The sequence below is a fragment of the Nitrospira sp. genome (assembly GCA_030692565.1).
Taxonomy (GTDB): Bacteria; Nitrospirota; Nitrospiria; order Nitrospirales; family Nitrospiraceae; genus Nitrospira_D.
This window is the reverse complement of record JAUYAO010000041.1, coordinates 57,672-172,037: the sequence shown is the minus strand read 5'-3', so window position 1 is coordinate 172,037 and position 114,366 is coordinate 57,672. Positions and strand designations below refer to the sequence as shown.

The window sequence follows — 114,366 nt, the reverse complement described above, 5'->3', positions numbered from 1 at the left end:
TCGCTGTCAGAAGGAATTGAAGCCGCTGAAGGAATTCATCCTGCCGGGCGGAGGAAAAGTCTCCAGTTTCCTGCATCAAGCTCGAACCGTGTGCCGACGGGCTGAGCGGCTCTGTGTGGCCCTGTCGAAAATCGAACCCGTCGATTCGGCGATTATTAAGTATGTGAATCGGCTGAGCGACACGTTGTTTGTGCTCGCGCGCTGGGTGGCGAAGACGCAGGGAGAGCCGGAATTCTTGTGGGAGCGGGATGTCGCCAAGAAAGCGGAGTAGCTCCATTCGGGCAAAGTCCGTGAGCCGGATCATCTTCGTGCTCGGTGGGTCGGCGTCGGGAAAGAGCGAGATCGCTCTGCGGCTTGCTGGGTCGAAGGGGCCGAGAGCGTTTGTCGCGACGGGGCAAGGTCTTGACGCTGAGATGTCGGCAAGGATTGCACGGCATCAGGCAAGCCGTGCAGCGGATTGGGAGACGGCAGAGGTGCCGCTCGAACTCGCAGCCTGGTTTGCGCGCGCAGGGAGCCGCTATCAGACGATTGTCGTTGATTGTGTGACGCTCTGGCTCAGCAATCTGCAGGGCTCGGGGATGAAAGAGCCACTGGTGCTCAAGCGAGTGGCCGGCTTGCTGGAGGCGATGCGGAAGACGAAGGCGAGGATCGTGATCGTGAGCAACGAGTTGGGGCTGGGGCTCGTGCCGGCGGAGCCGACTGTTCGGGCCTTTCGAGATCTGGCCGGGCGGGTGAACCAATTGCTCGCTGCAGGCGCCGATGAGGCGCACCTGGCCGTGAGCGGGATTCCGCTTCGATTGAAATGAAGAGGGGGAATGGGAATGTCGTTACAAGCTGTGTGTGACCGGATTCAATCACCCGATCCCCAGTTACTGGCAAAAGCCCAGGCACGACTGGATCGCCTCACGAAGCCTCAAAGCAGTTTAGGGCGATTGGAGGAAGTCGCGGCGCGTTATGTGATGATGACCGGGGAGCTGAAGCCGGCGATTCCTCGTGGCGTGGTCTTTACTTTTGCGGCGGATCATGGCGTCACTAAGGAAGGCGTGAGTGCCTATCCCAGAGAAGTCACGCCGCAGATGGTGTTGAACTTCCTGCGCGGCGGGGCGGGTGTGAATGTGTTGGCCCGTCATGCCGGCGTGGGCGTGCGCGTGGTGGACATCGGCGTCGATCATGATTTCGGAGCGGTGCCGGATCTGATCTCGAAGAAAGTGATGCGGGGGACGCGCAATCTGGCGATTGAACCTGCGATGTCTCGCGCAGAAGCGGAGCAGGCAGTCTTGATCGGAGTCGAGCTCGCGACGCAGGCGGCTCAGGAAGGCATTGGCCTCATCGGTACCGGTGATATGGGCATTGGAAATACGACGCCCAGTGCGGCAATCACGGCGGTGATGACCGGACGGCCTGTGGCTGAAGTGACCGGGCGCGGAACGGGTATTGATGATGCGGGGCATGTGAGGAAGGTGGCGATCATCCAACAGGCGCTCGATCTGCATCGCCCTAATCGAACCGATGCACTTGACGTGTTGGCCAAAGTGGGCGGGTTGGAAATCGGCGGGCTGGCCGGGTTGATCCTCGGTGCCGCGGCGGAGCGCGTGCCGGTGGTGCTGGATGGGTTCATTGCCGGAGCCGCGGCATTGATCGCCGTAGGACTTCAGCCTCGCTGCCGCGAGTATCTCATCGCGTCGCATCGTTCCGTTGAACGGGGACATGCCGCGATCTTCGATCACCTCGGGCTGAAGCCGTTGCTGGATCTCGATTTGCGTCTCGGTGAAGGCACCGGCGCCTGTTTAGGCATGAGCCTGGTCTGTGCCGCCGTGAAAATCTATACAGAGATGGCGACATTCGGTGAGGCTGGCGTGTCGGAGAAAGCCTAGGACCCATGGGAACGCTCGTTCGCCCTTTTGTATTCGCCTGGCACTTCCTGACGGGGATTCCGTTGAGCCATGCCTTGCACGAACCGACCGCTGTCGAACTCGCGAGGTCGATGGCCTGGTACCCGGTGGTTGGCTTGCTGATCGGCGGCGGATTGGTTCTTGCCGACGCGGGGTTGTCGAGAGTGTTCGATCAGGCGGTGGTGAACGTCTTGTTGATCGTCTTGGCGGTGATCGTGACGCGCGGATTGCATCAGGATGGGCTCGCTGACACGCTGGACGGATTGGCGGGAGGGAAGACACCCGCCGCACGGCTGCCGATCATGCGCGATCCCCGTATCGGCGCCATCGGTGCCACGGGCCTCTTCCTCTCATTGCTGCTGCGTTATGCGGGACTGATGGCACTGCCTCAGGCGATGCGAGTTCCTGCGCTCCTTTGTATGCCGGCCATCGGGCGGTGGGCGATGGTGACCCTGGCCTGGGCCTCTCCCTATGCGCGCGCCGAAGGAGGATTGGCCGCTTCGTTCCTGACATGTCTTTCCTGGCCCCATGTCGTCGTCGCAACGGGGGTACTCGCCGCAGGGCTGGGCTGGGCGTGTGGACTGTTGAGCGCTGCGGCGATTCTCCTGGGCGGATCACTGGTGGTGTGTGCGTTGTGGGCCGGGTGCCGCTTGTGGTTCGGCGGGATTACCGGAGATACATTGGGCGCGACGAACGAAGTGATTGAAATCCTGTTCCTGCTCCTGGCCCCGTCACTGCTGTTACGCTCATGACAGGGAATGAACTGGTGCTCGCGGCAGGCCTCGATCTGATGATAGGCGATCCCCGCTGGTTTCCGCATCCGGTTCGCGGGATGGGTCGGGTCATTGGATGGTACGACCACCGTGTAAGAGGATTGTGCCGGCGTCCTCTCGCGTTGCGTCTTGCAGGGTTGATCCTCGCGTTAGGGCTGCCGGCGGCAGTCTATCTGGTGGCATGGGGGATGGTGGCGGAAGCCGGATCCGTGGCGGATTGGCTTGGAACTGCGGTGACGATCGCCCTGGCGTCAACGACGCTTGCCGGACGTGATCTGTGGGATCATGCGCAGGCCGTGAAGAAGCCGTTGCAGCGGGGAGATATTGCCGATGCGCGTCTGGCCGTGGCGAAAATTGTGGGGCGAGATGCGGAACAGCTGTCTGAATCTGAAGTCGTTCGTGCGACTGTCGAGACCGTGGCGGAGAGCACAGCGGACGGAGTGATCGCGCCGCTGTTCTTCCTTGTGATCGGCGGTCCGCCGCTGGCCTTGGCCTATAAGGCGGTGAATACGCTGGACTCCATGGTCGGTCATCGGGACGAACGGTATATCGATTTGGGCTGGGCGTCGGCCCGGCTTGACGATGTGATGAATTGGGTTCCGGCAAGACTCACCGCGGGATTGCTGATACTGGCTGCCGGCTTGGTGACACGAACACCTGCCCGAATGGTGGATGGCTGGCAAGTCCTGTGGCGGGACGGCCATAAACATCCCAGTCCGAATAGTGGAAGACCAGAGGCGGCCATGGCTGGCGCATTGGATGTTCGGCTGGGCGGGACCAACTATTACGACGGGGTGGCGAATGAACGGCCGATCCTGGGCGATGGGCGGCGAATCTTGGTGTCAGGGGACATTGCGCGTGCGGCTCAGTTGATGGCGGTGGGGAGTGTCTTGGGCATGGTGATCGGAGCGGGAATCTTGTGGCGCCAGTAAAGAAATCCGTTCACGGCGGCGATGTGTATGCGGCCTCGCGCGAGCTCGGGCGGAAGATCACCGAGCTGATCGATTTCAGCGCCAGTATTAATCCGCTGGGGCCCTCTCCGAACGTTTGGCGCGCCATCACCGGGGCACGTCATCTCCTCCCTCATTATCCCGACCCTGAGTGTTGGGATCTTCGTCAGGCGCTCGCCAGTCGTTGGCACGTCAAACCCGGACAGATTCTGGTGGGGAACGGCTCGATGGAGTTGATTGTTGCGCTTCCGCGGGCGCTCAAGATCGATCACCTCTTGCTGGTCCAACCGACATTTTCAGAATATGCCGCGTCGATGGCGCGGGCCGGCGGGCGCGTCACGACGGTGTGCGCAGATCGAGATGAACAGTATGCGTTGCCCATCGATCGCCTCTGTGGGTTACTGGAACGGCCCACCAAGGGCTTTCGGACGATCGAGGGGATCGTGTTGTGTAATCCCAATAGTCCGACAGGGCGGGCATGCGAGGCTGATGAGGTCTTGAAGCTGGCGCGCGCCGCGCAGCGACGGGGCGTCTGGTTGATCGTTGACGAAACTTTCACGGATTACTGCCCGGAACGGTCTATCCTTTCCCTCGTGGCATCCTGGTCCAGAGTGGTGATCCTGCGCAGCCTGACAAAATTCTATGGATTGCCGGGATTGCGGGTCGGGTATGCGGTTGCGGCCCCTACCGTCATCCAGCAATTGCGCAATGAATTGCCGCCCTGGTCCGTCAATATCATGGGGCAGGTGGCCGCATTGGCCGCGCTGCAGGATACGGCTCATGCGAAGAGGAGCCTCCAGTTCGTCGAGGAAGAGCGGACTCGAATCTCCAGCGCGCTTGCGTGCTTGCCGGGATGCACGGTGTTCCCGGCGCATGCGAATTTCATCTTCGTGGAGTTGCCGCCTGGGTGGCCGGCGAGGAGCATGACCGAATGGCTGAGGCGTGAAGGATTACTCATTCGGGATTGTTCCTCGGTCCTAGGCGCGAATCCTCGTTCGATCCGGATCGCGGTCAGGTCCCGACAGGATAACGATCGGCTCCTGAAATCGCTCTCTCGAGTGCTGAGTGAGAGCCGATCGTGACGCCGAGACTGGCATCACGCGTACAGACTCGGTATTGCGTGACGGAGCACACGCTGGTCATTGATCTCGGAGGCAAGAGGCGAGTGCTGTCTTCTGCCCCGCAAGGCGGCGGACTTACCGTTGCGGCGTATATCCTGAATCACCAGGTCGAGTCGAATCCGATCACCAATAGGCATCCTCGATCTCACGGTGATCCTGCCCGGGCGCTTCGGCGACTCGCGGTCAGGCTGGGAGTGAAGCAGGGAACGGTTGGGCTCATGACGGCCGTCCCGATGAAACAGTTGGTCACGGCCAGGGTCTCGTCCGGCGCCGTCTGGGTTGAGTGCTTTGCTACCGTCGGTGTGACCAATGCGGTGAAGGCGGGGGAGTGGCCGGAGACGGACGGCCGTCGAAGCCGGGCAGGTGCAGTAGGAACAATTAATCTCATGGTCGTGACGAACGTCGGTCTGTCAACTGCGGCAATGGTCGGCGCAGTGCAGGTGGCCACAGAGAGCAAGACCGGTGTCTTGAGAGATCATGCCGTGCCGAGTTGGTCCGGACTGTCTGGCGCCACCGGGACCGGGACCGATGCGGTGGTGATTGCCTGCCGGCTTCGTGGAGCGGGACCCTGGCATGCCTATAGTGGAACCCATACCATGATCGGGGCGCTGATCGGGCAAGTTGTTACTCGGTGTGTGACTCGCGGTCTAGCGAAGGCGACGCAATGGCAGGAGCGGCACGCATGAAAGCTCGCGCACTCGCTGTGCTTGGAACGGGTTCTGATGTCGGGAAAAGTCTGATCACGGCGGGGCTTTGCCGACTGTTTCTTCGAGCCGGAATCCGGGTCGCCCCTTTCAAGGCGCAGAACATGTCGAATAATTCCTTCGTGACGCCGGACGGGAAGGAAATCGGTCGTGCCCAGGCGTTGCAGGCGCAGGCCTGTGGTCTCGATCCCGACGCCGATATGAATCCGATCTTGATGAAGCCGGAATCGGATCGTAGCGCGCAGATTGTTGTCCAAGGGAAGGTCTGGGGCAAGGCGGAAGCCAGAACCTATTTTGAGCAGCGGACAGAATTGGCCGAACGAGTGCAAGAGAGCTACGGTCGATTGGCTGGTCAATATGATGCCGTGATTATTGAGGGAGCCGGGAGTGCGGCCGAAATGAATTTGAGGGATCGTGATCTAGCCAATTGGTCTGCGGTGGAGATGGCGGATGCACGAGTCGTGTTGGTGGCGGATATCGATCGTGGCGGCGTGTTTGCGCAGGTCATCGGCACGCTGGATTTGCTGGCTCCCCACGAGCGCGCGCGGGTCGTCGGGATTATCATCAACAAATTTCGGGGCGATGCCAGCTTGTTCCATGACGGAGTGCGGTTTATCGAACAGAGGACTGGCCTACCCGTTCTAGGGGTCGTGCCCATGTTGCGGGGCCTGATCCTCGATCAGGAAGATGCCGTTGATGTCGAGGGCCGTCGTCATGCGGTGTTCGCCAAGGAGCGAGTCAACATCGCGGTGGCCTTATTGCCGCGGATGAGCAACTTTACCGATTTCAATCCGCTGATTGCGGAGCCTGATGTCGTGGTTCGCTATGCCGCGACGCCGGCAGATCTGGATGGTGCCGATGTGATTGTGATTCCCGGGAGTAAGAACACGATCGAGGATCTCGCGTATGTCCGTCAGTCCGGGATGGCAGCATCGATTGGTCGCCATGCGAGTGACGGGGCTGAGGTCGTTGGCATCTGTGGTGGGTATCAGATGCTGGGGCGGAGCATTGCGGATCCTGACGGGGTCGAAGCTGGGGGCGAGGTTGAAGGGTTTGGGCTATTAGATGTGACGACCAGGCTTGCGACGACCAAGACGACACAATGGGTCGAGGGGGAGTCTCTGGAGCTCGAGCCGCAACGCAGTTTGCCAATTCGAGGGTATTGGATTCATATGGGGCAGACGACCCGATGTGGAGCGCGATCCTGCTTTCATGTTCGCTCCATCAGGGGTGAGGCCGGACAGCCGGAGGGAGGGGGAGAAGCGGGGTCTGATGGAGCCGTGAACGAAACCGGTTTGATCTGGGGTACCTATGTTCACGGCGTCTTCGATCTTCCCGACTTCAGGCGCGCCTGGATTAACCGCATTCGTGGTCGAAAGTCGCTCCCGCCTTTGGCAGACGGAGTCTCGCGGGATATTTCACAGGCACTCGCCAGTCAACTCGATGTATGGGCTGATCATCTGCAGCTACATCTTGATCTCAGGCCGCTCATCCAGACTGTCGCCACTCGTCTCTAACTCGCACCCCCTTTTCTTTCTCCGGGATTCTGCGGTCTCTGTGATCATTCAGTAACAAGAATTGTCACTTGTGCACAGCCGTGCACAGACATCAGCAATCTGAGGCGAGGGTATCCTTCTGTCCGCGTCGCTCACAATTCTGGCAGATATGGCAGCATTTGAACGCATTCTCCTGTCGAGTGTCTTTCCGGATTCTCTCTCGCCCATCCCGGCACAATAGTTGCCATTCCTCTGATGTTGTTCTCGGTTGCGGTCTCCGCACGTCCGTGTCGTCCAACTTGTGCGAAGACGCAGTGGATGAAAGGGGTTGCCGGTTTTCATCGATTTCTTGCGAATGAAAAGCAAGCGACTACACTTGGGCGTGAACCACTAGACGAGCCAGTCTTGAAGGAGGAGGGGATCCTATGAAGGCACAGTTAACATCACTCATGCTTGGTGCGGCGATGTGTGCGACGGTGATAGGGGCGCCATCGTTCGCTCGCGCAGGCGATGAGAGTGAGACAGCGGAATTGCTGATCGCACTGTTGAAATCCGGCCGCGCGGTGGTGTCGGAACATCAGGCACTGATTAACGATCCCAGCAAAGGCAATAAGGGGTTCACGGACGAATTTATGGCCCATCAGGTCATTGAGAAATTTAAAGCGAAGACGCGCGTGGATCTGAGTCGCCCGAATGGAGTCCCGCAGAGCGCCGTCCTCCTGGCGCTGCTCGAAGCGGAGCGTGAAGTGGTGTTGGAAGGGCAGCCGGTGATCAATAAGCAGGGCGTCGCCTTCAAGGGATTTATTCCAGCGGTGTTCGCTCGAAAGTCAGGAGAAAAATTCTACAAGAAAACCGGCATTCGATTGAAATTAACGGGAACCGATTATCGTTACCCTGGCAACAAGCCGGATGATTTTGAGGCCGAAGTACTTCGAATGTTCGGCGATTCCCGCCATCCGAAGGGACAACAATATGCGAAGGCCACGATGGTCGGGGGCAAGCCGGTGATGCGTGTCATGGATCCTGAATATGCCGGCCCGACCTGTCTCACCTGCCATGGGGGGCCGAAAGGGGAACGGGATATTACCGGAACGAGAAAAGAAGGATGGAAAGAGGGAGATCTGGCCGGCGCAATCAGCGTCGTGGTGCCGATGCGGTAAGGGTAAGCAATCAACTATTCGAGCTGGAGGACGAGCATTATGAGCAAGATCGTAGTCGTCGATGATTCGTACGCGGAGTTGCAGATGATCGAAGGGTATCTCAAGGCGGCCAGCCACACCGTGGTGTCTTTCCCGAATACGGACAAGCTGGAAGATAAGATCGTCTCCGAAAAACCTGATCTGATTGTGATGGATGTGGTCATGCCGGGCCGGAATGGCTTCCAGGCTTGCCGCGATCTGAAAGCCGATGATCGGTTTAAGAATATTCCCGTCGTGCTCTGCACGTCCAAGGGGCAGGAGAGCGACAAGTTTTGGGGGCAGCAGCAGGGCGCCAATGGATATGTGGTGAAGCCGTTCAAGGCTGAAGATCTCTTGGCCGCCGTGAAGCGCGCGTTGAACTAGGCTTCCGTACGACACCGAACCTGGTTGTTGAAGGGAGATCATGGAACCAGCTCTCAGCACATCGCAATCTGTCGGGGCTGTCCTGGCTGACGGTGTCAAAGTACCCACTCCGTCGCGTATCTGCCTCATCACTCTCGGGGGGGAACTGTTTGCCATTGATTTGCGTCATGTACGAGAAGTCTTCGAGCTGGAATCCGTGACACCCGTTCCTGGGATGCCGTCCACATTAGTGGGGGTGGCCAATCTTCGGGGTACGGTCATGCCCTTGGCAGATCTACGTCCGTCGCTCGGGATTCCGTCGACCGCGTCACTGCCTTTCGTGGTGGTGGTCCGCCATGGTCAGCAGCAGGTGGGCATTCTGATCGACGCCGTCCCTGAAATACGTACGATCCATCCCGATGATCTGTTGAACGCGACGTCAAGGGGATTATCGGAGTCCCGGCCATTCCTTTCAGGACTGGCCAAGATTGAAGAGCGCATGAGCGGCATGGTCGATGTGCAGAAGCTCTTGGCCTGTGTGGAAGGCGTGTTGAATTAGATGGCCGACACGTGAGTCTGTCCGCTGAGTTGGCTGACCGCCGCTCAGGGAAGCGGCGCGACGACGATAGGAACCGATTACCCTATGGGTTGAGGAGGAGGAAGTTATGGCGAGGCACAGCAAGTCAGCGTGGACGATTCAGACGTGGTTCAATAATCTCAAAACACTGCCGAAGTTGATTCTCGGATTCTCTGCCGTCGGTGTCATCATGATCATGGTCGGTCTCGTGGGTCTTATCGGTTTGAGCCGGCTAAAAGCTGAGTTGCAGAATATTTACGACGGATCAACGGTCGCGCTGTCGAACACCGGAGTCAGCAGTACGAACCTCGGTCTGTATCATGACGCGCTGCTGAACGCCGGCCGCCAGTCACGGAAGAGCGACTTTGACGATGCAATCGCGCCGCTGGCCGTTCTCAAAAAACAGACATTGGAACCCTTGCAAGCCTATCAGGGGTCGGAGTTCCGCGAGTCGGCGACGGGCCGAAACGAAGCGAAGGATATCGCTGCGCTGAAGACCGCGTTGGCAGAATATTTCGTGTCGACCGACGGTGCCGTCAGCGCTTTTGCTGATAGTTACGCTGCGTCACTCTCCGAAGATCAGAAGCAGAGCATGCGAGACCTGGGTAACCTGGCCCTCTCCGTCGAAGTCGCGAACAAGTACAGCACGGCCACGCTGCGTGTGCGAGAGTTGATGACCACGATTCGAGAATTGGCCAAAGAACAGAACGAGAGCGGACAGGCCGAAGCGACGCGCAGCACGAATTTGGTGTTGTTCGGAGGCCTTATCGCGCTCCTGTTCGGAGGCACCATCGGTTACTACCTGGCCCGATATATTGCACGAAACATCGTGCACGTGGCCGATGTCGCCGAGCAAGCCGCTGCGGGTAACCTCCAGGCCCGCGCGAAGCTCGAGAGCGACGACGAGGTGGGCCACATGGCGAAAGCGTTCAACTCGATGTTGGATCGTATTACGGCCCTTGTGTCCACCGAGGAAGAGCGAGACGTGATGCAAAAGCGCTTGATGCAATTCCTTGTGTTGGTGTCTGACGTCGGGAAAGGAGACCTGACCAAGCGCGGCGAAGTCACGGCGGATATGTTCGGAAACTTGGCCGACGGATTCAATCTCATGATTCAGCGGTTCGCGCAGTTGATGCGCCAAGTGCGTGAAGCGGCTGAACGGGTGAATAAATCAGCCGGGACGCTGAGAGACAACGCCGGACAGATGGCCGGTACGGCGAAGCATCAAGCCGACGAATCCGTCAAGACGCTGGGCGCGGTTGAACAGTTGGCGGCGTCGATGCGGCAGGTCGCTGAAACCGCCGGGGCGTCTTCTGAATCGGCCCGCCAAGTGTTGCAAGCGACCGAGCGCGGTCGCGTGGCGGTCCAAGAAACCGTGCAGGACATGCAGAGTATCCGCGCTGCGGTGCAACGTATGTCGAAACAGGTGAAAGCCCTTGGCGACCGGTCGCTGGAAATTTCACAGATCGTGTCGACGATTCGGGATATTGCCAATCAGACCAACCTCCTGGCCTTGAACGCGGCCATCGAGGCCGCCGGCGCCGGAGAAGCGGGCGCCCGATTCGCCGTCGTCGCCGACCAGGTGAGAAAGCTCGCGGAAAGCTCCACGCAGGCCACGCGGGAAATTGCGGACCTTGTGAAAGTGATTCAAAGTGAAACGCAGGATGCCGTGGTCGCGATGGAACATGAAACTCAGGCCGTGGAAGCGGGGTCGGCTTCTGCGTTGCGTACGGGTGATGTGTTCAAAGAAATTTCTACGATCGCCCAGCGTTCATCCGAGCTGGCGCAAAGCATCGCATCCTCTGCGGTTGAGCAGACCGCTTCGACCGATAAGGTGGGACGCTCGATTAAGGACTTTACCGGCGGCGCGGTGGCCACGCAGAAAGCCACGGATTCCGCGCGAGTCACCGTAGAAGATATGGCGAAGCTCGCTGAAACGCTGACGGCCTCTGTGTCGCAATTCAAACTGGTGTAGTCAAATTACCCGGGGGATGTCCGTCATCCTCCGGGTACGAAGGGACCAGGATGAGCGCTGAATTTGATCCGGACAACCTGATGGCCATTTTTGTGGCCGAGGCCGTCGATGGCATGGCCGAGCTCAAGCGCGCCTTACATCCAGTCGATGGGTCCGTCCCAAGTCCGCAAGAATTGCATGAGCAATTTATTGTGGCTCACCGGATCCGAGGGGCGGCGGCGCTCTATGGCTTTGCCGGGATCGCACAGTTGAGCGAGCGGCTGGAATTGTTGTTTGAGCAGAGTCACATGGTTCCTGAAACGGACTGGCTTCGCGCCGTTGGTGCGATGCGTGAAATTGTGCAGGGCGTCCAGCTGCAGCTCGATGTGATCGGACAAGGTGGGGGTGAAGATCAGGTGACGATCGATCGATGCCTGGCCGTGTCCGATGGGTTTCTCCTCGCTGAAACCACAGGTCAGGTGGCCTCTATCGCCGATGGCGATGCACGGGATTTCGGAGATGGCGCTCAACTGAGTCAGGATTATCTTGTGCCAAACGTGGATGCGGAAGTGCTGTCCTACTTCGTCCCCGAGGCATTGGAATACCTGGATACGATTGATAGCCTGATTCGGAATTTGCAGGCTCAGCCACACGACGAGGATGCGATCTACCGACTCTTTAGAACGGCTCATACTTTGAAAGGATCAGGCCATACGGTTGGCTTTACCGTCATCGGCGATATTGCCTATCCCATGGAAGAGTGTATGGGGAAGGTTCGGGAACGACGGGTTCAGCTGAGCGACGCGCTCTTCGAGGGATTGACCCGTGCGGTTGGCATTATTCGGCTGGCACTGCGGCGAGATCCAACCCAGGTGCCGCAATTACAGCATGATGTGCCGGCTGTGATTAACTTCCTGACGCAGTTGCGGGATGGTGAGGCTGTCGTGGTCGCGGCATCAGCTTCTCCGGTTGTCCAGGTAGCGGCGGCGCCTTCAGGTGCGGCGACAGTCGATGGCGAAGCGGCGGCGAGCCCGGTGCTATCGGCTGAGTATTTGATTCCGCAACTGGATCCCGAGGTGCTGTCTTACTTTGCCCCGGAGGCCCAGGAGTATTTGGAAACGCTTGAGGCCAATCTCCTGCGGCTGGATAAGAACGTTCAGGACGACGAATTGATCAATCAATTGTTCCGGACTGCGCATACCCTCAAGGGGTCTGCGTATACCGTAGGGTTTCAATCCATCGGCGATCTGGTCCATCACATTGAAGACTTTATGGGAGCGGTGCGTGACGGGCATTTGGCTGTGCAGCCCGGTCAGACAGATTTATTGCTTCGAGCCGTCGATGTCGTTCGCGTGCTGATGCGCCGTGACCCTGCGGCTCTGGCGACAACTCAGCACCGATTCGCCTCCGCGCTCGCTGAGCTGAAAGTTCTGCATGATGGCGGTGTCCCACGTATGGAGCCGGTTGTCTCGAACGATGCTGCGACTCCTCTCATGCCAGCGCCTGCCGGACTCAATGAAGAAGCGGCCCAACCCAAAGCCGCCGATGGACGGTCTGCAGAAGATCGTGAAGTGATTCGGGTCAGCCGGGACCGACTAGAGCGACTGCTGAATCTGGTCGGTGAATTGGTCATTGGGCGAGGCCGGTTAGAGCAGCGTCTTCGGGTGTTAGAGCAGCTATCTCAACAGGTATTAGCCTGCAAATCCAGGCTGGTCGATGCCGTACAATCGTTTGAAGAGAAACATACGTTCACATTTCCGGCCACTCCTGCAGCTTCCACAGAGACCGCCGCTCCAGGCATGGCTGGTTTAAGCGATTTCGGCAGTCTGGAGTTCGATAAGTATGACGATTTCAATATTCTGGCGAGACGTATCAGTGAGGTGACCGCTGATATTACGGAATCGATGTCGCAACTGAGCGGATCCATCCGCCGATCCCATGATGATATGAGCCAGTTGCAGCAGCTGACCCTCGGTATGCGGGATGAAATCGCGCGTGCCCGCATGGTTCCCATCGGGACTCCGTTTACGCGGTTCCGCCGAGCGATTCGGGAGATTGCCCGTGCTTCAGGGAAAGAAGTGTCGCTGGTGACGTCCGGTGAACATACCGAGGTGGATACGGGGGTCGTGGAGCGCCTCGTCGACCCCTTGGTCCATCTTGTGCGCAATGCGGTGTACCACGGCATTGAACCCGCCGGCGCTCGAGTGGCGAAAGGAAAACCAGCGGTTGGCACGGTCTACTTGCACGCCGCTCATCGAGGCAACTCGATCATCATCGAAGTGGAAGACGACGGGGCGGGTCTCGATCTCAAACGGATTCGGACGAAAGCCGCGAATCTTGGGCTGGCTCGGCCGGAACAGATTCAGGCGATGCCGGATGCAGAAGCCTTGAAGTTTATCTTTGCCCCCGGGTTTTCGACGGCGGAGAAGGTGGGGGATCAGGCTGGGAGAGGCGTCGGTCTCGATGTGGTCAAGCGGGTGATTGAGGGGATGAACGGTCATATCGACGTGGAGTCGCTTCCCGGAGTGGGCACCAAGTTTACGTTGGATTTGCCGCTGACGCTGCTCATTGCGACGGCTTTGATGGTTCGAGTGGGATCGGAGCGGTATGCGATTCCATTGCCCAACGTGCGCGAGGTCACCATGCCGACGGTGGGCTCGTTGCAGCACATGGGGGAGCGGGCCATTTTGCAGATGGGCGAAGAGGCGATCGATCTCTATTCATTGCGCCACTTGGTCCGACGGGAAAGCGGGATGGTCGATATCTCCATGCCAGTGGTCGTGGTACGCACCGTCTCTGGTCCGATCGGACTGGCGGTCGATGAGTTGTTGGGGCGCCAGGAAATCGTCATTAAATCATTGGGTACGTTACGCTCGATGGAACGTTCCTGCTTCGGCGGGGCCACGATCGATCCTGAAGGGCATGTAGTGCTCGTGGTGGATACGGGACGTTTGCTCGCGCGGGAGTCTCGGGAGTCGGCCGCGATGTTGGCGGCCCCGGAAACGACCGTGGGGACTCATCAGGACGCGGGCCAAAGTACGGATGGCCAAGGCCCTGCGATGGCGTCAATTCTCTTGATCGACGATTCGCTGAGCATTCGGAAATTTGTCGGACGCATGTTGGAAAATGCCGGGTATCAGGTCGATACCGCGGTAGATGGCGAAGATGGATTGCGGAAGGCCTCGGCGCATTCCTACCGGTTGATTTTTACAGATTTGGAGATGCCGAAGTTGAACGGATTGGAAGTCATCCAGGCGTTGCGTAGTCGGCCACAGACGCAGCAGACCCCAGTCGTGGTCATGACCACGCGTGCGGGGGACAAGCACCGTCAGATGGCGCTCAATATCGGGGCCAGCTCATATATCGCTAAGCCGGTGGAAGAACGCGCGTTGCTTCAAGAGGTCGAGCGATGGGTCGGGCAGGTGACGGCGGCCCGGAAGTAAGGGCATCGGGTGCAGGTCCACGATAGGATGATATGCAGAACCGAGGGCACATGATCGATGAGGCGGTGGTATGAGTTTGCGGGGCCATCGGATCGGGACGGCTGCTCATGTACCGAGCGAGCGCTTTCTGATTGTCGGAATAGGCAGGCAGCAATTCGCCTTGTCTGCTGAGTTAGTGCAAGGGTTGCTGACGATGGAAGAGCGTGGATCCGTGAGCGCCCTCACGGTTCAAGGTCAGGAGTATCCCTCGCTGGATCTTGGGGATCAGCTTGGGCTTGCTCAGGCTGGCGACGGGCCGGAGACACGCATGGTGCTGCTGGCCCAGGCGGGGATTCGCGCCCATATCCGGGTGGATCGGGTTCATGGGCTGGTTGAAATCGAACGGACGCGCGTGTTGCCTTTGCCGCGTCAATTCCGCAGTGAAGAGCGGAACTGGTATGTGGGCCTCGTATTATATGGGGACGGAGTGGCGGTAGGGCTTCATTCGGGGTGGCTGCTGAGCGGCGGCATGCAGGGACATGGCGGGTTGCAGGATCAGAGTCAACGGTTGCCGCTGCGCCTGTCGGACGCATCCGACAAACTGGGGAAGGGCATCGCATGCTAAGGGGCGCGGTTGGCCGGCAACGTCAGGTCACTTCCCAGCTGTGTCATCTCTTAGTCTTCTCGGTAGGGGGACGCCGGCTGGCGGTAAAGACTGAAGAGATTGGCGGGATCTCTGCTTGGGTTGGCAGTATTCCCATTCCCAGTTGTACGCCCTTCATCTCGTCGGTGATCCGCCGAGATCAGGCCGTGTTTCCTGTATTTGATCTCGCAGGGATGCTGAAGGTTCGGGTGAAGGGAGAGCAGCGTCTTTGTTTGATGGCTAAGCAGGCCGACGGTGCGATGGCGATTTGCATCGATGAGGAAATGCCGGTGTTGCATTCCCTCGATGCCGCAAAGATTCAGGTCTATCGCGACAACGATATCGACACGGTGGGATGTTTTACTGATGAGTTTGAAGACGTCCCCATTATTTCAGCTGCCCGATTGGGGGGAGCGTAAGTTGATGGTTACGAACAGAGGTGAAGGGAGTCAGTATGCCGAAGATTCTTGTAGCAGATGACAGTATTGCGGTCAGAAAAGTCGCGGAGCGCTTGTTGACGGAAGCCGGACTCGGCGTCACGTTAGCTGCCAATGGGGAAGAAGCGCTCGCGTATTTGTCGAAGGAACGGCCGGACGTCATTGTGTCGGACGTGATCATGCCGGACAAAAGCGGATATGAAGTCTGCGCGTTTGTGCGGGGGCATGCGTCGCTGGCCACAACTCCGGTATTGCTGATTTCAGGCATTGTGAATGACGAGGTGACGAAACAGGCTGAGTCCTGTCATGCGGACGGGGTGCTCAAAAAGCCGTTTCAGGGAACTTCGCTTAAGGATCGGGTTTTGGAGCTGCTTGCCAAGCGCCAGGAGCCGGTAGTGGCTCCTCCCCCTGCCGCGCCGGCTCCCAAGCCGGTGATGTCCGGGGACGTATGGAACGGTCCTCGTATCACTGATGAGCAGCTTGCGACCTATAAACAAGCAGTCGCGCATGCCAGTGAACTTGATGCTCAGTTGCAAGCCGAGAGGGTGAAGGGTGAGGGGCTCAAGAAACGTGTAGGAGAACTGGAGGTGCTGGCGGCACAGGCGAAGGAACTGGAAGGCCAGCTTGCCGCCGAGCGTCACCATGTTGAGGAAGCGAGCAATCAGTCGAGCCGGGCGCAGGCCATAGAAGCTGAGTTAGTTCAAGAGCGGCAACAGATTGTGTCTTTGAAGGCACGGATTGCGAGCAGTGAGGAGTTGCGGTCAGATGCGCAGGCGAAGACAGCGGCTCTCGAATCAGCGTTGAAGTCAGAGCAGGATTCTGCTCAGGGCTTTCGGCAGCAGGTCGCCGATCTTCAGCAGGCCGTCAGTGCGGTACCTCAGTTGGAATCCACGCTGATGACCGAGCGAGCGGCCACGGCAAAACTGGTCGAGCAATTGACTGTCTTAGAGGCTGCCGCGGCCCGGACGAAAGATCTGGAAGCGCGGTTGGCCCGTGAAGAGCATCGCGCTGCCGACTTCGAGCGGCAAGTGAAGCAAGCGGACGCCGCGCTGACGGCTGAACGGGCTCGTATCGGGGAGGTAAGCGGACGTCTTGCTGAGGCTGAACGCGAGGTGCAGCGGTTGAGAGACTTGGAAGCCCAATTGGCCGCGGCGACTCAGGCTGCACATGCCAAAGAGAGTCGTATTCAGGAGTTGGAAGCAATGGTGGCTGCGGCGCATGAGTTCGAGACGCTTTTGGCGACCGAGCGGGAACGGAACGCCGTGTTGGCACGGCGTGTGTCGGAATCTGAGCAATCAGCTGAACAATCTATGAAGCGGTTTGAAGATATGGCGCGGAAGCTCGGGGAAATAGCCGGATTGGCCTCTCAGCTCGGTGGTGGAAAAGGGCGGGATTAAAACAGCGCGATCTCGCGAACCCAGACCTGTGCGCATGCGAAGGAATAACGCGGCATGGCAGTCGATACAGACGATGAATTTCAAAAAGAGTTAATTGCGCTGTTTGCCCAGGAAGCGCAGGAGTGGTTGCAGCAGATTCATGTGGCCCTTGATGAATTGCAACAAGGGCCTCCGGCTGACCGTCACCTGAAATTGGCGCACACCATCAAGGCCGGATTGGCAAATCTTGGCGGGTCCGCCGCAACGATTAATCTGCACGACGTCGAGCAGGCCAGTTTCTCCGGCCTTCCCTTGGTTGAGGCGGTAGAGGATCCGTCCGTCCCTCTCTCGGCCTCCGCTTTTTTGGCGCTGTGCAAACAACTGGGGCAGATTCACGATGCGCTGACCAGGGCGACCGGTGTGGCGTTTGATCCTGAGTCCGCAACAGAAGAGGTGGGGCCCGTCACGGTGCCGGCACAGGAGTTCCTGGCCGCGCTCTCCGATCTGATCAGTCGCCTGGGCGGCGGTACGGCTATGCCATGCCACGTGACGACAACAATCATGGCACAGATTGACGGAATGATGAGAAATGGAGTGACGCATTGTGACGCTGCGTCGCTACGTGAGGTGCTAGCGCGCGGTGCCGAGGTCGAGCAGGTGTATGCAGAGACGGTTCAGCGGCTTGGACCGCTCGTAGCCGACGGCATCGGAAAGATGGCACAAACGTCTATCGGTCAATGGAAAGAGGTATCCGGCGAGTGGAGTGCCGTGGCAAATCACGCGTCTGAACTCTGGTCTGTCTCTCAACAGGTGAATGCGGTCGACGCGATGACGTTCTTCACCGGGCTGCAGAGCTTTCTCACGATTGCGATGGAACAGCGGGTGACGCTCCCGGCTGCTCAGTTTAAGAAGGTGGAGACCCGGTTGCGTTCGATGGCTTCGATCATTCACGCGTGGGCAGAGGCTGGGCGACGAGAGCGGGGTGCCATCGAAGCCTTATTGCCCGCGGCGTAGCGGTGATCCCGTACCGCTGTGTTTCGCCGACCATTGAATCTTCCCCAAACCGGTTCCTTCGCAAGGCGAAGATGGAATGGAGCCCGATGTGTTGATCGCTGAGCCCGAATCGTTTACGTACGAACAGCATTGGGGGCTGCAGGCCCAGCCGTTTGAGAATGTTCCCGATCCGCGCTTTTATGTCCCCTCGGTGAAACATGAGGAGGCGCGGCAACGGATTTTGTATGGGATTCAGGCTCGAAAGGGCGCCGTGATGTTGACCGGCGAGATTGGAAGCGGGAAGACCCTCCTGAGCCGTGCGCTGATTCTCAATTTACCGAGGTCGAAATACGATGTGGCCTTGCTGGCAAACCCTTCTCTCCCGGAAAAGCAATTTCTTGGCGAGATTCTCTATCAATTCGGATTGCCGGTCGGTGGATCAAAAGCGGTGCAGCTGAGGCGCCTGAATGAGCATTTGCTATCGAACGCCAGGCAGGAACTCGATACGGTCCTCGTCATCGACGAGGCTCAGACCATCCTTGAGGATCGGATCTTTGACGAGGTTCGGCTCTTGATGAATTACCAGATGAACGATCGGTTTCTGTTGACGCTCGTGTTGCTTGGCCAGCCGGAACTTCGAGAACGGGTGGCGCGTATTCCGCAACTGATGCAACGGATTGCGGTTCGGTATCATCTGGAGCGGTTTGACGTCGAAGAAACGCAGACCTATATTCAGGGCCGATTGGCTGCGGCAGGGTGCCCGCGGAGGCTCTTTACCGTGGATGCGGTGGAAGCGATTTATCGACACACGGGCGGCGTCTGCCGCTTGATCAACGCGCTCTGCGATCTCTGCTTGTTCAGCGGAGCGCAAGGAAAAGTGGATTGCATCGATCAGACGCTGGTTTTGCACGTCGCAGATCCGCGTTAAACCGACCAAATCGGGTTGGGAAGAAGGGGAGAACGGGTTTCCATGACATGGTATAGGGACGCAGAAGCCGAGCTGACCCTTGTTGCCTCGGCCATACAAAGCCAACGGACCATTCAGCTCGATCGACTCGAGGCTTTAGCAGCCTCGCTGGTCGCATCGTTGAAGCGCAGCGATGAATTGATCGTCATGGCGCTCTCCAGTCCGTCGGGATCGCCGCTCTTGACCAACCTCGTGAACGTGGCCGTCGTGTCGACGAAGGTGGGGATGGGACTGGGATACTACGGACGCGAATTGGAGCGTCTGGCGCTGGCCGGGCTGTTGCACGACATCGGATTGTTTGCGGTCCCGCAATCGCTCGTTACGAAAGCCGGCCGACTGACGGCGGACGAACGGACGTTGATCGAACAGCATCCAGAACTGGGGTTCGAGGCGATCAAGCGATCGGGGCCTGACTACACCTGGTTGGCGGAATTGATTCGCCAGGCTCATGAGCGCACCAACGGATTGGGGTATCCGAATCGGTTGAAAGGGCGCCAAATCGGCGAGATGGCGCTGATCATCGGCGTCTCCGATGTGTTTGACGCGATGATCAGCGAACGGCCGTATCGCCCCAGGCTTTTTCCGCATGAGGCGATCAAAGAGTTGCTGGTGGCAGAGCGAGCCACGTTTCCGCGGGAGATGACCAAAGCGCTGGTCGAGCAGCTGTCGGTGTACCCGCTCGGCACCACCGTCCGACTGACGACCGGAGAAACCGGGATAGTGGTGGGAGTGAATGTGCAGTACCCATTACGGCCGATCGTGGAGGTCGATGAATCGGGAGAGGCGGGTCACGTCGAGAGTCGGCACATCAATCTTAGTTTGACTCCTCTGGTGAGCATTATCGAAGCGCTCAAGGCTCCCGTGGTCGGTCGTCTTACTTTTGCGCCTGAGGTTCCGAGCGTGGCCGTGCCGGGGGCGGCGTCTGATCAGTTTACGTCGCTTCTAGAGAGCCTGGACGCCATTGCGACTGCCATTCAAGGCGTCGTGGAACATGCGCGGCATCCTGGCGCGGTGGTCGGGGGAAAATCTGAAGCTGTCCCTGGTCAAGAGGCCGTGGCGGAGACGCCGGGTCAGGATGATGCCGGCTTTGACAAGGAAGTCGTGGGCTTATTTGCGCTAGAGGCGCATGAGTGGCTGGCGCAAATTCAATCGGCGCTCGCACGGCTCAGTGCCGATAAAGAGGGGCCGGTTCGTTCGCATGTTTACGGGATTGTCCTTAACGGCATTACGAATCTGGCGAAGTCTGCGGGCACGGTGCACCTTGATGAGATTGAATCGATGGCGACGAACCTGCTGCCCGCGCTTCGTGACGTCGGCGGAGCAGAGACGGCCGTTGCTTCCGAGTCGTTGCGTCAGTTACACCACGGCTTGAATCGCGTCGTTGCCGCGGTCCGGCAGTTGGCATCCGTTCCGTCCCAGAGCGTAGCGGGAGATGAACGGATATTCGGCGCCGGGGAAGCATCCGTGGTGCACGCGGAGGAGATGGATGCTGTCGAATGTGTGGAGACGGCCACGCCTAACCTCCATCCCAGCGGACCGAACAGCGAATGGTCCTCGCTCCCGTTATTAAGTGCGTTACGTGAGCTCCAGAAGGCTCGATCGAGATCGATGCAGCCGGCCCGCGATATGTTGGAAGCGGTGATCCATCGGGCCGAAGAAGTGGGTGAGGCCGAACAGCCGGTCGATGTGGCTACGATCGAGCGTATCCTTCGCGACTTGGACCGGCAGGATAATGAGTTTCTTCAGGCCGTTCACTTGCGCGTCCCGAAAATGACGGAGGCGCTTGCATCGCTTCGGGCGCAGGCCGCCAGTTTCGTCACGGCGTCTCAGCTTGATCCCATTCTTGACCATGTCGAGTTCTTGCATGATCAGGCGAAATTGGTTCAGGCGATGACCATCATGATGTTTCTCCAAGGGTTGAAGTCGTTCTTGACGGTCACGGCGTACCGAAAGGTGACATCGTTACCCATTCGGCTCGAAGCTCTTGAACTGCGCTTGAAGACGTTAGTCCCCATGGCTGAGCAATGGGTGAATCTGGGGCGTCTTGAGCGAGCCACTATCGAGGAAATCCTTCCTGCCTGAAATTTCTTTCCACGCACATTTTTCGAACTCGCAACGTATTGATATCACGCACTAGCTCTATGGCTAGTGGTTGGGCATTGCCACGAGCGGACGCTGCGTATCAATTTGATATCAATGAAGAACTCATGCCTAAACAATAGGCACTGAGGTGGCGGTGGCACCTGTGATGCTGGTTGGCCTATCATCCACATGGATATCCACAGGTCACACACAGATTTTGTGGACATGCGACTCTCCTGTTTCGCGGGTGGTCTTCTGAATGCCGCTGTAGGCTGGAGTCTGCCGCGATGAAGGGCGGATCGTGGTATCGGGAGAGGGGAAACCGATCGATCGGCATAGTCCGCTAAGCGGACAGGGAGGTTTGGCAGTTCAGACGTGAAAAGGGGACGTTGATCCTGCTGATCATGAATGTTAGAAGAAGAACGACAAGCCTGTCGCGATAAATACCGCACTGCACTCAGATGATCCCGTCTTGTGCCGCTGCGGCTCTTCGGAGGGGCAGTTGTCGTGGCGGGGGCTTAGAAATGTTGCTGATGGTATCGGATCTGTGTCTCATCGAATGAGGTGATTGTGCCCAAGCTGATTACTGTACAACGGCCGGAGCAAGTTACGAAACACGCGCATGACTACGTCAAGACCTACATTCTCATTCCTTCTGGGTTGGTCGGTTTGGTCAGTATGCTCGGTGGAGTCGCAGGACTAGGGTATCAACTGTTTGCCACCGATCAGTATACCTGGGGAACCTTCCTTCAGAGCACGGGGCTCATTGCATTGGGTGCGGCGCTGGGGTTTGCCCAGTCTCTCTACCATTCCTATCTCTTGCGATCGTTTCCAGAGGTCCTGGCGGCTCGTATACGCGTGGCTACGGCCAAGCAGAGTAAGAAGGGGGCCAAAGTTCCTGAACCGCCTGCCTTGGAGCATCCGGGGCGTTCGTTGATCCCGATGGCGTATATGCTCGGTGCAGGGGTCATGCTTGGAGGGTCGTGGCTGGCGCTGTCAATCGGACAGGTCTCGATTGTTCCCGCCATTCTCTTGCCATGGGCCGGGTTCTATTGGGCGCGGTTGTTTTTCTGGCGGGGCCGCGTCTAGCAGGATCCTGAAAAGGTAATTAGACCGGTCCGAATCAACAGAGGCTACTTGCGGGCGCGTGCCGACGGCTTCTTTGACGGGCGGGGCGTCTGGGCAAGCTGGGTTTCCAGTGTTGCCACTCGCTGTTCCAGGCTCCTCACCAGCTGGCGGAGCTCCGGAAGTCTGGGAATGACGGCTTGTGCTTTCATCCAGGTTTCGTGTGGCATGACCGGCGCTCCGGAGACGATCTGATTGGGTTCAAGGCTCCGATTGACTCCGGCTCGGGCGGCGATCATGACCTGATCCCCAATCGTGATGTGATCGGCCAATCCGGCCTGCCCCCCGATCATCACATGCTGTCCGATGGTCGTGCTCCCGGCAATGCCGACCTGCGCGACGACGATGGAATGGGCGCCGATCGTGACGTTGTGGGCGATCTGAACGAGATTATCCACCTTCGTTCCGGTCTGAATGCGCGTGTGCCTCATCCGCGTGGTCGCGCGGTCGATCGTCACGTTGGCTCCGATTTCCACATCGTCTTCGATCGCCACTCCGCCGAGCTGGGGAATCTTCACGTGTCGTCCCTGATCCTGCGCATACCCGAAGCCATCTGAGCCCACCACGGTTCCGCTATGAATGATGACACGGGCGCCGATGGAGCACCCTTCGCGGATCACGACATTGGGGTAGAGGATTGAATCGTCTCCGATCGTGGAGCCGGATCCCAGAAAGACGCCGGGATAGAGGGTCACGCGGGCGCCGACTTTAGCGCGATCACCAAGAGTCACAGACGGCCAAATAGATACCTCCGCTCCAATCTCGACATCCTGGCCCCTGGTGAGATCCGCTGCAATGCCACGCGGGAGAGATGGCGGAGTCAATCGTTGAGCCACGCGGGCCCAGGCAAGCTTGGGATTCGTCACGACGATGTGGGGGATCGACAACTCCGGCAGGTGACGATGCGCGAGCAGTGCGCCGGCCTTGATGCCGGCCGGTATTTTCAAGTCCTTGTCGCTGCTCACGAAAGCGATGGCTTCGGCTGTGGCATCCGGAAGGCTGTCCACTGTCGTAATGGGAGTCGTCCCATTTCCATGGAGTTCCCCTCCGACGAGCTGATGAACCTGATTGAGCGTCAGCGTGATCGAGGGGGAGGGCGTGCTCATGACTTCGCCTTTCGTTTCGTGGGCGACTTCGTCGCCGTTGGCTTGGATGCCTTCTTGGCGACCGGCTTCGCCGGTGCCAGACGTCCTTCGACGTAGGAAGCGACCGAGCCAACGGTGGCCAGGCCGACCAGGTCCTGGTCGGGGATTTGAAGGTCGAACGTTTCTTCGATCTTGTAGAGCAATTCAATCACCGCCATGGAGTCCAGGCCGAGGTCATCGCGAAGATGGTGCGAGGCTTTGATGGTGCTGGCGTCTCGTTTGAGATATTCTGAAAGAGCCTGGATAATCTTCTCGACGATCACTCGGTCAGCCATGGTGTCATTCCTCTTGGTCGGGAGTCGCTTAGGCACGAAATTGCTTCAAGACGACTGCAGCATTGTTGCTGCCGAAGCCGAACGCGTTCAGGAGCGCGGCTCGAATCTTCTTCTCTTGTGGATCGCGGCTGAGGCCGCCCAGCCGGCAGTCAGGGTCAGGATCGTCATAATTGGCGGTGGGATGGATGTGTCCCGTATGAATGGCCAATGTTGTGGCGATGGCTCCGATCGCGCCGGCGGCGCCCAGGGTATGGCCAACCAGCGATTTGGTCGCGCTGATGGCGATTTTGTCCGCGCGATTCTTAAACAGCGCTCTGATCGCTTTGGATTCGACGGCATCGCCGATGTTGGTCGATGTGGCGTGGGCGTTGATGTAGTCCACTTCCGACGGGCTGACATCAGCGGCCTTCAACGCCAGCTTCATAGTGGTGGCGACTTCCTCGCCGTCTTCGCGGGGGATGACCATATGATAGGCTTCGCTCGTCGCGGCATAGCCGGCGAGTTCAGCATAGACGCGGGCTTTGCGCTTCTTGGCATGGGCAAGCGACTCCACGATCAGCGCGCCGGCGCCTTCTCCCATCACAAATCCGTCCCGGTTCCGGTCGAACGGGCGGGAGGCCCGCTCCGGTTGGTCGTTGAATTTGCTGGAAAGCGCGCGCAGCGAACAGAACCCTGCGAAGACGAGCGGGGTAATGCTCGCATCGGCTCCGACGACGATGACCGCATCGGCTTGTCCGGTTCGAATGCAGTACCAGGCCTGGCCGAGCGCATGGGCGCTGGATGAGCAGGCTGTTGAAATCGTAAAGTTGGGCCCTTTCGCGCCGGTGGCCATCGCGACAATTCCGGACGCGGAATTCAGCGTGATGACGGGGATAAAGTTGGGATGAACGCGGTGCGGCTTCTGATGCAGATAGAGTTGCGTAATTTCCCGTTCGCCCATCACCATGCCGCCCATACCGGCTCCGACAATGACGCCAACTCGATGAGGGGATTCCTTCTCCATGTGCATGCCTGAATCGGACAACGCCTCGCGGCTTGCCGCAAGGGCAAACTGCGCGTACCGGTCGACACGGTCGCCAAGCGAGGAACCGATGTGCTGTTCAGGGGAGAAGTGTCGGATTTGTCCGGCGACCTTCGACCGGTAGCCATCCATGGGAAACGGGTCGAAGGATGTAATCGCTGAAATGCCCGACTGTCCCGCCATGGCCGACTTCCAGAAGGTGCTCACGCCGATGCCGATCGGCGATACCACCCCCAGGCCTGTAATTACGACCCGACTAGCCACGCGTCATACTCCTTATTCACACAGGTTCGGTCACTACTTACCGGAAGGTCTGCGTGCAGTCAACCGGTGTCAGTAGCGTACTTTGAGCAGGAGGTAGAGGCCAAAGCTTGCAAAGAGCAAATTGGCGATCCATCCGGCCAGCATGGGGGCGAGCAGCCCGCCTCGTCCTAGGGCGATCGCAATGGAATGTGTCGTCCAATAACAGAATCCCACCACGAAGGCCTGGCCAATCCCAACCGCCATGGTGCCGCCGCGGACGCCGCTTCGCCGGAGGCTGAGGGCAATGCCCACGATGACCATGATGACCGCGACGAAGGGAAAGGCGAGACGCCCATAATAGTCGGTCAGCAGGCGGGCAAATGAACTGCCTTCGTTCTTGAAGCGGCTCATGTATCCACGAATATCTCTGATGGTCATCGTTTCGGAATCTCCGGCCAGCCAGGTCGAAAAGTCGTCGGGAATCAGCGACAACTCGACCGGTTGCTGTCCGAATTGGACGAGCGCCACCGATCCGTCCGGGTGGAACCGCCGCTGGTTTCCGTTCTGAAGCATCCATCCGTCCGGGGTATAGGTCGCGGTCGCGGCTTCCGTCATGCGGTCTAATCGAAACCCGTTTTGAAAATGGTAGAGATGCACCCGATGGAGAACCGCTCCGCCGATCTCGACCTCTGCGACGTGCATCAGGCTGTCCGATCCCATGCGGATCCAGGGGCGAGGCGCTTTGACGGCCATGGGGGCCGGCTTCTTTTCGATGCGGATGAGCCTGATCTCCTCGGCTTTTTCTAAGGCCAGCGGAATCACCGTTGAGCTGAAGCTCAACAGGATCAAGGAAATGCACGCGGCGAAAATAAGGAAGGGGGAGGCAATCCAGGTCAAGCTGATCCCGCAACTTCGCATGGCGGTAATCTCATTGTTGCGCGCGAGGAGTCCCAGAGTCAGGAGCGTCGCCATGAGGATTGCCAGCGGGGTGATCTGAAACGATATCGCGGGAGTCTTCAAGACAAAATAGGTGAGGACGTCGACCATGTTGGCGTCGAACTTGAGAAAGCGGCGGACTTTTTCGAAAAAGTCGATCACGAGATAGATCGTCATCAGCCCTGAAAAGCACATCAGGAAGATCTTGGCGTACTCGCGAAGAATATAGCGAAAGAGAATCGTCATCGGGCTTATTCGTAGCTCATTTTCCAGAACAGCCAGGCGGTGAGGAGCGTAAATAATCCATTCGGCATCCAGGCGCCGGCAAACGGGGAGATCCAGAGCGTGGTGACGAGGAATTCGCAGGCGATATTCAAAATATAGTACGCGACGACGATCAGCACGCCGACGGCGAATCCGCCCATCCGTCCCGATCGCTTGGAGACAATGCCGACCGGGACGCCCAGTAAGCAGAACACCAGCGAGGCGGTCGGAAAGGCCAAGTCTTTGTAGTACTCCATCAGGCGACGCAAGGCTTGCGTGTCCTTCCCTTGGCTGGCAGTCAGTTGGGCTTGAATCGAAGCGTAGGTCGGACGCTCTTCAGTCGTGGCATACCCGCTTTGGTTCAGGCTCATCTTCAGGTCGTAACTGGTAAACGAGACCTGTTGATATTGATCGACGACATCCGGCTGGCTATGAATGACGCCGTTCACGAGTCGAAGTGCGACCTGTTCATGCTCAGGATCCATGAGGACCTGAAAGTCATCGGCCACGATAATGCGAGGCTCATCAGGGCTGCGCTCGTCCGATATGAAGATGCCGGATGTCGCCTGCCCGGATCCGCTATCCGGAATATAGATCACTAATTTGGGAACAGGTTCATTGAACGTGCCTCGTTCCAGGGCCAGCACCAGTTGGTCTCGAAGGAGGTTGAGCGCGACTTTCTTCAGATTCACCGAACTCCACGGCTGTCCCCATTGGGAGAGGACGAGCGTCAAGGTAAAGACCGAGAGGGCAAATAAGAGGACCGGCTGGGTGAGCCGGTAGAGGCTCAGTCCCGCGGCCCGCATGGCCACAAGTTCCTTGTCGAAGGAGAGGCGTCCGAAGGCCGTGATCGAGGCGATAATGCCGGCGATGGGCAGCGTCAGGACCAGGAACGACGGGAGGAGGGTCGCGAAGACTTTCAGTACAGACCAGAGGCCGACGCCTTTTGACACCAAGAGCTCGACGAGACGCAGAAGCTCTCGCGTGAGCATCACGAAGCACAACGCCCCCAGGCTCAGCCCGAACGGGGCGAGGAGTTCTGTGAAAATATACCGGTCGAGTAGTGTTCGTAGAATCACAAGCGTAACGGTCGTGAGCGCGTTGCGGCACTATAGGGCAGTCGTGCGACCTTGTAAACCGCGTGCGGATATGGCCCGGGCCGAATGCGTCCCTTGACAAGGTGAAAGTGCTGTGGTACTTCCACTTCGCTTTATCATTTCACCGATGGGTTCTGTGCGTGATTCAATTTTTCTGCAGACGCCCGTCAGTCGATCTCCTCACTTCTCTCTTTCTGTTCATCGCAATCATCTGTGTCTCTGTACGGCGTGTTTGGCAGACTGCGTAACTACACGTAGTCATTGAGAAAAGGAGGATCTTGTGAAGACCAAAGGAACAGTGAAGTGGTTCAATGATCGGAAGGGTTTCGGCTTTATCCGATTGGATAGCGGGGATGATGTCTTTGTGCACTATTCAGCGCTTCAGGGCGATGGCTTTAAGACCTTGAAAGAAGGCGAACCGGTTGAGTTCGACATCGTGCAAGGAGCGAAAGGGCCGCAAGCCGCCAACGTGTTGAAGGGCGAGCTGTCCGCGTAAAACTCTGCATAGACCGCTAGGGTGGGGGCGTGTTTTCTTCAGGGAAAACACGCCCCTTTCGTTTCTGCCATTTTCTGGACAAAACCTATTGAGACTGTTAGCGTTTGCCTATTCTTCTTCATAGAGGTCTGTCTTGGCCCTTGATCGGACAAAAGTTCTCCAAAGTGCGCAGTTGTTGGCCGCTAAAGGCCAGTACGACGCGGCTATTGCTGAGTGGCGGAAGCTGGCCGGAGAAGCTCCGAACGACGGCAGTATTCACAACTCGATCGGCGATCTTCATCTCAAACGCAACGCCGTGCCCGAAGCGATCACGGCGTTTCTTCAAGCGGCGGCCGGCTTCCGATCGGAAGGCGCAACGCTGAAGGCGATCGCGACCTACAAAAAGATCCTTAAAGTCGATCCCACCCGGTACGAAGTCTACCGCCATCTCGGTGATCTCAATGCGGAACGTGGTTTGTTGAGCAGTGCGGTCCAGGACTATCTCACGCTGGGGAAGTATTACCTCAAAGAGCGAAAAGGCAAAGAGGCGCTGGAGGTCTATAAGAAGATCGTCAGCCAGGATCCATCGAACCTCGACGCTCAGCAGCGTGTGGCGGAGCTGTGCCTCCAAGAAAATCTTCAGGACGAAGCGACCAAAGTCTATCTGCAACTCGGGCGGGAGCGATCGGCGCAGGGCCGCTACGATGAGGCGAAGGATGCCTATCTCGCCGTGCTCCGGATCGATCCGAAGAACAACGAAGCCGCTCAGTTTGTCGAGGGTGCGCAAAAAGGCGGGGCTGCTCCGGGAAAGCCCGCAGCGTCCGGCCATATGGCCACCATGGCGAGCAGGCCGTCGGAGCCGTTAGATTTGTTGGCTGAAGCGACGCGCCGGATGGATGAGAAACAGTATGCCGGAGCTGAGGCGATCCTCAACCAGTTGCTGACGCGGGAACCGGGAAATCCGCAGGTGTGCCAATTGCTCGCGCGGCTCCATCTGCAGCGCGGCGACGTGCAGGTGGCGTTGGGAGAGTATCGCTTCCTGGCCGGCGCCGCACTCCGCGCGCAGGATTATCCATTGGCCGAAGCGCTGGTCTCGGAGTTCCTGGCTGCCGAGCCGAATTCGGTTCCCCTCATTGAATTGTCGGCAGAACTCTTCGAGGAAAAAGGCGATTCCGCTGCTGCCGCACAGCAGTATGCGAGGGCGGTGGAGCTGTTATTGCTTCATCCCGAAGCAGGGATGGAGAGTTTGCACGAGGAGCTCTTTGAGAAGGTCAAGCTGCTTGCCTCGGACTCCGACTTGGTTACACGCCTGACCGTCCTTATGGGTGGTGAGGCTCCGGTTGAGCCTGCGGGTGTCGTCGAATCAGTCGTACAGTCTGTTGCGGAAACGGTCGCTCCGGAGCCGGTCGCATCGCCGTCGGTCGTCGAGTCTCCGGAATTCACATTAGACGGAGCGGTTCCTGACGATCATTTGTTTACCGTCCCGCGCGCGGTGTCGTCCGAGGCCTGGCAGATTCCCGTCAATGACGCGATCCCGGATGGTGCTCCGGTATCTCTGAGTGCGAGTGAGCCATCGGTCGATGACGGATCATCAGCAGCGACAATGGCGGCAGCGGAGACAGAGACGTCGCGTCCCGGCGCCTGGCTGACGAATGCGCCTCCGGAGATACCGCAGGCGGTTGAGCCTATCTCCATTGAGCCGATGGCAATCCCAGCTGTCATGGCTGAAACAGCATCGGTGCCGTCTGCGGAACTGCCGCCAGACTATGAGGCGCATTTCACCTTGGGGATTGCCTACAAGAATATGGGGCTCTACGAAGACGCGATGGACGAGTTTCATGTGTCCAAGTCAGCCGATTCGTTCTATCTGGATTCCTGTCTCATGACAGCGCTGTGTCTCAAGGACCAGCGTGCATATGCGCAGGCGATTCGCGGCTTGGAAGCGGTCCTGTCTGATCCTCGCTGCCAGGGAGCGAAGGGGCAGGCGATTCGCTACGAGCTGGGGATGTTGTATGAAGCTGAATCGCAGTGGGGGAAGGCCGTCACCACCTACCAGATGATTCCGGCATTCCATGATGTTCCGCAACGGCTGGAGTTCCTCCGAGGCAAGGCGTCATCTGCCCAGAGTGAGTTTCGCATCGCCAGCTAGACTCCCCGAATGACCGGATTCAGCGGAGCCCGGCCTCCAAGTACGGCCGCAATATTTTCCACGCAGATCATTCCCATCTTCAAACGAGCGTCCAGTGTTGCCGATCCAAGATGGGGCAACAGCACGACGTTCGAGAGCTGTTCCAATCCAGACAGAATCACCGGTTCGCGTTCGTACACATCCAACCCGGCTCCGGCAATCGTCCCTTGTCGCAAGGCGACGAGGAGGGCGGCTTCGTCGACGACCGGTCCGCGGGACGTGTTGATCAGAAAGGCGGTGGATTGCATCATGGCCAGCTCGCGCGATCCAATGAGATGGCGCGTCGCCTCCGACAAGGGCACGTGCACCGACACGAAGTCGGCCTGCGTCAGCAGCTCTTCCAATGGTCGGTGAGTCCAGGTTGTGACACCGGATGGAGGGGGACAGGGCCGACGGCTGGCATAGATCACCGGCATACGAAACCCTTGCGCGCGCAAGGCGACAGCCTGCCCGATCCGACCCATGCCGATGATGCCCAGCGTTTTTTCTGTGACATCCGTCCCCAGCATTTGAGTCGGCGCCCATCCCGGCCAGGTCCCGGAGCGGGCCCATCGGTCGCCTTCCACCACATGTCGTGCGACTGCCAGAATCAGGGCCCAGGTGAGATCCGCCGTCGCATCCGTCAGGACATCCGGCGTATTCGTCACCACGATCCCGCGGCGCGTGGCGGCGGCCACGTCGATGTTGTTGTATCCCACCGCATAGTTCGCCACGATCTTCAGGCGCGGCGCTGCCGCGAGCAAGTCGTCGGTGATCGGATCGGCCAGCGTGCAGATGACGGCGTCGGCTTCGGCAAAGCCGCGGCGTTGCTCGTCTGAGGAAGGCGGCTGATCTGTTGGTTCAGAAATGAGCCGGTACTGCTGTCGTAGCGCAGTCATCACCGGCTCAGGGAGTATGCGGGTGACGTAGACGAGCTTGGGTTGGGTCATCGGATGACGGTGAACGGACTCACGGCAGGGCCTGATACTTCTGTCCCGCAATGCTTCAGACGGATCCGGCGCGTCATGATCGCGGAGGGTAGGGCGAGGGAGGTGCAAAGTCAAGCAACGATCCCCATCGTTCCGAGGGGCTATGCGAGCAACGATCAACTCGATGGCTTGACCCTACCGAAGGCCTCGCCGATAATAGAATCGTAGAATTAGTGATGCGATCTGCCTATCTGTTGGGCCGAATGAAGGAAGGTGAATAATGCCGGCTGCCGTCAAAATGGAAGTCAGTCAGGAGACGATCATCAGAGCGGTCAAAGGCATGAGGAAGTCTGTCAGACGAGTGTTCTTGGAAGATCTCATTGCCGCGACCTCTCCGGAGTATCTTCAGAGCATTCGGGAGGCGCGACGAGATTTCAAGACGGGGAAAGTAAAGCCCCACCACGAGGTCTTTGGCCGGTGAAATACCGGTTGGTCTACACACACCGGGCGATCCGGGATATCGATGCGCTTGATTTGAAGGTAAAGCAGCGCATAGGGAAAACTCTCCTCCGTTACGAATCCGATCCTCTCAAGTACGCCGAGCCTCTCAAGCAATCGGAATTGGGCTCCTACCGATTTCGCATCGGTGATTATCGCGTCGTCTTCGATCTGGAAGGAGGCCAGGTTGTAATTCTGCGCGTGGGACACCGACGAGAGATCTATAAGCGGTAGGCACGGCATCGGTTCAGCGCCTCCTGTCTCTTCAGCGCGCTCGCCGAGGGATAGCAGGGTCGTGCCAAATCAAGCAACGACCCTAGGCCAAGATCTAGACCAGGATGCTTTTGAATCGCCCTTGCAAGAGATGGCCGACGCGTTGATGCCGCCAGTTGAAGCGCGCTGTGTATAGCCCTGCCATTCAGCCGCCGCATGCCGCGGCTCAGATTCGGTTCGGGTGTGTCCATGAGCCGATGATAATGATTCCCTATCAGTCAATAGGCATAGCACCGCCAGTGCTGCTGGAGAATTTCTCTGCCAAATAGTTTCAGGAAATGCTGTCGGTCGGTGACATCGTGAAAGACGGGCTGCTGCTCGTTGCCGCGGGCGGTCAGGTGGTAAGGCGCCGGGATATTCCAATCGCAGTTGGCGGGCCATGAGGCGGGAGGGTAGGAGGGTGGCAGTGCAAAGTCAAGCAACGACCCCATCTCTTTGTCCCCCATCTCTTTGTCCCGACCCCATCTCTTTGTCCCGTATCGGGCCCAACTTGAAGCCCGAAGTTCTCCTGTGAAACTGTCTCCTTGACAGGGGAGCTTACGTGTAGTCGCTTCCGACGTCACTCTTACCCGCTGCTGATCTTCCTGAACCACTGAGGAACTGTTGTTGACACGGCGGGCCCCGTCGAGGAAAATCCTGATGCCGCTTGGTTAGGCGACAGCAGGTTGCGAGGTGATAAGGAGTTCTATCCATGCCAATCATTTCCATGTTTTGAGCCCCCTTCTCACTAATTTATTAAAATTCTTGAGATCTCACTCCAAGTGCAACACTTCACGCCCGGAGGGGGTAGGGTGTTGCCGTGCCAACGAGAACCTATAGACACATGAGTGCCGAAGAACGTGAAACCTGGTCATAAGGGTGGGGCCATTGCTCGACGTTGCGTTATGCCATCGCCGCGGCGGCAGCTCCTGTCCGATCCGTAGCAAGAACTCCGTCCAGTCAGCCTGTGGGTGGGGGCACGCAATGTCCCTATTTCTTGAACGGCGGGTTCGTCGATCCGACGCCATTGGCTAACGAAGAATTTCTCCTCGACCCATCACCCTGACCTCTGGCCCCTCGCCTCATGCCCGACAGCTTGTTCTCTCCCGCACAGTCCGTCTAGAATGCCCCACGCTTGAACTATGACTGCGCCAACCCTCATTCTTCCAGACCGATCGCGAGCGATCGCGGCTGATCTCCGGGCCCAACTCGGGTCCGAGAAAGTCAAAGACGATTTCCCCACCAAGACGGCCTATGCCGTCGATGCCAGTATTTATCGGATGGTGCCGCAGGCGGTGGTGCTGGTGGAGTCCGAGGACGACATCGCGAAGACCATCCGCTATGCCCGGTCTCGCGGTATTCCCCTTACGCCGCGCGCCGCCGGGACCAATCTCACCGGGTCGGCGATCGGGAACGGGAACGATGTATAGGGTCGGGTCTTGCAATCAAACATTGCGGTTTTGCGGCAAGCGCGGCGGCTTGTCGTTGCTCATGGTGGGTATGCGATTCTCGGGAGACAGTTCCGGAGGCGTGCCAGGATCTTGTTGAGAATTTCGCGGTGACGTTGATCGGCATGTAAGGGGAGCAGTTCTTCGTATCGATCGGGACGCGGTCAAGTCGCTTACGCGGCGGAGTATCGGACGACGTCTACGGATAATTGCCGGATCGTTGTGCTTGTTCCCTTCGTGAGGCGTTCCATCTGTTTGTAGACGGGGGCGTCGAAGTATCGTTCCCCGCATTGCGTGCACACTCCTGCTGGGACGTTTTCAATAATCTTGAGATCGTCTCCCCACCAGAAGTCTACAGTGGTGGGTTGTTGCACGACGGTTCCTTTGCAGAAATAGCAGGATGTGGTCATTGTGCACCGCCTTTCCTTCTCGTTCGCCAGTCGGGTTCCCATTCTTCGAGGCTCGGTTCATACGCTGTAATGATTAATATCTCCTCGCGGTCGATTCGTCCGCATACCACATGAATAGGCCGTCTTTCCTGTGTGAGGCCATGAATGAGGCATGAAGGACCTCGGGGATCATTCGGGTAGTCTTCGATGATGGTCCCGTTCCGAATCGCGTCTTCGATAGTTGTCAGGGAAATTTTTCGACGGCGCAGTTTCTCCGTATGCGTAAAGGAAATGAGGTAATGCCCGCTGAGAATGCGATATCGGATGTCTTCTATGGTCATGCAGAATCAATTTATCCTACTAGGCAGGGAATTGGTCCAACTCCGCTGTCCCCACTAGATAACGAAAGTCTACAGCGATCAATGGCAACGTGCAAGGCTGGCTTGGAGAAAAGAGGTGAGTCGTTGCATGACGGTGAGGAGGCAAGCGGTGAGCCCATAATCATACCCTTGTTCTCTCTCTCTCTGTCCGTCTAGAATGCCCCACGCTTGAACTATGACTGCGCCAACCCTCATTCTTCCAGACCGATCGCGAGCGATCGCCGCTGATCTCCGAGCCCAACTCGGGTCCGAGAAAGTCAAAGACGATTTCCCCACCAAGACGGCCTATGCCGTCGATGCCAGCATTTACCGGGTGGTGCCGCAGGCCGTGGTGCTGGTGGAGTCCGAGGACGACATCGCGAAGACCCTCCGCTATGCCCGGTCTCGCGGCATTCCGCTCACGCCGCGCGCGGCCGGGACCAATCTCACCGGGTCGGCCGTCGGGAGCGGGATCATTCTCGACGTGTCGCGGTTGAACCGGATTCTGGAAATCAATCGCGAAGAACGGTGGGCGCGGGTGCAACCGGGCATCGTCCTGGCGGAATTGAATAAACAGCTGGCCCGGCAGGGGCTCTTGTTCGGGCCCGATCCGTCCAGCGGCGACATGTGCAAGCTCGGCGGGATGTTGGCGAATAATTCATCCGGGCCGCACACACTGCGCTATGGGTCGGTGAAGGACAATGTGCATCGACTCAGGTTGTGCCTGGAGTCGGGAACGTGGCTGGAGGCGAAATCCTACGCGCTGAACGATCCGACCTTGGAACGGCTCCTTTCGACGATCCCGGCCCTGCGGGACGTGCTGGTTCTGGCGCAGTCTCATGCCGATTTGATCAACGGCAGGCGCCCGACGGTCAGTAAGAATAGCTGCGGATATAACTTGTTTGGCCTGGTTGACGGGTTGGCTCACGGGCAGTTCGATTTGCCGAAGCTTCTGGTCGGGAGCGAAGGCACGCTTGGAGTCATAAGCGAAGCCACGCTCCGGCTGGTCGAGAAACCGAAAGCGACGCTCACGGCCTTGATCCATTTCCGGCATCTGGAGGATGTCGGGGCGGCTGTCCCGCTGTTGCTGGCCCTTCAGCCCAGTGCGCTCGAAGTCATGGACGCCAACACGCTCGACCTGATCGGTCGCGCCAAGCATGGGATTCCCTCTGATGCGGCGGCCACCTTGCTTGCTGAACTCGATGCCGACTCGCTCGCGGTAGATCTGCATGAACGGGCGGAGCAGATGGCAGCCGTCTGCCGGCCGTTCCGACTCGCGGCTGACCTGACGCTGGCGTTTGATCCTGAGCAGCGTGAGCAATTGTGGAAGGCGCGCAAAGCCCTCTATCCCACCCTCTATCGATTCGATCCGCGCAAGAAGCCGATCAATTTTGTGGATGATGTGGTCGTACGGGCGGAGCGGATCAGCGAGCTGATCCACTATCTGGAAGAGTATTTTTCCGGACAGAAGGTGCCGGTGGCGATTTTCGGTCATATCGGGAACGGCAACGCGCATATCGTCCCGCTGCTCGACGTCAACGATCGCCAGGATTTCGACAAGATGGTGCAGGCCTATCGCGAGATTCATTCGACGGTATTGGACCGCTTTAGCGGGTCTATCTGCGGAGAACACGGCGACGGCCGTGTGCGGGCTGAGTACGTCAGGAAGATGTTCGGCGAGGAGCTCTACGGGCTGTTTGTGCAGGTCAAAAAGAGTTTTGACCCCACCGGCGTGCTGAATCCCGGCATCAAGATCAGCGACGCGTCCTTCACCGAGCATATCGACTACCCCAGGCTCTCGAAGTCCTGCGCGACCTGCGCGAAGTGCAACGCGGTCTGTCCGGTCTATGACGTCTTCCAGTCAGAGGACATGAGCTCACGCGGCTGGTTCGAGATTGTGACGTCAACGGACTACAGTTACCTCAATTCCAAGCGGGTGGTCGAGGCTTGCGTGAATTGTAAATCCTGCCGGACGGCATGTCCTGCCGGCGTCGATGTGTCGGAGCTTATTCTGAAGAAGCGGGCCGAGCATCCCAATCGCCTGACCGGATGGATTTTTCGCTGGCAGGCACGAGGAACGTCGTTTGAGCCGTTCCTCAAGTTTCTGGGACGCACTCAACGCCTGTGGGATCGGCCGGTTGTCCGACGGATTATGGAGTGGGGAGCCGCGCTGGCGCTCAAGGCTCTCGCGCCGACAGCCAAGCTGCCTCATGAGTTGTTGTTGCCGCGCATTGCTCCCATACAACTGCGTGAGCGGCACGCGGCATTGATCCCTCAGCCTGGCGCGCAGCCTGCGCCTGGCAGCGTCGCGTATTTCCACGGCTGCGCGGCGAATTATTTTGATGACGGGGTCGGAGACGCCGTCATCGGGGTCTTGCGGAAGCATGGAGTCGAGCCGGCCATGCCGCCGCAGCGTTGTTCCGGGACGCCGATCCAAACCTATGGACATCAAGAGCTGACTCGCGAGGGGGCTCGGTTCAATATCGCCTCGTTTGCGTCTTATGAGACGATCGTGACCGGTTGCGCGTCCTGCACGCTGATGCTGAAAGATTATCCTACGCTCTTCCCCGACGGCGACGAGCGGCGCCAGGCGGAACATCTGGCGAAGAAGGTCGCGCATATCGCCGAATTCGTGGCGCGATCCCCGCTCCATCCGCCCATGGCGCAGGCCGCGTCGCGCACCAAATGCGTCACGTACCATTCCTCCTGCCACCTCCGGGCCGCCGGGGTGACGAAAGAACCGCGCAAGATTCTGGCGTCGTTGCCAGGTCTTAACTATGTCGAGATGCCCGATGCCGACCGCTGCGCCGGGGGAGCGGGGACGTTCATCGTGAAGGATTACGACACCTCGCAAAAAATCCTGGAGCGCAAAACCAGGGCCGTCGAACAGGTCGGGGCGGAAGTCGTGGCGACCAGTTGCCCCGCCTGTATGATCCAGCTCAAGAATGGATTGCGGGAACGGGTTGAGGTGAAACATGTGGCGCAGTTGCTGAACGAGGCCTATGAGGCAGCGGAGCGGAACAAAGGAATACCCCATTCATGAAGTTGCGAAAAGTCGATTGGTGGTTCGTTCTCTTCGCCGTCGCGGTTGTCGTGGGCGTGTCGTTGCTGCCGACCCCCAAAGATCGCAACCCGGTTGTTCCTAAGAACGAAGCTCATCAGGCTGTCACGGTTGAGAAAGGTTGCGTCACCTGCCATCAGGCCGGCGCTGCCAAACCGCTGCGGGATCGCCACCCCAGACGGCAGGATTGTTTCCGCTGCCACGCCAGGTGAGAAGCAGGGAATTCGCAGAGGGGACTGGCGTAGGCATCAAAAAGTAGTCGGCAGGTTTGTGCTATACCATACATGTAACGGACGTCAGGCAAAGAACGAGGAATTATGGTTACCGTATTGGTATTCGGGAGGGTCATTCAAGAAGCGACAGGGGAGAATGAATTCTCCATCGAGTCGGCGGAGCCGACGACGGTGAGAAAGTTGATCGAGGCGAACGCCGAGAGCCTTGGCCCGCTGCTTCGTTTTATCGACAGCCGGGAAGCCCTTATTTCTGTAAATAAAAAGGTCGGCACCGAAGATACGGTGGTGAAGGACGGCGATACGGTCAAGGTGTCATTCCAGTCCCGCATGTCGTACGACGGGACCAGGGACATCCCCACCTAGCGAGGGATTATTCGTATTGCCCGTCGGCGATGCCCGACAGGGGTGTCATATTGCAGTCTGCCGGTTCACTGGATACCGGTAATTGCTGAAAGGACATTGTGATGACAAAGACACGGGTCATGCTGGCAATGGTTCTGGGTGTTGCATTATTCGCAGGCCGCGGTCTGGCGGCGGAGCCGGCCGATATCGAAAAGTTCGTGAAGGCGCGGATTGAGATCGGCGAGATGATGACGAACTATTTCAAGGGCGGGGAGCAGTTCGGCCAGGGACAGCGGCCGTCGCCCGAGCAGATGAAAGAAATGGGCGCGGATATCAATACGAAGCTCAGCGCGCTGCTGTCGAAGCACGGACTGACGATCGAAGAGTATCGCGGGCGCAGTAAAGATGTGTTCGCCGATGACGCGGGCGTGAAGAATTTCCTCGCGGCGCATCCCGATCTCAAGTCTCGATTCGAAGCGCTTCCCCTGGACCGGATGGGCCGCGGCGGCAGCACCGGGCGCGGATATTGACGGGCGAATGAAAAAACTGGTGTTTCCTGGTTTCGTGACGTGAGAGGAACAGCACGGGGTTGTATGCTCGGATTGCTGCCCGCTATCCCAGATGATCCCCCTCCTTGGTAAGGAGGGGCCAGGGGAGGTTGAATCTTCCGGTGGCCATGACCAGCTTGGTGCAGCAGCGTGAGAATCTCTACCTCTCCTTTCCTCCCCTTACAAAGGGGAGGTAGGGAGAAGGCGTAGGCCTTATAGGCGGAAGAGCCAAAAACTTTTGCTGCCATGTGTTCGCGGACCGCTCTTACGAGGGTTGGGGGTACAGTGCGGCTCTTGCTTCTGTGATCGGGATTTCACGCCAGGCACCGGGCGGCAGATCGTCTATGACGAAGGGCCCGAATTGAATGCGCCGCAGCCGGATCACTTCATGTCCGAGTGCTTTGAAGAGCCGCCGGATCTCCCGGTTTTTTCCCTCCGTCAGCGTCACGTCGAGATGCGATTCCCGTCCTGAGCGCTTCTGAACCGTCACGCTCTCGCAATGCAACAGCTCCCCTTCGTCCGTAAGGCCGGTAAGACTGTCCTGGCGGGTTTCTTCTGTGACTTCCCCGCGTACCGTGACCAGATAGCGGCGTGTGACCCGGTTGGCCGGATCGGTGAGAAAGCTGGAGAGGGTGGTGTCGTTCGTCAATAAGAGCAGCCCGCTGGTGGCTTGATCCAGTCGTCCGACCGCATGGAGTGTCTGCAGTTCTTCGGGAAGGACATCGAAAATAGTCGTTCGGCCTTTCTCATCCTGGCGCGTCGTCACCACGCTCTTCGGTTTGTGAAAGAGCACGAATCGTGGTGTGCTTGGTTGAATCGGCTGCTCGTCGAGCGACACGCAGTCGCCGGGCCAGGCGACCCAGGTCTCCGTCGTGCGGACCACGCGATCATTGATACGGACCCGTCCAGCACGAATCCATTCCTGGGCGACGGTTCGGCTGGCCAATCCCAGTTTTGAGAAGAGGCGGTCCAAGGTCACCCGCTTGGCATCATCGGGTGCAGCCGCGCCTGCAGGAATCGGTGGCGACTGAGCGTGGGCGGGGCTGTCTGGTTTCGTCGGTTTTCTGTTCATCGTCCCTGTTTCAACGTGATCGGTCTCTTCCGCAGTGTAACTGGGTTAGGCGATCGTCTCAAGGCGCCGGGCCGTGTCGAAGGTTGAGGAAGGGAAATGGGCCAGGCGCTAGGTGTTTCGAGACGGTCGGAGAGAAGCGTTGCTCCGATAGTCAATCGCGAGACGGCTGTGATGGTTGCCTGTCAGTTCAAGCGTAATGATGCCATCCGGGGTCTCCCACCTGGCGGCGTACCGGAGGTGGCCCATTTGGACGGCGATCCCCCAATAGTCGGGAAGCGGCTGGTAGAGATCGTTGCTCCAGACAGACTGGTCTTCTGCCGGTTGCCCGTAGACCTTCGTCAAGGACATCTTGAGAGCGCCGTAGTAGTCGATGAATTCGTTTAACCCGTTGACCGGGCGCTGTAGAACGAGATATTGCCCGGCGACCAATGAGCCTTCCCTGAAATCGTAGCCTTCCAATACGCCATGATCCGCGAAGCGTGTGGCCACGACAAGGGCCTCCCGCTCATCCCGCTCAATCTCTCCCGTCACATTATTGCGAAGAGCTTCGGGGCTCGATCCCCAATACTGCTGCAATCGATTCAGGAAGAGGACGATGTGCTGCGCGAGCTCCGCCTGTGCCACAACCGGATCGAGATCATCGAAAGGCACGTCGAAGGTCGGCGGTGGCAACGATGTGACGGATTCTGCTTTGAGCGAGGCCGGCAGAACCGTCAGGATGGACATGAATATGAAGGCGAGAGTCCAGCGCATAGTCAGCCACTATACGGTCGGCTCATCGGCGCGGTCTACCCTACCAATGATGGGAGTCATGAGGACCGCCGTTTGGCCTTTGCGGTCGGCGGCGCGGTGAGGGGGTCCTCCGGCCAGGAATGTTTCGGGTAGCGGCCACGGAGTTCTTTCCGGACATCTTGATAGGCGTTGGCCCAGAAGCTGGCTAGGTCTTTGGTGACTTGGACCGGGCGTTTGGCCGGGGAAAGTAAGTGCAACATGACGGGAACTGTTCCTCCTGCCACGCGGGGAGTGTCCTGACAGCCGAAGAGTTCTTGGAGTCGCACGGCCAGAACAGGGATCTCGCCGCTCTCATAATCCACTCGGATATTCGAGCCGCTCGGGACTGTGATGTGTGTCGGTGCGAGACGATCAAGTTGCCGTTGAAGATCCCAGCTCAGCAGGGCGTGGAGCGGCTGATCGAGCGGCATCCGCTGTACACGTTCGAGTGTGGTGATGCTCTGGAGAAAAGGGCCGAGCCAATGGTCCAGCGTCTGCGACAGGTGTGCATCGGACAGATCCGGCCAGAGTGACGGAGTTCCCTCCGTTCGTCTGAGGAACTGCACGCGCGCTTGCCATTGGCGCAGCTCCGGCGTCCAGGCCAGCTGGTTTACCCCGGCCTGGCTCACACCGTGGAGCAAGGCGGTTGCGATCAGAGCGGGATCCGGTTTGGAGAGGTTCTGCTGCAAGAGAATCAGTCCGCCGAATCGCCGTTGGCGCAGCGCCTGGACCGCTTGCATTTTCTCATCCCAGCCGACGGCTTCAGTCTCAATGATCTGGTCCGCATAGAGGCTTTGGATTTCTGCCTGCGAGATCGGCGCAGCCAACTCGATCTTGGCCCATTGCGCGCCGCCGTCTAACTCGGCAATGGCGAGATAGGGTTCCGATCCCAGGTGATCGGGGGTGGCGAAGAGGGCTCCGCGTCCGTTGGCCAGCACATAGCGCGCATCAGTGCCAGCCTGGCGCTGTGCAATCCGATCCGGATAGGCGAGGGCGAGCAGGATACCGACGCCACGTTGATCAGGCTTGGTACGAGGGGATGTCTTAGCGGAGTGGCGAAGGAGCTGTCGTCGCCACATCTCCGCCGTGCTGGTCACGCGATGATACACGCCTCGATCGACTGTAATGCCCGCTGGATGGTCATGCTGTCCGTGTAAGACATCGAGTCTGGTGCGAATATCGGCCTGCTGTCGTCCCGCCGGACCCCGGAGCAGGTCGCGCTCACCCAGCAGAGCTGCGAGGTCGCAGGCCAGGTCGTTAAGGCCTAGCGGCCCGGCCTTCAGCAGCATGTGAGAGAGGCGGGGATGCAACGCCAGTTCAGCCAGCTGCCTGCCATGGGCTGTGATGCGGCCCGATGAATCCAACGCGCCCAATCGGATCAACAGATCGGACGCCTGGGTGACCGATCCGGTAGGCGGGGGGGTGAGCCATGAGAGTTCTGCCGGGTTGGTCGTTCCCCAGAGCGCTAGCTCCAGGACGAGTGATGTGAGATCGGCGTCCAGCATCTCAGGCGGCCGGCGGGCGGCCAGCGTGGCCTGTTCTCGCTCGGTCCAGAGCCGATAGCAGACGCCCGGTTCCAATCGTCCGGCTCGCCCGCGCCGCTGGTCGGCGGAGTCCTGCGTGACACGAATCGTGTCCAGCCGCGTGAGTCCTGAACGCGGATCGAAGCGCGGTACGCGCAACAGGCCCGCGTCGATGACGATGCGGACGCCATCGATCGTCAAGCTGGTCTCGGCGATGGATGTGGCCAACACGATTTTTCTCGTGCCCGGGAGCGCCGGGGCGATCGCCGCATCCTGGGCATCTTGGGGGAGGTCGCCATGGAGGGGCGTGACATGAATGGTCGATTCCAGATTCGCATCGAGTAGCTGGCGTTCGACGCGCCGGATCTCGGCCATGCCCGGCAGGAAGACGAGCAGGCTGCCCTGATCCCGTGCCAGCGCGCGGCGGATGATCTTGGTGACGGCGGTATCGAGATGCCCCGTAATGGGTTCATCCAGATATCTGGTCTCGACCGGAAACATCCGCCCTTCGCAGGTGATGACCGGTGCGCCGCCCAGCAGTTCGCTGACCGGTCCGCAATCCAATGTGGCCGACATGACGAGCAGGCGGAGGTCCGGACGGAAGAGCCGCTGCGATTCGAGGCAGAGCGCCAGGCCGGTGTCGGCTTGGAGGCTGCGCTCGTGAAATTCGTCGAAGAGGACGGCGCCATAGCTGCTGAGCGAGGGGTCCTGTTGGAGTAATCGGGTCAGAATCCCTTCGGTCACGACCTCAATCCTGGTTTTCGGCCCGATCTTCGTATCGAGCCGCATGCGATACCCGATGGTGTCGCCGGGGCGCTCGTTGCGCGTCGCTGCCATACGATGGGCCGCGGCCCTGGCGGCCAGGCGCCTGGGCTCCAGCATGAGGATCTTGTTGTCGCGGAGCCAGGGCGCGTCCAGCAGGGCCAACGGCACGCGGGTGGTCTTGCCGGCCCCCGGTGGGGCGGTCAGAAGCCCATTGGGGGACCGAATGAGCGCGTGGCAGAGGTCCGAAAGGACATCTTCTATTGGGAGCCGAGACATGATAGGGTGCAACCTCACGTGGAGCAGACTGTAACAGACCGCGTGGGGAAGCACGAGAGGATCGAGGAGATGGCGGGCTATCGGTGGACTCTCGAAAAGCCGAGAGTGGCTGGATGGTATTGGTTTCGGGGAGCGGCGCATGAAGCCGACCCGTTTATCGTGGAAGTGGACCAGGTCGGACAGTTTCAGTGGCCTGATGGCGGGTATCAGGAAGTGGCGCTGGCCAAAGGGGAATGGGCGGGACCGATTCAACTGCCTGAAGACGACTAGCCGTTTATCCTCTTGTCCGTTGTTCGTTGTCCTCTACGAAAGAGACCGTTCCGCATCTTGTCGCATGTAGGCGGCCCACGTATGCTGCCGCTTGAGCACGCAGGCCTTGGTCTGGTGCGTTGAGCGAGCCAGGTGCCGGGTCGGTCGTGCAGGCGGTTGTCGATGAATGCGGAACCGGTCAGCCGCGCGATCCGTTCAACGGTCTCTCATTCAGCATTCTGTACTCGGTTCAGACAACTGCGTTCGGCGTATGCCGGCGCGTGAATATTGGCATTCAGATCAGGAGGAGTCGATGGGGCGTTCGGGTATGGATCCAATTCAGCGTTTGATGGGCTTGATGTTCAAGGCGCATCCCTGGCACGGCGTATCGATCGGAGAGCAGGCGCCGGATGTGGTTACGACCTACATTGAAATCGTGCCGACCGACACGGTGAAATACGAAGTCGATAAAGACAGCGGATTTTTGAAGGTCGATCGTCCGCAGCGGTTTTCGAATTTCTGTCCCGTCTATTACGGACTGGTTCCGCAAACCTATTGCGGCGAAAAAGTGGCCGCATTGTTCGGTAAACGGGCGAAACGGAAGAATATGATCGGCGACGGCGATCCGTTGGACATTTGCGTCCTCACGGAGAAAACGATCGCTCATAGCGATATCCTGCTCACCGCGATTCCCATCGGCGGGTTCAGTATGGCCGACGGCGGGGAAGCGGACGACAAGATCATCGCAGTCATGAAAGACGATGCGGCCTACGGTGATTTTAAAGATATCGGCGACTGTCCGATCTCGCTGATCGACCGGCTGCAGCATTACTTCCTGACCTACAAGATGGCGCCGGGTTCGGTGCAGCATAAAGTTGAAATTACGAGCGTGTACGGGCGCGAAGAAGCGATGAAAGTGATTCACGCCAGTCATGCTGATTATCGTAAAAAGTTCCCTGAGCTTGAGTCGTTGTGGCCCAAGCACATGTCGGTCTAACAGGTAGCGGACAACTCGGCCGCTGCCAAAGGGAGAGCGAAGAGCTTCAGCCTGGAGCTGAGTTCGGCGCAATCTCAGGATGCTCACACCAGAAAGGTGCCGCCTAGGCTATATGAAATCCGATCACACTGAACCGTCCACCGCCCCCTCCGTTCATGGCTTTTCTCCCGGCTTTGCCGCACTCGGCCTCGAAGGCTCGTTGCTGGCGACGCTGGACCAGCTGGGGTATGAAGAGCCCACGCCGATTCAGCGTGAGTCGATCCCTCCGCTGTTGGCAGGCCGCGATCTGTTGGGGCAGGCGGCCACCGGGACCGGGAAGACCGCCTCGTTTGCCTTGCCGATGTTGCAGCGGCTGGCGCATGGCGCGAAGCAGCGCCCCGCGGCGCTGATCCTGGTGCCGACGCGCGAGTTGGCGATTCAGGTCGGCGAAGCCGTGCAGCGGTACGGCAAGGAGCTGCGGATTTCAGTGCTGGCGGTGTACGGCGGGCAGGCCATCGGGCCGCAATTGTATGCGCTGAAGCGCGGCGTGGATGTCGTGGTGGCGACGCCCGGCCGGGCGCTCGACCACATTCGACGGAATACGTTGCAGCTCAAGCATGTGCAGATGGTGATATTGGACGAAGCGGATGAAATGCTGGACATGGGCTTTGCCGACGATCTGGAGGCGATCCTGACCCAGACGCCCGCGGATCGGCAGACGGCCTTATTCTCCGCCACGATGCCGCCGCGCATCGCGTCGATTGCCCATCGTCATCTGAAAAACCCGGTCGAGATCAAGATCGCCAAGGAGCCGGTCAAAGCCGGCGCCGCTCCGCGCGTGCTGCAAACGGCCTATGTCGTGAATCGTCCATACAAAGTGGCGGCGCTGATACGGGTATTGGATTTGGCGGCTCCGAAATCGGCGTTGGTCTTCTGCCGGACCCGGTTGGAGGTCGATGAATTGACGGCCGGCCTGGCGGGACGGGACTATCGTGCTGAAGCCATTCATGGCGGCATGAGCCAGCCGCAACGGGACCGCGTCATGACCGCGTTTAAGTCCGGGCAAACGCAAATTCTGGTGGCCACGGATGTCGCGGCGCGCGGCTTGGATATTCCGAGCGTCTCGCACGTGGTGAATTACGACTTGCCGTCTTCTCCCGAAGTGTACGTGCATCGGATCGGCCGTACCGGCCGGGCCGGTCGTGAAGGGGAGGCGATTACCATCGTCGAACCGCGCGAACACCGGTTGCTTCGGAATATCGAACAGTTGACCAAGGCGAAAATTATTGTCGCCCAAGTGCCGAGCGTGGCCGATCTGCGGACCAAGCGGATTGAGCGGACGTTGACGTCGATTCGAGAGCTGCTGGCCGCAGGCGATGTGGAGCATTTCCGGTCGGTCGTCACGGTATTGGCCAAAGATTTTGAATTGGTCGATGTGGCGGCGGCAGCGGTAAAACTGGCGCATCAGGCGCAGGGCGGGGATGTCGAAGAGCAGGAAATTCCTTCCGTGCAGGCCAGAGTGCCGGACTATTCCCGTCCGGACTATGCGCGACCGGGGATGCGGCGTCCGTCGCCGATGTCCGGCGAGATGTCGCGCGGTATCCGGCCTCGCGAGGCGCAGGGGCGGCCGAGCGCCAGACCGACCGGCGGTCGGACGCCGAACTCCGCCCGGATCTACATCGGGGCCGGCCGTGCCGCGGGCATCAGGCCGGGCGATTTGGTGGGCGCGATTGCGAACGAAGCCAAGCTGGGGTCCGCTCAGATCGGCGGCGTTGAAATCGAAGAACGCTTTTCGCTCGTGGAAGTTCCGGAATCCATGGCACGCGACGTGATCGAAGCGTTGGGCCGCACCAGGATTAAGGGACAGAAAGTCACGGTCAGACTGTTCCGCGATTAGGCGATTCCGGATTTCATGTGGGGGCCTGAGTGAGGTAGCACGATCGGATTGATATCGGCCATCTCAAATTCACCCCTCCTTCATAAGGAGGGGCCAGGGGAGGTCGAATCTTCCGGCTGCCATAACAGGCGCTTGGCCATTCGCGAGGCGCGCAGCAGCCCCTGAGTCTCTACCCCTCCTAGCCTCCCCTTACAAAGGGGAGGTTGAGAAGAATCCGCGGGTCACAAGACGCTGAAAAACGCGATGTGGGATCAACTCACTATCCTGAAGTACCTGCGACTCGCTGATCGCGGTTCCTGTGCATTGAGCGACAGGCCGTGGACAGCCTCCCTCAAAAGGAGGGGGTGCGAATCGATGATTCGGTAAGCCGCGCCCCTCTTTCGGGGACTACCGTGTCGCCGACAAGTGAGATAGGGTACGTCTCAAGAGGAGGCGTTCCCTATGACAGACCTTGAAGAAGCCGGTTTTGTGATGAGTCTGTTGGCGTTAGCCGGGATTGCGATCATGGCAGATCGCCCGCTGGAAGCCGCCTGTGAGCGCGTGTTGGAGTGGTTCAAGCCTCGCTAGTATCTTCCCTCCGAGCTTTCCCACCTATCTATAATCTGGCGGCAGCATGGTGCTGCCAAAGGCCGTCAGAATGTCAGTTGTCCGTTCAGGCTAGGATTCCAGGCGATCGATAATGTATCGAGCTGGGGTTGGGGCAGATTCGTCCGGAGGCACGACTTTGGATGGCGGGATGTCGGCTTGCAGCCGTTTGAGCAGGCGAGGCACTTTCAGCGAAGCGGGAATCTCACAGGTCCACACGTGCATACCCGATGAAGCTTCATCGGCGTGTCTCAGCACCCGGAAGCCCGGGTATTCCATAAAATAGGCCGATAAGAATCCTGAGATCGCCTGGATCACCCAGGGGTTGGCCTGGCTATAGCAGGGTGTGACTCTCAGTTCGACGACGGGAAGAGTTTCTTCGCTGTCCATGGTTTCTGTGCTCCGCTTCGGTACGTGCGCCGCACTCTATCAATTCCACCGGCGGTTTGAAACAGCGAGCACTGGCCTATCCCGGCGATGGGGACTCTGTCTTGGTCAGAAATACTGGGTGATGCCGATCTGGAGTAGCGTATTGTGACTCGGCGAGAACAGCTGGGCGATGTCTACTCGTAACAGGGTATTGGAGAGGAAGGTGGGGATGATGCGTATTCCGGTCCCCACACTCACGGTTCCCTGCCAGTGTTGGAGCCTCCCTTCTTCAGTGAATGATTGAAATGTGCCGAAGTCGGAAAACAGGACGCCTTGCACCGCCCAGCGCGACGCCACCGCAACGGCGTGCCGGAGCTCCAGATTGGTATAGGCCTGTGCTCGGTTTCGGTAGAGATTGTCGGACAGTCCACGCACGCCGGTGATACTGCCGATCAGGAGGCTGTGATTCGGGTTTCCGCTATTGTTGACCGCTTCCGCGACGCTGTTCACCATCAGCACGGTGGTTGATCCAAGGGGAATGCCGTGGAGATACCGCACCTTGGCTTCATGCCGCTGCTGATTGGCGCCGAACAAGAATCCCGGTCGAAGTTCCAGCGCAATGCGATACCCGCTGGGCACCAGATCGTGCCAGTGGTATTGATCCCAGGTCAGTTCAGGAATCACCCCGACGTAATACCCATCGGGCGGACGGCGATCTCCTTTCATGTCTTCGACCAGCTCACGGTACACCTTCAGGACCACCTCATACCGCAACGGCGTGCGATAGTCGTACGGCCCTTTGAGTTCCAATTCGGTGCCGATCCGATTCCGCGTCCAGGTGGACGTCGAATCGGCAAACCGGATGCCGTTGACGTTGTACGAGCCCTTGATTTCTTTGGCCCATCGATTGGGCTCGAAGGCATGTTGTGAGAGCCATAGGTCGACGTTCGGCCCGCGCTGGCTGTAGTTGAACTGCCCGCCAAGTTGCGTGCCCGTGCCGAACAGATTGTATTCGACCAGACCGACGGTCGCATTCAGATCCTTGACACTGCTGCCGCTGGTGAAGTTGAGGATCGGCGCCAGGGTGATCTTTTCCTGAGCGGCAACCGTCAGAGAGTGGCCGTCTCGCGCCACCTGCACGTGATCGAAGAGGCTTAGATTTCGCACACGCCGCTCAAACTCCTCAACTTCCGTTCCGGTGAATTCGGCCGGCAGGGGCCGGGGCAGCAGCCGGAGAATGGTCTCCTGTTTTGTATGGATCAATCCTTCGATATGAACCGCATCGATCGAGGCGGTTTCACCTTCCGTAATGCCTTGTGCAGCCAGAGCAACATCGAATACTGCCGGGTGATTCAGCGTATATATGAGGCCCAAACCGAGAATTAACCGAGCGCGATTACGTATGAAACGTGAAAGGATGCACGCATGCCGCATCACAGGCCTCCGTTGGTAATAAAGAGAAGCGCCCGTCGATCAACAGGACGAGCGCAGGGCGTGGAGACGCTGGATGAGTCTAGATACGAAGAGGCAGAGGCAGGGAAACGGGTTTGTTTCTAGGAGGATAGTGCAGAGCGGGCGCGGCTCTCGGAGTCGCGTTGCCCGGTGCCGTGACGACAATGGAGGAGACATCGAAGTCAGTTGCCGGAGTTGCTGCGAGTGCGGCTGCGGTTAAACGGTCCGTTTGTGCGGATGGCATGAGCAGATGTTCGGCGGCATTATCCGGTTCCTCTGCTGAGGCATCGGCGTTGGACGTCACGTCCGGCGCTTCAAACACCAGATCGACGACCAGGTCTCCTGTGGTCCAGAGACAAGGCAGCAGCGCAAGCCAGCCGATGACGAGCATCTGAGGCATGATTCGACGATACATGGGGAAAAGTATAGCAGAAGGAGGGATGCCGCTCCATGAAAAGCGGTAGCCGGATTGGATGGCGGCTTCACTTAGTAGGGGCTCGATCTCGCTGGACAGGGAGGGGTTGTTTCCGTCAGCATGCAATCAGGAGGCTCTTTCATGACTTTGATGGCATATAACGGTATTTCGATTCCTTCCTTCATGTACGGCACGGCCTGGAAGAAAGAGGCGACGAGCCGGTTGGTGCAACTCGCCGTGGCGTCAGGCTTCACGGCAATCGACACGGCGAATCAGCTCATCCACTATCAGGAAGCCCTGGTCGGGGATGCGCTGTTGGTCCTGGCAAAACAGGGGTTCCAGCGGGAGGCGCTGTTTCTTCAGACCAAGTTTACCTCGGTTGACGGGCAGGACCACCGGACACCCTATGAAGCGAGCGTTGATCTTACGACACAGGTCAATCAGTCCTTTCAGAGTTCCTTGTCGCATCTCCACACCGACTATCTCGACTCCTATGTCCTGCATGGGCCCTATTCCAGGCGGGGATTGGGCGCGGCAGATTGGGAAGTCTGGGCGGCGATCGAGTCATTCTACGATTCCGGCAAGACCAAAATGATCGGTGTCAGCAGTGTGTCGGCTGAACAGCTCGCTCTGCTATGTGCCAAGGCCAGGCACAAGCCGATGGTCGTGCAGAATCGCTGCTATGCCGCTTTCGGCTGGGACAAAGAAGTGCGGGATCTGTGTCGGGCGAACCAGATCATTTATCAGGGCTTCTCGCTCCTCACGGCGAATCGCGAGGTCTTCACGGAGCCTGATGTGCGCGCAATGGCAGTGAAGTACGGGACCGGGCTCGCTCAGATTGTCTTCCGATTTGCTATGCAGATCGGGATGTTGCCCCTGACGGGTACCACGAATCCCGAACATATGAAGGAAGATCTGGCATCAGATCAATTCACGTTGACGGCGGAAGAGTTGCAGCGGATCGAAACGATCGGATTGTAATGGCCGCGACCCTGGTCAGGATCAAGCGCATCTACGAGCCGGCGATGAAGGGCGATGGGTATCGGATTCTGGTGGATCGGCTGTGGCCGAGGGGTGTTTCGAAAGTCGCGGCACAGATCGATCTGTGGATGCGAGGCATTGCCCCGTCCACGGTCTTGCGGCGCTGGTTCAATCATGATCCGGCCAAGTGGGACGAATTTTGCGAGCGGTATCGGATCGAATTAAGGGAACAGCAGCCACTGCTCGACGCGGTCCGGCAGCAGGCGAAGGAAGGACCAGTGACGCTGGTGTATTCTGCCCGGGACGAACGATTCAATCAGGCGGCGGTGATCCAGCTGGTGTTGAAACAATCAATCACACGAAAGCGAAGCACGACATGACGATGTGGCAGTTTGATGGGAACGGATCGCGGTGGGCCCGATGAAGATTGCGATTATCGGAGGCGGTCCGGCAGGCCTGATGGCTGCGGAGAGTGCGAGCGCAGCGGGAGCGCAGGTGGACTTGTATGACGCCATGCCGTCGGTCGGGCGCAAATTCTTGCTGGCCGGGAAGGGTGGACTGAATCTCACGCATTCCGAGCCGGTCGAGAAAATGCTGTCGCGGTATGGGATGCGGCGGACTCAGATCGCTCCGCTCCTGGCCGGCTTTGGACCGGAGGCCCTGCGCGCCTGGGTCAAGGGACTGGGGATTGAGACATTTGTAGGATCGTCCGGTCGGGTGTTTCCGAAAGACATGAAGTCGGCTCCGTTGCTGCGGGCCTGGCTGCGGCGACTCCGTCAGGCCGGCGTTCGCTTTCATGTGCGGCATCGCTGGCTTGGATGGGATGCGCAAGGCGCGCTGCAGTTCGACTCTCCCGAGGGGAAGCAGCTCGTTCGGGCCGACGCGGTGATCCTCGCGCTCGGCGGAGGGAGTTGGCCGCAACTGGGTTCGGATGCGGCCTGGGTGCCGTGGCTTGCGCAGCGCGGCGTCTCGGTGAGTCCGTTGCGCCCGGCCAATTGCGGGTTCGATATTGCCTGGACGGAAATTTTCAAGAAGAAGTTCGCCGGCCATCCGGTGAAGTCTGTGGCGTTGAAAATTCAGACGCCGGCGGGCGGAGAAAAGTGGCAGCAAGGCGAATTCGTGGTGACCTCGACGGGCGTAGAGGGGGGCGTGATCTATTCGATGTCCGCACTGCTCCGTGATGAACTTGCCACCAAGGGATTCGCCGTCTTGCGGCTGGATTTGGCGCCTGACCGTGATCTCTCCGGTTTAACGAACGATCTTGCCAAGCCCCGCGGGAAAAAAACCATGGCGACGCATCTGGAGCGCCGGCTCGGCATGACCGGAGTGAAGGTCGGCCTTTTGCGGGAGGTCGTGTCAAAAGAAGACTTTGCCGATCCGGCGAAACTGGCCGCCGCGATCAAGTCGCTGTCGTTGAAACTGATTGCGACCAGGCCGCTGGCGGAGTCGATCAGTTCGGCCGGTGGCGTTATTTTTGAAGCGGTCGATGCCAGATTGATGTTGCGCGAGGTGCCGGGGGTCTTTTGCGCTGGAGAGATGCTGGATTGGGAAGCCCCGACGGGCGGGTATCTGCTCACGGCCTGCTTTGCCAGCGGCCGCGCAGCCGGCGCAGGAGCGGTGGCCTGGTTCACGCCCCGCTAATCCGGTCGATTCACAAAGACCTCGACGATGCCGCCCTGGGGTGCCAGTCCGATGGCGACGCGGCCTTGAAAGGCCTGATGGGTCCAGGTTCTTCCGTCGAGGCTGGACCATTCCTTATAGAGGTAGAGGCTCTGGGTCAGTTGGATGCGGGTGGTGGCTTCTCCCGGATTGACGATGAGGGGGCCCTTCACCGTCATCTGAACGAGGATGGTCTTGCCTCCGGGAATATAGAGGATGTAATTTTTATCGGCGGGTTCCGGCTTTCCGATCTCGACGACAGGTACTCGCTTCAGCAGATCCTCCGGCGGGCCTTGCATGCCGGCACAACCGGTCACCAGCATCGCACACAGGGTTGCCAGCAATGCTTTTGTTTGGCGATTCACGCGCGATCTCCCTGGTTGATTGTTGCTTCTTGCGCAAGGAAAATGCTCCGGCCTGCGGCGGAAGGGTACGACAGGGATTGTGCGGGGCCGGACTGCTACTGCCTAGTTGAAGATCCAACTCCATATACTGGATACCCTGTTCTTGATCCAATCGGTCCAAGACTCGTCCGCCGGAGCTGGTTCCACCTTAGCCGGACGAGGCGCGGTCGCCGGCTTCACAGGAGCGGTCGGCGCGGCTTGTGCCGTCTGTTGCGGCGGCACGGCCGGACTGATCGGTGTGATCGAGGGAGCAACCGGCGTCACGGTCGGTGGGGTCTGCGCGCTCGTTGCCGGTGTGATCGGAGTGAGCAGCGCACGTGATTCCTCCATCTCCTGTTTGTGCTGCGTGACCATCGCCTGCAATGAGACGCCCTCCTGCTTCGCGTCCGCCATCTCTCGTGCGAGCAGACGGCTTTGGTTCACAAGGGTTGCCACCTGTGTTTGGAGAGCGGCGAGCTTCTCTTCCGCGCGTTTTCTGAGAACCGGCAGCGTTTCCTCTTCCCGCTGGATGGCCGCGCGCAGCTCGGTGGCGACGGCATCTTCCTGCCGATTCGCGGCCTTCAGCGCCGCAATGCGCTGCTCCAACTCGGTGATGTCGGTGCGCGTCGCATCCAGGGCGCGGGTCAGTTCATTCGTTTCGTCTTTGGTCTTGTCATAAGTTTGCTGGCTGACACAGCCGACTCCCGTGAGCAAGGCGCTGGTGAGGAGGCAGAGGCTGAGTGGACATAGGCGCGTCGATAGCGACAAGGCAGTGGGGCTCTTCATGGAAATCTGTCCTCGTTGGTGGACCGACGTCAATCTACGGTGCGTGGACATATCGCCGGTCTGGTGAGTAGCTGTACGTACTGTCTCAAATGCGATGGATTCTGACAATAGAAGGTCGGATTTGCGCTGGTCAATGGATCGGGGCAACCTGTGCGTCCCCTAGGTCTCTTGGACAATAAAAAGCGGCTCGCGTACTATGACGGTCGATTATGTCACCGTTACACGATCACGCTGAGCCGCTCCGCTTGCCGCCGGAGTGCGAACCATCCTTGTTGGAGCGATTTCTTAAAGCCGAGGCTATGGCTCTCTGGGCGGTGCGAGCGGCGCAGTTGCGCGATGTGCCGGCGAATGTTCTGGCCTTCCTCAAACAGCATGAAGCCGATGAGGAAGACCACTTGAAATATTTTGAAACGCTGGTGGGCTATCAGTCCTGGGGACGTGAGGTGTTGCCGACTGTGCCGCAGCAGTGGTCGTCGCTCGCCGTGCTGTTGTTCGGATACGAAGCGCTGGGGCTGGAGTTTGCCAAGCTGCTGGTCGGCCTCCGGCCGGACATGCAGTCCATCGTGGATGACGAAGAAACGCATGTCGCGTTCTTCGAGCACGAGATCCGGAAGCTGCTGGCCTGCACAGGTGTCGAAGCGGATCAGGTGCGGATCTCGGCGAGAGCCTGGTGGAAAAAACTGCCGCGGACGATTGAGCGATATTTACAGGATGAGAGTTTAAATGACTGCCGAGCGGAAGTGGCCTCGGCCATGCAAACAGCGATTCAACAGCGATTCATGGATGCGGGGTTGCTGGGATAGGGGAATGTTGCGGTTAGGCCAGTGCAGTGAGTCCTTCGACGGCGCCGATCTTCCGGAACTTGAGGTCGCGCTGGTTCAGGAGTTCGTTGTGCGGGAGATCGAGCAGTTGAAAGAGTTGATTGGTGAGGGCTTTCGCAACCCGGTCGCAGACGGCTTTGGGTTCACGGTGCGCTCCGCCTAAGGGTTCGGGAACGATCTCATCGATCACGCCAAGCCCCATCAGGTCCTGGGCCGTGATCTTAAGGGCCATGGCCGCATCCGGGACCTTGGCGGGGTTGTCCCAGAGAATAGCCGCGCAACCTTCAGGAGAAATCACCGAATAGACCGAATGTTCCAGCATGAGGACGCGGTCTGACACTCCCAGCGCCAGCGCGCCGCCGCTGCCGCCTTCGCCGATCACGACGGACAGAATCGGGACTTTGAGCCGCGACATCACCAGGAGATTGCGGGCGATGGCTTCCGCCTGTCCGCGTTCTTCCGCGCCGATGCCGGGGTAGGCTCCCGGAGTATCGATGAACGTAATGATGGGATGGCCGAACTTTTCCGCCAAGCGCATCAGCCGCAAGGCTTTCCGATAGCCTTCTGGATTGGGCATGCCGAAGTTTCGCTGCATGCGCTCCTTCAGCGTCTTACCCTTCTGGTGTCCGATGATCATGACTGTACGGTCGTTGAACTTGGCAAATCCCCCGACGATGGCCCGGTCGTCTCCGAAGGAGCGATCCCCATGGAGTTCCAGAAATCCGCGGCTGAGTTCGCTGATGTAATCGAGAGTGCTGGGGCGCTGGGGGTGGCGGGCGAGTTGAGTCCGCTGCCAGGGGGTCAATGTGCTATAGAGCTGGGTCTCGACCTGCGCAAGCTTCCCGCGCAACTTCCGGATTTCTTCCTGCGTGGAGGCTTTACCTGAATTGGCCGCCGCTAACTTTTCGATCTTCTCTTCGATCTCGCGGACCGGCTTTTCAAACTCGAGATAGTCGCGCATGGAGCTCGGTATTCCAGGGTGAAATCCTATGGAGGCATACCCCCAATTACGTACACTAAGATAGCAAAGACAGTGCCCCTTTGCCTAGCACTTCTTCAACGTCTGCCACAAAATATTCGCTGGGGGAAATCGTGTGGTTCGGCAGGGGGACGGTATCGGCTTCCAGGGCGTTCCCCATCGAGAACGTCAGTGAAACCGTCGTGTTGCCAGGATAACGCGTGAAAATGTCGCGCAGTTTCGGAAGTTGGTCGGTGGTCTCCGATGGATCCGACAGTCTGATCTGGACGCGCTTGATGGATTGCGTTTGTACATCGGCCAGCGGCTCGATCTTCACACCCCGCAGCTTGGTGCCTTTGTCTCCGCGGTCGATGGTGCCGGTGATGCGCACCAGCCGCTCCGGTGCAATCAGCTCGCCGGCGGTCTTGAAGAGATCCGGGAAGGCGATGACTTCGACGGTCCCGTGCAGATCTTCGACGTTCAGATAGGCCATCCGATCGCCCTTTTTGGTGATCATCGATTTGACCGACGCGATGATGCCGCAGATCCGGACTTCTTTCCCGTCGGACACGTCGGACAATCCGACGGTTGTGGCCGTCGAGAGCGCTTTGAGTGTCGCTTCGTAGCGAGTGAGCGGATGAGCGGTGATGTAGAATCCGGTCAGCTCTCGTTCATATTTTAGGCGCAGTGCTTGATCCCATTCAGCGATCGCGGGGAGCGGCGGCGTGGCCAGCGTGGCGGAGGCATCGGGTCCGCTGTGCTCGTCGCCGAAGATGCTGGTTTGTCCGAGGTCGCGCTCGCGCTGTGCGGCGGCGCCGTCTTCCACGGCTTGATCCATCACGGCCATGAGCTGCGCCCGTTTTGCGGCGGTGGAATCGAAGGCTCCGGTTTTGATCAATCCTTCGAGCATGCGTTTATTGACCTTATGGAGGTCGACGCGGCGGCAGAAGTCGAAGAAGGATTTGAACGGACCGGTCTCTGCCCGTATGGCGAGGACGGATTCGACGGCTCCTTCGCCCACGTTCTTAATCGCCGCCATGCCGAACCGGATGGCGCGGTCGATGACCGTAAAGTTCTTGCCGCTCTCGTTAATATCCGGCCCCAGCACCTTGATGCCGAGGTCGCGGCATTCGGTGAAGTAGCCGACGATCTTATCCTGGTTGCCCATGTCCGTGGTCATGAGCGCGGCCATAAACTCAGTCGGGTAGTGCGCCTTGAGATAGCCGGTGTGATAGCAAACCACGGCATAGGCCGCCGCGTGCGACTTGTTGAATCCGTACCCGGCGAACTTTTGAATGAGCTCGTAGAGCTTCTCCGCCTTCTTCTCGGCGATCTTGTTGTTCTTCGCGCCCTCCAGGAATTTGACGCGCAGCTTCTCCATCTCCTCCGGCTTCTTCTTGCCCATGGCGCGGCGGAGAATGTCGGCTTGTCCCAGTGAGAAGCCGGCGATCTTGTTGGCGATCGCCATGACCTGTTCCTGATAGACGATGACCCCGTAGGTGTCTTTCAGAATCGGCTCAAGTTCAGGCGTCTCGTAGGTGATCGGGACTTTGCCCTGCTTGCGCTTGATGAAGTCGGGAATCAGGTCCATCGGACCGGGGCGATAGAGGGCGATGATGGCGATGATGTCCTCAAACCGGTCCGGCCGGAAGCCGGTGAGCAGATCGCGCATGCCGGAGCTTTCCAGCTGGAAGATCCCGGTGGTTTTGCCGGAGGAGAGCAGATCGAACGTTTTTACATCGTCGAACGGGAGCTGTTCCACTGCGAGCGGAGGCCGATCCGGATGCGTTTCGTTGATGAGAATCTCCGCCCGATGGATCATGGTCAGGGTCTTGAGACCGAGGAAGTCGAATTTGACCAGGCCGATCTTTTCGACGTCGCCCATCGTGTATTGCGTCACGATTTCGTCGTTGGCCCCCTTGTAGAGAGGCACATGGTCGGTCAGGGGGCCTTCGGAGATGACGACGCCGGCGGCGTGCGTCGAAGCATGCCGCGCCAGGCCTTCCAACGACTGCGCGACTTTCATGAGTTCGGCGATTCGGGCGTCGGTGTTGACCAGCTCCATGAGCTTCGGCTCTAGCTCAAGGGCTTGTTGCAAGGTCATGTTGAGCTGGTTGGGTATCAGCTTGGCGACTTTGTCGGCCTCGGCATAGGGAATTTCAAGCACGCGGCCGACATCGCGAATGGCCGCTTTCGCGCCGAGCGTGCCGAACGTGATGATCTGCGCGACGTGGTCCTTGCCGTACTTGTCCACGACGTAGTTGATCACCTCGCCGCGGCGATCCATGCAGAAGTCCATGTCGATATCGGGGAGGGACACACGTTCCGGATTCAGGAACCGCTCGAAGAGCAGGCTGTAGACGAGCGGATCCAGGTCTGTGATGCGCAGTGCATAGGCGACGAGACTGCCCGCCGCCGATCCGCGTCCCGGCCCGACGGGAATACCGCGTGAGCGGGCGAAGCGAATAATGTCCCAGACAATCAGGAAGTAGCCGGCAAAGCCCATGGAGCAAATGACCATCAGCTCTTCGCGCAGCCGCAGTTCATAGGCGGCCGGTAGAATCGTGCTGGGGCGTTCTTTCAGCCGGGCCTTGAGTCCTTCGATGGCCAGATGTTCCACGTAGGATTCGCGCGTATAGCCTTCCGGGACTTTGTATTGCGGCAAGTGCGTCTTGTTGAGGACGAGCTCCAGGTCGCAGTTGTCGGCGATGCGGCAGGTGTTTGTGACGGCGCCGGGGAATTCGGCAAAGGCCGGCGTAATTTCTTCCGTCGATTTGACATAGAGCTGGTCGGTGTCGAACTTCATCCGGTTCGGGTCGCTGAGGGTCTTGCCGGTTTGGAGGCAGAGCATCAGTTCGTGCGGGTGGGAATCCTCTTTTTTGAGGTAGTGACAGTCGTTGGTGCCTGCCATCGGGATGTTCATCTTTTTGTGGATTTCGATCAGGCCGGCATTGGCGATGCGCTGGTGATCGAGGCCGTTGGCTTGCACTTCGAGGTAGAAGTGTTCCTTCCCGAAGATCTCTTGAAATTCGCCCGCCACAGCCATCGCGCCGTCCATGTCTTTCTGGCCGATGAGGTAGGGAATCTCGCCGCTGAGGCAGCCTGACAGAGCAATTAACCCTTCGTGATGCTCCTTGAGAAGTTCCTTATCCATCCGAGGTTTATAGTAGAACCCTTCAAGGTATGCTTTACTAGAAAGCTTGATGAGGTTCTGGTAGCCGGTTAGGTTACGGGCCAGGAGAATCAGATGGTAATAATCGTTATGGGCGAGCCCGCTGTCTTTCTTCGCGTGGCGGCTTCCGAGCGCCATATAGGCTTCGCATCCGATGATGGGTTTGACGCCCGCATCTTTGGCTTTGCGATAGAACTCGATCGCGCCGAACATGTTGCCATGGTCGGTCATGGCTACAGCCGGTTGGCCGAACGACTTAATCTGCTGCACGAGCGGCTCGATCTGATTCGCGCCGTCGAGGAGGCTGAATTGGGTGTGCAGATGGAGATGAACGAAGGACGAAGCCATGGCCGGATTCTAGGAGGGCGGGGAAGGGGAAGTCAAACGAGGGGAAGGCGATCGTGATGACACAACATGACAGCGTGGATTTATCTGGGACTACTCAAGCGGGTGGCGCACACGAAGACCGGGGAAGCGATGATAGTCGCGATCGGCTGTGACCCACTCGCTCCCGCTTTCGATAGCCAGGGCAGCAAGGAAGGCATCCGGAACTAGGTTTCCCTTGATCCCTGAGCTCTTGCACAGGCGGCAAAAGATGTCCCAATGACGTGGGCCGGGGTTGATGATGGCGCAGGTGGATTGGTTTCGTAACTCTTCCGCAAATGCCAAGGCTTTATCGGTTCCGCTCGGTGGATTAAAGACTTTGGGGTGGGTGACGACGCGGAGAAAACCGCTTAAGACAAGATCGGACAGGCCGTAGGCATGATCAGAGTTGACGAGATCTTCAAGCCAGCGGAGATATTCAATGTGGCGGGGTGAGTCCTCGCGGTGGGCATAGACCAGTACATTGACGTCAAGAAGAACCATGCGACTGCTCCATGAGCTCAAGCAGAGCTGAGGAATCATCTAGGTCCACACCGGGGCGGACTCCGAGGCCTGAGACCGTGGTGAGTTTCACAGGATTACGTGGCTGCTTGATCGCTCGGCGAGACAGAATCTGACGAAGCGCATCTTCAATGACCGCGGTCAATGAGGTGCCTGTGTCGCGGGCCAAGCGTTTTGCAGATTTTAGGAGCTGATCATCGAGTCGGATCGTTGTACGCATGCGTCAAAGCATACTCATGAAGTGTCAGTATGTCAAGGCGGGCAATGAGCGAGATGAAGATCCCTGCCACGCCCCGTGAAACGGTCCTGTGCGACTGTTGCTACCCGCCGGTTCGAGCCGAGGTTGACAGGTGTCACGTATGGCATTACACTTTCCGCGTGATCAAGACCTTTGCCGACAGGCGTACGAGGGAGCTGTACGAGAGCGGTAAGTCGAAGCGCTTTCCTCCGGGAATCTGGGAGCGGGCAGTACGGAAACTGGAATATCTTGATCTCGCGACGAGCGTAACTGAGCTATCTGTACTTCCGAGCAATCGACTTCACAAATTGGAACGAGACCGGGCTGGGCAATATTCGATTTCCATCAACGACCAATGGCGAGTGTGCTTTCGATTTGAAGATGGCGATGCGTACGAGGTTGAGATAGCCGATTATCATTGAGGAGAGGTGTACGATGAGCATCCCCAACAAGCGAGAGCGTAAAGTCCGGCCCACGCATCCTGGGGTGATGCTGCGGGAGGATTTCTTGCCGGAGTATGGCTTGACCGTATCCAGCTTTGCCAAATCTCTTCGGGTGTCTCGCCAGACGGTGAATGAGTTGCTGCGGGAACGGCGTGCAGTGAGTCCTGAGATGGCGTTGCGACTCTCTCGCTTATTCGGCAACAGTCCTGAATTCTGGTTGAATGCCCAGCGTGCGGTGGACTTGTGGGAGGCTGCGCGGAACATCAAAGATACGATCAATCACATCTCCCCGCTGACCGCTGCTTAGACTAATGCTTGTAGGACGAAACTAATACAAGACTAAGTGGTTCGGGCAATACTCGCGCCCCATTGTGTTTCTTCCAGGTCTCGCTAATCTGCCAGAAAAGCCACTCGACAGGAATCAGCACACTACCGGAGGTGACGAGATGAGAGCGCAGTACGACTTCTCGAAGATGAAGGGGGTGCGGAACCCGTACAGTTCGAAATTAAAACAGCCGATCACCATTCGTCTGGATAAAACGACAGTGGCGTATTTCAAGGGGATCGCGACCGACCTCGGCATGCCGTATCAGAACCTGATCAACCTGTATTTGCGGGACTGTGCCGTCCATCACAAGAAGCTCGAGTTGAAGTGGGCGTCCTAAGTGCAGGGGGTCGTGGTTCAATCTGATTGAGCGCCGTCGAGAAGGCTGAATTGGGTGTGCAGATGAAGATGGACGAAGGACGAAGCCATGGCCGGATTCTCGGAGGGCAGGGAAGGGGAAGTGAAACCGATGGAGGAGATGGCTAGTTTCTTACGCGAATGGTGATCGATCGTGGAGTGGTGAGGTTGGTCGGCAATGTAGAATCGCGAACGGTGTATGTTCGGGTGATTGTGGCTGTGGCTGTCGGCGTACCGGTAAGTATTCCGGTGGCGGCATCAAGCTGGAGCCACGTGGGCAGAGCAGGAGAGACAGACCATGTGTAGGGAGGGGTGCCGCCTGAAGCGAGGAGTGTTTGACGATAGAGGGTGTTTACATTTGCGTCTGGAAGTGTGGAGCCTGTTGGAAATGTGATTGCTAACGTGGGCACCGTAAGGTTGATCGTCAAAGAGAATAGCTTGGTTGCTGTTTGATTAAACGGTGAAGTGGAATCTGTGACTGTAAAGGTATAGGTCTTTGTCCCAGCGCTACCACTGAGCGGCGTACCACTTATGGTTCCAGGAGAGACGACATTCAATACCAACCCACTAGGCAAGGCCGGAGTTACTGACCAGGAATAGGGCAAAGTGCCCCCGGTGGCTGCGAGTGGAGCACAGAAGTGTAGCACAGAAGTGGGGTCATTGCTTGACTTTGCACCGCTCCATTACCGTTTGCTGCTGAGGTGTGAGGGGCGTCGATTCAACCGAGTCTTGAATTTTCGAAATCCGCGAAGCGGACACGCCGAATCGCACGGCAACCAGGTTCAACGGTTCGTTCGCGGCGCGTCGCAACAACCACACAGCGGTCTGGTAGGCCTCTCGATGCGTACGAGCGACCATGGCTGCGGTCGAAATCCCATAGACTGCCGCGACGTGATTCAGGATTTCTCTCGCGTCCAGCCGCGTCGGATCAGTTTGCGCTAAGGGTACATTCGCCGGTCGTTGATCAGGCAGGAGCGTGGCCATGCGCTCCCGAAATGCCGGGCTTCCTAAAAAAATCTGGCCGGTGATTTGAGCCCACGGTGACGGACGTCCGACGCCGTCCGCGACGAACTGCTGATAGTGCTGCCGAGCCCGGTCTTGGGCTGCATCAAACAGACCGAGCACGCTCGTCACATCTAGCCACGGCGGCGCCGTGCGCAGCCCCGCCGTCGCCCCATAACTGCTCCACATCCATTCCTGCGGAGCCACAACCATTCCCGCCCGAACGGGATTCAGCACCACATACCGACAGAGTTCCAGGAGATAACTTTCCCGCTCCACGACCAGACTTTTGAATCGGCCTTGCAGCAGATGGCCGACCCGGCGATGTCGCCAATTAAAGCGCTGGGTATAAGACCCATTGAGGCGTCGCATGCCGCGACTCAGGTTCGGTTCAGGCGTTTCGAGCAGCAGATGATAGTGATTGCCCATCAGGCAATAGGCATAACAGCGCCAGTGCTGTTGGAGGATTTCGTCACCGAACAATGTCAGGAAATGCTGCCGGTCGGTCTCGTCGTGAAAGATCGGTTGCTGATCATTGCCGCGCGCGGTGAGGTGGTAGAGTGCGCCGGGATATTCCACGCGCAGTTGGCGAGCCATGGGGGCGGAGCGTAGGCAGAGCGCAGCGCAAAGTCAAGCAATGACCCCATCTCTTTCTTTTTATTCGTCTTCAGGCCTTCGTCTTGACGTATTCTTCCAGCCGGCGTCCGACTCCGACGATGGTCAACCCCACCACCTCGCACGCCTGTTCATCGTAGCGAACAATGACGCCTTGTCCGATATCGAGGCCCGTAGCTGCCTTCGGTTTGCCGAAACTCAAATAGAGCGTGTCGGCATCGTCATCGTATTCCCAATCGAGAGGCACATCTTTCTTATCAAATACCTTCACGGCTTCCATAGAATCCTCCTCCAGACAGCGGGCCTGCTCGTGAAATACTCGGTGACGACAAATCCGTCCACGTCGTTCAGTTCCCGATACACCACCGCGCAAGACTTCTGGGACAACGGCGTGTTCGGATACGACTTTACAGCAATACAGGTTCCGCTGTCGCCCTCTTGAACGTAATCAGGCGCCCCCAAGGTCTCCAGAATACGGTCTTGTTGATCCGCCATTTCAGGGTGCCGCTTGGCGATATGCCCAAAGCGCTCGGTAGTCAGACGAATAGGAATTCCAGCAATGGAGCGAATGATCTTCATGTCGGCTGCATCTCGCTCGGATTATCCGCGGACATCGCGCCATCGCCAAAGTCGGCAGTGACTGAGCCGGAACTGTTCGAGGGCGGCCTCGAGGTCGTCGCCGATTTCTTTGGTCATCGCGTTTCGTACGATGGGAGGGGAACAAGTTCCTTGTTCCCCTCCGGGACGGCGGAGTATTCCATACGAAGTTGGCGAGCCATGGGGGCGGAGCGTAGGCAGAGCGCAGTGCAAAGTCAAGCAATGACCCCATCTTTTGCTTAATGACCCCATCTTTTGCTCCTTCTGCGGGAGGATTTTTTGCCGGAGTATGGCCTGACCGTATCCAGCTTTGCCAAGTCTCTTCGGGTGTCTCGCCAGACGGTGAATGAGTTGCTGCGGGAGCGGCGTGCGGTGAGTCCTGAGATGGCGTTGCGACTCTCTCGTTTATTCGGCAACAGCCCTGAATTCTGGTTGAATGCCCAGCGTGCGGTGGACTTGTGGGAGGCTGCGCGGAACATCAAGGGTACGATCAATCACATCTCCCCGCTGACCGCTGCTTAGACTGAGGCCGGTAGGACGAAAGCAATACAAGGCTAAGCGGTTCGGTCAATACTCACACCCCATTGTTCTTCTTCCAGGTCTCGATAATCTGCAAGACTTCTTCGACGTGAATGCGGCCCAAAGGCTCTTCGTCCATCTCCTTTCGAGCGTGATCCGTAAATCGACAATTGGCCGCACCTCGACGCACGGCAGTCTCATCCATCTATGGGCAATTTCTATCCAGGCCTGAAATCGTCAGCGGCGTAAGCCGATTCATGGCGAACGCTCCACGCGTAAGCGTATAAAATGGAGCGTAGACAGAGTCAATGGCAGCGGACTGTCAAGCAGCGGTCATTGCGGAACGTGCCACCGTGAGAGGTGGTGCAGCAGAGAAGCGGGATGAGGAATTGGAGAGGGAAGCTCCATCATGGGAGCGTGGTGCCGAGGTGCAAAGCCAAGCAATGACCCCATCCATTTCCCTCTTTCCCTCGCTTAGAAGTTTTCCAGTGATCGTCAAGAAATCTGGTACACGTGTCCGACCGAGGGCGGAACGATAACTTTGCGGAGGAAGTTTTCGCGCACTTGTTCGAGATGCCGCATAGTCTCGGTTGAGTAATAGGCCTCCCCACATTCGTCACACACCTCCGTTTCTACCGGCACCATGAGGTGGTCGGTTCCGACTCGAAGCTCCGCCTGGACTGTTCCCGATTTGACCGTGCCTCTCTTGCAGATGACGCAGTGCATTAGCGCTTCCTCCTTCGCAAATCCAGTTCCCATCGGATTGGGTCAGGCTGGTAGGTCGTGATCACGATTAACCGCTCCTCAGCAGAAACCGGCGCACAGACGAGATGGAGCGGCCTCCCGGATCGCGTGTATCCCAAGAGAAGACAGCTCGCATACGGGGTATCGTCAAGATACTGTTCGATGATCTCACCGGTCTCGATTATCTGCAAGACTTCTTCGAGGTGAATGCGGCCCAAAGGCTCTTCGTCCATCTCCTTTCGAGCGTGGTCCGTGAATCGGCAATTGGCCGCACATCGACGAACTTCAGCCTCATCCATCTATTGGTAGTTCCTGTCCAGGTTCGGAAGCGTCAACGCCGTAAGCTTATAAGATGGAGTCTAGACGGAGTCAATGGCCCAGATTTTCAAGAAGGGGGCATTGCTGAACGTAACAAGGTGGTAGGGTCTACCGCTGCTGAGAAGTGGGATGAGTTAGAGAAAGGGACCTCCATCATGGAAGCGTGGCGGTCAAGATGCAAAGTCAAGCAATGACCCCATCTCTTTTTAATGACCCCATCTCTTTTTACCATCTCTTTTTCCTTTCTATGCTGGCTCCTAAATCATCTAGGAGCCAGTTCGCGGGCGTGCGAGATTTCTCGTTGTCCAACCGGGCGGACTTGTGAGGCTTCGACCGTGATGACCGCTGCGGTTTTACCTTCCAGCGTAGTGAATTCTACCTCGAACGCCTGGCCGTCACGATAAATATGGACGACGGTCCCCACATCGCCAGCCACAAGACCCTCATCAGGAACAGCGGCTCCTAATACAACGAGGTCATGCTCTTTAATCATGATCGTGACTCCTGGTTCATTGGATAGGCCGTGACCAACCGCGGCCTATCGGTTCCTGTATCAACAACCCACACCGTGCGAATGAGAGGCAGTTGGCCAGTTGGCGCGACCAACGCACCGTCTACAATATACTTCTGCCCATGGCGAGATGTCATGCTTATTGTCACTGGAGAGTTACGCACCATCTGGCCCAAGACTGTCGCCAAAACTTCCCAGTCTTGCTGCCGGAAACCCATCATCGTGAAGAATGCTGCCTTACTCTTCCCTGCCGGATGAGAGAGGTTGAGCAAATAGTCCCTCACCTTTTCTGCTTCGACAATGCAGTTGGCAGCGTTGGGAATAGTCATTGAGATCGCGGAATGCGTGGCCTTGGCGCTCCTCTCGATTCATCACTTGCCGCTGAAGGCGGAGTGAGGATGGAGGGGACGAGCGTTGCGGTATTCTACACAGATTGGAGGCTGTAGGAAATATGGGGCAGCTGGTAGCCGGACGATCAACGCTTTCCGAACGACGACCCCAGGGTGGTTTCTCCGGTCTGCGGATCTGTCTTGTCTCTCGTGTTCATCGAACCAACCACACGAGACAGACGAACCAGACCAGATGAACCAGACTCCCGCCCCGCGCCGCGAAACTGTCCTGTGCGGCGGTTCATACCTGTCGGTCCGAGCCGAGGTGCAAAGTCAAGCAATGACCCCATCTCTTTCCTCAGCGTGCGGTGGACTTGTGGGAGGCTGCGCGGAACATCAAGGGTACGATCAATCACATCTCCCCGCTGACCGCTGCTTAGACTGAGGCTGGTAGGACGAAAGTCAATACTCATGTCTGACCCCAAATCATCTCGATCTCGGCAACATAGCATGGCGTGTGCAGCCCTGGGCCAGCTTATGCGACCTCTCGCCGTTTCCCTGTCCGCATCTGCTTAGGCGGACTACTCGTCTTTGCCAGCGTCGCCATCTTCAGCAACACGCGCAATCCGTCGTTGACAGCATCCGCCGTCGAGAAGTGCCGCCGTAGTTCAGGAGCGATGACTACGGCGAGGGCGCCTTTCGGAAAACGATGTGCGTGTCGCCCTCGGACGGCCTTGCCCCAATCGTATCGCTCTAACGCGTCTTCCGGCGGAATTGGCTTACGATGCGTCGAGGTCTTTTTCATATTTTCTCCTTTGGATGGGCGAGGCTTTTCGCGCGCTGATTAACCGAATGCGGTCTCCTCGTTCTTCATACACGACGAATAGTATCCGGCCACGCGCCGAATGGCCAATCAATACAAGCCGTCCCGGTATATATCGGTCGGGCGCATCAATCGCCAGTGGATCTGCGAAAGCCGTGAGGGCTTCCTCAAAGGGCACGTCATGTTTGAGACGGTTTGCGAGGGCCTTCGTCTCATCCCATTCAAAATCCCCATAGTGTCGAGTTGTCACGACTCAGAATATTACCACAGCCGACAGACCCTTTCCGAGGGCGATACGGTATCACCTGTGCGCGGGGCTCCTGAAAAGCGGAAGTGGCGGATCAGTCCGATTGAGCGCCGTCGAGGAGGCTGAATTGGGTGTGCAGGTGGAGATGAACGAAGGACGAAGCCATGGTCGGAATCTAGGAGGGCGGGGAAGGGGAAGTCAACCTGATGGCGATTAGGAAGTAATCGCTACCGTCAGCTGCTTCGTAGCAGAGCGACCGGCTGAGTCCTGCACTCTGAACGTCGGTGACGTTGATCCGATAACCGTTGGGGTGCCGCTGATGACGCCTGCTGCGCTCAATTTGAGTCCGGCTGGGAGCGGTTGAGATCCTGCATTGAGGCTCCATGTGTAGGGTGTGGAACCGCCGGACGCAGCCAATGTGGTGTTGCAATTCCGATTGACTCTGCAACTCGCTGAGCCCGTCGTGATTGTCAGTGCAGTAGTGACGGAGATTGAAAGCGGCTGGGTGTCTGACTGAGATAGCGCATCGGTCACCCTCACCGTAAAGTTCGCAGTGCCTAAATTGGTCGGGGTGCCTGAAATGATTCCAGCTGAGTTCAAGGCGAGATTCGTTGGCAGCGATCCTACTGATACGCTCCACGCAAGCGTCCCTGTTCCGCCCGTAGCTTGGAGTGTCTGGTTATAGGCCTGGTTGACGGTTGCGCCTGGAAGAGATGTAGTGGTGATATTCGGCGGAATAGCTGGGTTGATAAGGATTGAGAGGGCCTGTGTGTCGGCTTGTCCTGTCGTGTCGGCGACGCGAACTGTAAACGACGACGTACCCGGGGCATTTGGCGTTCCGGAAATCACACCGGTCGTCGCATTCAAATTCAGGTTCTGTGGAAGTGTCCCCGCTGAGATAGTCCAATCCAGCGCACCGGTCCCGCCAGTCGCCTGCACGGTCTGGTTATAGACCTGCCCGACATTCCCACTCGGGAGTGATGTAGTGACAATCGATAGGACTGCTGGGGCGGGATTGACCGTGAGAGAAAGCGGTTTCTGGACAGATTGCCGAGGCGATGAAGAGTCGGACAGGGTAAAGGTGAGCGGACTGGTTCCCTGCGCTGCCGGGATTCCTGTGATGGCGCCAGTGGCAGTGTCGAAGGTCAGATTAGCCGGGAGTCCTGGCGTGACAGCCCAGCTGTAGGGAGTGATCCCGCCGGCCCCCCCTATCGCGGTGGCATAGGGTTGATTCACCGTTCCTGCCGGCAGGGACGATGTTGTGATGGTTAAGGCGCCTGGTCCTGGTGCCGGGGCTGGAGCGTTAGAGACGTCGCCGCACGACGCAGCTCCAATTGCGAGGAGGAGTATCAGGCCAAGAGTCCACAGATTCGCAAGGGCTCTCGCTGGGTTGCTCATCAGGCTGGGTCTCGTCAGGGTTAATATCCGCACGACGATCTCTTCGAAATCCTGGCAATGAAATCAGACAGCATTCCGAGCAAGTGTAGGCTGATGGCCGGTTTGCGCTCGGTTGAAATTATTTGTGGATCATACAGGAAAAACCCTGAGCTTGTCTCCCCTACGAAGGGGAGGGAAAGGAGCGATGCACGTAACTCAGTACAATTGGCGCAACGAAGTTATCTACGGGTTGATTGTCAGGCTTAATGCCTTACCTGCTGAAAGTAGCGTTGAATCCTGGACGGTAAAAGTATGAGCCGTAGCAGGTTCAGCCGCCAAAGGTGTTCCGCTAATTGTATGTGTGGGCGCATCAAATGTTAGTCCTGTCGGTAACGCAGGTGTCACGACTGATGACCAGGTATAGGCTGGCGCTCCACCTGAGGCGTCTAGGGTAACAGGGCCATACGCAACGCCGACTTTACCATCAGGGAGCGGTGAACCGGTGGTAATGGTTAAAGGTAATGGTGCAGCGTTAATTGTTAAGGTCAGCGATTTTTGGACCGATTGGGCTGCACTATCCTGCAAAGTGAATGTATATGAGGTGCTGCTATTGGCTCCCGGTGTTCCGGTAATTGCTCCAGTTGATTGATCGAGTTGTAAATTGGCTGGTAGTGCCGGAGTTACTGACCACTGATATGCCGGTGTGCCACCAAAGCCTACGAGTTGGCCGCTATAGGCTTGTCCAACTGTGCCTGTTGGGAGTGTCGTCGTGGAGATCGTGAGAGGCGGTGGCGCAGCAGCAATCGTAATCGCTAACGCCTTGGTGGTGGACTGTTGGTTTGGACTTGTGGAATCGAGTACTTTGAATGTCGTAGCGCTAGAATTAGTTGCCGTCGGTATGCCGGTAATGGCTCCTGATGCACTCACCGCGAGCCCGGCCGGCAGTGATGAGCCGGTGTTGACGCTAAATGTATAGGGTGTCGTCCCGCCTGACGCCGCGAGTTGGCCCGAGTAGCTTTGGCCCACAGTGCCGGATGGTAGCGAGGGGGTCGAGATTGTCACAGCCGTGACATCGGCATTGATAGTCAAGGTTCGCGTCAGTTCACCAAATTGATTGATTGGCTGGGTCGAATCGGTGGCTCTAAATGTATGTGTCGTCACTCCATTGCTGCCACTTGTTGGGGTACCGCTGATGATTCCAGTTGAGGGAGCTATGGTTAGCCCTCCCGGTAGCGCCGGAGTTACTGTCCACGTCAAGGGAGCTGCTCCTCCGGTGGCTGTGAGTTGCGTGGCGGGGTAGGCCTGGATCACGGTTCCCGTTGGGAGTGTGAACGAATTTATTGAGGGGGGAGCAGGGGGATTGATCGCAATTGACAGTGTCTGATCATCGAATTGGGATGTTTGGTCCTGGACCCGCAAGGTAAAGTTAGAAGTGCCAGTGCTGGTCGGAGTGCCGAAAATGTTTCCGTTTGAGGTATTAAGGCTAAGGCCTGAGGGAAGACCTCCACTGGTGATCCCCCAGACAAGAGTGCCAAAGCCTCCCGTGATCGAGGGTGTCTGGCTATAGGCTACATTGAATGTTCCCGCCGGAAGCGAGGTTGTCGTAATATTCGGTGCCGCTGGTAGACCGATCGTAATCGATAATGTCTTTTGCGCAGACTGCTGCGGACTTCCTGAATCTTGAACTCGAACCGTTATGGACGATATCCCGTTACTGCCTAGTTGTGGCGTCCCAGTAATAGCTCCCGTTGAGGGGGTGAGCGTTAGGCCATTGGGGAGTGTTCCACTGGTAATGCTCCAAGTTTGCGCCCCTGTTCCTCCTGTGGCGATCAGGGAAGTGTTATAGGCAGAGCCCACTGAGCCACTTGGCAGAGAGGATGTTCCGGGTGTCGTGATAATTAAGGTTGGTGGTGCCGCGCCGACAACTAGTTGTAGGACCGCGCTCGCTGTCTGAGGTGTCGGTGGAGTTTGGTCAGTGACGGTGAAGGTATAGTTTTGGTTGCTGGTTCCGGATGGGATCCCGCTTATTAAGCCGCTTGATGGATTCAGTGTCAATCCGTTAGGGAGAGCAGGAGATCCTCCTGCAAGTCCCCATGTCTTGCTCCCCGTGCCTCCAGCAAAAACCAATTGCGCACTATAGGATTGGTTTGCCGTCCCCTGTGGGAGTGAGCTGGTTGTGATCGACAGAGGGATGGCACTAATAGTTAATTGCAGGGCTTTTTCGACCGTCAGGGCGGTTGCATCTGTCAGTGTAAACGTATGGGTGGCATTGCTTGTCACGGTGGGTGTCCCAGAAATAACCCCCCCGGAGTTGAGCGAGAGTCCACTTGGCAGCGGTGGTGAGCCAGCTTTGAGCGCCCATGTATATGGAGAGGTGCCGCCATTCGGACCTAAAGCAACGGCATAGGGTTGATTGATGGACCCTGAAGGAAGTGAATTAGTGACAATGCCTAAAGGAACCGGGGCCTGATTGATGGTGATTGGAAGCACCTTTTGGACCGTCTCGCCCTTCGAGTCTACCAACTTGAATTCAGTATTACTGGTCACCGCATTAGGCGGGGTACCGGTGATGGCTCCTGTGGACGCATTCAACGAGAGCCCGGCCGGGAGTTGTGGTGAATTAGCGGCCAAACTCCAGGTATAGGGAGACGTGCCCCCCGAAGGAGTCAGCGTGAGGTTATATGCTTGATTGACGGTGCCGTCCGGTAATGGTGATGCCGTCAATATTGCTAATGGCCCTGGTCCCGCAACAGGCGCCGGAGCATTCGACACGTCTGAACAGGCTCCCATGCCTAGAGCGACGAGGAGTGACACGAAGACGGTCCAGATTGTGTGTCGGCTAAAAATATGCGTACCCATTGTGGAGCCTCGATGATGAATGGAACTCTTCCCTTGTGGTGAAGAGCTTGGATGACTAATACTTCTCGACATCGGCATCATAGTCGCTGGACGGGGGCGTAGTCTACCCTACGGATGTAGAGGGGGCTGAGAGGGTGAGGTCAAGGCCAAGGTTCAGTCCGCACATTAGAAAGAGAATGCAGTATTTCTGAAGTGAACTTCTTGCTTGGCGTCTGCTCGGACCCATTCTTGAACTTCCCTGATCCATTTGCTATCCTTCGCCCGCCTTCCAAGATACAAACCATTACTTTATCGAGCATTTCTGTAAGGAGTGACGACATGGCCAGCATCAAGCGGGCGCTGATTAGTGTTTCAGATAAAACGGGAGTCATTGAGATGGCCAAGGGCTTGGAGGCTCTTGGGGCAGAAATTCTCTCGACGGGCGGGACGGCCAAGGCTTTGCGTGACGCGGGCGTGAAGGTCACGGATGTGGCGACGTACACGGGCTCGCCGGAGATTCTTGATGGTCGTGTGAAAACGCTCCATCCGAAGATCCATGGTGGGTTGCTCGGTCGTCGCTCGGTGCCGGCTCATGTCGATCAGATGAAACAGCACAATATCGGCCCGATCGATGTCGTGGTGGTGAATCTCTATCCCTTTGAAGCCACTATTGCGAAGCCGAACTGCCCCTTCGAAGAAGCGATTGAGAATATCGATATCGGCGGTCCGTCGATGCTGCGCTCTGCGGCGAAGAATCATGAAGATGTGCTGGTCGTGGTCGATCCGGCGGACTATACGCGCGTATTGGATGCGGCAAAGGCGGGGACGGTTCCGCCTGGGTTGCGTCGCGAGCTGGCCATGAAGGTGTTTCAGCATACGGCGCGCTATGACAGCCTGATTGCGGGCTATCTCGAAAAGCAGGTGCAGGGCGGAGATGTGAAGTTCCCCAAGATCCTCTCGCTGCAATTCGAGTTGGCGGAGACGTTGCGGTACGGAGAGAATCCTCACCAGCAGGGCGCGTTCTATCGCGAATTTAACTCTAATGAGCCGTCGGTGTCGCGCGGGAAAATTCTGCACGGGAAGGCGATGTCGTACAACAACTTCCTCGACGCGAATTCGGCCCTCGAGCTGGCGAAAGAATATGACGAGTGTGCGGTCGCGATCATCAAGCACAACAATCCTTGCGGTGTGGCGCTGGGCGCGACGCCGGTCGAAGCCTATGTGAAGGCGCGTGCGACGGATCCGGTCTCGGCGTTCGGTGGCGTGCTGGCGTTCAACCGGCCGGTCGATCTGGCCACCGCCAAGGAAATCACCTCAACGTTCGTCGAAGTGGTGATTGCTCCCGGGTTTGCCGAGGATGCGCTGGCCGAACTCAAGCGCAAGAAGGATCTGCGGTTGCTCGACGTCGGGCCGCTCACGAAGGTGCCGCAGGTGGGACTCGACCTCAAGAAACTCGTCGGCGGGTTGATCGTGCAGGATCGCGATTTGGGTGTGTTGACGGACCTTCGTACGCTGCAAGTCCCGACGGCGCGCAAGCCGACGGACGAGGAGTATGCGGCCTGCGCCTTCGCCTGGAAGGTCTGCAAACATGTGAAGTCAAACGCCATCATTTACGCGATGCCTGGCCAGACGGTCGGGATCGGTGCCGGGCAAATGAGCCGCGTCGATAGCGTGAAGCTGGCGGTGATGAAAGCGCAGATGCCGGTGAAGGGCTGCGTGATGGCCTCGGACGCGTTTTTCCCGTTCCGCGACGGTCTGGATGCGGCGGCGCAAGCCGGGATTACGGCGGTGATTCAGCCGGGCGGCTCGATTCGCGATGCCGAAATCATTAAGGCGGCGGACGAGCAGGGGTTGGCGATGATTATGACGGGCATGCGCCACTTCCGCCATTGACAGGCCGTGACGAGTGACATGTGATAAGTGATCAGTTTGCCAACGGGCTGAATAGAATCATCCCCAATTTCCCCTGCATGTCCGTATTGAATTTTCACTTGTCACCAGTCACGTGTCACCCGTTACGAAAGGGTTCCTTGTGAAGATTCTTGTCGTCGGGAGCGGTGGGCGCGAACATACGATGGTGTGGAAGCTCTCGCAGAGTCCGCGGAAGCCGCAAATTTTCTGTGCGCCGGGGAATGCCGGGATTGAGTCGCTGGCGGCTTGTCTGCCGATCAAGGCGGACGATATTACGGCGCTCAAAGATTTTGTCATCAAGGAACAGGTTGATCTGACGGTGGTGGGCCCGGAAGTGCCGCTGGCGAACGGCATTGTCGATGAGTTTCGCAAGGCCAAGTTGAAAATCTTTGGTCCGACCAAAAATGCCGCCCGGCTGGAGTCCAGCAAGATCTTTTCGAAGGATGTGATGGCCTTGGCCAAGATTCCAACGGCGCGGGCGAAGAGTTTTGAAAAGATGGACGAGGCGCTCGCGTATGTCGAGGCGCACGAACTCCCGGTCGTCATTAAGGCCGATGGGCTGGCCCAGGGCAAGGGCGTGATCATTGCAACCACTCGCGAGCAGGCGAAGCAGGCGATCGTCGATTCGATGGAATATGCCGTCTTCGGTCAGGCCGGCCAGCGCGTGCTCATCGAACAATTCCTCGACGGCGAAGAACTCACCATCATGGCGTTTACGGATGGTAAGGCGGTGGTGCCCATGTTGCCGGCACAGGATCACAAGCGTGTGGGCGACGGCGACACGGGGCTCAACACGGGGGGCATGGGCGCCTATTGCCCGGCTCCGTTGTGCACCCCGGCCTTGCGTATGCAGGTCACTCGCGACGTGTTGCAGCCGATTGTGTCGGCGATGTCCCGGATGGGTTCTCCGTTTCAAGGTGTGCTATACGCCGGAATCATGGTCGTGAAGGGCGTCCCCTATGTGCTTGAGTTCAATGCGCGCATGGGCGATCCTGAAACGCAGGTGGTGTTGCCGCTGCTCAAGTCTGATCTCATCGATGTGATCGAGGCCGTCGTTGAGCATCGGCTGGATCAGTTGACGGTGGAGTGGCATGACGACTGTGCCGTGTGTGTGGTGATGACGTCGGAGGGCTATCCCGGCAGTTATGAAACGGGAAAGGCCATCCACGGACTTGCCGACGGCGAGCCCTCAGCGACGGTGTTTCATGCCGGAACTGTCCGAAAGGGCTCTGACGTGGTGACCGCCGGTGGCCGGGTGTTAGGCGTCACCGGGCGAGGGGCCACGATTGCGGAGGCGCAACAGGCCGCCTACCGACGAGTTCAGAAGATTTCTTTCGACGGACAGCATTACCGGACGGACATTGCCCATCGCGCTCTTCGGCGCAGCAGCTAGCAGTTCCACGCATCCCGCACCTTTCATGGCTGTCATCGAGTCGTACTCTGCAACGGATTCAGCTGTGCTGTTCCCTCGGATTGCCCGATTGGTGCAGGCCGGCGGGGTGCTCGCGATTCCCACAGAAACCTATTATGGCTTAGGGGCGAATCCGCTCGATGGGGCAGCCGTGGCGCGCCTGCTCTCCATTAAGGGTCGACCGGATGGCAAACCTATTTTGATTCTGATTGGTGATCAGGCACAGCTTCAGGATCTTGTCGCCGAGGTGTCTCCTGCCGCGCAGGTGCTGATGGAGGCTTTTTGGCCGGGACCGCTGACGCTGGTGTTTTCCGCCGGTCCAGGACTTCCAACGGCTATCACGGCGGGGACCGGCACAGTGGGGGTTCGTCATACTTCTCACGCCGCTCTCGCGGAGCTTCTTCGACATACGGGACCCTTGACGGGTACGAGTGCGAATCGCTCAGGGGAGTCGCCGGTTCAGACCGCGGCAGAGGTAGAACGGACAATCGGCACCATGGTCGATGCCATCGTTGATAGCGGGCCCACGCAGGGCGGATTGCCGTCGACGGTGTTGAGTGTGTGTGACGGTGTGCGGATGATTCGTGAAGGGCCGATCGATCGAGCGATGATTCAACAGGCGCTTGTGGCGCGAGGATTTCACCTCAAGCCGTGAGAAGTATGCTATACATCCGCGCATGGATGTCAGAAAGGAGGGTCGTATGGTGAATGTGCTGCGTCAGCGAATGCTTGTCGGGATAGTGGCGGTGGTGGGGGTGGCGGTGTCGGGCTGTGACTATTGGCCGCCTGCGCTTCAGGCCCAGGTGGAACAGCTCCGTTCAGAAGTGCAAACGGTGAATATGGAGAAGGCTCAGCTTCAGAATCAGATCAACGATCTGTCTAAGGCGAAGCAAGATCTACAGACCCAAGTCGATGACCTGGGACGGATGAATCGTGAAAAGACCGGAATGATCTCAAGCCTTCAGAATCAGGTCGAGGCGTTGCGGGTTAAGGCGGTCAAGGCAATGGCCCCGAAGGCTCCTGCCAAGGCGGTTGCCAAGCCAACGGCCAAGCCTGCCGCGAAGGCTCCTGTCAAGAAGAACGTTCCGGCCAAGCGAAGGTAGCTCGGAGACGTCAGCCTACTTCTGGCCTGAGGTGGTGCTGGATGCAGGTGCGCTGCTGGCGGATGGAGTGGACGAGCTGGTCGTTCCTCCGGAAGCCGGCGGCGCAGATGGCGCGGAGGGCGTCGATGACGACGCTGCCGCTGGTGTCGCCGACGACTCGGCCGGCGCGGTTGTCGTGGCCGTGGGCGTCGGTTTGGTGGTCTCCCCGGTCGGCGGTTTCATCTTGTCCGAATAGTCCGTAATGTACCAGCCGGATCCCTTGAACATGATTGCGGGCGCCGAAATGATTCGGCTGACGGATTTGCCGCATTTCGCGCAGGTGGCGACGGCTTCGTCTTTCATGCTCTGTTTGAGTTCAAACGTATATGAACAATCGTGGCAGAGATATTCGTAAATAGGCACGTGTGACCCTCCGGAATGCGTAGTCGATAATTTATCAATAACCCTTGTTGCGCGTGAGTCAAGTGGCGGTCATGCTGTCAGCTTACCAAACGCGGCAGCAATGCGATCCAATCCCTTCGTGATGGTGTCCATGCTGGTCGCATAGGACAACCGAATGTGATGCTGACTGCCGAACGGCTCACCGGGCACCACGGCCACATGGGCCTCATTCAAGAGATAGTTGGCCAATGCTTGCGGTGAAGCCACCGGTCCGTTCGGTCCTGTTCGCCCCAGCACGCCGCCGATGTTGGGAAAGGCATAGAAGGCTCCTCCTGGCATCCGGCAGGACACACCAGGAATCGCATTGAGGCGCTCCACCATGACTTTTCTTCGCCGGTCGAATTCCACCACCATCATTTCTGTAAACGGTCCACCAAGCTTGAGCGCAGCGACGGCGGCTTTCTGCGAGATCGAGCAGGGATTGGACGTGCTTTGGCTTTGGATATTGGCCATGGCGGTCAGGAGAGGCTTCGGTCCGGCTGCATAGCCGATGCGCCATCCCGTCATGGCGTAGGCCTTGGAGACACCATTGATGATGACTGTGCGCTCGGCCACTTCAGGTCCCAGGGTGGCGATGCTGATATGCGTCGCTCCGTCGTACAGCACCTTCTCGTAAATTTCATCGGAGATGATCAGGAGGTTGTGCTTCACCGCGATGGTTGCAATGGCCTCCAGTGTGCGTTTGTCGTAAGTGGCTCCGGTCGGATTGCAGGGGCTATTGACGATGATGGCTTTGGTGCGCGGCGTGACTAACTTCTGCAGTTCCTCAGGATTGATGGCATAGTCCTCGTCTTCCTTGGTTGGGAGCAGCACGGGGGTGGCATCATTGAGGAGCGCCTGATCGGCGTAGGACACCCAGTAGGGTGTTGGAATAATAATCTCATCGCCGGCCTCTAGGAGGGCTTCGGCGACGTTGTAGAGCGAGTGCTTGGCTCCGCAGGAAACCAAGATTTGGGCCTTCTCATAGCGCAAACCTTGCTCAGCGAGAAGTTTATCGGCAATGGCTTGACGAAGCTCGTCGATGCCTGACGAAGGGGTATATTTCGTAAAGCCGGCGCGAATGGCTGCTTCGGCCGCGGCCTTGACGGGTTCCGGCGTATCGAAATCCGGTTCCCCGGATGAGAAATCGACGACATCGATCCCTTGCGCAGCCATGGCTTTGGCGGTCGCGGTCATGGCCAATGTCGGAGACGGAGTGATTCGACTGACGCGTGCGGCGAGTTTCATTGTTTGAGGCTCCGGATTCGTTCTTCAAGACGTCGAGCCACGTCGGGATGCAGGAACTCCGTTAACGGACCGCCGTGCTGGGCGACGTCTTTGATGATGGTGGAAGAGAGGTACGAAAATTCTTCGCTGGGCATGAGAAATACGGTCTCCACATTCTTGGCCAGTTTCCGGTTGATGAGGGCCATCTGAAATTCGTGCTCGAAGTCAGAGATGGCTCGCAGCCCTCGAATAATGGCATGGGCTCCCGACCGCGCGACATAGTCAACCAGGAGGCCTTCGAAGACGGTCACGTCGACCTGGGTCAGATCCTTCATGACCAGCTTCACCATCTCCAGCCGCTCGGTCAGATTAAAGAGCGGATGCTTGGCTGGATTCGGTGCGACCGCCACGACCACCTTGTCGAAAACGCGCAGGCTGCGTGTAATGATATCGGTATGACCATGCGTAATAGGGTCAAAGGTCCCGGGGTATATACCGATTTTCATACTGTGGCCTCTGCGGGAAACGAATAGATCGACAGCGCCGTATCTCCGTATTGATAGTGCTTCCTAAACGTTGCCAAGCCGAGCCGGTCGGGAAGGGTGGATTTCGACGCATGTTCGACGACGAGCCAGGCATCGGGTGGCGTGAGTGTAGCATGGACGGTTTGGAAGATGTCTTCCAGTTTGTAGGCGAGGTCATACGGAGGATCGGCAAACACAATATCATAGGGGCCGCCCCACAGCTCAGGCCTGGTCAGAAATTGTTTGACCGTTCTTGCTTGAATCGTGACGAGGGTGTTCATCCCGCACTCCGCGACATTGTGCCGCAAGAGTTTCAAGGATTCCGCTTGCGACTCAACGGCGGTCACGTGCGCTGCTCCACGGCTGAGTGCCTCAATGCCGATCGCTCCGGTTCCCGCAAAGAGATCCAACACGCGACTGTCTGGAAGCCGGTTACCCAGGATAGAAAACAATGCTTCCCTGACTCGGTCAGAGGTGGGACGGAGTGTGGTGCCGTGCGGTCCCTGAAGGCGTCGACCCCGGTGGGATCCAGCTATAACTCGCATGTCAGTAAATAGGGGACATCGTTAAGAGAGCGCGACTGTAACACAGCGTTTTTATAGGGGTCAAGGGACGGCACGGGGGTGAAGTGCTGGATGGAACTCAAGGGCTGGTGCCGATGTGAGTTTGCCTAGAAAGAGTCAGAGGGATGGATGGCTTTGACCGTCAGTTAGGAAGCCGCTATACTTACCGCCACATCCACTCCTGAGTGGATGCGCGAGCCCTCCGATAAGGGCGATTCGATAGCCTGGGTCGGATCGGACGAAAGCGAATCAATGCTCGATCGTTTAGCTTGCTGATACCGGTTGGGTATCCCGAGCGGCCAGACTCTTTCTTCGATTATTGGAAATCGTGCGATCGATGATCGCGCCGCAGTTGATGCATTTCCAGGCGTAGAAAATGAGGAAGAAATCTGAGAACCGCTCCAACATCATCAGCCCTTTACATTTCGGACATTCCATCGAATCCTCCCAGGTGTCTGCGTGAACCGCTGTATGCCGAATAAAGCAAAAGCTGCACCAAATTGTCGTGTGTCAATATTTCAATGGTTTATCGGTTACGTAGTTGTCTCCATGGGGTAAAACCTACCCCAGGGGGTCGTGCAAAAAGGTGCGTGGCGTCAGATTTTTGTTCAGAGAGGGTGAATCATGACGACTGACACTCACAGAGGGATCGGGCACTGGCCTGCGACTGAACGTCCGAGAGAACGTCTTCTGGCCAAAGGGCCTGAGATTCTCTCGGATGCGCAATTGTTGGCGATTTTGTTGAGAACTGGACGTCGAGATTCATCCGCAGTGCAGGTCGCGATGGAGCTGCTGCACCGTGTCGGCGGGCTGGCATCGTTGGCCCGGAGCGGAATTGAAGAGCTTTGTACGATTCCAGGGATAGGTCCGGCAAAAGTTGCCCAGCTGAAGGCGGCGCTTGAATTGGGAAAGCGAGCCATGGCGATTCCTCTCTCGACGGGGACAAAAATTTCATCCAGCTCAGATTTGTTTCGGCACTTCCACCCACTGGTACGCGATCTCAAGCACGAAATCTTCAAGGTCATCTTGCTCGATGCGAAGAATACGGTCATGAAAGAGGCCACGGTGTCGGAGGGGAGTCTCACCTTGAGCATCGTCCATCCGCGCGAAGTGTTTGCCCTTGCGGTCCGTGAGTCTGCCGCGGGTGTGATTTTCCTGCACAATCACCCCAGCGGTGATCCGACACCGAGTAGCGAAGATCGTCGATTGACGGACCGACTGGTGACGGCCGGCGAAGTGCTGGGGATTCGTGTGTTGGACCATCTGGTCATCGGAGACGGTCGATACGTGAGCTTTGCCGATGAAGGATGGATTAAGGTATAAGAAGGGACTCGATCAGTCAGGGCGAGACGACAAACAAGCAGGGACGACAATGAGGAGGCGGATGGTCTAACAATATGTGCGACTAGCTATAAGGAGGGTCTGCCATGGGCGAGATTCGCGCAGAGTCCGTCAGGAATATCGCGTTGGTGTCCAACGTCGGCGCAGGCAAGACATCCCTCACCGAGGCCCTGCTTTACGCAAGCGGTGCCATCCCGACTCTCGGTTCCGTACTCCAGGGCACGACCGTTTCCGATTTCGAACCGGAAGAACTCCATCATCACTGTTCCGCCAGCACGAGCCTTCTCCACTTCACCTGGAATCAGACGGCGGTCACGCTCGTCGATTCTCCCGGCGCGCTGAGCCTATCGGGTGAATCGCTGTCCGCCTTGCGGGCCGTTGATGCGGTCATCATCGTACTCAATCCCGACGCCGGAGTCCGGACTGAACTGGCCCGCCTTTGGCACAGAGTGAGAGATCTGGGCTTGCCGTGTCTCGTGTTCGTGAACGGGTTGGATAGGGAAGGCGCCTCGTTCGACGCTGCCTTGGATCTCTGCCGGACGCAGCTGGAGTGTACGCCGATTCCTATGGTGCTGCCTGCGCACTCCGGTTCCGGTTTCGATTTCATGATTGATCTGCTGGATGAAACATTGATCCGTTCAGGGTGCTCCTCTCCCAAGATCGAACGAGCCGCAGCTCCTCCCGAGATGGAACAGGCGGTCAAGCATGCGCGGAAACAATTAATCGAAGCGGTCGCTGAGCGTGATGAGGGGCTGCTGAGTCGCTATCTGGAACAAGGCGATTTGAATCGGGATGAATTGGTGGACGGGCTTCGGAGCGATATCCAGACCAGGCAGTTCCTTCCGGTCTATGCCGGCTCGGCGCTGCGCAATGTCGGCGTATGGTCATTGCTCAATGCTCTTGTCACCCTACTGCCGTCGTCTGCGGAACGGGCTGCCATCCATCCTGCGCTAGGGCGGCACCCAGAAACTGGGCAGCCGTGCGAACGGAAGGGGAGCCTGCAAGAGCCGTTTTCCGGTCTGATCTTCAAGACGATCATCGACCCCTTCGTCGGGAGGCTGTCCTATTGCCGGGTCTTGTCAGGAACGATCCAGGCGGACTCGACGGTCCTCAACGGGACGAGACACGTCCGTGAGAAGCTCGGCCATTTCTATACGCTATTGGGCAAGAAGCATGTGCTCATCAGTGCGGCCAAGTCGGGAGACATTGTAGCGATCGGGAAACTCAAGGATACGCAGACAGGCGACACGCTCTGTCACGAGAGTGCGCCGATCTGTTATCCGTCCTTTGCCTTGCCTCGTCCGGTGTTATCGTTCGCCATTGCGGCCAAGTCCAAGTCGGAAATCGACAAAGTGAGCCTTGGTTTGCATAAGTTGATCGAGGAAGACCCGACGCTGGAATTTGTTCGCAACCCCGAGACCAAGGATATGGTGCTCAGTGGAATGGGGCAACTCCATATCGATCTGGCGCTGGAGAAGCTCCACCGGAAATTCGGAGCGGACGTCACGCTTCACACGCCCAAAGTCCCTTATCGGGAGACGATCAAAGCCGTCTCGCAGGCGCAGGGGAAGTATAAGAAGCAAACGGGTGGCCACGGTCAGTTTGGCGATTGCTGGCTGGAAATCGCCCCTCTGGCGAGGGGAGAAGGATTTGTCTTTGAGAATCGTGTGGTCGGGGGAGCGATCCCGCGCAACTTTATTCCGGCAATTGAGAAGGGCGTGGTGGAGGCCATGCAGGAGGGCGGCCTGAGCGGGTTCCCCGTTGTGGATGTGCGCGTGACGGTCTATGACGGTTCCTTCCACGTCGTCGATTCTTCCGAGATGGCATTCAAGATTGCCGGGTCGATGGCCTTCAAGAAGGCCATGGAGGCGGGACATCCCGTTCTGCTTGAGCCGCTGATGCTGGTGGAGGTCGAGGCCCCAACGGACACCGTCGGCGCCGTCATGGGGGACATCAATGCGCGCCGGGGACGAATTGTTTCGGTGCAGGCGGATGACCATGCCGAACAGATCAAAGCCCTCGTGCCGTTAGCGGAGTTGCTGAAGTATGCCCCGGCGCTGAACGCAATGACCGGCGGGCGGGGCAGTTACGGGATGGAGTTTGCCCGCTACGAGGAAGTTCCGCGAGAGCTGGCGGGGAAGATCATTGAGGGACACAAGGTTGAACCGCATGCCGTCGCGGCGCACTAAGGCCGCTTAGTCGGTGGATTTGAGGACGACGTAGAACGCGCGATTTTCTCGAAGGACGCGGAGTAGGACCGTGTCGCCGCGCCGGACTTTTGTGATCGCCGACGTGAATTCGCCGACGGTGGCCACGTCGGCGCGGTTGACTTCCTTGATCAGGTCGCCTTCACGAAGCCCTTCTGCGTGAGCCAGGCTGCCTGGATCAACTTTGGTAATCAGCACGCCGCGCGTTTCGCGGAGTTTGAATTTTTCTGCCAGTCCGGCTGAGAGGTCCTGAAGATCGAGCCCCAGTTTCACCTCGGTTCGGGACTGCGGGAGAGAGGCCATGACCGCGGTGTCCCGTCGTTCGCTCAAGGGAACGGTGAGGATGTGTCGCGTGAAATCTCGGATGACTTCGATCTTCGGGGCAGCGCCGGGCGGGAGCGCGCCGATCAAGCGGGACAGCTTGTTCGGCGAGTCTACCACGCTGCCGTCGATCGTCAGAATAATGTCGCCGGGCTTGATGCCGGCTTCGGCGGCCGGATCTTTTTCGAAGACCTCATTGACGAGGATCCCTTCGCCTTCAGTCACACCGAATTTTTTCGCCAGCTCCGGCGTGAGCGGCTGGATGCCGACCCCCAGCCATCCGCGCACCACTTTGCCGCGTGCGATCAGTTGCTGAATGACCTGTTTGGTCATATTCGAAGGAATGGCAAATCCGATCCCTTGGGCGAAGTTGATGATGGCGGTATTGATGCCGATGACTTCCCCGCGCAGGTTGAAGAGCGGTCCGCCGGAATTGCCGGGGTTAATCGAGGCGTCGGTCTGAATGAAGTTTTCGTAACGGGAGAGATTGACGTTTTCCCGTCCGATTCCGCTCACCACACCCAGCGTGACGGTGCGATCAAGTCCAAACGGGTTCCCCACAGCAAGCACCCACTGACCGACGCGCACCGCGCTGGAATCGCCAAATCGGGCAAAAGGCAACGCGCGATCGACGGTGACTTTTAGGAGTGCCAGATCGGTGTCCGGATCTTTGCCTACGACTTGTGCGATCAATTTCGTCTTGTCGAATAAACGGACCTCGACTTCAAGGGCATCGCCGATGACATGGTTGTTCGTGACGATGTGTCCCTCGTTGTCCACAATGAGGCCGGATCCGGACCCCGATGCACCGGGCGTGCGGTCTGCACCCGATTCACGCGGTCGTCCCGCACCTGAAATCGGAAAGAGGTTCACGACGGACGGCTTGGCCTGCTCCGCCAGATCGGTAATGACGGTTTGAATTTCTTCGAGCATCCGTATTCCCGGAGAATCCGTGATCGCTGCCGTCGCGAGAGGATTTGCCCAAGGGAGAGGATTTGCCCAAGGGAATAGGAGCGCGGAGAAGATCAGAGTGGCTCTAAGAGATCGAGGCCCACGCATCATCATGCGTTCATTCTACCGGAAGGCCTAGGCTTCTGCCTATGGGGCTAGGCGGACTGCGTTGCGGAGGAGGTGGAGTGACGGCGGCGGGTAAACCAGGTGGAGAGATGATCCAGTTCCGTCTGTCCGCCCATGAGGACGACAATGTCGCCTGTACGGAAGGTCAGGTCCTCAGCAGGCGCCAACAGGAATGGTCCGCGCATGACCGTGGCGATGTGAATGGATGATGCACGCGGAACGTCGCCAATGCGTTGTCCGACAGCGGCAGAACTGTGCGGGATCATGACTCGTTCAATGCCGGCCGAACGTTGGCTGAGATCCTGCTGGAGGCGAAGGAGGTCTTCGTGGATGGTTTCCAGCTTCAGCTGCCTGATTTGAACATCGAGTTCAACCAGTGATTGTTTGAGCGTCTGGATGCGGGTGGTGGCACGATGGATGGTGTTGTCGACCTCCGAGAGGTCAGGATCGAGAGGGCGGCGCTCGGAGGGGCGGCGGGAGATCTGGTCAACGATCTGATGTCCAAGATCCTGGCTGATGGCATCGATTCGCTCAAGTACGCTTGATGCCTGCCAATGGAGGCGGAGGATCTGAACCTTGCGATTGACACGCTCCGCAATTGAGACAACCGCTTCGTGGAGAGCGGTGCTCGTAACGGAAAGTTCTTTCTGAAGGCGATTGAGGAAATCTAAGCGCATAAGTCTTCTGAATAGTAGTGTCCGATAAGAGGTATTATGTAAACTGCTTAATCGAATGGGATTTATTACTCATATCTTTACTCTTCTCTTCAGCTGTTGATCAAGAGAGCCTTACCCCATTGGCCATCCGGTATTCTCTCACAGATTGACAGTGTCTCGCTCAAAGCGTACATGCAACAGTCTGTAGTAACTCAGACAATGACTTCGCGCGAGGCTTTCTATGCCGATTCATCCCTTGGCCGGTCAGCCGGCTCCACAGTCCATTCTTGTCGATGTCCATCGGCTGCTCTCTGCCTATTTGTCAGATACGCCCGACGTCTCGGTTCGTGACCAGCGTGTGACATTTGGGACGTCCGGCCACCGTGGGTCATCCCTCAAGCGAAGCTTCAACGAGCAGCATATTCTCGCCGTCACCCAGGCAGTCAGCGAATACCGTGCCGCACAGCAGACGACCGGACCGCTGTACCTCGGCAAAGATACCCATGCGTTGTCAGAGCCTGCCTGTATCTCGGCGCTTGAAGTGCTTGCGGCCAATGGTGTCACGGTGATGATCGATCAGGATGGCGGCTTTACACCGACCCCGGTCATTTCTCATGCGATCCTGACCTATAACCGCGGCCGCACATCCGGTCTGGCCGACGGCATTGTCATTACCCCGTCGCACAATCCGCCTGAAGATGGTGGTATCAAGTACAACCCGCCGCATGGCGGACCGGCCGATACGCAGGTCACCAAATGGATCGAAGATCGAGCCAATGCCCTTCTTGCAGGCAGACTCCAAGGGGTGAAGCGTCTGTCCTATGAACAGGCTCGAAAAGCTCCTACAACTCACCGACATGATTACCTCAACGCCTACGTGAAGGATTTGGATAATGTCATCGACCTCGACGTGATCAAGTCGGCCAAGCTGAAACTTGGCATCGACCCGCTGGGCGGCTCCGGTGTGGCCTATTGGCAGCCAATCGCTGAGCGCTACGGATTGAACATTGAAAATGTGAACCCCACCGTCGATCCGACTTTTCGCTTCATGCCCTTGGACTGGGACGGCAAGATCAGGATGGATTGCTCCTCGCCCTATGCCATGGCGAATCTGATCGCGCTGAAAGATCGCTTCGACGTGGCGTTCGGCAACGATGCCGATAACGACCGCCATGGGATCGTGACACGCACGGCGGGCTTGATGAATCCGAATCATTACCTCGCCGTATCGATCGCCTACTTGTTTGCCAATCGCCCTGGCTGGAAGCCTGATGCCGGTATCGGCAAGACGTTGGTCAGCAGCAGTCTCATTGATCGAGTCGCCGGCAAACTCAAGCGGAAACTTGTTGAAGTGCCGGTCGGCTTCAAATGGTTTGTGAGTGGATTGCTGGATGGCTCACTCGGATTCGGCGGTGAAGAGAGCGCCGGGGCGTCTTTCTTACGGCGGGACGGGACCGTCTGGTCCACCGACAAAGACGGCATCATCATGGATTTGCTGGCGGCTGAGATGATGGCCAAGACCGGCAAAGATCCGGCGCAACTCTATCAGGATCTGACTGAGGAATTGGGCGAACCGCGGTATGAACGAATCGATGCCGCGGCGACGCCTGAACAGAAGGCGATTCTGTCTAAGCTCTCCCCTGCTCAGGTTCAAGCGACGGAACTGGCCGGAGACAAGATTGTCGCCATGATGACGACCGCCCCCGGCAACGGGGCGGCCATCGGCGGATTGAAAGTCGTGACCGAGCAAGGCTGGTTTGCCGCCCGCCCCTCCGGTACGGAAGATGTCTACAAGCTCTATGCGGAGAGTTTTCGAGGTAAGGAACATTTGAAGCAGATACAGGGTGCGGCTCAGGAGCTGATCGCCAAGGCCTTCGCCTCAGCCAAGTGAGATCCTGAGCCATGTTTGACTTGGGCAGTACGGCTGCGTTGATGTGGGGGATGCTTTTCGGATCGATCGGTGTCGGTTTTTGTATCTATGGCAGAAAGCAAAAGGCCGTGGTCCCTCTCTGCGTGGGAGTTGCCCTTTGTGTCTTCCCCTACTTCATCGCGAATGTCTATGCGCTGGTTGTAATCGGGGTGGCGCTCATGGCCATTCCGTATTTTGTGCGGGGGTGAAGATCGATCGAGCAGGGCAGCCATCAAATAGTGATGGCTGCCGCGCGCGCTGTCCAGCTTCAGGGATGGTGCTCATTTATTGTAGAATGACACAATGCGATCCACTCCGGTTCGGAGCGTTTTCCGCCATTCAGTTTCGAGTGCAGGAGTCATCTTTTCGTCGCACTCCTTCACACTTTTCACGAGAGAGTTGATCCAAAAGTCATAGAGGTTCGGATCGATATTCATCTTCTTCTTGCTGTGACTTTCCCCGATTCGATCGATGCCGGTCGTGCCCACGCCATTGCCGCCTAAATGCATAAACATCATCGAGATCCCCTGCCTGAGGAGCGACTTCTGTTTGGACATTTCGGTCTTTGCAAACATCGGAGCGATCGTGGGGTGGCTGGCTAGGAAGTTGGCGTAGAACACATCAAAGAACTTTGGGTTCACGCAACAACGGCTGTAACTCTCCTTAACCTCTACTAAGGACATGCCTTCTCCTCGCAAGAGACGCTCTCGGTCTCCGGCAGTGCTCAACTTAAGATGGACTTGGCATGGGGGAGCACGTCCCAGTGCGCAAGCAGGACCGGCCATCCGTTGAAACCTCTATCGGAAAAATTGTTTTTTGACTTAAGTCGCTGATCTGTCTAATGCTTTAGACACTGACGTCGGGGAATGTCGTGCGGATTTCATTTGATGCCTATGGAAATGACCGAGGAGAGGAAGGAAGATGATGGGGTGGAGAGAACAGCAAAGTTAGGGTGGTGTGGTCTGAACGGTTTGTTGTTCCGCATGATAGGAACTTCTCACCAGCGGTCCTGATTCAATGTGCGTGAAGCCCATGGCGATCCCCTCCTCTTTCAAGAGTGCGAAGTCGGAGGGGTCGTAATAGCGAGCGACCGGCAGATGGTCTCTTGTCGGTTGGAGGTATTGTCCGATCGTCATGATGTCGCAATTGACGGCGCGCAAGTCGCGCATCACGTCGCGGGCTTCGTCGAGCGTCTCTCCCATACCCAGGATCAAGCCGGACTTGGTCGTCATTCCTTGCCGCTTGGCCTGGGCGAGTAATTCAATCGACCGCTGATATTTGCCTTGCGGCCTGAGCGATGGAAAGAGGCGGCGGACGGTCTCGATGTTGTGATTCAGGATCTCCGGTTTCTCTGCGCAGACGGTGGTGAGCGCGGCCTCATTTCCCTCAAAGTCAGGAATCAAGACTTCAATCGTACAGCCTGGGCTGAGGGCCCTCGTCTGGCGGATCGTTTCCGCAAAGATGGTTGCGCCACCGTCAGGCAACTCGTCGCGATTCACCGAGGTGATGACGGCATGGCGGAGGCCGAGCGCCTGAACGGCTTCAGCGACCCGCTGAGGTTCGCCGTGATCGACTGCGAGCGGTCTCCCCGTCTCAACCGAGCAGTAGTGGCAGCGCCTCGTGCAGATGTCACCCAGAATCAGGAAGGTGGCGGTGCGCGCGTTCCAACATTCCCACCGATTGGGGCAGCGGGCTTCTTCGCAGATGGTGTGGAGCTTGAGGCGGTCCATCGTCTGCTTGATGTCGAGATAGTCCGGACCGGTCTGTGCGTTGATTTTGAACCAGGCGGGCAAACGCGGACGTTCGGGAGAGCGGAGTGCTTCAATGGAGATGAGGCTCATGAGAGGGTGTTGTCCTGTCTGCGTGCTCGAAACAATCCCAGGATCTGGCTCAGCAAGCCTGCCGGCTTTGGAGGCGGCGCGGGGTCCGGATATTCGACCCACAGTTCTTGCGAGCCGAGGTAGATGCCGTTGCGAAAGCTGACCTGGGTTCTGAGTTGCCGATATCCCTGCAGGTGCAGATCCCGAATGAGTGCCATGAGCGCCGCATCTTGCCCGGGGTGAGGATCGGTACTGATGCGAATGGTTTCATATCGCAAGATGGCGCAAAACTGTTCCCCTGCTCGTACGAATTCAACGGGGCGGTTGAATCCCCTTTCCCGATAATCCAGCCCGGCGAGCTGATGTTTATCGAGGCCGCTCTCTCCCATAGCGTGCTGGGCCTTATTCCAATGCGCGAAACACGGCGACGAGGTCGCTCAGCGCGAGGGTTTTGCTCTTGAGGATTGCCCGTTCCGCCTGAATCGATTCACGGGTCTTGGGATCTGCTGCGCCGGATGTCAAGCACGTCGCGCCCAGAGCCAGAATCCGGTTGCAGTCTTCTTCGAGTTTCTTCTTCACGACGGGATTCACAGAGAGAATGTCCATGAGCTGTGTGCGTGTCTCTGTCAGGTGGGCCTGCAGCTCCGAGTCCGGGTAACTCTTGCGGGCGGCTTCATCGAAGCAGCGGTCGAGATATTGAGCCAGGAACACATAGAGCCGCACCAGGGCTGCGGCGATCTCGGTCTGATCTTTTGTGGTGGTGGCCATCGCGCTCTCTTTCTGTGTGAACGAATTATGCGAGGATCTTGATGTCGTCGCCTTCGATTTTGACTTGATACACTTCGACTTTGGCCGCGGGGTTCTTGACGCATTCTCCTGTCGTGACATCGAACTGCCAGCCGTGCCAGGGGCACGCGACGACATTGCCGTGGAGATCGCCTTCGCCCAGCGGTCCGCCGCGATGCACGCAGGTATTGTCGATCGCGTGAAAGGTGCCGTCGACATTGAAGACCGCCAGGGTTTTGCCGTTGACTTCCGCGACGATGGCATGCCCGGGTTTTACATCTGCCGTGCCCGCGACCCGTACGAAATCTCCCATTGCCGTTCCTCCGCTGTGAGACGCCCTGTTAGCTATTGGTAAATGGCTGCTTGATCTTCTTCAGCAGGCTGTCGATCGACGAGCCGCTCTGTTCCGTCGCGCCTAACGCGTGAATGATCTTTTGAGCAATGTCCCGAAAGGCGGCCGCCTGGGGAGAGGCGGGATTGCCTACCACGATCGGATGGCCGGAATCGCCGCCGTCGCGAATCGCCGGATCGATGGGGATGCGCCCGAGGAAGGGAATGCCCAGTTTCTCCGCGGCCCGCTCCCCGCCGCCATGCGAGAAAATGTCGGTGCGTTCGCCGCAATGGCCGCAGACGAACGAGCTCATGTTTTCGACGATGCCGAGCAGCGGGACGTTCACTTTTTGGAACATCGCCATGCCCTTCCGGACATCGTAGAGTGCCACTTCCTGGGGCGTGGTCACGGTAATGGCGCCGGCCAGGGGCACCATTTGCGAGATGGAGAGTTGGACATCTCCGGTGCCGGGAGGCAGGTCGAGCAGGAGGTAGTCCAGGTCGCCCCACAACACGTCGCGGAAAAACGCCTGCAGGTATTGATGGACCATCGGGCCTCGCCACACGAGCGGCGCTTCTTCCGGCACCAGGTAGGCCATGGAGATCAGTTTCACCCCGTAGTTTTCCACTGGGACGATCTTGCCGTCTTTTTGCTCTGGGCCTTTTGAACTGCCCATCATCATGGGAATGTTGGGGCCGTACAAGTCCGCATCCATGAGACCGACCTTTGCCCCGGTCAGGGCCAGGGCGCAGGCCAGGTTTGAGGCGACCGTCGATTTGCCGACGCCGCCTTTGCCGCTGCTGACGGCAATGACATGCTTCACGCCGGGAATAAAATTCTCTTTCGCCGGGGCTTGCTGCGCTTCGTGGGAATGTTCATCTGCCATGGATCGGTCCTCCGCTATATCGATGGTTCGGCTCACAAGGCTACGGTCGCGGCCGAAAGACATGGACGCACAATGCTACGGCCATCATAAGCGATGGGCTGGGGGAAAGGAAATGGGCCAGTCGGACCATAGGCGGCTATGGCCCGACTGGGGAAGCTGAAGACGAGGCTAGAACACCGAGGGATCGGGCCGGCGCAGATTGGTCGCCAATCCGAACAGCGACAATGTGTAGATGATCCACTTCGAGGGGTCAAAGTTATACCACTTGGGTCCGTTGCGGTAGTCGCGCGCATAGGTGTGATGATAGTTGTGATAACCCTCCCCGAAGCTCACGAAGGAGATCAGCCAGCTGTCGCGGCTGCTGTCCTGTGTCCCGTGCGGCTGACTGCCGATCATGTGGCAAAGGGAATTGATCGTGAACGTGGAGTTGAGCACCATGAACATGCGGAAGAGCCCGCCGAGCAGCAGGGCGCTGATGCCGCCCATCCAGCCTTGATGCCACCACACGCCGAGGGCAAAAGGGATGGCCAACCCGGATGCCACGATCAACCAATAGTAGCGGTGTTGCCAGAGGATCACGGGGTCTCGGCGAAGCCGGATTTCGTACTTGTCGGTGCGATGCGGGGTTTCGTAAAAGAGCCAGCCGCAGTGGCTGTGCCAGAAGCCTCTGCTGGCATTGTAGGGGTCTTCGTCTGTATCCGTGCGGGCATGATGGCGAATGTGGTCGGCACACCAGATGAGGGCCGAGTTTTGGAGCGCCCATCCCCCGGCAACCAGTGCGCAACGTTTGACCCAGTCAGGACATTCGAAGCTTTGATGGGAGATCAGGCGATGGTAGCCGACGGTGATCCCCATGCCGGTCACGACATACATGACAAAGGAAAGGATCCAATCGAAGGTGGTGAATCCGACAAAGTACCCGTACAGCGGAATCCCAATGACGGTGGCGGCGACGACGGCGCAAAACAATAAAAAATTGATATACGAAAAATCAGTGTAATCAGTGGAGACGGCTTGATCGGGTGCAGTCATTCATCCTCCTGAAGCTGGGGATCATACAGTCCACCATCACGACTTCGGTGAACGTTACTTATTTATTTATGTTAGCCAAATGACGCATGCTTTACAACTGTTTCTTCATTCCGCTCGCCGCCGTCTGAGCAGTGGAATCGCATTCCAGATGACGCAGCCGGTGAGCGATCGGCGTATACTGATTGAGTCAAGAGTGGTCATCGTTCAGGAGGCCGCATGACGTCGAGCGCATCGTCACTTGCATCCGCCGTTCTCCGCATCGGAACTCACCTCTCGACATTATCTGCGGGCCGAGCACCGACGATCTTTGAGGGCCGTTGGTGGTCGCAACGCGTGATCAATCTGGCGATGAAAGATCCGGTCTTCAAGGTGCAGTTATTCCGGTTCATCGATGTGCTCCCCGCTCTGGCATCTGATCAGGCGGTCGTGAAGCTGGCAGAGGAGTATTTCGGCGTGCGCCACGGTCATGTGTTCGGATTGCAGTGGGGAATGAAGGCCCTCGCTGCGACGACTTGGGGAGCTGCGATCACCGGAAAATCGATTCGTCATCAAGTCGAGCAGATGGCCCGGACGTTCATTGCCGGAGGCTCGCTGGCCGAGGCCCTCCCCGTTCTCGCGGGATTGTGGAAGGACGGGCGCGCCTGGTCCGTGGACTTGTTAGGTGAGGCGACGATCAGCAACCTCGAAGCCGATCAGTATCGTGATCGCTGTCTGGCGGCGTTGTCAGAATTGCAGTCGGAGGCGGAACGCTGGCCCGCTGCTCCGCGTTTGGAGCGGGATCATCTGGGCGCTCTGCCCAGGATCCAGCTCTCGCTCAAGATCTCTGCGCTCACTGCGCGCCTCGATCCTATCGATCCCGACGGAACCTATCGCGCGGTGGGGGCGCGCTTACGGCCGATCGTGGATCTGGCGGCAGCGACATCGTGCGGATTGATCTTCGATATGGAGCAGGCCGACAGCAAAGACCTGCTCTTGGATATCTTTCGACGGCTGTTTACAGAAGAGAACTACCGCTCCTTTCTCCATGCCGGGGTCGCGATGCAGGCCTACCATCGGGAAACAGAACGCGATATCCACGACTTGATCACCTGGACAGCACGGCGTGGCACGCCGATCACCATCCGTTTGGTGAAGGGAGCCTATTGGGATTCTGATACTGTTCGCCATCATCAGGCCGGATGGCCGGTGCCGTTGTTTGAGCAGAAAGCCGAGACGGATGCGAACTACGAAGCGCTGATTCCTCTGATACTCCAGCACCGTGATCTGATTCATCCGGCCTTCGGCACCCACAATCTTCGGACCTTGGCCGTGATTGAGGCCGTGGCGGAATCGCTGGCTGTTCCGCCTGAGGCATTTGAGTATCAGATGATCTATGGCATGGCCGAACCCTTCCAGCATGCGATGGTAGCCCATGGACGGCGCGTGCGGCTCTACACGCCGGTCGGGCGTCTGCTGCCGGGCATGGCCTATCTCGTCAGGCGTTTGCTGGAGAACACGTCGAACGAATCCTTCCTGCGCAAAGAATATGTCGAGTCGCAATCATTGAACACGCTCTTGGCCCCTCCGGCACTCTCGCCTTCCCCCGTGGCGGCGTCTCCTCCTGGCTCTAAGGATTTTGTGAATGAGCCGCATCGGGATTTTTCGAAGGCCGCCAGTCGGGCGGCAATGCAAGAGGCGATCAAAAAGGTTTGTGCGCGGACGGGAGACAAGTGGGGGTCGCCGCATGGGGAATTGCGATTGACCGGAACGCTGATGGAGTCGCGCAACCCTGCTCATCCGGACGAAGTCGTCGCGCTCGTGCAGAGCGCGGCTCATGCCGACGCGGCGAAGGCGGTAGCGTTGGCTGTGTCTTCTGCGGCGGAATGGCGGCGACGGCCTGCCGCGGATCGTAGTGCCACTATGCGGCGCGCGGCGGCGCTCATGCGCGAGCGGCGGTCTGAGCTGTCGGCGTGGGAAATTATTGAGGTCGGCAAGCCCTGGCGGGAGGCGGATGCGGATGTGGCAGAGGCCATCGACTTCCTCGAATTCTACGCCGGACAAATGGACCGGTTGGACTCCCCGCTTCAGTTGGGCCATTATCCTGGGGAACGGAATCATCGGATCTATGGGCCGCGCGGCGTGACGGCGGTGATTGCGCCGTGGAATTTCCCCCTCGCGATTCCGGCCGGCATGGTGAGCGCGGCGTTGGTTGCCGGCAACACCGTGTTATTCAAACCATCCGAACGGTCGCCCCTGCTGGGTCGATTGCTGACCGACATTCTGCGTGAAGCCGGCGTCCCGTTCGGTGCGTTGACCTGCTTGCCCGGGGGGCCGGACATCGGGCGGGCGCTGGCCGCGCATCCGGAGATATCGACCATTGCCTTCACCGGCTCAAAGGACGTCGGTCTGCAGTTGATCGCCGGCGCAGCGGCCATGCAGCCTGGTCAGTCTATGGTGAAGCGTGTGATCGCCGAGATGGGTGGCAAGAACGCGATCATTGTCGATGACACGGCGGATCTCGATGAAGCGATCGCGGGCGTCGTCGCGTCCTTTACCGGGTATGCCGGGCAGAAATGTTCGGCTTGTTCGAGAGCGATCGTGCTGGAGAGTGTGTATGACCAATTTCTCTCGCGATTGCATGACGCGGTGATGAGCCTTGCCATCGGTGATCCGCTCGACCCTGGGACGCAAGTGGGGCCGGTGATCGACGCCCGAGCAAAGCGACGAATCGAGGAGTTGATCGCGATGGGTCGGCAAGAAGGCCGCTTACTCATTCGTCGATCGACCGAAGGGCCAGGGCATTTCGTCGGACCGACCGTGTTTGCCGATGTGGTGTCGCACCATCGGCTGGCGCAGGAGGAAATATTCGGCCCGGTGCTGGCGGTGATGAAAGCGGCCGGCATGACGGACGCGCTGGAGATGGCCAACTCGACGACGTATGCCCTGACCGGCGGCATCTACTCGCGCAGCCCGGCGAACCTAGCGCTGGTTCGCGAGCAATTCGATGTCGGGAACTTGTACGTGAATCGCCCGATCACGGGGGCGCTGGTCGGCCGTCAACCGTTCGGCGGTCACCGGCTCTCCGGCGTCGGTGCAAAGGCCGGAGGCGACGACTATCTGCAGCAGTTTATGACGTCGCGAGTCATCAGCGAAAATACGCTGCGCCGGGGATTTGAGGCGACGGACTGATTCGTGAAAAATGTCACTGGTTGTCGTCTTTTCTCTTCCTCCCCCTTGTCAGGGGAGGTGAGGAGGGGTAGAGCCTCAGGGCGGCTGTATGACTCACGAATTACCGCACCGGTGATGCAGCCGGCGAACTCGACCTCCCCTAGCCCCTCCTTACGAAGGAGGGGAAGGCAAGAGAGGCTCGCAATATTCCCTTGGGGCCATGACATTTACTCTCAACAGCCTGCTAGCGAGCCGGCGTAAATTCTTCCAACTCTTCGGTAATCTCGGTCACCATGCCGCGATCTTCCTTTGAAGCGGACAATTCCTGTCGCTCCACATATTTGACCAGCCCGACCCCTTTGGCAAACCAGGCTGTCATAACATCGATGCCACGGGCCGGCTTATCGCCGCCGGAGAGATGGATCTGCATGGTCATGCGGGCTTCCACCTTCACGGCATTCGAATAGGTCCCGGCCGGGACGGTGATCGTTTCGTGGCTCACCACACGGGTTGTGCCGACCATATCGACCTTCTCATTCACGCCGTCTCGATCCATATCGCTGCCGAAATCGAGGCCGCTCCGGTTGAATTGCTGAAACGACGACGGAATGGTGATGGGAAAGCGGACGATTTGATAGGGCACGATTTGTTTTTCCAGCGGCGTGCCGGGATCGGATCCGTAATACACCATGCCGACGCTATCGCGGCGATAGTAACTGTCGGATTCACCGTGGTTGCCGGGATTCGTATCATGGAACACCGTGACCGTCACGCCGTTGAGCTTTTTGGTTCCGGTGACTGACGACGTGTTGGCGAAAAACTTATTGTCGATCACCTGCACCGGTCCTTCGGAAATCTGGCCACGGTATTGCCAGCGGGTGCCGATCCGGTCGGGAAAGTAGTCTTCGGACTGGGCGATTTGGGAGGGTTCTTCTGCCGCCAGCGGCGTGGTTGCGAATAATCCAATGGCGAGCAGCGCAGCGGCCACTGCGAGTGGCGCGAAGACGTGGGACAAGGCTTGGGGACTGTGCGACATCAGGATCCTCCTCTGTTGGAATGACCGTACCATAGGCGTTGCGGAGGCAGCAAGGCATGGGCCGATGCCGGTTCCCCGGGCTTGCGTTGTCGAATGGCTGCCGACATAATCCCTTCGCCATGGCTTCACCGAAACGAACCGGATCAGCGAAACGGTCAGCGGCGCGCACACCCGGACGGCGCTCAGTCTTGGTGACCGGAGCCTCCGGCGGGATCGGGCGAGCCATCTGCCGTGCCTTTGCGGCAATGGGCTGGTATGTCGGCGTGCACTATCATCGACGGAAGGCCGAGGCTGCGAAGACTCTGCGCGCGGTCCGCGTGACCGGTGGAACCGGCGGTCTCTATCAGGCCGATGTGCGTGAGGGTGACTCAGTTCGACGAATGATCGATGCGTTTCTCAAGAAGGCACCGAAGCCGACGGCATTTATCTGCAATGCCGGAATCGCGGCAAGTAGTCTGGTCCTGCGGCAGCGGGAAGACGACTGGATGAGTGTCATTCAAACGAATCTGACCGGCACCTTTCACTGTCTGCAGTCGATGGCTCCTCTCCTGCTGTCTCAAGGCGGCGGCTCGATCGTCGTGGTTGGTTCCCATGCGGGATATCATGGATCGATCGGACAAGCCGCCTATGCAGCGTCGAAAGCCGGCCTGATTGGACTGGTGAAGACCGCTGCGCAGGAATGGGGGCCGCAGAACGTGCGGGTGAATCTGGTGCTGCCTGGCTGGCACATGACCGGCCTCTCAGAAGGGGCGATGCCGGAAGATCATGACTGGCCGGACCATGCGCTCCGGCGTCCACCGGCTCTTGAAGAAGTGGGAAGAACGATTGTGCATATGACGCAGCTCAACGATCTGTCGGGCCAGGTTTGGAACTGCGATAGTCGGGATCTCTGAGAAGCGAGCAGCGAGCGTGACACACGGGATATTCATCACGGGGACGGATACCGCAGTCGGTAAGACGCTGGTGACGGCGGCGCTTGCGTGGAGCTTGAAAACACTGGGCCTCGATGTCGGCGTGATGAAGCCGGTCGAAACCGGCGTAGTGAAGGGCCGACCATCCGATGCCGATCGACTCAGGGTTGCGGCGCAGGTGTGTGATTCCCTCGAACTCGTCAGGCCCTATGCCTTTCGACTTCCGATTGCACCGTTAGACGCAGCGAGGGCTGAACGACGATCCATTACGATCCCAATAATCATGCGGGCCTACCGTCAGCTGCAATCTCAGCATGAGGTATTGCTGGTTGAAGGCGCGGGTGGTGTGCATGTACCGATCACTCCAACGATGGATGTGCTGGATCTGATCGAGAAGCTGAAAGCTCCTGTGCTGGTTGTCGGGCGGGCCGGGCTCGGTGGAGTGAATCATGCGATGCTCACGCTCAATGCGTTACGTGAGCGAAAGATTCCGATCCTTGCGTTGGTGTTGAACCGAACAGTTCCGGCGAAGACCGCTGTGGCACGACGACAGGAATGTTCGACTCTAGAACTGTTGCGGGAGTTTGCTTGCGTCCCGGTGATCGGGCCGCTCCCCTACAGGGCTGGCGTGGATGCACGGTTTGAACGGGTTGTCGAAACAATGGCTGCGAACAGCGAGATGAAAAACCTTACGAGGCTGGTGTTGGCATCTGCGCGAGGAAGTCGCTGACGGCCTGCGTGATGTCCGTGGCTTTGAGAATGGCAGAGATGACGGCGACGCCGTTCGCGCCTGCCTTCATCACTTCACCGACGTTCTCTACAGTAATTCCCCCGATGGCAAAGACCGGCAGTGACGTGAGTACGCGAACTGCCCGCAGACCTTCAATCCCTACGATCGGATCGTGATCCTGTTTTGAGCCCGGTTTGAAGATCGGGCCAAAGCCGAGATAGTCCGGTTTTCCCGCACTCGCTTCCCTCACCTGATCGGGATTGTGTGTCGAGATGCCGATCAGCTTGTCCGGGCCCATCACCTTTCGTGCAAGCTCGAGCGGCAGATCTCCCTGCCCCAGATGTACCCCGTCCGCATCCACCGCCAGTGCCAGATCGCAGCGGTCATTCACAATAAACAAGACGCCCAACTCCGCTGCAAGCGTTCTGAGCGGCAGCGCTTCCGCATAAGCCTCTTTCATTGAGGCAGTCTTGTTGCGGTACTGAACGATCTTTACCCCGGCTCGAGCAGATTGAGTCAGAGCTTCACCTAGCGGCCTGTCTGGTGAGACTGATGGATCGAGGAGGAGGTAAATGCCGGCGAAGTCAATATAGCAAAGTTGAGCCATGATGGACCGATTGTACTCTGATGGGGTAACGAGTCTCTACCGGGGACTCGCATATGGAATGCGTAGGAAGCTAGAGGGGGACCCGGACAACCGGATAGTGCGCTAAGTGGTAGCCTTGCTTCACCGAAGCCACTGGGTGCTGGCGAAACAGGGCACGAGGCGATGAAGAGAGCGAAACGCAATCATGGGGCTGCCTTCAGGGATCCGGTGCCGTAATCGCGGGGAAAGGCGACGAGGCGCTGGTCGAATTGGCCGAGGAATTGCGCGCCCATCCCACCCAGATCACGAAGGTGTTTGGGGGGACTAAACAGACGTCGGACCTTCTACCATCAGGTTGAGTCGCACCGAGCGCTTGACAGTCGTATGCAGAATGGAGTGGTTCTTGACTATCTGCTGACAGGTCGTTCCGCCGCCTAGGCAGAACACCGCGAGGCGCACTTAAAAAAGAACAGATGCGGTCCAACCGCCCAAGGCCCCCTCTTAATGTCTGATTCATGGGTAATTCTCAAGTGAATCGTTGATGATTCTCCGCGACACTTTATTCTCATGACCGAGCGAGTTTGGGAGAACCTTGCCGAATCACTTCGCCTGCATTTTGAATCGTCCGTCGAATTCTTGACTTTTCTTGGTGCCGTGCCGACCTAGGGCTAGACTTTACTGGAAGCCTCACCCATTTGCACACAATCCGGCTTAAGAAGCTCACTGCGGAGTAGAACTTCTGACTAGTGAGGGAGAAGTACAGGATGTCTGCACCTTCAATATGGTTCCGACTCTTCTGGTTGGCATTCATATCTGCCAGCTGGTTCTTCGTAGTCTGGCTCGGCACCCACCGTTCCGAATCCCCATCCGTGCTGCATCGATATTCCTTGAGCTACTTCGTTCTCCTGACGGTGCTCTTCTGTCTGAATGTCTGCGTATCCATCTTGCTCAAACAGCGCATTTATCAGCACCGGCGGGCAATTCTTCTCCTGGGTGTCTCGGTCTGTGTCGCTTTGACCACGGCGGAAGTGTTCTGTCGCATGGCCGACCCGCTCGGGATTTCCTATTTTGAAGAAACCCGTCGGTACAATCTGGATCGAGTCGCAGACCCGGACCTGGTTGTTCGGCACCGCCGATCCTGGGAGGCAATGTATCAAGGCGTGGACGTCCGCTTCAACGAACTCGGTCTTCGCGATGATCCCATTCGCTCCAAGAAACGATCTGAATATCGAATTCTTATGCTGGGAGATTCCGTGGTATTCGGATGGGGCGTGGTTCAAAATGAAACATTCTCGGTCAAACTTCAGCAACTCCTTACAACTGAAGTGGGACGCCCCATTCGGGTCATCAATGCCGGGGTAGCTGGATATAACACGGTCCAAGAGTACACGTTTCTTCGAAATGACGGACTCGCTCTTGAGCCGGACCTAGTCCTTCTCCTGTACCACCCGAATGACATCGAGGCCGCTCCGCCTGCCCCAAGCTCAGCGCAAGGCGTATCCGCCCAGGAGAAGTCTCCGCCCCAAGTTCTGCAACTCCTGCTCGAACAAAGTTGGTTATATCGGTTGGCTGTCTACGCAGGCCGGTACGGCCGGTACGGCATCCGCAGCGCCGCCGACTTGGATACATATGAATTTAGATTAGAAGCCGGCTGGAGAGACTCGATGAGCTCATTGCGCCAAATGGCACGACTGTGCGAGGAACGCCACATTCCGCTGGTCGTGTTCTATGTTCGCCTGTTGGCCACTCCGTTCAACGACGCCCTACTGAGGGACGTTGCCGAGGCAGTGGCCCCTCTCCCTGTGACTGATATGCTCTCGTGGTTCGCGGAAGAAGACAAGCGAGTGTATATGAATTCAAAAATGGATCCGCATCTCAATCCGAAGGGCCATCAAGTCATTGCTGAACACATGGGTAAGTATTTGACTCGCGAGACCGGTCCTCAACCGACTCTTCAGTTCTTCCCATCTTCAGTTCCGCTCTCTCGCAGAAGGGAATGATGCCCATCGAAATGCCGTTTTTTCATTTCTCAACCTGAAGTACGAATAGAGTCCCTGCCGCTCGCGAAACAGATGAAATAGATGAGGCCAGTATTGGACTTTGTGCCTCTCCAATATATTGCCAATGGGAAAGTAAATCGGTGGAATTGTATTATTTCAGGGGGCGCGCGGATTGTTAGGAATAGCGGTCAGAGAAGTGTGACATGCCGTACCATCTCTGGGCGGACAAAACATCATAGAGCGGCATGAGAGACCGCAGTATGTGCAAGACGGGTGTCTGTTGCGGCGCATAGACAGTGCCTTGATGAGGATGGCCTGCTCCATGCAGCCGTAGGAAGTCCGTATCCTGCGTGACGATCACTCGTCCGTCTTGGTCGGCCCGCTCCAGGTGTTTCACATCCTCAGCCGCCTGCAAGCCGAGTTCTTGAACCGTGATGACCTCTACGCCACGCCGGCGCTACCCCTCGGCCACCGCTTTCGGGACATGCTCGTCCAGATAGAACTTGATCCGGTCAGCCACCGATCTTTCCACTCAGCTTTGACGTAGTCCGGCTCTGCAACTCGGCGATATAGGTTTCGTCGGCCAGAATCGCTTCGTCTAATTCCTGGCGATGATCGTAGTGATAGGCCAGCGCTGCGTAGATATCGGCCAAGGAGACTTCGTGATTGGAGGCGATTTCATCGGCGGTCAGACCCATACACTCATGCCAGATCACGATGTTCTGAACTGTGATGCGGTGTCCGGCTATCCTGGGCTTGCCACCGGCAATGTCAGGAGAGATGTCGATGTGCTGTGTCGTGACAATGTTCATGGTGGATGCGTCAGGGCATGACGGGCTTCGTGTGAGTCACATTTTACGTCTGCTGGCTGTTGGTTGCCACCGACCCTGCTCCATGAAATCGGCGGTGAATTTCTTCAGGCTACCAAAGAATGGCATCCATGAAGACTGATTCAGCTCATGGTCGAGGAGGTCTGCTCTTCGTCTCCGAGAGGTTGTGAGCCTCTGGCTATTGGGCTGTTTCAGAAGGCCGGTTCTCTTGGACGGCATGCCGATTCCCTTTGTCGTGCTGTTTGGCGGATACGATACTACTTCGCAGGGGACCGTTGGTCAATGAAGAGCAACACACGCCAGGGTGGTGTTAGCTCGCCAGGAACCGCTCAAGGAACGTCGTGGAGACGTGGCCTTTTTGGAAGTCGGGGTCGTCGAGGATGCGGCGGTGGAGCGGGATGGTGGTCTTGATGCCTTCGATGACGAATTCGTCGAGGGCGCGGCGCATGCGGGCCATACATTCCTGGCGGTCGCGGCCGTGGGTAATCAGTTTCGCAATCATCGAGTCGTAGTGTGGTGAGACGACCGCGCCTGATTCCATGACGGAATCGACACGCACGCCGAATCCGCCGGGCGGGCTGTATTTGGTGATGGTGCCGGGCGATGGGGTGAACTTCTCCGGGTCTTCGGCGTTGATCCGGCATTCCATGCTGTGGCCGTTCATGACGACGTCTTGCTGCCGGAGGGTCAAGGGAAGACCCGCGGCCAGGCGGATCTGTTCCTTGATCAAATCGACACCGGTCACCATTTCGGTGATCGGATGTTCGACCTGGATGCGGGTATTCACTTCCATGAAAAAGAAATTGCGGTCCTTGTCGAGGAGAAATTCCACGGTGCCGACGTTCCGGTAATGCGCGGCTTTCACGGCTTCGACCGCGACGCGCCCGATTTCTTTTCGCAGCTTGTCATCGATTGCCGGTGACGGAGTTTCTTCCAACAGCTTCTGGTGCCGCCGCTGGATCGAGCAATCCCGTTCGCCCAAGTGGATGACGTGGCCACGGTGGTCGGCCATGACCTGCACTTCGATATGGCGCGGTTCGAGGAAGTATCGTTCGAGATAGACGCTTTCGTTGCCGAACGTCGATTTGGCTTCGGCTTGTGCCGCTTGGAAGGCGCGGGCCAGGTCTTCGGCTTTGTTCACGACGCGCATGCCCCGTCCGCCGCCGCCGGCGGTGGCCTTGATGATGACGGGAAAGCCGATCTTCTGCGCGGCCTGCAGAGCCTCTTCCTCGCTCCGGAGTTCACCGGGGCTGCCGGGCGTGACGGGAAGGCCGCGCTTCATCACAATTTCGCGCGCCTTGGCTTTGTCGCCCAGCATGGCGATGTTCTCGGAGGACGGGCCGATAAATTTGATGCCGATGGATTCGCAGACTTCGGCGAAGTGAGCGTTCTCCGACAGGAAGCCGTAGCCGGGATGAATGGCGTCGGCGCCGGAGATTTCCGCCGCGCTCAGGACGTTGGGAATATTGCGATAGCTCAGGGCCGCTTCGGCCGGGCCCACACAGACCTTTTCATCGGCGGCGCGGACGTGCAGACTGGCGGCGTCGGCTTCCGAGTGGATGGCGACGGTCTTGATGCCGAGCTCTTTACAGGCGCGGATGACCCGCAGGGCGATCTCTCCGCGATTGGCAATCAGAACTTTCTTGAACACGCAGTCACTCCGAGGTGTATCGATTGCGGCGGACTATTGGGTCGCTTTGGGATCGATCAGGAACAGCGCCTGTCCGTATTCGACGGACTTCGTGCTCTCCGCCAGGATCTTCACGATACGCCCGTCGGTTTCGGATTCGATTTCGTTCATGAGCTTCATCGCTTCGACGATGCAGAGGACCTGGCCCTTCTTCACGTAGTCCCCGTCTTCCACATAGGGATCGGCGTCGGGAGACGGCGAGCGGTAGAAGGTGCCGACGATCGGCGAGGTAATGGTGAACATGCCGGCCGTTTCTTCAGCCGAGGGGCCGGAGGACGCCGCCGGTTGGCTGCCGGACTGTGGCGATGCCGGCGTCGCGTCTTGCACCGACGTGGTGACGGTCTTCATGCCGACTTCATGCCGGACGCGAATACGGACGCCCTGCCGTTCGAGTTCCAGTTCGGTCAGGTTATTTCGGCGGAGCAGATCGATCAGGTCCTGGATCTGCTTGGTCTGCGTGCCGGTCAAGATGGTGTCGGCCTGCCCTTGTGCTCCGGGAAAAGCCTGAGGGAGCACGATCGGTCGGGGTTGTTTGGTCTTCGGACGCGCCGGTTTCCGCTTACTCACCTGACGCGCTCCACGTAGGATCTGGTGCGGGTGTCGATCTTAATCACGGTGCCTACCTCCAGATAGAGGGGAACTTTGATGATCGCGCCGGTTTCGACGGTGGCGGGTTTGGTGCCGCCTGAGGCGGTGTCCCCGCGCACGCCCGGATCGGCGTCCACGACTTTGAGCTCGATAAAATTGGGGAGTTCGACGTCGATCGGTCGATGCTCGTAGACGAGAATCTTCACGATCATGTTTTCCTTGATCAGATCCGCATTCTCCCCCAACGTCTTCTTGGCAAACGTCAGCTGTTCGTAGCTTTCGTTATCCATGAAGGTGTAATCGTCGTCGGTGGCGTAGAGGAATTGCATTTCCCGTTCATCGAGTTTCGGTTCTTCAAAGCGCTCGCCGGATCGGAACGTGCGGTCGAGTAAGTTGCCGGTGAGATAGCTCTTCAGCTTGGTCCTGACGAAGGCGCCGCCTTTGCCTGGTTTCACATGCTGAAACTCGACGATGTAAAAGGGGTCGCCTTCGACCATCAAGCGAACGCCATTGCGAAAATCAACTGTCGAAATCACTGCAGACTCCCTTCATCCTCACACGGTGATTCAATGCCTGGTGCTCATGCTTTTCGTCGGCGGGTTCGGCGGACGGGTTTTGATGCGGCCCCGCCTGTCTTGGTGCCTTGCTCCAGGAGATGTTCAAGGAGTCCTTGGAGGGCGAGGAGATAGCCGGCTGGTCCGAAGCCGGAGAGTTGCGCCATCGCCACTCCTGCGATGTAGGAATGATGACGGAATGCTTCCCGCTGGTAAATATTCGAGAGATGCACTTCCACGGTCGGCAGGGCGACGGCGGCCAGGGCATCCCGAATGGCCACGCTGGTATGCGTATAGGCTGCCGGGTTGATAATGATGCCGTGATAACCCGACCGCGCTTCCTGGATCCAGGTGACCAGCTCCCCTTCCATGTTTGATTGGCGGGTATCGACTTCAATGTTCAAGCCCTCGGCTGTCTGGGCAATGGCGGTATCAATTTCGTCGAGCGTGGTGGTGCCGTAAATCGATTGCTCCCGAGTCCCGAGCAGGTTGAGATTGGGCCCATGTAGCACAAGGATTCGAACCATCTCAGGTACGCACTGCCTCCGAAGTCACGAAAAATATTGAGTACACGACAAGGTGCTTAGCGGCGGCATTCTAGCAGCCCCGTCGGAGTGGGTCAAACCTTTGGTCAGGATTGAGTTGAGACTGTGGTGGCCTCGGGAGAGGGGCGATCGCGGCGGCGAGCGTGGATGGACTGCAGCATATGCTCCAGTCGATTGGTGGCTGTCTGGTTTCGTGATGGAGCAGACACGGGAGTCTGTTCGGCGGCGAGTGCAGTCGTCATGGCAGCCTCAACGGGTGCCGGCTCTTGTGCCCGGGGCTGTTCCGTTTCTAGGACTGAGGCCATACTGGCGGTGGCATCAGCTAGGAGATCCGGCATGGCGGGTTCTACCACCTCTGCAGCGGTGTCTGTATTTTCGGCTAGGGCTGATAGCTCCGCAGCGGCCGGCAGGTGTGGATCAGGTGCGACAGCAGCCGCTTCGGACGATGCGACGGTTGCTCTTGTCGATGGTGCCTTAGGTGTTTCGGATGGGTTCGGGATGGCGGCGCCGAGGGAGGCGCGCAGCGAGAGCGATTCTTGATCTAATGGATTGAGAGCGAGGATCACGTCGCATGAGCGGAGCGCCTGGGCGGTGGAGCCTTCGGCGGTGTAGATTTTCGCCAAGGTTCGATGCGCCCGGAGGTTTTCCGGACTGATCTTGATGGCTTCTTCCAGAATGGCTTTGGCTTTGGTCGGTTGGCTCAGCTGGTCATAGGCGCGGCCAAGCGCGACCATCGCCGTGATAAATCCTGGGTAGTACTTCAGCCCGTCTTCGAGGACGCCTGCCGCTTCGGACCACATGCCGGCTTTCCCATACTCTTCAGCCAATGGAATAAAGGCCTTGGAGGCAGGGTCTTTCGCCAGGGTGGTCGCATGACGATCGATTTCAGCGGCGTTGGCCCGGGATCCTGATGCCATTGAGGCTCCTATCGCACGGAAGCCGGTGTCTGTTTGCGAGGTTCGTTCTTGGCAAATTCTACAATGGTTGAGAGGATATCGTGAGCCAATTGTGATTTTGGACGGAGGTCGAAGGCGTGCTGAATTCCGGTGCGGGAGAGGATGATGGCCGCATTGTGTTCGCTGCCGAATCCCGCTCCTGCTTGGGTGACATCGTTGGCGACGATCAGGTCGAGGCCCTTCGCCGTGAGTTTGTCGGTCGCATGTTGGACGAGGTGTTGCGTTTCGGCGGCGAAGCCAACCAGGATTTGGGAGGTGCGTTTGGCCGAGAGCATGGCCAGAATATCGGGAGCCCGTTCCAACTCCAGCGGAGGCACGGCGGCGGTTCCCTTTTTCAGCTTCTGGGCTGCTGGAGTCTTAGGACGAAAGTCCGCCACGGCCGCGGCCATAATGACGATGGAGGACCAGCTGAACTGAGCCGACATGGCTTCCGCCATTTCTTTGGCGGTGATGATTGGCACGACACGGATGCCGGCCGGGGGTGTGAGGGCGGTGGGGCCGGTGACGAGGATGACCTCGGCACCTCGGTTTCTGGCCCCTTCCGCGATGGCATAGCCCATCTTTCCCGACGAGCGGTTGGAAATGTAGCGAACCGGATCGATGGCTTCCTGGGTGGGGCCGGCTGAGACGAGGATCCTCTGCCCTTTCAAATCGGCGAGCGGGATGAGGACCTGTTCAATGGCTTCGAGGATTCGAGTCTCGGCGGCAAGTCGCCCTTGGGCCACTTGCCCTGAAGCGAGCGGACCTTCTTCGGGGTCCAGGACTGTTGTGCCTCGAGAGCGGAGCGTCTTGACATGGTCTTGGACGGTGGGATGTGTCCACATGTCGCCGTCCATGGCCGGTGCCACAATCAAGGGACAGCGGCTCGTGAGTAGCATGGTCGACAGGACATCATCCGCCAGTCCGACAGCGGCCTTTGCCAGAAAGTTGGCCGTCGCCGGGGCGACTACGATGGCATCGGCCTCTTCCGGGATGGAGAGATGCTTCATCTCTTGATGAGCTTCGAAGAGGTCGGTCGTCACGGCCTGGCCGGACAACACTTCAAAGGTCATCGGCGTGACGAACTTCGTCGCGGCCTTGGTCATCACGACGGAGACGCTGGCCCCTTGCCGTGTGAGGGCACGCAGAAGGCTCACGGCCTTATAGGCCGCGATACTTCCTGTGACGCCGAGCGCCACCCGTTTACCGGTCAACGTCCCTGGCGTCGTCTCTGAATCCAACGTTACTCCTCCGCTGGGGCGGGCTTAGCGGCGTCATCGACATAGACGCTGAGTTCTTTCTTAATTTCCTTGGCGTCCTCACCGGTCATCATGGCCAACCGCTCGGTCTCGCCTTCTTTTCCGCGCTTGGCTTCTTTCATGGCCTCACGGGCTTCCTCGCCGACGAGATACTTGACCTCTCCGCGCAGCACTTCGTCGAGCGCGCAGGTGGTTTCCTTGGTGAAGCGGACGAGGCCGGAGCGTTTGGCTCCCTGGATCAGGTGCTTGGCTCGTTGAGCCGCGACGATGACGAGCCGATGGCGTGAATCGAATTGGCCGAGTTTGTACTGGGGCAAGAGGTTGAGCATGTCAATCATGGTGCGCGGTACTCCCTTTAGCAATGGAAGATTGGTCACGATCTCCCGGTTTGGATTCTTTCTCGAGAATGAAGTTCTGTTCGAGCCAATGCATATCCAGTCGCTTCGTCTTGAGGCGTTCCGCCAGGAACACGCTCTGGAGTTCTTTAAGAGACTGTTCCAGGTTGTCGTTACGCACGATGTAGTAGTACTCGCGGTAACTCCACACCTCCTCCTTCACCTTCTGTAATCGGCGCTGAATTTCCTCCGGGGTGTCGGAGGCCCTGCTCTGGAGCCTGGTGCGCAATGTTTCCATTGAGGGCGGCAGGATGAAGATATACACCGCGTCCTGCACCTTCTTCTTGATCTGCAAGGCGCCCTGAACGTCGATTTCCAGCAGAACGTCGATCCCCTGCTCCATCTTGTCCATCAGAGCCTTGCGCGGAGTGCCGTACCAGTTGCCGTACACATGGGCATATTCCATGAACTCGTTTTTGGCCACCATGTCCTGAAAGATTTTCTCTTCGATGAAGAAGTATTCCCGTCCGTGTTCTTCACCGGGGCGCGGCTGCCTGGTGGTATAGGAGACCGAATGCCAAATTCCCGGTACCGAGGCGGTAATTTGTTTGCAGAGTGTCGTCTTGCCCGTTCCGGACGGCGCCGAAATAATGAACAAAATTCCCCGTCGTTCGGGGACATAGGGACGCGGATCTGATGCGGTTGGCGCAGGACTGGTGCTCATGATGCTGGTCATTCCACGTTCTGAATCTGTTCTCTGATTCGCTCTAACTCTGCCTTCATTTGTACGACCGATGCCGTGATCGTCGCATCGTTGGCCTTGGAGCCGATGGTATTGACCTCTCGCCCCATCTCTTGCAGGAGAAAGTCCAACGTTTTGCCCACGGACTCTGAACTCTGAAGCGTATGGTCGAACTGTATCATATGTGCATCGAGTCTGACCAATTCTTCTGTGATGTCGCTGCGATCCGCAAAGAGGGCCAGCTCTTGATGCAATTTCGGGACATCCGGGATCTCAGACGACAGCAGCTTTTCAAGTCTGATTTTCATGCGGTCAAAAGCCTCTTGGGCCACTGACGGGGCTTTAACCGCCACTTGTGCCTTCAGTCCGCGCAAGGTCTCAAGGCGCGCGCGAATATCCGTCGCGAGGAGGGCCCCCTCCTTCTTTCTCATCTTCACCAGGTCTTGAATCGCCTGGCCTGCCAGTTTTTCTATGAGCGCGGCAAGCTTGGGGTCGTCGGACGGCTGGTCGGAAATCGTAATGACATCACGGAATCCTGCCAGGAGCCCGACATCGATCGTTCCTTTGAGCTTGAGCGTTTTCTGGAGATTCCGGAGGGCCTGATGGTACTGCTTCGCCAGATCAGCGTCAAGTTGCAGCGAGCGTGCCCCTCCCCGCCCGCCCTGCACGAGGACCGTGAGGTCGACGCGTCCGCGGCGGCAATGTTCCTGAATGGCTTTTTTGATGTGTTCTTCACGCGCGCTCATGGTCTTCGGCAGTCGCAGGCCGGTTTCCAAAAACCGGTGATTGACGGAGCGAATTTCTGCCGTCACCTGTCCGTCCTGCCAGGCCCCTTGTCGTCGTCCGAAACCGGTCATGCTGGTGATCATTGCGGGAGCTTTCCTTTCCATTGGCACTCTGTATAGAGCGGGCATGCATTGCAGAGGGGTTTGCGCGCCAGGCAGATATAGCGTCCGTGCAGGAGCAGTCGCTGGGAAATGGCGGTCCATTGAGCGGTGGGAAATTGCTGCTGCAAATCCTGTTCGATTCGCTCGGGATTGTCCGAGGTGGTCAGGCCTAGTCGATTGGCGACTCGTTTGACATGCGTGTCGACGACGATCGACGGTTGCCCGAAGGCGGTCCCCAGGATCACGTTCGCGGTCTTGCGGCCGACCCCTGGGATGGTCGTCAATTCTTCCATGCGTTGCGGAACGGATCCGCCGAATCGTTCCGTCACGGCTTTGCCGCATCCGATTAAGTGCTTGGCTTTATTTTTGTAGAACCCGGTCGATTTGATCAGGGCCTCAAGTTCGAGCGGAGGGGCCGTGGCGTAGTCTTGCGGTTGACGAAAACGCTTGAACAGCGCCGGGGTGACTTGGTTGACCCGCCGGTCGGTGCACTGGGCGGACAGGATGGTGGCGACGAGCAATTCCCACGGAGACTGGTGGGTCAGCTCCATCTCGGCTTTCGGCTGATGCTTCAACAGCAGGCGCGCAAGCGTAGCTGGCTTGGTTGTCACGGATGAGTGGCGGCGCGAATGAGCGTTCATTGAAAGTGGCGCAATTCTGCCGCGGTTAATGGTGAGATGCAAGTGCAGGATCCGGGGCCGGCGGTGGAGGAAGGTCGGGTTCCTCGGTGCTGGTCATGGTGTGAACGCGTGTTGCGAGGTGATCAATCAGCGGCCGCAATGTCGATGCGTCCAGGGCGCAGATGCCGATGGCGTCATAGCGTCGGCATAGGGCTTCGGCTTGAGCGGCGGGCAGTCGATCGCACTTATTGAAGATCAGGACTTGCGGGATCTTATCGAGCTCCAATTCTTCGAGAATATCCAGGACGGCTTTCATCTGAACGTCGATGTCGGGCGCGCTCGCATCGACGACATGGAGCAGTAAATCGGCTTCGCGCAATTCCTCCAGCGTCGTCCGGAACGCCCCGATCAGTTCTTTGGGGAGATCGCGGATAAATCCGACGGTATCGGTGACGATGACTTCCCGATCCTGCGGGAAGCGCAGGCGGCGGCTGGTGGTGTCCAATGTCTCAAAGAGGCGATTTTCCGCCGAGACATGACTTTCCGTGAGGAGGTTCAGCAAGGTCGACTTGCCGGCGTTGGTGTAGCCGACGAAGGAGAGGACCGGCAGTTGCTGCCGTTCCCGGCGTGCGCGGCGTTGATTCTGGTGTTTGAAGAATTGTTCGATTTCGCGCTCCAAGTGGGTAATCCGATCGCGAATCTTCCGGCGATCGGTTTCCAATTTCGTTTCTCCCGGGCCTCTGGTTCCGATGCCTCCGCCGAGGCGTGACAGCTGTGTGCCTTGTCCGGAGAGGCGCGGGAGCAGATAGCGTAATTGCGCCAGTTCCACCTGGACCTTGCCTTCACGGCTATGGGCCCGGCGCGCAAAAATGTCGAGAATCAACTGCGTCCGGTCGATGATTTTGATGTCTGTCATCTCGGCAATCGCCCGCGCCTGGGCCGGCGTAAGCGTTTGATCAAAGATGACCATATCCGCGCCCTTATGCAGGGTTTGTATCAGCACTTCTTTCAGTTTTCCGCTTCCCAGCAGGTATCGCTGGTGGCCGTCTCCAATGCGTTGCGCAATCGAATCAAACACGGTGACGCCGACAGAGGCCGCAAGGTCGGCGAGCTCGGCGAGCCGTTCTTCCTGCTCGGCGCGACCATGCGACGATGCGCTGACCAGGATGGCGGACTCGCTCCCGCTGGTCACGGCGTGATGCTTGAGAGCTTCCTGCAGGTCTACTTCGAGGTCTTTGATGAATCGGTCGAAGACGAGGGGGCATTCCTGTAGCGGCGTCGGTTTGAGGACTTCGCAGAGTCGCCCGGTTTCATTCGGCGGCAGGAGATGCGCGAGATAGAGCGTCCCAGGCGTGCCGTTTGGTGATACTGAGAGAATGCCGATCAGGTCGAGGCGCAGGTAGCCGAGGTCGGTCAGATCTTCCTGGCTTAAGGGCCGGTCTTGGAGTTGCGTTCGAATCAGGCGGAGCCCTCGCAGTGAGCGGGGGCCTGCGCGAAATTTAGACAGTGTGGTGGGCGACAACACCATGTCGGTTCCCACGATGATTTCCTGCACGACACCGCGTCTGGTGAGAAGCAGCGAGATTGGACGCCGGTACTCAGCCGAGAGCGTCGAGAGCTCTGTCGCCAGCTCAAGGGACAGGACCTCATCGACCGCATTCCGTCGTCGATAGAGATGCTCGATCGCGGCGAGTTGGCTGGCACGAAGTCCGAGAGTTTTGCCTTGTATCTCAGGAATAGGCGGCCTCTTGGTCAGCGCGGGTGGACGGTTGCACGGCCGGCGTAAGTGCCCGGTCGCAGTGATGGCAGAATCTCGAGGTCAGCGACGGGCCGGTGCCCGCGTAGGAGCAATTGTCTCCCGGCAGATGCAATCATGGCGGCGTTGTCGGTGCAGTAGGCCATCGGCGGCAACGCGAGCCTGACTCCCTCTTCCTGGGCTCTCGCGGTAAGCAGTGTACGAAGCCGTGAGTTGGCGGAAACCCCCCCGACCACGGCCAGCGCATCCACGCCGGACGACCGTACCGCCACAAACGCCCGATCGACAAGAACGCGCACAATCGCCTCTTGGTAGCCCGCTGCCAGATCGGCGGCCTGGGCGGTACGTGCCGCTGCGTCCATTCCTCGAAGCCGATAGAGCAACGATGTCTTCAGCCCGCTGAAGCTGAACTCCAAGCTGCTCTTTTGTAAGCGAGACAAGGGGAAGCGAATGGCTTTGGGGTTCCCTTGGCGCGCCAGGCGATCGATCGCGGGGCCACCAGGATAATCAAGGCCGAGCATCTGCGCGCCCTTATCAAACGCTTCACCGGCGGCATCGTCCCTGGTGCAGCCCAATAGTATGGTTCGACCATCGGCTTCCCTCCTGAATAAATGGGTATGCCCACCGGATACGACAAGAACAATGCAGGGGAACGGGAATGCGGGATCCGCCAGCCAGGCAGAGGCGATATGTCCTTCTAGATGATTGACGCCAACAAGCGGGAGCGAGAGCCCATAGGCCAATCCTTTGGCGTAATTGAGTCCGACCAGAAGCGCACCGGCGAGGCCGGGTCCTTGTGTGACGGCGATGGCCCCAAGGTCATGCCTGGAAAGACGTGCTTCAACCAGCGCGGACTGGACAACCCGGTCAATGGTACTCAGATGGGCGCGTGCGGCCAGCTCAGGCACCACGCCGCCGAACTGGCGATGAACTGAGTCTTGTGAGGACACGATGTTCGAGAGGACCGTTCCATCGTGATTCAGGATTGCAGCCGATGTTTCATCGCAGGAGGATTCAATCCCCAGTATCGGGCATGGGGTCCAGGAAGTGGTGTGTTCAGTTGCAGCGGATGGACTCGTCGTCATGACTCTGTAGAGTTATCACACTCTGTCGCTGAAAAGCATGCACCCCCTGCGGTCAATGACCGCAGGGGGTGCAGATGAATCAATCTCACTCTGTCGTACGAGCGTATCCCGATGGACGGGTTAGACGCTGGCCATCGTCTCCTGCTCGATGAAGGTTGGGGCTCCGTCGCGAAGCACGACCTTGATCTTGCGGCTGTCCTTGAACCGTCCTCTGATGAGGTCATCGGAGAGCGGATCGCCGATGGCGCGTTGAATGGTCCGGCGCATCGGGCGGGCCCCATACAACGGCTCATATCCTTCTTTGATCAGCCATTGTTTGACTTCGTCATCCAGCTCGATCTCGACACCCTTTTCCACAAGCCGTGCGTTCAGCTCACGAACCAGGATATCAAGGATGGTGTAGAGCTGTTCCTTCTCCAGTTGATGGAAGATTACGACTTCGTCGATCCGGTTCAGGAACTCAGGGCTGAAGGAGCGGCGCAATTCGCCCATCACTTCTTCCTTCTTTCTCCTCGCCTGCTCCCCTTCCGTACTCTGGAAGCCGAGCGACACACCTTTTTGGATCATCTTGGTGCCGATATTCGACGTCATGATGATCACGGTGTTCTTGAAATCTATCTTACGACCCAGGCTGTCGGTCAGCACACCGTCGTCTAAGACTTGAAGCAGCACATTGAAGACGTCCGGATGGGCCTTCTCGATTTCATCGAAGAGCACGACAGAATACGGACGGCGACGGACCTTCTCGGTCAGCTGTCCGCCCTCTTCGTAGCCGACATAGCCCGGAGGCGCTCCAAAGAGTCGCGAGCTGGTGAACTTCTCTTGGTATTCGGACATGTCGACGCGAATCAAGGCATCTTCGCTGTTGAATAAGAATTCTGCGACGGTCCTGGCCAACTCGGTTTTGCCGACGCCGGTGGGACCCATGAAAATAAACGAGCCGATCGGCTTCTTCGCATCTTTCAAACCCGCCCGTGAGCGGCGGATGGCGCGCGATACGGCCGAAATCGCTTCGTTCTGGCCGATGACGCGTTTGTGGAGGAAATCCTCCATGTGCAGCAACTTGTTCGACTCTTCTTCTTCCAGTTTAAAGAGCGGGATGCCCGTCATCTTCGAGACGACGTAGGCCACATCTTCTTTTCCGATGGTCGGCTTGTTCTTTTCCTGGCTCTTTTTCCATTCGCGCTTCGATTCATCCAGCAGTTTGCGCAACCGCTCTTCTTCTTCACGGTGGCGCACGGCTTCTTCGAAGTTCTGCATGGAGATCGCGAGTTCTTTATCCCGCGAGACTTTCTTGAGTTCCTGCTCCATCGCCTTCAGCTCAGACGGCAAGGCATAGGTCTGGAGTTTGGCGCGCGAGCCGGTTTCGTCGATCAAATCGATCGCTTTGTCCGGGAGGAATCGATCGGTGATGTACCGGTCGGACAGTTTCACCGCCTCGATGATGGCATCCTCAGAGATCTCGACGCCATGGTGCTCTTCGTATCGGTCTCTGAGACCCTGGATGATCAGCACGGCCTCATCCATGCTCGGGGGCTGCACATGAATCGGCTGGAACCGTCGCTTGAGGGCGCCGTCTTTTTCGATGTGCTTGCGGTATTCGTCCAGCGTGGTGGCGCCGATGCATTGGATCTCGCCACGGGACAGCGCGGGCTTCAGCATGTTAGAGGCATCGATCGATCCCTCGGCCGCTCCGGCTCCGACGAGCGTGTGCAATTCATCGATGAAGATGATGATATTGCCGGCCTGCACAATTTCCTTCATCACGACCTTGAGCCGCTCTTCAAACTGGCCGCGGTATTTTGTTCCGGCAACCAGCGAACCAAGGTCGAGTGCGATGACCCGGCGCGACAAGAGATTATCCGGAACTTCTGACTGTATGATTCGTTGGGCCAAGCCTTCGACGATGGCGGTCTTGCCGACACCCGACTCTCCGATGAGGACCGGATTATTTTTGGTCCGACGGCTGAGAATCTGAAGGACGCGTTCGATTTCATCGGCGCGACCGATGACCGGATCTAACAGACCTTCTTGGGCCATCTGGGTCAGATCCCGTCCGAATTCATCGAGCGCCGGCGTGTTGCTCTTCCGGTCTCGCTCCCGCGGAGCGGACTTTCTCAGGAAGGTGACGGTCAACTGTCTGGCCGTCAGGAGATTGGCTCCGAGGCTACGGAGAATCTTTCCGCCGATCCCTTCTTCCTCCCGCAATAGGCCGAGCAGGAGATGCTCACTGCCGATATGGTTATGGCCCAACAGTCTGGCCTCTTCCACACCGTATTCAATGACTTTCTTGACGCGCGGGCTAAAGGGAATTTCCCCAAACGTCATCGTGGTCCCACCGCCGGGCAAGTTCCGCTCAATTTCGAGCCGGATCTGTTCGGTCGAGAGGCCCATTTTTTTCAGGATCATCAGGGCGATACCGTCGGATTCACGGAGAATCGCGAGAACCAAGTGCTCCGTCCCGAGATAATCGTTCTGGTGCCGCTCGGCCTCTTCCCGTGCCAGGATGATGATCTTCCGACCCTTGTCCGTGAATCGTTCGAACATCCTGCCTCCTTCTGGTCTGGTATAGACTCGTAGTGGTTCCGGTCGCGCGAACCTATGGAAAATCTTGGCCTAATTCTAACTACCGGCTTTTCGAGTGTCAAGGTTGCACGCAAATCCTACAATGATGAAAGTCAATCATACATAAATGGTTATGTGTCAGGTGCTCGACTTTGGCTCATCATGTGCGTGGGATCGTTTCGTTGACAGTCTGAGAACCGTCCCGATACAATCCCGCACCTTTCGCCACTCCACAATTGAAGGCACGCCGGTATCGATATGCAACGTAAGAGCATTGGCATTCTCACGAAGCCGAAATTTCCAGAGGTCAAGGAAACGCTGCAGAGCGTTGTCTCCTGGTTGCGGGCGAAGAATATCGTTGCGCTATTAGATACGACGTCCGCTGCATTGCTTGGCGAGACCGGGGGAATTCAGAAAACGCAGCTGGCCAATCAGGCCGATGTGTTGTTGGTATTAGGTGGTGACGGGACGATGTTGAATGCGGCGCGGCTCGCCGGCGAACGGGGCATTCCCATTCTCGGGGTCAACATGGGCGGGCTGGGGTTTCTTACCGAAGTCCGTCTGGAGAATCTCTATCCCTCGCTTGAGCGAGTCTTTGCCAACGACTTTGTGTTGGATGAGCGTCTGATGCTCAAGACCCATGTGCACCGGCATGGGGAAACGGTGACGCAAGGGGCTGTCCTCAATGATGTCGTGATCAGCAAGGGCACCTTGGCGAGAATGATTGAGCTGAAAATTGCCATTCAGGGCGAGTTCGTGACGAATTTGCGCGGCGACGGATTGATCGTCAGCACCCCGACAGGATCGACCGCCTACTCTCTTTCGGCCGGCGGTCCGATCCTAGCTCCGGCAGTGCAGTCGTTGGTGTTGACCCCGATCTGTCCCCACACGCTCACCCATCGTCCGTTGATTGTCCCGGCTGGAGCGGAAATCGAAGTGACGCTGACCAGTAAGGATGACGGAGCGATGGCCACCATGGATGGCCAGGTGGGTGTGGCTATTTCGCAAGGCGATACGATTGAGATCAAAGTCTCGGAACATCGCACGAGGCTGATCCGGTTTCCAGAGACGCGATATTATGAAGTGTTGCGGGAGAAGCTGAAATGGGGAGACGGCTGAACCGTCCCCCCTGGTTCGGCTAGTGCGAGTGCCGCTCGATCAAGTTGAGCATTTCTTGGTTGGTGGCGTATTTGAATTCCCCGATACAGTCCGTCGCGCCGCTATGGGCTTTCTCCGCGGCATCGAGCGCTTTAAGTCCTGCAAGGTTCACCGGTCGGCTTTTTCGTTCCTTCAACAAACCAGTGAGTTTGTCTGTGACGGCTTTTGCTGAGACCGGCTGGCCTTGATTCTTTGTGTCCAGATAGCGAGTCACCACTTCCGCGCACCACTCCCCGTCTCGCTTGGCGACACCAACGAGCCCTTCGCTGGCCTTACGCGCCCATCCTGTGAGGAAGACCCCATCCACGGCTTTCCCGGTCGCCTCGTCATAGGCCTGGAAAAGCGCATCGTCTGGATCGTTGTTGGTCTTGTTGGGATTGGTGACAAACAGTCCGTTCTTATAGGGGAGCCCTACGGTCTCGTCCACCTTGTCGCCGACCGCAAAGACGACGGCGTCGCAGGGGAACTCGTAATACTGCTTGAGTCCGACGGCGGCCGTGTCGGTGCCTTTAGGCTCCAGCTTATTGTCTTCCATCTCCAAGCCGCGCACCCGATTGTTGCCATCGACCAAAATGCGTTTCGGCGATGCCAAGAACTTGAACCCCATTTTCGTGGGGCTGACGGCCGGTTCGCACTTAGTGAATTCGTCCGTCAGACCTTTCAGGACTTCGTCGGCATTCTGGCCGACGGCGGCGAGACGGTCCTTGATGCGCGCCACTTCTGCGGTGATCCCCTCGACATCCATATTCGCGCAGACTGACCGGATTTCTTTCGGGTTGTATTTTCGTTCCAGGGGGCCGCGTCGCACGATGGCCGTGACGCGTTCCACCTTCTTATAGCGAATCAGCCAATGGGCGATATCGACCATGACGTCGCCGGCTCCGATCACAGCCACATGCTTTCCGACTTCAAACGGCCGATCGCCGAATCCCGGCAAGCGGTTGAAGTGGTAGACCACATCCTTGGCATGGAATACCCCCTCTGCCGAATCCCCCTCTACGCCGATGGCCTTGGTGCCTTGTGCGCCGATCGCAAAGACAACTGCGCTGGCGCCGAGAGCGCGAACGTCCTCCACGGTCAGGTCTTTCCCCTTCCCGATGGACACGTTGCCGAAGTAGTGCACGTTCGGCTGCTCCAGCATTTCCCAATATTGCTTTTTCAGGCCGCCGCGCAATTTCAGCTTGGCCGGAAATATTCCGTATTCTGCCAGCCCGCCGAACTTGATGTCGCGGTTCAGTATGATGACGTCATGGCCGGCCTTCGCCAGCATATTTGAAGCGGCCATTCCGGCTGGTCCGGCTCCGGCCACAATGATCACATGCTTACCCTGTGCGCTCATGCGGTATTCCCTAAAGAAGTGAATAGAAAGTGACTAGAACCCCAACAGTTTCGCGGACATTAGCATAGAGACTTTTGGGGTGTCAAAGTTTTGGAGCATTTCACCTTCCGGGCCGTCTCGCGGGATAGCCACTCCAGGAGATATGCGCTATTTGCTCCATCGAATGGCGCGTACGACGTTCGAGAAATCATCGGACCAGAGGCCGACCGATGAGGATTGTTGCAGTGGTGTCCACCGTGGATCCTTGCCCAGGGCGCCGAAGGCTTCTTTCTCTTTTGCCATGACCACGATGTCCGCCGCATATTGCAGGATCGTGTCATCCGACGTGCCGAACTGTTTCAACCCAAATAAATGAAGGACGTGTTCGAGGTTCCCCAATACCGGCTCGAGCGCCAGATACCGATTGGAGATGTGAATGACCAATAAACCGTTGGGAGCCAATTTCCGCAGATACATCTCCATCGCTTCGCGGGTGAGAAGATGAACCGGGATCGCATCTGAGGTAAACGCGTCCAGGATGACCATGTCGT

At 58.1% G+C, this 114,366-nt stretch carries 113 protein-coding genes (2 of these 113 running past the window's edge); 54 read left to right on the top strand and 59 right to left on the bottom strand.

From position 1 onward, the window contains the following. From Q8N04_10645 to Q8N04_10550, 20 genes are all read left to right on the top strand, one after another. Positions 1–271 carry the 3' portion of a cob(I)yrinic acid a,c-diamide adenosyltransferase gene (locus Q8N04_10645; GenBank protein MDP3091130.1) on the top strand. It extends 326 nt beyond the left edge of the window, so only the last 271 of its 597 coding nucleotides appear in the window; the start codon falls outside the window, past its left edge; its stop codon occupies positions 269–271. Then, positions 249–806: a bifunctional adenosylcobinamide kinase/adenosylcobinamide-phosphate guanylyltransferase gene (locus Q8N04_10640; protein MDP3091129.1), complete on the top strand. Its 558-nt coding sequence runs from the start codon at positions 249–251 to the stop codon at positions 804–806. Before Q8N04_10645 ends, Q8N04_10640 begins: the two co-directional genes overlap by 23 nt. Before the next feature lie 15 nt (positions 807–821). Beyond that, the gene (gene cobT / locus Q8N04_10635; GenBank protein MDP3091128.1) at positions 822–1,874 is read left to right on the top strand and encodes a nicotinate-nucleotide--dimethylbenzimidazole phosphoribosyltransferase; all 1,053 of its coding nucleotides are present in this window, start codon (positions 822–824) and stop codon (positions 1,872–1,874) included. Positions 1,875–1,879: 5 nt separating this feature from the next. Further along, positions 1,880–2,644 carry an adenosylcobinamide-GDP ribazoletransferase gene (locus Q8N04_10630; GenBank protein MDP3091127.1) on the top strand — a complete coding sequence of 255 codons (765 nt, stop codon included), beginning with the start codon at positions 1,880–1,882 and terminating at the stop codon, positions 2,642–2,644. Then, positions 2,641–3,597, top strand: a complete 957-nt coding sequence (gene cbiB, locus Q8N04_10625) for an adenosylcobinamide-phosphate synthase CbiB (GenBank protein MDP3091126.1) — start codon at positions 2,641–2,643, stop codon at positions 3,595–3,597. The genes Q8N04_10630 and cbiB overlap by 4 nt, the downstream gene beginning before the upstream one ends. After that, a complete protein-coding gene (gene cobD, locus Q8N04_10620) occupies positions 3,585–4,697 on the top strand; it encodes a threonine-phosphate decarboxylase CobD (protein ID MDP3091125.1) in 1,113 nt (370 codons plus the stop codon). Before cbiB ends, cobD begins: the two co-directional genes overlap by 13 nt. Next, positions 4,694–5,422, top strand: coding sequence for an adenosylcobinamide amidohydrolase (locus Q8N04_10615; GenBank protein MDP3091124.1), 729 nt, complete (start codon positions 4,694–4,696; stop codon positions 5,420–5,422). The genes cobD and Q8N04_10615 overlap by 4 nt, the downstream gene beginning before the upstream one ends. Further along, positions 5,419–6,957 (top strand): cobyric acid synthase, encoded by a 1,539-nt coding sequence (locus Q8N04_10610; GenBank protein MDP3091123.1) that lies wholly within the window; start codon positions 5,419–5,421, stop codon positions 6,955–6,957. The genes Q8N04_10615 and Q8N04_10610 overlap by 4 nt, the downstream gene beginning before the upstream one ends. A gap of 404 nt (positions 6,958–7,361) precedes the next feature. Next, the gene (locus Q8N04_10605) at positions 7,362–8,096 is read left to right on the top strand and encodes a DUF3365 domain-containing protein (protein ID MDP3091122.1); all 735 of its coding nucleotides are present in this window, start codon (positions 7,362–7,364) and stop codon (positions 8,094–8,096) included. Positions 8,097–8,135: 39 nt separating this feature from the next. Beyond that, positions 8,136–8,498, top strand: a complete 363-nt coding sequence (locus Q8N04_10600) for a response regulator (protein MDP3091121.1) — start codon at positions 8,136–8,138, stop codon at positions 8,496–8,498. A 40-nt stretch (positions 8,499–8,538) separates the two neighbouring features. Continuing rightward, positions 8,539–9,036 (top strand): chemotaxis protein CheW, encoded by a 498-nt coding sequence (locus tag Q8N04_10595; protein ID MDP3091120.1) that lies wholly within the window; start codon positions 8,539–8,541, stop codon positions 9,034–9,036. 106 nt (positions 9,037–9,142) lie between these two features. Beyond that, complete coding sequence (locus Q8N04_10590) at positions 9,143–11,029, top strand: methyl-accepting chemotaxis protein (protein MDP3091119.1); 1,887 nt, start codon at positions 9,143–9,145, stop codon at positions 11,027–11,029. A 50-nt stretch (positions 11,030–11,079) separates the two neighbouring features. After that, entirely contained in the window at positions 11,080–14,451 is a 3,372-nt protein-coding gene (locus Q8N04_10585) for an Hpt domain-containing protein (protein ID MDP3091118.1), read from the top strand. Positions 14,452–14,521: 70 nt separating this feature from the next. After that, on the top strand, positions 14,522–15,055 hold the full coding sequence (locus tag Q8N04_10580; protein MDP3091117.1) for a chemotaxis protein CheW: 534 nt from the start codon (positions 14,522–14,524) through the stop codon (positions 15,053–15,055). Beyond that, positions 15,049–15,492 (top strand): chemotaxis protein CheW, encoded by a 444-nt coding sequence (locus tag Q8N04_10575; protein MDP3091116.1) that lies wholly within the window; start codon positions 15,049–15,051, stop codon positions 15,490–15,492. The genes Q8N04_10580 and Q8N04_10575 overlap by 7 nt, the downstream gene beginning before the upstream one ends. Before the next feature lie 35 nt (positions 15,493–15,527). Beyond that, positions 15,528–16,907, top strand: a complete 1,380-nt coding sequence (locus tag Q8N04_10570) for a response regulator (protein ID MDP3091115.1) — start codon at positions 15,528–15,530, stop codon at positions 16,905–16,907. 54 nt (positions 16,908–16,961) lie between these two features. Further along, positions 16,962–17,900 carry a hypothetical protein gene (locus tag Q8N04_10565; protein MDP3091114.1) on the top strand — a complete coding sequence of 313 codons (939 nt, stop codon included), beginning with the start codon at positions 16,962–16,964 and terminating at the stop codon, positions 17,898–17,900. Between the two features lie 76 nt (positions 17,901–17,976). Continuing rightward, positions 17,977–18,807 (top strand): AAA family ATPase, encoded by an 831-nt coding sequence (locus tag Q8N04_10560; protein ID MDP3091113.1) that lies wholly within the window; start codon positions 17,977–17,979, stop codon positions 18,805–18,807. 42 nt (positions 18,808–18,849) lie between these two features. Continuing rightward, a complete protein-coding gene (locus Q8N04_10555; GenBank protein ID MDP3091112.1) occupies positions 18,850–20,928 on the top strand; it encodes an HD domain-containing protein in 2,079 nt (692 codons plus the stop codon). A 570-nt stretch (positions 20,929–21,498) separates the two neighbouring features. After that, positions 21,499–22,017: a hypothetical protein gene (locus Q8N04_10550; protein ID MDP3091111.1), complete on the top strand. Its 519-nt coding sequence runs from the start codon at positions 21,499–21,501 to the stop codon at positions 22,015–22,017. A 44-nt stretch (positions 22,018–22,061) separates the two neighbouring features. On the opposite strand, the gene lpxD is transcribed toward Q8N04_10550, so the two are convergent. The 5 genes from lpxD to lptF form a co-directional block, all read right to left on the bottom strand. After that, a complete protein-coding gene (gene lpxD / locus Q8N04_10545) occupies positions 22,062–23,159 on the bottom strand; it encodes a UDP-3-O-(3-hydroxymyristoyl)glucosamine N-acyltransferase (GenBank protein MDP3091110.1) in 1,098 nt (365 codons plus the stop codon). Further along, a complete protein-coding gene (locus tag Q8N04_10540; GenBank protein ID MDP3091109.1) occupies positions 23,156–23,473 on the bottom strand; it encodes an acyl carrier protein in 318 nt (105 codons plus the stop codon). Before Q8N04_10540 ends, lpxD begins: the two co-directional genes overlap by 4 nt. Positions 23,474–23,501: 28 nt before the next feature. After that, positions 23,502–24,758 (bottom strand): beta-ketoacyl-ACP synthase II, encoded by a 1,257-nt coding sequence (gene fabF, locus Q8N04_10535; protein MDP3091108.1) that lies wholly within the window; start codon positions 24,756–24,758, stop codon positions 23,502–23,504. Positions 24,759–24,827: 69 nt separating this feature from the next. Continuing rightward, the gene (gene lptG, locus Q8N04_10530; GenBank protein MDP3091107.1) at positions 24,828–25,919 is read right to left on the bottom strand and encodes an LPS export ABC transporter permease LptG; all 1,092 of its coding nucleotides are present in this window, start codon (positions 25,917–25,919) and stop codon (positions 24,828–24,830) included. Positions 25,920–25,924: 5 nt separating this feature from the next. Beyond that, on the bottom strand, positions 25,925–27,016 hold the full coding sequence (gene lptF, locus Q8N04_10525; GenBank protein ID MDP3091106.1) for an LPS export ABC transporter permease LptF: 1,092 nt from the start codon (positions 27,014–27,016) through the stop codon (positions 25,925–25,927). A 298-nt stretch (positions 27,017–27,314) separates the two neighbouring features. Between lptF and Q8N04_10520 the strand changes: the two genes are divergently transcribed. Together Q8N04_10520 and Q8N04_10515 are read left to right on the top strand one after the other, a co-directional pair. After that, a complete protein-coding gene (locus Q8N04_10520; GenBank protein ID MDP3091105.1) occupies positions 27,315–27,530 on the top strand; it encodes a cold shock domain-containing protein in 216 nt (71 codons plus the stop codon). A gap of 133 nt (positions 27,531–27,663) precedes the next feature. Then, entirely contained in the window at positions 27,664–29,658 is a 1,995-nt protein-coding gene (locus tag Q8N04_10515; GenBank protein MDP3091104.1) for a tetratricopeptide repeat protein, read from the top strand. Here the strand turns inward: Q8N04_10515 and Q8N04_10510 are convergent. Next, a complete protein-coding gene (locus tag Q8N04_10510; protein MDP3091103.1) occupies positions 29,655–30,575 on the bottom strand; it encodes a D-glycerate dehydrogenase in 921 nt (306 codons plus the stop codon). The two genes, Q8N04_10515 and Q8N04_10510, sit on opposite strands and share 4 nt — an antisense overlap. Positions 30,576–30,885: 310 nt before the next feature. On the opposite strand from Q8N04_10510, the gene Q8N04_10505 reads away from it, so the two are divergent. From Q8N04_10505 to Q8N04_10495, 3 genes are all read left to right on the top strand, one after another. Beyond that, a complete protein-coding gene (locus Q8N04_10505) occupies positions 30,886–31,086 on the top strand; it encodes a hypothetical protein (protein MDP3091102.1) in 201 nt (66 codons plus the stop codon). Further along, positions 31,083–31,337 (top strand): type II toxin-antitoxin system RelE/ParE family toxin, encoded by a 255-nt coding sequence (locus Q8N04_10500; GenBank protein ID MDP3091101.1) that lies wholly within the window; start codon positions 31,083–31,085, stop codon positions 31,335–31,337. Before Q8N04_10505 ends, Q8N04_10500 begins: the two co-directional genes overlap by 4 nt. 1,160 nt (positions 31,338–32,497) lie before the next feature. Then, on the top strand, positions 32,498–32,785 hold the full coding sequence (locus tag Q8N04_10495) for an FAD-binding protein (protein ID MDP3091100.1): 288 nt from the start codon (positions 32,498–32,500) through the stop codon (positions 32,783–32,785). Positions 32,786–32,976: 191 nt separating this feature from the next. Here the strand turns inward: Q8N04_10495 and Q8N04_10490 are convergent, their stop codons facing one another. Beyond that, positions 32,977–33,213, bottom strand: coding sequence for a YgiT-type zinc finger protein (locus tag Q8N04_10490; protein MDP3091099.1), 237 nt, complete (start codon positions 33,211–33,213; stop codon positions 32,977–32,979). A 534-nt stretch (positions 33,214–33,747) separates the two neighbouring features. On the opposite strand from Q8N04_10490, the gene Q8N04_10485 reads away from it, so the two are divergent. The 4 genes from Q8N04_10485 (at position 33,748) to Q8N04_10470 (ending at position 37,717) form a co-directional block, all read left to right on the top strand. Continuing rightward, positions 33,748–36,594, top strand: a complete 2,847-nt coding sequence (locus tag Q8N04_10485) for an FAD-binding and (Fe-S)-binding domain-containing protein (protein ID MDP3091098.1) — start codon at positions 33,748–33,750, stop codon at positions 36,592–36,594. After that, positions 36,591–36,824: a hypothetical protein gene (locus Q8N04_10480; protein MDP3091097.1), complete on the top strand. Its 234-nt coding sequence runs from the start codon at positions 36,591–36,593 to the stop codon at positions 36,822–36,824. Before Q8N04_10485 ends, Q8N04_10480 begins: the two co-directional genes overlap by 4 nt. A gap of 105 nt (positions 36,825–36,929) precedes the next feature. Then, positions 36,930–37,208 carry a MoaD/ThiS family protein gene (locus Q8N04_10475; protein MDP3091096.1) on the top strand — a complete coding sequence of 93 codons (279 nt, stop codon included), beginning with the start codon at positions 36,930–36,932 and terminating at the stop codon, positions 37,206–37,208. Between the two features lie 101 nt (positions 37,209–37,309). Next, positions 37,310–37,717, top strand: coding sequence for a hypothetical protein (locus Q8N04_10470; protein ID MDP3091095.1), 408 nt, complete (start codon positions 37,310–37,312; stop codon positions 37,715–37,717). Positions 37,718–38,000: 283 nt separating this feature from the next. Here Q8N04_10470 and Q8N04_10465 read toward each other — a convergent pair whose 3' ends face one another. From Q8N04_10465 to hrpB, 3 genes are all read right to left on the bottom strand, one after another. Beyond that, positions 38,001–38,807 (bottom strand): pseudouridine synthase, encoded by an 807-nt coding sequence (locus Q8N04_10465; protein MDP3091094.1) that lies wholly within the window; start codon positions 38,805–38,807, stop codon positions 38,001–38,003. Between the two features lie 108 nt (positions 38,808–38,915). Beyond that, entirely contained in the window at positions 38,916–39,560 is a 645-nt protein-coding gene (locus Q8N04_10460) for a hypothetical protein (GenBank protein ID MDP3091093.1), read from the bottom strand. A gap of 56 nt (positions 39,561–39,616) precedes the next feature. Beyond that, positions 39,617–42,142, bottom strand: coding sequence for an ATP-dependent helicase HrpB (hrpB, locus tag Q8N04_10455; protein ID MDP3091092.1), 2,526 nt, complete (start codon positions 42,140–42,142; stop codon positions 39,617–39,619). Between the two features lie 18 nt (positions 42,143–42,160). On the opposite strand from hrpB, the gene Q8N04_10450 reads away from it, so the two are divergent. The 4 genes from Q8N04_10450 to Q8N04_10435 all read left to right on the top strand — a co-directional run bounded on the left by Q8N04_10450 (position 42,161) and on the right by Q8N04_10435 (position 45,831). Beyond that, on the top strand, positions 42,161–42,412 hold the full coding sequence (locus tag Q8N04_10450; protein MDP3091091.1) for a hypothetical protein: 252 nt from the start codon (positions 42,161–42,163) through the stop codon (positions 42,410–42,412). Positions 42,413–42,719: 307 nt separating this feature from the next. Further along, positions 42,720–43,388 carry an inorganic pyrophosphatase gene (locus Q8N04_10445; GenBank protein MDP3091090.1) on the top strand — a complete coding sequence of 223 codons (669 nt, stop codon included), beginning with the start codon at positions 42,720–42,722 and terminating at the stop codon, positions 43,386–43,388. A gap of 112 nt (positions 43,389–43,500) precedes the next feature. Beyond that, positions 43,501–45,264 (top strand): DEAD/DEAH box helicase, encoded by a 1,764-nt coding sequence (locus tag Q8N04_10440; protein ID MDP3091089.1) that lies wholly within the window; start codon positions 43,501–43,503, stop codon positions 45,262–45,264. A 441-nt stretch (positions 45,265–45,705) separates the two neighbouring features. Then, positions 45,706–45,831, top strand: a complete 126-nt coding sequence (locus tag Q8N04_10435; GenBank protein ID MDP3091088.1) for a hypothetical protein — start codon at positions 45,706–45,708, stop codon at positions 45,829–45,831. Between the two features lie 90 nt (positions 45,832–45,921). Here Q8N04_10435 and Q8N04_10430 read toward each other — a convergent pair whose 3' ends face one another. From Q8N04_10430 to Q8N04_10420, 3 genes are all read right to left on the bottom strand, one after another. Further along, positions 45,922–46,239 carry a hypothetical protein gene (locus tag Q8N04_10430; protein MDP3091087.1) on the bottom strand — a complete coding sequence of 106 codons (318 nt, stop codon included), beginning with the start codon at positions 46,237–46,239 and terminating at the stop codon, positions 45,922–45,924. A 105-nt stretch (positions 46,240–46,344) separates the two neighbouring features. Next, positions 46,345–47,592, bottom strand: coding sequence for a hypothetical protein (locus Q8N04_10425; GenBank protein MDP3091086.1), 1,248 nt, complete (start codon positions 47,590–47,592; stop codon positions 46,345–46,347). Between the two features lie 139 nt (positions 47,593–47,731). After that, positions 47,732–48,070: a hypothetical protein gene (locus tag Q8N04_10420; GenBank protein ID MDP3091085.1), complete on the bottom strand. Its 339-nt coding sequence runs from the start codon at positions 48,068–48,070 to the stop codon at positions 47,732–47,734. A 156-nt stretch (positions 48,071–48,226) separates the two neighbouring features. Here Q8N04_10420 and Q8N04_10415 point away from each other — a divergent pair, with 156 nt between their 5' ends. From Q8N04_10415 to Q8N04_10405, 3 genes are read left to right on the top strand one after another with little or no spacing between them, the layout of a single operon-like run. Beyond that, positions 48,227–49,066, top strand: a complete 840-nt coding sequence (locus Q8N04_10415; protein ID MDP3091084.1) for an aldo/keto reductase — start codon at positions 48,227–48,229, stop codon at positions 49,064–49,066. After that, a complete protein-coding gene (locus Q8N04_10410; GenBank protein MDP3091083.1) occupies positions 49,066–49,446 on the top strand; it encodes a DUF488 domain-containing protein in 381 nt (126 codons plus the stop codon). Before Q8N04_10415 ends, Q8N04_10410 begins: the two co-directional genes overlap by 1 nt. A 40-nt stretch (positions 49,447–49,486) precedes the next feature. After that, the gene (locus tag Q8N04_10405; protein MDP3091082.1) at positions 49,487–50,707 is read left to right on the top strand and encodes a TIGR03862 family flavoprotein; all 1,221 of its coding nucleotides are present in this window, start codon (positions 49,487–49,489) and stop codon (positions 50,705–50,707) included. Here Q8N04_10405 and Q8N04_10400 read toward each other — a convergent pair. Both Q8N04_10400 and Q8N04_10395 read right to left on the bottom strand, forming a co-directional pair. Then, a complete protein-coding gene (locus tag Q8N04_10400) occupies positions 50,704–51,090 on the bottom strand; it encodes a hypothetical protein (protein MDP3091081.1) in 387 nt (128 codons plus the stop codon). The two genes, Q8N04_10405 and Q8N04_10400, sit on opposite strands and share 4 nt — an antisense overlap. A 102-nt stretch (positions 51,091–51,192) precedes the next feature. After that, complete coding sequence (locus Q8N04_10395; protein ID MDP3091080.1) at positions 51,193–51,894, bottom strand: hypothetical protein; 702 nt, start codon at positions 51,892–51,894, stop codon at positions 51,193–51,195. Between the two features lie 209 nt (positions 51,895–52,103). Between Q8N04_10395 and Q8N04_10390 the strand changes: the two genes are divergently transcribed. After that, a complete protein-coding gene (locus Q8N04_10390) occupies positions 52,104–52,697 on the top strand; it encodes a hypothetical protein (protein ID MDP3091079.1) in 594 nt (197 codons plus the stop codon). Positions 52,698–52,710: 13 nt separating this feature from the next. On the opposite strand, the gene Q8N04_10385 is transcribed toward Q8N04_10390, so the two are convergent. The 3 genes from Q8N04_10385 to Q8N04_10375 all read right to left on the bottom strand — a co-directional run bounded on the left by Q8N04_10385 (position 52,711) and on the right by Q8N04_10375 (position 57,712). Continuing rightward, positions 52,711–53,676 carry an acetyl-CoA carboxylase carboxyltransferase subunit alpha gene (locus Q8N04_10385; protein MDP3091078.1) on the bottom strand — a complete coding sequence of 322 codons (966 nt, stop codon included), beginning with the start codon at positions 53,674–53,676 and terminating at the stop codon, positions 52,711–52,713. A 55-nt stretch (positions 53,677–53,731) separates the two neighbouring features. Continuing rightward, positions 53,732–57,193 carry a DNA polymerase III subunit alpha gene (gene dnaE / locus Q8N04_10380; protein MDP3091077.1) on the bottom strand — a complete coding sequence of 1,154 codons (3,462 nt, stop codon included), beginning with the start codon at positions 57,191–57,193 and terminating at the stop codon, positions 53,732–53,734. Between the two features lie 90 nt (positions 57,194–57,283). Continuing rightward, positions 57,284–57,712 (bottom strand): type II toxin-antitoxin system VapC family toxin, encoded by a 429-nt coding sequence (locus Q8N04_10375; protein ID MDP3091076.1) that lies wholly within the window; start codon positions 57,710–57,712, stop codon positions 57,284–57,286. A 291-nt stretch (positions 57,713–58,003) separates the two neighbouring features. On the opposite strand from Q8N04_10375, the gene Q8N04_10370 reads away from it, so the two are divergent. From Q8N04_10370 to Q8N04_10360, 3 genes are all read left to right on the top strand, one after another. Continuing rightward, positions 58,004–58,390 carry a type II toxin-antitoxin system RelE/ParE family toxin gene (locus Q8N04_10370; protein ID MDP3091075.1) on the top strand — a complete coding sequence of 129 codons (387 nt, stop codon included), beginning with the start codon at positions 58,004–58,006 and terminating at the stop codon, positions 58,388–58,390. 13 nt (positions 58,391–58,403) lie between these two features. Next, positions 58,404–58,718 carry a HigA family addiction module antitoxin gene (locus Q8N04_10365; GenBank protein MDP3091074.1) on the top strand — a complete coding sequence of 105 codons (315 nt, stop codon included), beginning with the start codon at positions 58,404–58,406 and terminating at the stop codon, positions 58,716–58,718. Between the two features lie 139 nt (positions 58,719–58,857). Next, positions 58,858–59,076 carry a hypothetical protein gene (locus tag Q8N04_10360; GenBank protein ID MDP3091073.1) on the top strand — a complete coding sequence of 73 codons (219 nt, stop codon included), beginning with the start codon at positions 58,858–58,860 and terminating at the stop codon, positions 59,074–59,076. Between the two features lie 674 nt (positions 59,077–59,750). Here Q8N04_10360 and Q8N04_10355 read toward each other — a convergent pair. From Q8N04_10355 to Q8N04_10345, 3 genes are all read right to left on the bottom strand, one after another. Then, the gene (locus Q8N04_10355) at positions 59,751–60,692 is read right to left on the bottom strand and encodes a transposase (GenBank protein MDP3091072.1); all 942 of its coding nucleotides are present in this window, start codon (positions 60,690–60,692) and stop codon (positions 59,751–59,753) included. 70 nt (positions 60,693–60,762) lie between these two features. Beyond that, a complete protein-coding gene (locus tag Q8N04_10350) occupies positions 60,763–60,990 on the bottom strand; it encodes a DUF2283 domain-containing protein (protein ID MDP3091071.1) in 228 nt (75 codons plus the stop codon). Further along, a complete protein-coding gene (locus tag Q8N04_10345; GenBank protein ID MDP3091070.1) occupies positions 60,978–61,289 on the bottom strand; it encodes a hypothetical protein in 312 nt (103 codons plus the stop codon). Before Q8N04_10345 ends, Q8N04_10350 begins: the two co-directional genes overlap by 13 nt. 273 nt (positions 61,290–61,562) lie before the next feature. On the opposite strand from Q8N04_10345, the gene Q8N04_10340 reads away from it, so the two are divergent. Next, complete coding sequence (locus Q8N04_10340) at positions 61,563–61,829, top strand: HigA family addiction module antitoxin (GenBank protein ID MDP3091069.1); 267 nt, start codon at positions 61,563–61,565, stop codon at positions 61,827–61,829. Positions 61,830–62,321: 492 nt separating this feature from the next. Here Q8N04_10340 and Q8N04_10335 read toward each other — a convergent pair whose 3' ends face one another. From Q8N04_10335 to Q8N04_10310, 6 genes are all read right to left on the bottom strand, one after another. Further along, the gene (locus Q8N04_10335; protein MDP3091068.1) at positions 62,322–62,552 is read right to left on the bottom strand and encodes a YgiT-type zinc finger protein; all 231 of its coding nucleotides are present in this window, start codon (positions 62,550–62,552) and stop codon (positions 62,322–62,324) included. After that, positions 62,552–62,869, bottom strand: coding sequence for a DUF4258 domain-containing protein (locus tag Q8N04_10330; GenBank protein ID MDP3091067.1), 318 nt, complete (start codon positions 62,867–62,869; stop codon positions 62,552–62,554). Before Q8N04_10330 ends, Q8N04_10335 begins: the two co-directional genes overlap by 1 nt. Before the next feature lie 281 nt (positions 62,870–63,150). Next, positions 63,151–63,381, bottom strand: coding sequence for a DUF4926 domain-containing protein (locus Q8N04_10325; GenBank protein ID MDP3091066.1), 231 nt, complete (start codon positions 63,379–63,381; stop codon positions 63,151–63,153). 882 nt (positions 63,382–64,263) lie between these two features. Beyond that, on the bottom strand, positions 64,264–64,533 hold the full coding sequence (locus Q8N04_10320; protein ID MDP3091065.1) for a hypothetical protein: 270 nt from the start codon (positions 64,531–64,533) through the stop codon (positions 64,264–64,266). 478 nt (positions 64,534–65,011) lie between these two features. Further along, positions 65,012–66,196, bottom strand: a complete 1,185-nt coding sequence (locus Q8N04_10315) for a putative Ig domain-containing protein (GenBank protein MDP3091064.1) — start codon at positions 66,194–66,196, stop codon at positions 65,012–65,014. A 222-nt stretch (positions 66,197–66,418) separates the two neighbouring features. After that, entirely contained in the window at positions 66,419–68,965 is a 2,547-nt protein-coding gene (locus Q8N04_10310; GenBank protein MDP3091063.1) for a putative Ig domain-containing protein, read from the bottom strand. Positions 68,966–69,352: 387 nt separating this feature from the next. Here Q8N04_10310 and purH point away from each other — a divergent pair, with 387 nt between their 5' ends. From purH to Q8N04_10290, 4 genes are all read left to right on the top strand, one after another. Then, positions 69,353–70,906 (top strand): bifunctional phosphoribosylaminoimidazolecarboxamide formyltransferase/IMP cyclohydrolase, encoded by a 1,554-nt coding sequence (purH, locus tag Q8N04_10305; GenBank protein MDP3091062.1) that lies wholly within the window; start codon positions 69,353–69,355, stop codon positions 70,904–70,906. Positions 70,907–71,045: 139 nt separating this feature from the next. Continuing rightward, entirely contained in the window at positions 71,046–72,317 is a 1,272-nt protein-coding gene (purD, locus tag Q8N04_10300) for a phosphoribosylamine--glycine ligase (protein ID MDP3091061.1), read from the top strand. A 64-nt stretch (positions 72,318–72,381) separates the two neighbouring features. Then, a complete protein-coding gene (locus Q8N04_10295) occupies positions 72,382–72,990 on the top strand; it encodes an L-threonylcarbamoyladenylate synthase (GenBank protein ID MDP3091060.1) in 609 nt (202 codons plus the stop codon). 46 nt (positions 72,991–73,036) lie between these two features. Continuing rightward, a complete protein-coding gene (locus tag Q8N04_10290; protein ID MDP3091059.1) occupies positions 73,037–73,438 on the top strand; it encodes a hypothetical protein in 402 nt (133 codons plus the stop codon). Positions 73,439–73,453: 15 nt separating this feature from the next. On the opposite strand, the gene Q8N04_10285 is transcribed toward Q8N04_10290, so the two are convergent. From Q8N04_10285 to Q8N04_10265, 5 genes are all read right to left on the bottom strand, one after another. After that, complete coding sequence (locus Q8N04_10285; GenBank protein MDP3091058.1) at positions 73,454–73,840, bottom strand: zinc ribbon domain-containing protein; 387 nt, start codon at positions 73,838–73,840, stop codon at positions 73,454–73,456. Positions 73,841–73,909: 69 nt separating this feature from the next. Continuing rightward, a complete protein-coding gene (locus Q8N04_10280) occupies positions 73,910–75,106 on the bottom strand; it encodes a pyridoxal phosphate-dependent aminotransferase (GenBank protein MDP3091057.1) in 1,197 nt (398 codons plus the stop codon). After that, positions 75,103–75,591, bottom strand: a complete 489-nt coding sequence (coaD, locus tag Q8N04_10275) for a pantetheine-phosphate adenylyltransferase (protein ID MDP3091056.1) — start codon at positions 75,589–75,591, stop codon at positions 75,103–75,105. The genes Q8N04_10280 and coaD overlap by 4 nt, the downstream gene beginning before the upstream one ends. Next, on the bottom strand, positions 75,588–76,154 hold the full coding sequence (gene rsmD / locus Q8N04_10270; GenBank protein ID MDP3091055.1) for a 16S rRNA (guanine(966)-N(2))-methyltransferase RsmD: 567 nt from the start codon (positions 76,152–76,154) through the stop codon (positions 75,588–75,590). Before rsmD ends, coaD begins: the two co-directional genes overlap by 4 nt. Positions 76,155–76,436: 282 nt before the next feature. Then, positions 76,437–76,610, bottom strand: a complete 174-nt coding sequence (locus Q8N04_10265) for a hypothetical protein (protein MDP3091054.1) — start codon at positions 76,608–76,610, stop codon at positions 76,437–76,439. A 186-nt stretch (positions 76,611–76,796) separates the two neighbouring features. On the opposite strand from Q8N04_10265, the gene radC reads away from it, so the two are divergent. Beyond that, complete coding sequence (gene radC, locus Q8N04_10260) at positions 76,797–77,495, top strand: DNA repair protein RadC (protein ID MDP3091053.1); 699 nt, start codon at positions 76,797–76,799, stop codon at positions 77,493–77,495. A 104-nt stretch (positions 77,496–77,599) separates the two neighbouring features. Beyond that, a complete protein-coding gene (fusA, locus tag Q8N04_10255; protein ID MDP3091052.1) occupies positions 77,600–79,702 on the top strand; it encodes an elongation factor G in 2,103 nt (700 codons plus the stop codon). A gap of 6 nt (positions 79,703–79,708) precedes the next feature. Here the strand turns inward: fusA and Q8N04_10250 are convergent, their stop codons facing one another. Continuing rightward, positions 79,709–80,974 carry a Do family serine endopeptidase gene (locus tag Q8N04_10250; protein ID MDP3091051.1) on the bottom strand — a complete coding sequence of 422 codons (1,266 nt, stop codon included), beginning with the start codon at positions 80,972–80,974 and terminating at the stop codon, positions 79,709–79,711. Between the two features lie 173 nt (positions 80,975–81,147). Beyond that, positions 81,148–81,795, bottom strand: a complete 648-nt coding sequence (locus Q8N04_10245; GenBank protein ID MDP3091050.1) for a TrkA C-terminal domain-containing protein — start codon at positions 81,793–81,795, stop codon at positions 81,148–81,150. 220 nt (positions 81,796–82,015) lie between these two features. Here Q8N04_10245 and pgm point away from each other — a divergent pair, with 220 nt between their 5' ends. After that, entirely contained in the window at positions 82,016–83,665 is a 1,650-nt protein-coding gene (pgm, locus tag Q8N04_10240) for a phosphoglucomutase (alpha-D-glucose-1,6-bisphosphate-dependent) (protein MDP3091049.1), read from the top strand. 11 nt (positions 83,666–83,676) lie between these two features. Next, complete coding sequence (locus tag Q8N04_10235) at positions 83,677–83,892, top strand: hypothetical protein (GenBank protein ID MDP3091048.1); 216 nt, start codon at positions 83,677–83,679, stop codon at positions 83,890–83,892. A gap of 72 nt (positions 83,893–83,964) precedes the next feature. Here Q8N04_10235 and Q8N04_10230 read toward each other — a convergent pair whose 3' ends face one another. The 7 genes from Q8N04_10230 to Q8N04_10200 all read right to left on the bottom strand — a co-directional run bounded on the left by Q8N04_10230 (position 83,965) and on the right by Q8N04_10200 (position 88,538). Next, complete coding sequence (locus tag Q8N04_10230) at positions 83,965–84,366, bottom strand: globin (protein ID MDP3091047.1); 402 nt, start codon at positions 84,364–84,366, stop codon at positions 83,965–83,967. A 264-nt stretch (positions 84,367–84,630) separates the two neighbouring features. Then, positions 84,631–85,524, bottom strand: coding sequence for a lipoyl synthase (gene lipA / locus Q8N04_10225; protein ID MDP3091046.1), 894 nt, complete (start codon positions 85,522–85,524; stop codon positions 84,631–84,633). Then, positions 85,521–85,892, bottom strand: coding sequence for a hypothetical protein (locus Q8N04_10220; protein ID MDP3091045.1), 372 nt, complete (start codon positions 85,890–85,892; stop codon positions 85,521–85,523). The genes lipA and Q8N04_10220 overlap by 4 nt, the downstream gene beginning before the upstream one ends. A gap of 13 nt (positions 85,893–85,905) precedes the next feature. Beyond that, positions 85,906–86,271, bottom strand: a complete 366-nt coding sequence (locus Q8N04_10215) for a hypothetical protein (GenBank protein ID MDP3091044.1) — start codon at positions 86,269–86,271, stop codon at positions 85,906–85,908. A 25-nt stretch (positions 86,272–86,296) separates the two neighbouring features. Next, entirely contained in the window at positions 86,297–86,602 is a 306-nt protein-coding gene (locus Q8N04_10210) for a Rieske 2Fe-2S domain-containing protein (protein MDP3091043.1), read from the bottom strand. A gap of 28 nt (positions 86,603–86,630) precedes the next feature. Beyond that, a complete protein-coding gene (locus tag Q8N04_10205; protein ID MDP3091042.1) occupies positions 86,631–87,506 on the bottom strand; it encodes an Mrp/NBP35 family ATP-binding protein in 876 nt (291 codons plus the stop codon). Positions 87,507–87,674: 168 nt separating this feature from the next. Continuing rightward, a complete protein-coding gene (locus Q8N04_10200; GenBank protein MDP3091041.1) occupies positions 87,675–88,538 on the bottom strand; it encodes a fatty acid desaturase in 864 nt (287 codons plus the stop codon). Positions 88,539–88,754: 216 nt separating this feature from the next. Here Q8N04_10200 and Q8N04_10195 point away from each other — a divergent pair, with 216 nt between their 5' ends. Further along, positions 88,755–91,706: a proline dehydrogenase family protein gene (locus Q8N04_10195; protein MDP3091040.1), complete on the top strand. Its 2,952-nt coding sequence runs from the start codon at positions 88,755–88,757 to the stop codon at positions 91,704–91,706. A 223-nt stretch (positions 91,707–91,929) separates the two neighbouring features. On the opposite strand, the gene Q8N04_10190 is transcribed toward Q8N04_10195, so the two are convergent. Beyond that, a complete protein-coding gene (locus tag Q8N04_10190) occupies positions 91,930–92,721 on the bottom strand; it encodes a hypothetical protein (protein MDP3091039.1) in 792 nt (263 codons plus the stop codon). A gap of 56 nt (positions 92,722–92,777) precedes the next feature. Between Q8N04_10190 and Q8N04_10185 the strand changes: the two genes are divergently transcribed. Together Q8N04_10185 and bioD are read left to right on the top strand one after the other, a co-directional pair. Continuing rightward, on the top strand, positions 92,778–93,614 hold the full coding sequence (locus Q8N04_10185; protein ID MDP3091038.1) for an SDR family NAD(P)-dependent oxidoreductase: 837 nt from the start codon (positions 92,778–92,780) through the stop codon (positions 93,612–93,614). A 16-nt stretch (positions 93,615–93,630) separates the two neighbouring features. Further along, complete coding sequence (gene bioD / locus Q8N04_10180) at positions 93,631–94,362, top strand: dethiobiotin synthase (GenBank protein MDP3091037.1); 732 nt, start codon at positions 93,631–93,633, stop codon at positions 94,360–94,362. Here the strand turns inward: bioD and thiE are convergent. Then, the gene (thiE, locus tag Q8N04_10175; protein MDP3091036.1) at positions 94,322–94,969 is read right to left on the bottom strand and encodes a thiamine phosphate synthase; all 648 of its coding nucleotides are present in this window, start codon (positions 94,967–94,969) and stop codon (positions 94,322–94,324) included. The two genes, bioD and thiE, sit on opposite strands and share 41 nt — an antisense overlap. Before the next feature lie 743 nt (positions 94,970–95,712). On the opposite strand from thiE, the gene Q8N04_10170 reads away from it, so the two are divergent. Next, positions 95,713–96,948, top strand: coding sequence for an SGNH/GDSL hydrolase family protein (locus Q8N04_10170; GenBank protein ID MDP3091035.1), 1,236 nt, complete (start codon positions 95,713–95,715; stop codon positions 96,946–96,948). A 512-nt stretch (positions 96,949–97,460) separates the two neighbouring features. Here Q8N04_10170 and Q8N04_10165 read toward each other — a convergent pair. The 14 genes from Q8N04_10165 to Q8N04_10100 all read right to left on the bottom strand — a co-directional run bounded on the left by Q8N04_10165 (position 97,461) and on the right by Q8N04_10100 (position 111,321). Beyond that, on the bottom strand, positions 97,461–97,760 hold the full coding sequence (locus tag Q8N04_10165; protein MDP3091034.1) for a DUF433 domain-containing protein: 300 nt from the start codon (positions 97,758–97,760) through the stop codon (positions 97,461–97,463). Positions 97,761–98,088: 328 nt separating this feature from the next. After that, positions 98,089–99,429 (bottom strand): acetyl-CoA carboxylase biotin carboxylase subunit, encoded by a 1,341-nt coding sequence (accC, locus tag Q8N04_10160; protein MDP3091033.1) that lies wholly within the window; start codon positions 99,427–99,429, stop codon positions 98,089–98,091. Between the two features lie 33 nt (positions 99,430–99,462). Then, on the bottom strand, positions 99,463–100,035 hold the full coding sequence (gene accB, locus Q8N04_10155; GenBank protein MDP3091032.1) for an acetyl-CoA carboxylase biotin carboxyl carrier protein: 573 nt from the start codon (positions 100,033–100,035) through the stop codon (positions 99,463–99,465). Continuing rightward, the gene (gene efp / locus Q8N04_10150) at positions 100,032–100,592 is read right to left on the bottom strand and encodes an elongation factor P (GenBank protein MDP3091031.1); all 561 of its coding nucleotides are present in this window, start codon (positions 100,590–100,592) and stop codon (positions 100,032–100,034) included. The genes accB and efp overlap by 4 nt, the downstream gene beginning before the upstream one ends. A 44-nt stretch (positions 100,593–100,636) precedes the next feature. Beyond that, positions 100,637–101,137 (bottom strand): type II 3-dehydroquinate dehydratase, encoded by a 501-nt coding sequence (aroQ, locus tag Q8N04_10145; GenBank protein MDP3091030.1) that lies wholly within the window; start codon positions 101,135–101,137, stop codon positions 100,637–100,639. Positions 101,138–101,241: 104 nt separating this feature from the next. Beyond that, positions 101,242–102,072 carry a tetratricopeptide repeat protein gene (locus Q8N04_10140; GenBank protein MDP3091029.1) on the bottom strand — a complete coding sequence of 277 codons (831 nt, stop codon included), beginning with the start codon at positions 102,070–102,072 and terminating at the stop codon, positions 101,242–101,244. A gap of 8 nt (positions 102,073–102,080) precedes the next feature. Then, positions 102,081–103,331, bottom strand: a complete 1,251-nt coding sequence (coaBC, locus tag Q8N04_10135) for a bifunctional phosphopantothenoylcysteine decarboxylase/phosphopantothenate--cysteine ligase CoaBC (GenBank protein ID MDP3091028.1) — start codon at positions 103,329–103,331, stop codon at positions 102,081–102,083. Positions 103,332–103,333: 2 nt separating this feature from the next. Beyond that, positions 103,334–103,687, bottom strand: a complete 354-nt coding sequence (locus tag Q8N04_10130) for a DNA-directed RNA polymerase subunit omega (GenBank protein ID MDP3091027.1) — start codon at positions 103,685–103,687, stop codon at positions 103,334–103,336. Then, on the bottom strand, positions 103,680–104,408 hold the full coding sequence (gmk, locus tag Q8N04_10125) for a guanylate kinase (GenBank protein MDP3091026.1): 729 nt from the start codon (positions 104,406–104,408) through the stop codon (positions 103,680–103,682). The genes Q8N04_10130 and gmk overlap by 8 nt, the downstream gene beginning before the upstream one ends. Positions 104,409–104,416: 8 nt before the next feature. Beyond that, complete coding sequence (locus Q8N04_10120) at positions 104,417–105,295, bottom strand: YicC/YloC family endoribonuclease (protein MDP3091025.1); 879 nt, start codon at positions 105,293–105,295, stop codon at positions 104,417–104,419. Continuing rightward, complete coding sequence (gene nth / locus Q8N04_10115; GenBank protein ID MDP3091024.1) at positions 105,292–105,954, bottom strand: endonuclease III; 663 nt, start codon at positions 105,952–105,954, stop codon at positions 105,292–105,294. The genes Q8N04_10120 and nth overlap by 4 nt, the downstream gene beginning before the upstream one ends. Positions 105,955–105,979: 25 nt before the next feature. After that, positions 105,980–107,473, bottom strand: a complete 1,494-nt coding sequence (gene hflX / locus Q8N04_10110) for a GTPase HflX (protein MDP3091023.1) — start codon at positions 107,471–107,473, stop codon at positions 105,980–105,982. Positions 107,474–107,685: 212 nt separating this feature from the next. After that, positions 107,686–108,774 (bottom strand): tRNA (adenosine(37)-N6)-threonylcarbamoyltransferase complex transferase subunit TsaD, encoded by a 1,089-nt coding sequence (tsaD, locus tag Q8N04_10105; GenBank protein ID MDP3091022.1) that lies wholly within the window; start codon positions 108,772–108,774, stop codon positions 107,686–107,688. Positions 108,775–108,894: 120 nt separating this feature from the next. Further along, positions 108,895–111,321 (bottom strand): ATP-dependent Clp protease ATP-binding subunit, encoded by a 2,427-nt coding sequence (locus tag Q8N04_10100; GenBank protein ID MDP3091021.1) that lies wholly within the window; start codon positions 111,319–111,321, stop codon positions 108,895–108,897. 276 nt (positions 111,322–111,597) lie between these two features. Between Q8N04_10100 and Q8N04_10095 the strand changes: the two genes are divergently transcribed. Beyond that, positions 111,598–112,458: an NAD(+)/NADH kinase gene (locus Q8N04_10095; protein MDP3091020.1), complete on the top strand. Its 861-nt coding sequence runs from the start codon at positions 111,598–111,600 to the stop codon at positions 112,456–112,458. 19 nt (positions 112,459–112,477) lie between these two features. On the opposite strand, the gene Q8N04_10090 is transcribed toward Q8N04_10095, so the two are convergent. Next, positions 112,478–113,836, bottom strand: coding sequence for an FAD-dependent oxidoreductase (locus tag Q8N04_10090; GenBank protein ID MDP3091019.1), 1,359 nt, complete (start codon positions 113,834–113,836; stop codon positions 112,478–112,480). Positions 113,837–113,983: 147 nt separating this feature from the next. Beyond that, positions 113,984–114,366, bottom strand: the 3' end of a protein-coding gene (locus tag Q8N04_10085) for a fused MFS/spermidine synthase (GenBank protein ID MDP3091018.1). 1,873 nt of this gene lie beyond the right edge of the window; 383 of the gene's 2,256 nt are visible here — the last part of the coding sequence; its start codon lies beyond the right edge, outside the window; the stop codon is at positions 113,984–113,986.

Bases quoted from the DNA above. Each gene is read 5' to 3' on its own strand.
- Q8N04_10510 (MDP3091103.1), bottom strand. From the start codon at position 30,575: ATGACTGCGCTACGACAGCAGTACCGGCTCATTTCTGAACCAACAGAT.
- Q8N04_10280 (MDP3091057.1), bottom strand. From the start codon at position 75,106: ATGAAACTCGCCGCACGCGTCAGTCGAATCACTCCGTCTCCGACATTG.
- Q8N04_10420 (MDP3091085.1), bottom strand. From the start codon at position 48,070: ATGCCTCAGATGCTCGTCATCGGCTGGCTTGCGCTGCTGCCTTGTCTC.
- Q8N04_10140 (MDP3091029.1), bottom strand. From the start codon at position 102,072: ATGGCATCAGGATCCCGGGCCAACGCCGCTGAAATCGATCGTCATGCG.
- Q8N04_10230 (MDP3091047.1), bottom strand. From the start codon at position 84,366: ATGTCCTTAGTAGAGGTTAAGGAGAGTTACAGCCGTTGTTGCGTGAAC.
- Q8N04_10120 (MDP3091025.1), bottom strand. From the start codon at position 105,295: ATGATCACCAGCATGACCGGTTTCGGACGACGACAAGGGGCCTGGCAG.
- Q8N04_10315 (MDP3091064.1), bottom strand. From the start codon at position 66,196: ATGAGCAACCCAGCGAGAGCCCTTGCGAATCTGTGGACTCTTGGCCTG.
- Q8N04_10595 (MDP3091120.1), top strand. From the start codon at position 8,539: ATGGAACCAGCTCTCAGCACATCGCAATCTGTCGGGGCTGTCCTGGCT.
- Q8N04_10395 (MDP3091080.1), bottom strand. From the start codon at position 51,894: ATGAAGAGCCCCACTGCCTTGTCGCTATCGACGCGCCTATGTCCACTC.
- Q8N04_10370 (MDP3091075.1), top strand. From the start codon at position 58,004: ATGAAGATCCCTGCCACGCCCCGTGAAACGGTCCTGTGCGACTGTTGC.
- lipA (MDP3091046.1), bottom strand. From the start codon at position 85,524: ATGAGCCTCATCTCCATTGAAGCACTCCGCTCTCCCGAACGTCCGCGT.
- Q8N04_10495 (MDP3091100.1), top strand. From the start codon at position 32,498: ATGACTGCGCCAACCCTCATTCTTCCAGACCGATCGCGAGCGATCGCG.
- Q8N04_10585 (MDP3091118.1), top strand. From the start codon at position 11,080: ATGAGCGCTGAATTTGATCCGGACAACCTGATGGCCATTTTTGTGGCC.
- tsaD (MDP3091022.1), bottom strand. From the start codon at position 108,774: ATGACGACGAGTCCATCCGCTGCAACTGAACACACCACTTCCTGGACC.
- Q8N04_10410 (MDP3091083.1), top strand. From the start codon at position 49,066: ATGGCCGCGACCCTGGTCAGGATCAAGCGCATCTACGAGCCGGCGATG.
- Q8N04_10640 (MDP3091129.1), top strand. From the start codon at position 249: ATGTCGCCAAGAAAGCGGAGTAGCTCCATTCGGGCAAAGTCCGTGAGC.
- Q8N04_10390 (MDP3091079.1), top strand. From the start codon at position 52,104: ATGTCACCGTTACACGATCACGCTGAGCCGCTCCGCTTGCCGCCGGAG.
- Q8N04_10465 (MDP3091094.1), bottom strand. From the start codon at position 38,807: ATGAACAGAAAACCGACGAAACCAGACAGCCCCGCCCACGCTCAGTCG.
- Q8N04_10310 (MDP3091063.1), bottom strand. From the start codon at position 68,965: ATGGGAGCCTGTTCAGACGTGTCGAATGCTCCGGCGCCTGTTGCGGGA.
- Q8N04_10540 (MDP3091109.1), bottom strand. From the start codon at position 23,473: ATGGCTGACCGAGTGATCGTCGAGAAGATTATCCAGGCTCTTTCAGAA.
- Q8N04_10440 (MDP3091089.1), top strand. From the start codon at position 43,501: ATGAAATCCGATCACACTGAACCGTCCACCGCCCCCTCCGTTCATGGC.
- Q8N04_10365 (MDP3091074.1), top strand. From the start codon at position 58,404: ATGAGCATCCCCAACAAGCGAGAGCGTAAAGTCCGGCCCACGCATCCT.
- Q8N04_10565 (MDP3091114.1), top strand. From the start codon at position 16,962: ATGGCAGTCGATACAGACGATGAATTTCAAAAAGAGTTAATTGCGCTG.
- Q8N04_10375 (MDP3091076.1), bottom strand. From the start codon at position 57,712: ATGGTTCTTCTTGACGTCAATGTACTGGTCTATGCCCACCGCGAGGAC.
- purH (MDP3091062.1), top strand. From the start codon at position 69,353: ATGGCCAGCATCAAGCGGGCGCTGATTAGTGTTTCAGATAAAACGGGA.
- Q8N04_10475 (MDP3091096.1), top strand. From the start codon at position 36,930: ATGGTTACCGTATTGGTATTCGGGAGGGTCATTCAAGAAGCGACAGGG.
- aroQ (MDP3091030.1), bottom strand. From the start codon at position 101,137: ATGGTTCGAATCCTTGTGCTACATGGGCCCAATCTCAACCTGCTCGGG.
- Q8N04_10205 (MDP3091042.1), bottom strand. From the start codon at position 87,506: ATGGCAGATGAACATTCCCACGAAGCGCAGCAAGCCCCGGCGAAAGAG.
- Q8N04_10430 (MDP3091087.1), bottom strand. From the start codon at position 46,239: ATGGACAGCGAAGAAACTCTTCCCGTCGTCGAACTGAGAGTCACACCC.
- Q8N04_10555 (MDP3091112.1), top strand. From the start codon at position 18,850: ATGACATGGTATAGGGACGCAGAAGCCGAGCTGACCCTTGTTGCCTCG.
- Q8N04_10265 (MDP3091054.1), bottom strand. From the start codon at position 76,610: ATGGAATGTCCGAAATGTAAAGGGCTGATGATGTTGGAGCGGTTCTCA.
- Q8N04_10580 (MDP3091117.1), top strand. From the start codon at position 14,522: ATGAGTTTGCGGGGCCATCGGATCGGGACGGCTGCTCATGTACCGAGC.
- Q8N04_10505 (MDP3091102.1), top strand. From the start codon at position 30,886: ATGCCGGCTGCCGTCAAAATGGAAGTCAGTCAGGAGACGATCATCAGA.
- Q8N04_10630 (MDP3091127.1), top strand. From the start codon at position 1,880: ATGGGAACGCTCGTTCGCCCTTTTGTATTCGCCTGGCACTTCCTGACG.
- Q8N04_10130 (MDP3091027.1), bottom strand. From the start codon at position 103,687: ATGATTGACATGCTCAACCTCTTGCCCCAGTACAAACTCGGCCAATTC.
- Q8N04_10090 (MDP3091019.1), bottom strand. From the start codon at position 113,836: ATGAGCGCACAGGGTAAGCATGTGATCATTGTGGCCGGAGCCGGACCA.
- Q8N04_10610 (MDP3091123.1), top strand. From the start codon at position 5,419: ATGAAAGCTCGCGCACTCGCTGTGCTTGGAACGGGTTCTGATGTCGGG.
- Q8N04_10385 (MDP3091078.1), bottom strand. From the start codon at position 53,676: ATGCGCGACTATCTCGAGTTTGAAAAGCCGGTCCGCGAGATCGAAGAG.
- Q8N04_10600 (MDP3091121.1), top strand. From the start codon at position 8,136: ATGAGCAAGATCGTAGTCGTCGATGATTCGTACGCGGAGTTGCAGATG.
- Q8N04_10210 (MDP3091043.1), bottom strand. From the start codon at position 86,602: ATGGGAGATTTCGTACGGGTCGCGGGCACGGCAGATGTAAAACCCGGG.
- Q8N04_10330 (MDP3091067.1), bottom strand. From the start codon at position 62,869: ATGGATGAGGCTGAAGTTCGTCGATGTGCGGCCAATTGCCGATTCACG.
- gmk (MDP3091026.1), bottom strand. From the start codon at position 104,408: ATGAGCACCAGTCCTGCGCCAACCGCATCAGATCCGCGTCCCTATGTC.
- Q8N04_10575 (MDP3091116.1), top strand. From the start codon at position 15,049: ATGCTAAGGGGCGCGGTTGGCCGGCAACGTCAGGTCACTTCCCAGCTG.
- Q8N04_10220 (MDP3091045.1), bottom strand. From the start codon at position 85,892: ATGGGAGAGAGCGGCCTCGATAAACATCAGCTCGCCGGGCTGGATTAT.
- lpxD (MDP3091110.1), bottom strand. From the start codon at position 23,159: ATGAGCACGCCCTCCCCCTCGATCACGCTGACGCTCAATCAGGTTCAT.
- Q8N04_10325 (MDP3091066.1), bottom strand. From the start codon at position 63,381: ATGATTAAAGAGCATGACCTCGTTGTATTAGGAGCCGCTGTTCCTGAT.
- Q8N04_10235 (MDP3091048.1), top strand. From the start codon at position 83,677: ATGTTTGACTTGGGCAGTACGGCTGCGTTGATGTGGGGGATGCTTTTC.
- Q8N04_10360 (MDP3091073.1), top strand. From the start codon at position 58,858: ATGAGAGCGCAGTACGACTTCTCGAAGATGAAGGGGGTGCGGAACCCG.
- Q8N04_10480 (MDP3091097.1), top strand. From the start codon at position 36,591: ATGAAGTTGCGAAAAGTCGATTGGTGGTTCGTTCTCTTCGCCGTCGCG.
- Q8N04_10215 (MDP3091044.1), bottom strand. From the start codon at position 86,271: ATGGCCACCACCACAAAAGATCAGACCGAGATCGCCGCAGCCCTGGTG.
- radC (MDP3091053.1), top strand. From the start codon at position 76,797: ATGACGACTGACACTCACAGAGGGATCGGGCACTGGCCTGCGACTGAA.
- Q8N04_10195 (MDP3091040.1), top strand. From the start codon at position 88,755: ATGACGTCGAGCGCATCGTCACTTGCATCCGCCGTTCTCCGCATCGGA.
- rsmD (MDP3091055.1), bottom strand. From the start codon at position 76,154: ATGCGAGTTATAGCTGGATCCCACCGGGGTCGACGCCTTCAGGGACCG.
- Q8N04_10490 (MDP3091099.1), bottom strand. From the start codon at position 33,213: ATGACCACATCCTGCTATTTCTGCAAAGGAACCGTCGTGCAACAACCC.
- Q8N04_10165 (MDP3091034.1), bottom strand. From the start codon at position 97,760: ATGAACATTGTCACGACACAGCACATCGACATCTCTCCTGACATTGCC.
- lptG (MDP3091107.1), bottom strand. From the start codon at position 25,919: ATGACGATTCTCTTTCGCTATATTCTTCGCGAGTACGCCAAGATCTTC.
- Q8N04_10570 (MDP3091115.1), top strand. From the start codon at position 15,528: ATGCCGAAGATTCTTGTAGCAGATGACAGTATTGCGGTCAGAAAAGTC.
- Q8N04_10100 (MDP3091021.1), bottom strand. From the start codon at position 111,321: ATGTTCGAACGATTCACGGACAAGGGTCGGAAGATCATCATCCTGGCA.
- fusA (MDP3091052.1), top strand. From the start codon at position 77,600: ATGGGCGAGATTCGCGCAGAGTCCGTCAGGAATATCGCGTTGGTGTCC.
- Q8N04_10190 (MDP3091039.1), bottom strand. From the start codon at position 92,721: ATGTCGCACAGTCCCCAAGCCTTGTCCCACGTCTTCGCGCCACTCGCA.
- dnaE (MDP3091077.1), bottom strand. From the start codon at position 57,193: ATGGCTTCGTCCTTCGTTCATCTCCATCTGCACACCCAATTCAGCCTC.
- Q8N04_10095 (MDP3091020.1), top strand. From the start codon at position 111,598: ATGCAACGTAAGAGCATTGGCATTCTCACGAAGCCGAAATTTCCAGAG.
- cbiB (MDP3091126.1), top strand. From the start codon at position 2,641: ATGACAGGGAATGAACTGGTGCTCGCGGCAGGCCTCGATCTGATGATA.
- Q8N04_10170 (MDP3091035.1), top strand. From the start codon at position 95,713: ATGTCTGCACCTTCAATATGGTTCCGACTCTTCTGGTTGGCATTCATA.
- Q8N04_10405 (MDP3091082.1), top strand. From the start codon at position 49,487: ATGAAGATTGCGATTATCGGAGGCGGTCCGGCAGGCCTGATGGCTGCG.
- Q8N04_10435 (MDP3091088.1), top strand. From the start codon at position 45,706: ATGACAGACCTTGAAGAAGCCGGTTTTGTGATGAGTCTGTTGGCGTTA.
- hrpB (MDP3091092.1), bottom strand. From the start codon at position 42,142: ATGTCTCGGCTCCCAATAGAAGATGTCCTTTCGGACCTCTGCCACGCG.
- coaD (MDP3091056.1), bottom strand. From the start codon at position 75,591: ATGAAAATCGGTATATACCCCGGGACCTTTGACCCTATTACGCATGGT.
- nth (MDP3091024.1), bottom strand. From the start codon at position 105,954: ATGAACGCTCATTCGCGCCGCCACTCATCCGTGACAACCAAGCCAGCT.
- Q8N04_10335 (MDP3091068.1), bottom strand. From the start codon at position 62,552: ATGCACTGCGTCATCTGCAAGAGAGGCACGGTCAAATCGGGAACAGTC.
- Q8N04_10350 (MDP3091071.1), bottom strand. From the start codon at position 60,990: ATGGAAGCCGTGAAGGTATTTGATAAGAAAGATGTGCCTCTCGATTGG.
- Q8N04_10460 (MDP3091093.1), bottom strand. From the start codon at position 39,560: ATGCGCTGGACTCTCGCCTTCATATTCATGTCCATCCTGACGGTTCTG.
- Q8N04_10590 (MDP3091119.1), top strand. From the start codon at position 9,143: ATGGCGAGGCACAGCAAGTCAGCGTGGACGATTCAGACGTGGTTCAAT.
- Q8N04_10250 (MDP3091051.1), bottom strand. From the start codon at position 80,974: ATGCTCGAAGAAATTCAAACCGTCATTACCGATCTGGCGGAGCAGGCC.
- Q8N04_10185 (MDP3091038.1), top strand. From the start codon at position 92,778: ATGGGCCGATGCCGGTTCCCCGGGCTTGCGTTGTCGAATGGCTGCCGA.
- Q8N04_10470 (MDP3091095.1), top strand. From the start codon at position 37,310: ATGACAAAGACACGGGTCATGCTGGCAATGGTTCTGGGTGTTGCATTA.
- Q8N04_10485 (MDP3091098.1), top strand. From the start codon at position 33,748: ATGACTGCGCCAACCCTCATTCTTCCAGACCGATCGCGAGCGATCGCC.
- Q8N04_10245 (MDP3091050.1), bottom strand. From the start codon at position 81,795: ATGCGCTTAGATTTCCTCAATCGCCTTCAGAAAGAACTTTCCGTTACG.
- Q8N04_10605 (MDP3091122.1), top strand. From the start codon at position 7,362: ATGAAGGCACAGTTAACATCACTCATGCTTGGTGCGGCGATGTGTGCG.
- Q8N04_10320 (MDP3091065.1), bottom strand. From the start codon at position 64,533: ATGAAAAAGACCTCGACGCATCGTAAGCCAATTCCGCCGGAAGACGCG.
- Q8N04_10290 (MDP3091059.1), top strand. From the start codon at position 73,037: ATGGTGAATGTGCTGCGTCAGCGAATGCTTGTCGGGATAGTGGCGGTG.
- cobT (MDP3091128.1), top strand. From the start codon at position 822: ATGTCGTTACAAGCTGTGTGTGACCGGATTCAATCACCCGATCCCCAG.
- Q8N04_10415 (MDP3091084.1), top strand. From the start codon at position 48,227: ATGACTTTGATGGCATATAACGGTATTTCGATTCCTTCCTTCATGTAC.
- thiE (MDP3091036.1), bottom strand. From the start codon at position 94,969: ATGGCTCAACTTTGCTATATTGACTTCGCCGGCATTTACCTCCTCCTC.
- Q8N04_10355 (MDP3091072.1), bottom strand. From the start codon at position 60,692: ATGGCTCGCCAACTGCGCGTGGAATATCCCGGCGCACTCTACCACCTC.
- pgm (MDP3091049.1), top strand. From the start codon at position 82,016: ATGCCGATTCATCCCTTGGCCGGTCAGCCGGCTCCACAGTCCATTCTT.
- Q8N04_10445 (MDP3091090.1), top strand. From the start codon at position 42,720: ATGGATCCAATTCAGCGTTTGATGGGCTTGATGTTCAAGGCGCATCCC.
- Q8N04_10200 (MDP3091041.1), bottom strand. From the start codon at position 88,538: ATGACTGCACCCGATCAAGCCGTCTCCACTGATTACACTGATTTTTCG.
- Q8N04_10560 (MDP3091113.1), top strand. From the start codon at position 17,977: ATGGAGCCCGATGTGTTGATCGCTGAGCCCGAATCGTTTACGTACGAA.
- Q8N04_10345 (MDP3091070.1), bottom strand. From the start codon at position 61,289: ATGAAGATCATTCGCTCCATTGCTGGAATTCCTATTCGTCTGACTACC.